96 protein-coding genes (1 of these 96 running past the window's edge) are annotated in these 115,343 nt (G+C 63.4%); 56 read left to right on the top strand and 40 right to left on the bottom strand.

Going from position 1 to position 115,343, the window contains the following annotated elements; translation table 11 throughout:
* The 6 genes from DNK49_RS09090 to DNK49_RS09065 all read left to right on the top strand — a co-directional run.
* On the top strand, positions 1-1,170 hold the 3' portion of the coding sequence (locus tag DNK49_RS09090) for a DUF3422 family protein (RefSeq protein WP_110524030.1). Its footprint begins 123 nt before the window's first position; the window shows 1,170 of its 1,293 coding nt (coding positions 124-1,293); the start codon falls outside the window, past its left edge; its stop codon occupies positions 1,168-1,170.
* Between the two features lie 213 nt (positions 1,171-1,383).
* A complete protein-coding gene (locus DNK49_RS09085) occupies positions 1,384-2,319 on the top strand; it encodes a phosphoribosylaminoimidazolesuccinocarboxamide synthase (protein WP_110524029.1) in 936 nt (311 codons plus the stop codon).
* A 107-nt stretch (positions 2,320-2,426) separates the two neighbouring features.
* Positions 2,427-3,692, top strand: coding sequence for an MFS transporter (locus DNK49_RS09080; protein ID WP_110524028.1), 1,266 nt, complete (start codon positions 2,427-2,429; stop codon positions 3,690-3,692).
* Positions 3,693-3,827: 135 nt separating this feature from the next.
* Positions 3,828-4,601, top strand: coding sequence for a DUF2189 domain-containing protein (locus DNK49_RS09075; RefSeq protein WP_110524027.1), 774 nt, complete (start codon positions 3,828-3,830; stop codon positions 4,599-4,601).
* Positions 4,602-4,705: 104 nt separating this feature from the next.
* Positions 4,706-6,790: a M3 family metallopeptidase gene (locus DNK49_RS09070; RefSeq protein WP_110524026.1), complete on the top strand. Its 2,085-nt coding sequence runs from the start codon at positions 4,706-4,708 to the stop codon at positions 6,788-6,790.
* The gene (locus DNK49_RS09065) at positions 6,787-7,269 is read left to right on the top strand and encodes a glutaredoxin family protein (protein ID WP_110524025.1); all 483 of its coding nucleotides are present in this window, start codon (positions 6,787-6,789) and stop codon (positions 7,267-7,269) included. The genes DNK49_RS09070 and DNK49_RS09065 overlap by 4 nt, the downstream gene beginning before the upstream one ends.
* A 4-nt stretch (positions 7,270-7,273) precedes the next feature.
* On the opposite strand, the gene amt is transcribed toward DNK49_RS09065, so the two are convergent.
* Positions 7,274-10,666, bottom strand: a complete 3,393-nt coding sequence (amt, locus tag DNK49_RS09060; protein WP_110524024.1) for an ammonium transporter — start codon at positions 10,664-10,666, stop codon at positions 7,274-7,276.
* Positions 10,667-10,980: 314 nt separating this feature from the next.
* On the opposite strand from amt, the gene xth reads away from it, so the two are divergent.
* The 3 genes from xth to DNK49_RS09045 all read left to right on the top strand — a co-directional run bounded on the left by xth (position 10,981) and on the right by DNK49_RS09045 (position 12,707).
* Positions 10,981-11,742 carry an exodeoxyribonuclease III gene (xth, locus tag DNK49_RS09055; protein WP_110524023.1) on the top strand — a complete coding sequence of 254 codons (762 nt, stop codon included), beginning with the start codon at positions 10,981-10,983 and terminating at the stop codon, positions 11,740-11,742.
* A gap of 8 nt (positions 11,743-11,750) precedes the next feature.
* Positions 11,751-12,428: a Crp/Fnr family transcriptional regulator gene (locus tag DNK49_RS09050; protein WP_110524022.1), complete on the top strand. Its 678-nt coding sequence runs from the start codon at positions 11,751-11,753 to the stop codon at positions 12,426-12,428.
* Positions 12,429-12,512: 84 nt separating this feature from the next.
* A complete protein-coding gene (locus tag DNK49_RS09045) occupies positions 12,513-12,707 on the top strand; it encodes a YgaP family membrane protein (RefSeq protein WP_110524021.1) in 195 nt (64 codons plus the stop codon).
* A 48-nt stretch (positions 12,708-12,755) separates the two neighbouring features.
* Here DNK49_RS09045 and rsmA read toward each other — a convergent pair whose 3' ends face one another.
* The 4 genes from rsmA to DNK49_RS09025 are packed head-to-tail and all read right to left on the bottom strand — an operon-like array spanning position 12,756 to position 18,449.
* Complete coding sequence (rsmA, locus tag DNK49_RS09040; protein WP_110524020.1) at positions 12,756-13,556, bottom strand: 16S rRNA (adenine(1518)-N(6)/adenine(1519)-N(6))-dimethyltransferase RsmA; 801 nt, start codon at positions 13,554-13,556, stop codon at positions 12,756-12,758.
* A complete protein-coding gene (gene pdxA, locus DNK49_RS09035) occupies positions 13,556-14,557 on the bottom strand; it encodes a 4-hydroxythreonine-4-phosphate dehydrogenase PdxA (protein ID WP_243632291.1) in 1,002 nt (333 codons plus the stop codon). Before pdxA ends, rsmA begins: the two co-directional genes overlap by 1 nt.
* The gene (locus DNK49_RS09030) at positions 14,554-15,864 is read right to left on the bottom strand and encodes a peptidylprolyl isomerase (protein ID WP_110524019.1); all 1,311 of its coding nucleotides are present in this window, start codon (positions 15,862-15,864) and stop codon (positions 14,554-14,556) included. Before DNK49_RS09030 ends, pdxA begins: the two co-directional genes overlap by 4 nt.
* A gap of 32 nt (positions 15,865-15,896) precedes the next feature.
* The gene (locus DNK49_RS09025) at positions 15,897-18,449 is read right to left on the bottom strand and encodes an LPS-assembly protein LptD (protein WP_207806929.1); all 2,553 of its coding nucleotides are present in this window, start codon (positions 18,447-18,449) and stop codon (positions 15,897-15,899) included.
* 123 nt (positions 18,450-18,572) lie between these two features.
* Between DNK49_RS09025 and DNK49_RS09020 the strand changes: the two genes are divergently transcribed.
* The 9 genes from DNK49_RS09020 to hemF all read left to right on the top strand — a co-directional run bounded on the left by DNK49_RS09020 (position 18,573) and on the right by hemF (position 28,190).
* Entirely contained in the window at positions 18,573-19,592 is a 1,020-nt protein-coding gene (locus tag DNK49_RS09020) for an aminoglycoside phosphotransferase family protein (protein ID WP_110524018.1), read from the top strand.
* Positions 19,593-19,600: 8 nt separating this feature from the next.
* A complete protein-coding gene (gene murU / locus DNK49_RS09015; protein ID WP_110524208.1) occupies positions 19,601-20,293 on the top strand; it encodes an N-acetylmuramate alpha-1-phosphate uridylyltransferase MurU in 693 nt (230 codons plus the stop codon).
* Between the two features lie 79 nt (positions 20,294-20,372).
* Positions 20,373-21,725 (top strand): Xaa-Pro aminopeptidase, encoded by a 1,353-nt coding sequence (pepP, locus tag DNK49_RS09010; RefSeq protein ID WP_110524017.1) that lies wholly within the window; start codon positions 20,373-20,375, stop codon positions 21,723-21,725.
* Positions 21,712-22,857: an FAD-dependent monooxygenase gene (locus DNK49_RS09005; RefSeq protein ID WP_110524207.1), complete on the top strand. Its 1,146-nt coding sequence runs from the start codon at positions 21,712-21,714 to the stop codon at positions 22,855-22,857. The genes pepP and DNK49_RS09005 overlap by 14 nt, the downstream gene beginning before the upstream one ends.
* Positions 22,858-23,053: 196 nt before the next feature.
* Positions 23,054-24,076: a tRNA dihydrouridine synthase DusB gene (gene dusB, locus DNK49_RS09000; RefSeq protein WP_110524016.1), complete on the top strand. Its 1,023-nt coding sequence runs from the start codon at positions 23,054-23,056 to the stop codon at positions 24,074-24,076.
* Positions 24,073-24,309, top strand: a complete 237-nt coding sequence (locus tag DNK49_RS08995) for a helix-turn-helix domain-containing protein (protein WP_110524015.1) — start codon at positions 24,073-24,075, stop codon at positions 24,307-24,309. The genes dusB and DNK49_RS08995 overlap by 4 nt, the downstream gene beginning before the upstream one ends.
* A 74-nt stretch (positions 24,310-24,383) precedes the next feature.
* Positions 24,384-25,979, top strand: coding sequence for a bifunctional phosphoribosylaminoimidazolecarboxamide formyltransferase/IMP cyclohydrolase (gene purH, locus DNK49_RS08990; protein WP_110524014.1), 1,596 nt, complete (start codon positions 24,384-24,386; stop codon positions 25,977-25,979).
* A 13-nt stretch (positions 25,980-25,992) separates the two neighbouring features.
* On the top strand, positions 25,993-27,270 hold the full coding sequence (purD, locus tag DNK49_RS08985; RefSeq protein WP_110524013.1) for a phosphoribosylamine--glycine ligase: 1,278 nt from the start codon (positions 25,993-25,995) through the stop codon (positions 27,268-27,270).
* Between the two features lie 5 nt (positions 27,271-27,275).
* Positions 27,276-28,190 carry an oxygen-dependent coproporphyrinogen oxidase gene (hemF, locus tag DNK49_RS08980; RefSeq protein WP_110524012.1) on the top strand — a complete coding sequence of 305 codons (915 nt, stop codon included), beginning with the start codon at positions 27,276-27,278 and terminating at the stop codon, positions 28,188-28,190.
* A gap of 96 nt (positions 28,191-28,286) precedes the next feature.
* Here hemF and alaS read toward each other — a convergent pair whose 3' ends face one another.
* The 3 genes from alaS to DNK49_RS08965 are packed head-to-tail and all read right to left on the bottom strand — an operon-like array spanning position 28,287 to position 31,584.
* Positions 28,287-30,908, bottom strand: a complete 2,622-nt coding sequence (gene alaS / locus DNK49_RS08975; RefSeq protein ID WP_110524011.1) for an alanine--tRNA ligase — start codon at positions 30,906-30,908, stop codon at positions 28,287-28,289.
* 21 nt (positions 30,909-30,929) lie between these two features.
* The gene (locus DNK49_RS08970; RefSeq protein ID WP_110524010.1) at positions 30,930-31,343 is read right to left on the bottom strand and encodes a type II toxin-antitoxin system VapC family toxin; all 414 of its coding nucleotides are present in this window, start codon (positions 31,341-31,343) and stop codon (positions 30,930-30,932) included.
* Positions 31,333-31,584, bottom strand: a complete 252-nt coding sequence (locus tag DNK49_RS08965; protein WP_110524009.1) for a ribbon-helix-helix protein, CopG family — start codon at positions 31,582-31,584, stop codon at positions 31,333-31,335. Before DNK49_RS08965 ends, DNK49_RS08970 begins: the two co-directional genes overlap by 11 nt.
* A gap of 167 nt (positions 31,585-31,751) precedes the next feature.
* Between DNK49_RS08965 and DNK49_RS08960 the strand changes: the two genes are divergently transcribed.
* Positions 31,752-32,303 carry a cob(I)yrinic acid a,c-diamide adenosyltransferase gene (locus tag DNK49_RS08960; RefSeq protein ID WP_110524008.1) on the top strand — a complete coding sequence of 184 codons (552 nt, stop codon included), beginning with the start codon at positions 31,752-31,754 and terminating at the stop codon, positions 32,301-32,303.
* A 12-nt stretch (positions 32,304-32,315) separates the two neighbouring features.
* Here the strand turns inward: DNK49_RS08960 and DNK49_RS08955 are convergent, their stop codons facing one another.
* Positions 32,316-32,879: a Uma2 family endonuclease gene (locus DNK49_RS08955; RefSeq protein WP_110524007.1), complete on the bottom strand. Its 564-nt coding sequence runs from the start codon at positions 32,877-32,879 to the stop codon at positions 32,316-32,318.
* Between the two features lie 383 nt (positions 32,880-33,262).
* Between DNK49_RS08955 and DNK49_RS08950 the strand changes: the two genes are divergently transcribed.
* The 8 genes from DNK49_RS08950 (at position 33,263) to DNK49_RS08915 (ending at position 44,726) form a co-directional block, all read left to right on the top strand.
* Positions 33,263-33,679, top strand: a complete 417-nt coding sequence (locus DNK49_RS08950) for a YjfI family protein (protein ID WP_110524006.1) — start codon at positions 33,263-33,265, stop codon at positions 33,677-33,679.
* Positions 33,680-33,690: 11 nt separating this feature from the next.
* On the top strand, positions 33,691-34,395 hold the full coding sequence (locus DNK49_RS08945) for a PspA/IM30 family protein (protein ID WP_110524005.1): 705 nt from the start codon (positions 33,691-33,693) through the stop codon (positions 34,393-34,395).
* Positions 34,392-34,721 carry a hypothetical protein gene (locus DNK49_RS08940; protein WP_110524004.1) on the top strand — a complete coding sequence of 110 codons (330 nt, stop codon included), beginning with the start codon at positions 34,392-34,394 and terminating at the stop codon, positions 34,719-34,721. Before DNK49_RS08945 ends, DNK49_RS08940 begins: the two co-directional genes overlap by 4 nt.
* A gap of 43 nt (positions 34,722-34,764) precedes the next feature.
* Entirely contained in the window at positions 34,765-35,382 is a 618-nt protein-coding gene (locus DNK49_RS08935; RefSeq protein WP_110524003.1) for a ubiquinone biosynthesis protein, read from the top strand.
* Positions 35,383-35,445: 63 nt separating this feature from the next.
* Positions 35,446-37,551 carry a hypothetical protein gene (locus DNK49_RS08930; protein ID WP_110524002.1) on the top strand — a complete coding sequence of 702 codons (2,106 nt, stop codon included), beginning with the start codon at positions 35,446-35,448 and terminating at the stop codon, positions 37,549-37,551.
* 69 nt (positions 37,552-37,620) lie between these two features.
* Positions 37,621-42,846: a DNA repair ATPase gene (locus tag DNK49_RS08925; RefSeq protein ID WP_110524001.1), complete on the top strand. Its 5,226-nt coding sequence runs from the start codon at positions 37,621-37,623 to the stop codon at positions 42,844-42,846.
* Complete coding sequence (locus DNK49_RS08920; RefSeq protein ID WP_110524000.1) at positions 42,843-43,466, top strand: alpha-ketoglutarate-dependent dioxygenase AlkB family protein; 624 nt, start codon at positions 42,843-42,845, stop codon at positions 43,464-43,466. Before DNK49_RS08925 ends, DNK49_RS08920 begins: the two co-directional genes overlap by 4 nt.
* 180 nt (positions 43,467-43,646) lie before the next feature.
* A complete protein-coding gene (locus tag DNK49_RS08915) occupies positions 43,647-44,726 on the top strand; it encodes a flavin monoamine oxidase family protein (RefSeq protein ID WP_110523999.1) in 1,080 nt (359 codons plus the stop codon).
* On the opposite strand, the gene dinB is transcribed toward DNK49_RS08915, so the two are convergent.
* Together dinB and aroG are read right to left on the bottom strand one after the other, a co-directional pair.
* Positions 44,727-45,806 carry a DNA polymerase IV gene (dinB, locus tag DNK49_RS08910; RefSeq protein WP_110523998.1) on the bottom strand — a complete coding sequence of 360 codons (1,080 nt, stop codon included), beginning with the start codon at positions 45,804-45,806 and terminating at the stop codon, positions 44,727-44,729.
* Between the two features lie 120 nt (positions 45,807-45,926).
* A complete protein-coding gene (aroG, locus tag DNK49_RS08905) occupies positions 45,927-47,012 on the bottom strand; it encodes a 3-deoxy-7-phosphoheptulonate synthase AroG (protein ID WP_110524206.1) in 1,086 nt (361 codons plus the stop codon).
* 329 nt (positions 47,013-47,341) lie between these two features.
* Between aroG and msrP the strand changes: the two genes are divergently transcribed.
* Positions 47,342-48,286: a protein-methionine-sulfoxide reductase catalytic subunit MsrP gene (gene msrP, locus DNK49_RS08900; RefSeq protein ID WP_110523997.1), complete on the top strand. Its 945-nt coding sequence runs from the start codon at positions 47,342-47,344 to the stop codon at positions 48,284-48,286.
* 10 nt (positions 48,287-48,296) lie between these two features.
* The gene (locus DNK49_RS08895) at positions 48,297-48,980 is read left to right on the top strand and encodes a protein-methionine-sulfoxide reductase heme-binding subunit MsrQ (protein ID WP_110523996.1); all 684 of its coding nucleotides are present in this window, start codon (positions 48,297-48,299) and stop codon (positions 48,978-48,980) included.
* A gap of 78 nt (positions 48,981-49,058) precedes the next feature.
* Here DNK49_RS08895 and mog read toward each other — a convergent pair whose 3' ends face one another.
* Both mog and yjgA read right to left on the bottom strand, forming a co-directional pair.
* Positions 49,059-49,649 (bottom strand): molybdopterin adenylyltransferase, encoded by a 591-nt coding sequence (gene mog / locus DNK49_RS08890; RefSeq protein WP_110523995.1) that lies wholly within the window; start codon positions 49,647-49,649, stop codon positions 49,059-49,061.
* Positions 49,646-50,248: a ribosome biogenesis factor YjgA gene (yjgA, locus tag DNK49_RS08885; RefSeq protein ID WP_110523994.1), complete on the bottom strand. Its 603-nt coding sequence runs from the start codon at positions 50,246-50,248 to the stop codon at positions 49,646-49,648. Before yjgA ends, mog begins: the two co-directional genes overlap by 4 nt.
* A gap of 65 nt (positions 50,249-50,313) precedes the next feature.
* Here yjgA and pmbA point away from each other — a divergent pair, with 65 nt between their 5' ends.
* Both pmbA and DNK49_RS08875 read left to right on the top strand, forming a co-directional pair.
* A complete protein-coding gene (pmbA, locus tag DNK49_RS08880) occupies positions 50,314-51,654 on the top strand; it encodes a metalloprotease PmbA (RefSeq protein ID WP_110523993.1) in 1,341 nt (446 codons plus the stop codon).
* 96 nt (positions 51,655-51,750) lie between these two features.
* Complete coding sequence (locus DNK49_RS08875; protein WP_110523992.1) at positions 51,751-54,429, top strand: bifunctional diguanylate cyclase/phosphodiesterase; 2,679 nt, start codon at positions 51,751-51,753, stop codon at positions 54,427-54,429.
* Between the two features lie 49 nt (positions 54,430-54,478).
* On the opposite strand, the gene DNK49_RS08870 is transcribed toward DNK49_RS08875, so the two are convergent.
* A complete protein-coding gene (locus DNK49_RS08870) occupies positions 54,479-55,690 on the bottom strand; it encodes a lytic murein transglycosylase (protein ID WP_110524205.1) in 1,212 nt (403 codons plus the stop codon).
* 97 nt (positions 55,691-55,787) lie between these two features.
* Here DNK49_RS08870 and DNK49_RS08865 point away from each other — a divergent pair, with 97 nt between their 5' ends.
* The 4 genes from DNK49_RS08865 to DNK49_RS08850 are packed head-to-tail and all read left to right on the top strand — an operon-like array spanning position 55,788 to position 59,505.
* On the top strand, positions 55,788-56,723 hold the full coding sequence (locus DNK49_RS08865; RefSeq protein ID WP_110523991.1) for a nucleoside recognition family protein: 936 nt from the start codon (positions 55,788-55,790) through the stop codon (positions 56,721-56,723).
* Positions 56,724-56,758: 35 nt separating this feature from the next.
* Entirely contained in the window at positions 56,759-57,118 is a 360-nt protein-coding gene (locus DNK49_RS08860; protein ID WP_110523990.1) for a CidA/LrgA family protein, read from the top strand.
* Entirely contained in the window at positions 57,115-57,849 is a 735-nt protein-coding gene (locus DNK49_RS08855) for an LrgB family protein (protein WP_110523989.1), read from the top strand. Before DNK49_RS08860 ends, DNK49_RS08855 begins: the two co-directional genes overlap by 4 nt.
* A gap of 30 nt (positions 57,850-57,879) precedes the next feature.
* The gene (locus DNK49_RS08850; RefSeq protein WP_110523988.1) at positions 57,880-59,505 is read left to right on the top strand and encodes an MFS transporter; all 1,626 of its coding nucleotides are present in this window, start codon (positions 57,880-57,882) and stop codon (positions 59,503-59,505) included.
* A gap of 63 nt (positions 59,506-59,568) precedes the next feature.
* Here the strand turns inward: DNK49_RS08850 and DNK49_RS08845 are convergent, their stop codons facing one another.
* The 5 genes from DNK49_RS08845 to DNK49_RS08825 all read right to left on the bottom strand — a co-directional run bounded on the left by DNK49_RS08845 (position 59,569) and on the right by DNK49_RS08825 (position 65,888).
* Complete coding sequence (locus DNK49_RS08845) at positions 59,569-60,075, bottom strand: hypothetical protein (protein ID WP_133255098.1); 507 nt, start codon at positions 60,073-60,075, stop codon at positions 59,569-59,571.
* Between the two features lie 14 nt (positions 60,076-60,089).
* Positions 60,090-63,176 (bottom strand): efflux RND transporter permease subunit, encoded by a 3,087-nt coding sequence (locus DNK49_RS08840; protein WP_110523986.1) that lies wholly within the window; start codon positions 63,174-63,176, stop codon positions 60,090-60,092.
* Between the two features lie 10 nt (positions 63,177-63,186).
* Entirely contained in the window at positions 63,187-64,302 is a 1,116-nt protein-coding gene (locus tag DNK49_RS08835; RefSeq protein WP_110523985.1) for an efflux RND transporter periplasmic adaptor subunit, read from the bottom strand.
* Positions 64,303-64,553: 251 nt separating this feature from the next.
* On the bottom strand, positions 64,554-65,147 hold the full coding sequence (gene petA / locus DNK49_RS08830) for a ubiquinol-cytochrome c reductase iron-sulfur subunit (protein ID WP_110523984.1): 594 nt from the start codon (positions 65,145-65,147) through the stop codon (positions 64,554-64,556).
* A 324-nt stretch (positions 65,148-65,471) separates the two neighbouring features.
* Positions 65,472-65,888, bottom strand: a complete 417-nt coding sequence (locus tag DNK49_RS08825; protein ID WP_110524204.1) for a DsrE family protein — start codon at positions 65,886-65,888, stop codon at positions 65,472-65,474.
* 288 nt (positions 65,889-66,176) lie between these two features.
* On the opposite strand from DNK49_RS08825, the gene DNK49_RS08820 reads away from it, so the two are divergent.
* Together DNK49_RS08820 and DNK49_RS08815 are read left to right on the top strand one after the other, a co-directional pair.
* Positions 66,177-66,611, top strand: a complete 435-nt coding sequence (locus DNK49_RS08820) for a DUF2141 domain-containing protein (protein WP_110523983.1) — start codon at positions 66,177-66,179, stop codon at positions 66,609-66,611.
* Positions 66,612-66,640: 29 nt separating this feature from the next.
* On the top strand, positions 66,641-67,636 hold the full coding sequence (locus DNK49_RS08815; RefSeq protein WP_110523982.1) for an SLAC1 anion channel family protein: 996 nt from the start codon (positions 66,641-66,643) through the stop codon (positions 67,634-67,636).
* 12 nt (positions 67,637-67,648) lie between these two features.
* Here DNK49_RS08815 and DNK49_RS08810 read toward each other — a convergent pair whose 3' ends face one another.
* Positions 67,649-68,782 carry an ABC transporter substrate-binding protein gene (locus DNK49_RS08810; protein WP_110523981.1) on the bottom strand — a complete coding sequence of 378 codons (1,134 nt, stop codon included), beginning with the start codon at positions 68,780-68,782 and terminating at the stop codon, positions 67,649-67,651.
* A gap of 574 nt (positions 68,783-69,356) precedes the next feature.
* On the opposite strand from DNK49_RS08810, the gene DNK49_RS08805 reads away from it, so the two are divergent.
* Positions 69,357-70,214, top strand: a complete 858-nt coding sequence (locus DNK49_RS08805; RefSeq protein ID WP_110523980.1) for a PEP-CTERM sorting domain-containing protein — start codon at positions 69,357-69,359, stop codon at positions 70,212-70,214.
* A gap of 59 nt (positions 70,215-70,273) precedes the next feature.
* Here the strand turns inward: DNK49_RS08805 and fdhF are convergent, their stop codons facing one another.
* From fdhF to DNK49_RS08720, 17 genes are all read right to left on the bottom strand, one after another.
* A complete protein-coding gene (gene fdhF, locus DNK49_RS08800) occupies positions 70,274-73,087 on the bottom strand; it encodes a formate dehydrogenase subunit alpha (protein WP_110523979.1) in 2,814 nt (937 codons plus the stop codon).
* Complete coding sequence (locus DNK49_RS08795) at positions 73,084-74,787, bottom strand: NADH-ubiquinone oxidoreductase-F iron-sulfur binding region domain-containing protein (protein WP_110523978.1); 1,704 nt, start codon at positions 74,785-74,787, stop codon at positions 73,084-73,086. Before DNK49_RS08795 ends, fdhF begins: the two co-directional genes overlap by 4 nt.
* Positions 74,788-75,064: 277 nt before the next feature.
* Positions 75,065-76,579, bottom strand: coding sequence for a 3-hydroxyacyl-CoA dehydrogenase PaaH (gene paaH, locus DNK49_RS08790; RefSeq protein WP_110523977.1), 1,515 nt, complete (start codon positions 76,577-76,579; stop codon positions 75,065-75,067).
* Positions 76,580-76,657: 78 nt separating this feature from the next.
* A complete protein-coding gene (gene paaG / locus DNK49_RS08785) occupies positions 76,658-77,464 on the bottom strand; it encodes a 2-(1,2-epoxy-1,2-dihydrophenyl)acetyl-CoA isomerase PaaG (RefSeq protein WP_110524203.1) in 807 nt (268 codons plus the stop codon).
* Positions 77,465-77,505: 41 nt separating this feature from the next.
* On the bottom strand, positions 77,506-77,673 hold the full coding sequence (locus DNK49_RS08780; RefSeq protein ID WP_110523976.1) for a rubredoxin: 168 nt from the start codon (positions 77,671-77,673) through the stop codon (positions 77,506-77,508).
* Between the two features lie 110 nt (positions 77,674-77,783).
* Entirely contained in the window at positions 77,784-78,785 is a 1,002-nt protein-coding gene (locus DNK49_RS08775; RefSeq protein WP_110523975.1) for an NADPH:quinone oxidoreductase family protein, read from the bottom strand.
* A 28-nt stretch (positions 78,786-78,813) separates the two neighbouring features.
* Positions 78,814-79,617, bottom strand: coding sequence for an enoyl-CoA hydratase/isomerase family protein (locus tag DNK49_RS08770; RefSeq protein ID WP_110524202.1), 804 nt, complete (start codon positions 79,615-79,617; stop codon positions 78,814-78,816).
* A 37-nt stretch (positions 79,618-79,654) separates the two neighbouring features.
* Positions 79,655-80,074, bottom strand: a complete 420-nt coding sequence (locus DNK49_RS08765) for an acyl-CoA thioesterase (protein WP_110523974.1) — start codon at positions 80,072-80,074, stop codon at positions 79,655-79,657.
* Positions 80,075-80,078: 4 nt separating this feature from the next.
* Positions 80,079-80,792 (bottom strand): ABC transporter ATP-binding protein, encoded by a 714-nt coding sequence (locus DNK49_RS08760; protein ID WP_110523973.1) that lies wholly within the window; start codon positions 80,790-80,792, stop codon positions 80,079-80,081.
* Complete coding sequence (locus tag DNK49_RS08755; protein ID WP_110523972.1) at positions 80,785-81,591, bottom strand: ABC transporter ATP-binding protein; 807 nt, start codon at positions 81,589-81,591, stop codon at positions 80,785-80,787. The genes DNK49_RS08760 and DNK49_RS08755 overlap by 8 nt, the downstream gene beginning before the upstream one ends.
* Positions 81,584-82,552, bottom strand: a complete 969-nt coding sequence (locus tag DNK49_RS08750) for a branched-chain amino acid ABC transporter permease (RefSeq protein ID WP_110523971.1) — start codon at positions 82,550-82,552, stop codon at positions 81,584-81,586. The genes DNK49_RS08755 and DNK49_RS08750 overlap by 8 nt, the downstream gene beginning before the upstream one ends.
* A gap of 6 nt (positions 82,553-82,558) precedes the next feature.
* On the bottom strand, positions 82,559-83,425 hold the full coding sequence (locus tag DNK49_RS08745; RefSeq protein ID WP_110523970.1) for a branched-chain amino acid ABC transporter permease: 867 nt from the start codon (positions 83,423-83,425) through the stop codon (positions 82,559-82,561).
* Between the two features lie 99 nt (positions 83,426-83,524).
* Positions 83,525-84,700, bottom strand: coding sequence for an ABC transporter substrate-binding protein (locus DNK49_RS08740; RefSeq protein WP_110523969.1), 1,176 nt, complete (start codon positions 84,698-84,700; stop codon positions 83,525-83,527).
* A 54-nt stretch (positions 84,701-84,754) separates the two neighbouring features.
* Positions 84,755-85,252: a hemerythrin domain-containing protein gene (locus DNK49_RS08735; RefSeq protein WP_110523968.1), complete on the bottom strand. Its 498-nt coding sequence runs from the start codon at positions 85,250-85,252 to the stop codon at positions 84,755-84,757.
* Positions 85,253-85,270: 18 nt separating this feature from the next.
* The gene (locus tag DNK49_RS08730) at positions 85,271-86,869 is read right to left on the bottom strand and encodes a benzoate-CoA ligase family protein (protein WP_110523967.1); all 1,599 of its coding nucleotides are present in this window, start codon (positions 86,867-86,869) and stop codon (positions 85,271-85,273) included.
* Positions 86,870-86,966: 97 nt separating this feature from the next.
* Complete coding sequence (locus DNK49_RS08725; protein ID WP_110523966.1) at positions 86,967-87,434, bottom strand: DUF4863 family protein; 468 nt, start codon at positions 87,432-87,434, stop codon at positions 86,967-86,969.
* A 107-nt stretch (positions 87,435-87,541) separates the two neighbouring features.
* Positions 87,542-89,122 carry a 3,4-dehydroadipyl-CoA semialdehyde dehydrogenase gene (locus DNK49_RS08720; RefSeq protein ID WP_211170805.1) on the bottom strand — a complete coding sequence of 527 codons (1,581 nt, stop codon included), beginning with the start codon at positions 89,120-89,122 and terminating at the stop codon, positions 87,542-87,544.
* Positions 89,123-89,428: 306 nt separating this feature from the next.
* Here DNK49_RS08720 and DNK49_RS08715 point away from each other — a divergent pair, with 306 nt between their 5' ends.
* From DNK49_RS08715 to DNK49_RS08690, 6 genes are all read left to right on the top strand, one after another.
* Positions 89,429-90,340 (top strand): helix-turn-helix transcriptional regulator, encoded by a 912-nt coding sequence (locus DNK49_RS08715; RefSeq protein ID WP_110523965.1) that lies wholly within the window; start codon positions 89,429-89,431, stop codon positions 90,338-90,340.
* A 22-nt stretch (positions 90,341-90,362) separates the two neighbouring features.
* Positions 90,363-92,057 (top strand): 2,3-epoxybenzoyl-CoA dihydrolase, encoded by a 1,695-nt coding sequence (boxC, locus tag DNK49_RS08710; protein ID WP_211163839.1) that lies wholly within the window; start codon positions 90,363-90,365, stop codon positions 92,055-92,057.
* Between the two features lie 185 nt (positions 92,058-92,242).
* Entirely contained in the window at positions 92,243-93,664 is a 1,422-nt protein-coding gene (boxB, locus tag DNK49_RS08705; protein ID WP_110523964.1) for a benzoyl-CoA 2,3-epoxidase subunit BoxB, read from the top strand.
* A gap of 139 nt (positions 93,665-93,803) precedes the next feature.
* A complete protein-coding gene (boxA, locus tag DNK49_RS08700; protein WP_110523963.1) occupies positions 93,804-95,057 on the top strand; it encodes a benzoyl-CoA 2,3-epoxidase subunit BoxA in 1,254 nt (417 codons plus the stop codon).
* A 107-nt stretch (positions 95,058-95,164) separates the two neighbouring features.
* The gene (pcaF, locus tag DNK49_RS08695) at positions 95,165-96,373 is read left to right on the top strand and encodes a 3-oxoadipyl-CoA thiolase (RefSeq protein ID WP_110523962.1); all 1,209 of its coding nucleotides are present in this window, start codon (positions 95,165-95,167) and stop codon (positions 96,371-96,373) included.
* A gap of 37 nt (positions 96,374-96,410) precedes the next feature.
* Positions 96,411-96,992: a hemerythrin domain-containing protein gene (locus tag DNK49_RS08690; protein WP_110523961.1), complete on the top strand. Its 582-nt coding sequence runs from the start codon at positions 96,411-96,413 to the stop codon at positions 96,990-96,992.
* A 31-nt stretch (positions 96,993-97,023) separates the two neighbouring features.
* Here the strand turns inward: DNK49_RS08690 and DNK49_RS08685 are convergent, their stop codons facing one another.
* A complete protein-coding gene (locus DNK49_RS08685) occupies positions 97,024-97,971 on the bottom strand; it encodes a DMT family transporter (protein ID WP_110523960.1) in 948 nt (315 codons plus the stop codon).
* A 242-nt stretch (positions 97,972-98,213) separates the two neighbouring features.
* Positions 98,214-100,301, bottom strand: coding sequence for a methyl-accepting chemotaxis protein (locus tag DNK49_RS08680; RefSeq protein WP_165843294.1), 2,088 nt, complete (start codon positions 100,299-100,301; stop codon positions 98,214-98,216).
* Positions 100,302-100,877: 576 nt separating this feature from the next.
* Between DNK49_RS08680 and DNK49_RS08675 the strand changes: the two genes are divergently transcribed.
* The 12 genes from DNK49_RS08675 to DNK49_RS24960 all read left to right on the top strand — a co-directional run bounded on the left by DNK49_RS08675 (position 100,878) and on the right by DNK49_RS24960 (position 114,470).
* Positions 100,878-104,213 (top strand): EAL domain-containing protein, encoded by a 3,336-nt coding sequence (locus tag DNK49_RS08675; protein ID WP_110523958.1) that lies wholly within the window; start codon positions 100,878-100,880, stop codon positions 104,211-104,213.
* Between the two features lie 293 nt (positions 104,214-104,506).
* Positions 104,507-105,505: an arsenosugar biosynthesis radical SAM (seleno)protein ArsS gene (gene arsS, locus DNK49_RS08670; protein WP_110523957.1), complete on the top strand. Its 999-nt coding sequence runs from the start codon at positions 104,507-104,509 to the stop codon at positions 105,503-105,505.
* An 18-nt stretch (positions 105,506-105,523) separates the two neighbouring features.
* The gene (locus DNK49_RS08665) at positions 105,524-106,399 is read left to right on the top strand and encodes a phosphate/phosphite/phosphonate ABC transporter substrate-binding protein (RefSeq protein ID WP_110523956.1); all 876 of its coding nucleotides are present in this window, start codon (positions 105,524-105,526) and stop codon (positions 106,397-106,399) included.
* On the top strand, positions 106,400-107,293 hold the full coding sequence (gene phnE / locus DNK49_RS08660) for a phosphonate ABC transporter, permease protein PhnE (RefSeq protein WP_110523955.1): 894 nt from the start codon (positions 106,400-106,402) through the stop codon (positions 107,291-107,293).
* Complete coding sequence (locus DNK49_RS08655) at positions 107,290-108,138, top strand: phosphonate ABC transporter ATP-binding protein (protein WP_110523954.1); 849 nt, start codon at positions 107,290-107,292, stop codon at positions 108,136-108,138. The genes phnE and DNK49_RS08655 overlap by 4 nt, the downstream gene beginning before the upstream one ends.
* Before the next feature lie 54 nt (positions 108,139-108,192).
* On the top strand, positions 108,193-110,337 hold the full coding sequence (locus DNK49_RS08650) for an FAD-dependent oxidoreductase (RefSeq protein WP_110523953.1): 2,145 nt from the start codon (positions 108,193-108,195) through the stop codon (positions 110,335-110,337).
* Positions 110,318-111,097: a DUF3047 domain-containing protein gene (locus DNK49_RS08645; RefSeq protein ID WP_243632288.1), complete on the top strand. Its 780-nt coding sequence runs from the start codon at positions 110,318-110,320 to the stop codon at positions 111,095-111,097. The genes DNK49_RS08650 and DNK49_RS08645 overlap by 20 nt, the downstream gene beginning before the upstream one ends.
* Positions 111,084-111,785 (top strand): TIGR04283 family arsenosugar biosynthesis glycosyltransferase, encoded by a 702-nt coding sequence (locus DNK49_RS08640; RefSeq protein ID WP_110523952.1) that lies wholly within the window; start codon positions 111,084-111,086, stop codon positions 111,783-111,785. The genes DNK49_RS08645 and DNK49_RS08640 overlap by 14 nt, the downstream gene beginning before the upstream one ends.
* Before the next feature lie 7 nt (positions 111,786-111,792).
* Positions 111,793-112,437 carry a TIGR04282 family arsenosugar biosynthesis glycosyltransferase gene (locus tag DNK49_RS08635; RefSeq protein ID WP_243632287.1) on the top strand — a complete coding sequence of 215 codons (645 nt, stop codon included), beginning with the start codon at positions 111,793-111,795 and terminating at the stop codon, positions 112,435-112,437.
* A complete protein-coding gene (locus tag DNK49_RS08630) occupies positions 112,434-113,576 on the top strand; it encodes an FAD-dependent oxidoreductase (protein WP_110523950.1) in 1,143 nt (380 codons plus the stop codon). The genes DNK49_RS08635 and DNK49_RS08630 overlap by 4 nt, the downstream gene beginning before the upstream one ends.
* A gap of 94 nt (positions 113,577-113,670) precedes the next feature.
* Positions 113,671-114,270 carry a sigma-70 family RNA polymerase sigma factor gene (locus DNK49_RS08625; RefSeq protein WP_110523949.1) on the top strand — a complete coding sequence of 200 codons (600 nt, stop codon included), beginning with the start codon at positions 113,671-113,673 and terminating at the stop codon, positions 114,268-114,270.
* Positions 114,264-114,470 (top strand): zf-HC2 domain-containing protein, encoded by a 207-nt coding sequence (locus DNK49_RS24960; protein ID WP_110523948.1) that lies wholly within the window; start codon positions 114,264-114,266, stop codon positions 114,468-114,470. Before DNK49_RS08625 ends, DNK49_RS24960 begins: the two co-directional genes overlap by 7 nt.
* A 121-nt stretch (positions 114,471-114,591) precedes the next feature.
* Here DNK49_RS24960 and dmpG read toward each other — a convergent pair.
* Positions 114,592-115,343 (bottom strand): 4-hydroxy-2-oxovalerate aldolase (gene dmpG / locus DNK49_RS08615; RefSeq protein ID WP_110523947.1); only part of this gene is annotated, 752 nt, incomplete at its 5' end.

Below are 115,343 nucleotides of genomic sequence, written 5' to 3'. Positions count from 1 at the left end.
AGCGCAGGCCGTGAGGCCAGCCATCTGGCCCTGCTCGCCGAACAGCTTGGTCTGCCCACACCCGATACATCAACCGGCCATGTGTCGCTCGACGCCGGCCGTTTCCGGCTGAAGTGGGAGCGTCACAACGAGTTCTCCAGCTACACCTTCTTCCGCCATATCGAGCAGGGTGATGCAGCCGACGAACACGCCCTGCTCGCCGTACCGGCAAGCTGGCGCAAGGACATTCCAGGACAACTGATTGCCGCCAGCCATATCGAGTTACGCTCGGTCAACGACGTGCCACCAGCGTCGGTCATGCAGCAGGTGTCACCCCACGGCAAGACGCTGGTCGCAGCGCAGGTCGCCGACGGGGCGGGCTGGGTGTTTACCGACTTTCACATTCATGACGGCTTCTCGCGCTTTCTGCTGCTCGATGCCGGGCTGACCCCACGTCAGGCAGGCCGCATGGTTCAACGTCTGGTCGAGATCGAGACCTACCGCGTCATGGCGCTGCTGGCCTTCCCGGTCGCAAAGGAAGTGGGGCGCCTGCTGTCCCGTGCCGAAGACGAACTGGCCGATCTGATGGATGGTCTGGAGCAGGCCCGTACCTCGGACGACGACCGGGTGATGCTCGGCCGCCTGACCCGGCTGGCCGCCGATGTAGAACGCTCGGTGGCGCGCACCACCTTCCGCTTTGGTGCCGCGGCCGCTTACTACCGGCTGGTGCAGCAACGCATCGACGAGTTGCGTGAAGTCCGCCTGGCCGGCTTTCCCACCATTCGCGAGTTCATGGAGCGCCGCCTCACGCCGGCAATCAACACCTGCGCCACCATTGCCAACCGGCAGGAGGACCTTTCTGGCCGGATCGCACGCAACTCGCAGTTGTTGCGCACCCGGGTGGATATCGAGCTGGAACGCCAGAACCAGGAGTTGCTGGCGCAGATGAACCGCCGCGCCAAGATCCAGTTGCACCTGCAGGAAACAGTGGAAGGCCTGTCAGTGGTAGCCATCACCTATTACGCCTCGCAACTGGTCAACTATATGGCCAAGGGCGGCAAGGACTACATCGCGCCAGCAACGCCGGAAATCATCACCGCCATTTCGATCCCGGTGATCGCCGGTCTGGTCGCAATCAGCCTGCGCAAGATGCGCAAGGCCCTGAGTGCGGAAGAGCACGCACCCCACTGACGATGATTGCCTGCCCCCTTGCCGGAACCCGGACGACCGAGACCCGGTGTGCGTAAACACGCTGCGGGATGGTCGGGCAGCCTCCTGGGGCAGCAGGCGCCGTCGTTGGCGCACAACGGACCGCCGTGCGGGCTGAATGCCCGCTCTCGCTTCGAGTGCGTCCAACTGCGGTTTCTAGGATAATCGCGCTTTGACTTGCTCGGAATCCCTGTCGTGACCACTCCGCTTTTTGAATCCTCCATCAAGAGCCTGCCCCTGCTTGGCCGCGGCAAGGTGCGTGACATCTACGCGATCGACGACGCCACCCTGCTGATCGTCACCAGCGACCGGCTTTCGGCCTTCGATGTGATCCTGCCCAATCCGATTCCCGACAAGGGCAAGGTACTGACGGCGATGGCCAATTTCTGGTTTGCCAAGCTGGGCCACATCGTGCCCAACCAGCTGACCGGTATCGACCCGGAAACCGTGGTCGCAGCCGACGAACGTGAGCAGGTCCGCGGCCGCGCGCTGGTGGTCAAGCGTCTTAAGCCGCTACCGATCGAGGCGGTCGTGCGTGGCTATGTCATCGGCTCCGGCTGGAAGGATTATCAGGATACCGGCGCAATCTGCGGAATCGCGTTGCCCGCCGGGCTGCAACAGGCCGCCAGGCTGCCCGCACCCATCTTCACCCCGGCGTCGAAGGCCGAAGTCGGTGATCACGACGAGAACATCTCCTTCGCCCAGGCTCAGGTCAACTGCGAACGCGAGCTTGCCGACGCCCTCAACGGCACAGGCAAGCACGGCGCGGCGCTGGCCGAAGAAGCACGTCAGGCCGCAATCGCGCTCTACACCCAGGCTGCGGACTACGCTGCCACCCGCGGCATCATCATTGCCGACACCAAGTTCGAGTTTGGCATCGACAAGGCCGGCACCCTGCACCTGATTGACGAAGCCCTGACACCGGACTCCTCGCGTTTCTGGCCCGCCGACAGCTACCGCGAAGGCATCAGTCCGCCGTCCTACGACAAGCAGTATGTGCGCGACTACCTCGAGACCCTGGACTGGAACAAGAAAGCACCGGGTCCCAATCTTCCGGCAGACGTCATCGAGCACACTGCCGCCAAGTACCGTGAGGCCTTCACCCGCCTGACCGGTCAGGCCTGGGCCTGACCGGCGCCCCCTCCCCGACACAGGGGAGGGGCATCACGCGCCCCGCTCGCACGGGGCCGTACAAATACAACAATCAGAACGAGGGCCGAGCGCCCCGCGGAGACAGCATGAACAGCCAGACTTCCGGTCGTGGGCTGGCGATGGCCATTGTCATCGCTGCCTATATCCTGTCCTTCTTCCATCGCTTCGCGCCGGCCGGCATCGCCCAGGATCTGGCGCTGGCCTTCCAGACCAGCGCAGCCTCGCTGGGTGCGCTGGCAGCCACCTATTTCTATGTCTACACGCTGATGCAGGTCCCCACCGGCATCCTCGTCGATACACTCGGCGCTCGGCGCATCCTGGTCATCGGTAGCCTGATCGCAGCTGCCGGCAGCGGTCTGTTCGGCATGGCCGACGGCCTGCAGGCCGCGCTGGTCGGTCGTACGCTGATCGGCCTGGGCGTCTCCGTCGTGTTCATCGCCATGCTGAAGCTGATTGCGGTGTGGTTCGACGAGCGCCGTTTTGCAACCCTGGTGGGGCTGGCCATGCTGCTGGGCAACCTCGGCTCGATGCTGGCCGGTGCGCCGCTTGCTGCGCTGGCCGAGCACGTATCGTGGCGCGGCATCTACTTCGCGCTCGCTGCAATCTCGGTGCTGATCGCGGTCGGCTCCTTCCTGTTGATACAGGACCAGACGACCGACACCGACGCCAAGCCGCGCTTCGACCGCACCGTGATCGTCAATGGCTTGAACGGCGTACTGCGCAACCGTGCAACCTGGCCCGCCGTGTGGACCAACTTTGGCCTGGCCGGCAGCTTCTTCGCCTTTGCCGGACTGTGGGCCACCCCCTATCTGGTGCAGGTACACAAGCTCACGCGCGTGGAGGCGGCCAGTCACCTGTCGCTCTACTTTGCCGGCTTCGCCGTGGGTTGCCTGGCCATTGGCAGCCTGTCCGACCGACTCGGTCGACGCAAGCCGGTGCTGATCGGTGCCAGTCTGTTGTACTTCCTGCTATGGCTGGTCTGGCTGTCGGCAGTGCGCATGCCGATCGGCCTGACCTACACCCTGTTCGGCTTGATGGGCATCGCCACCGCCAGCTTTGCGCTGACCTGGGCCTGCGCCAAGGAGGTCAATCCACCCCAGTTGTCGGGCATGAGCACCAGCGTGACCAACATGGGCGGCTTCCTGGCCGGTGCGCTGCTGCAGCCTGCAGTCGGCGCCATCATGGACCTGGGATGGGACGGCACGATCGTCGATGGCGTGCGTATCTACTCGGTAACGGACTTCCGCCTTGGCATTGGTCTGATCGCACTTGCGGGTCTGATCGGCCTGCTGTCGAGCCTGTTCCTGCGTGAAACAGGCTGTCGCAACATCTGGAGGCCTGCAACACCCTAAGCGGACCAGACGGTCGGCCAGACCGCTGGAAAAAACCGCGAACTCTTTTGCATGCGCATTCTCTAAGAGCATGCCGGGAGCGATCCCCGAGCAACAGGGCGACGCCCGGCATTCCTTATCCCGATGGAGGTTGCCATGGACAAGTCATTTCACCCGCTCGACCAGCATTTCAACATGCCGCAGGTTCGACATGTCGAAGCCTCGCGACCATTCCGATGGCTGGCAATGGGCATGAGCGACATGCGCGACAATCTGGTCGCCAGCCTGAGTTACGGGCTGTTCTTCGCCGTGCTCGGCTATCTCATCCTCGCCTACGCCGCCGATATGCCCTACCTGTTCACCGCCGCGGTGTCAGGCTTCTTCCTGGTCGGCCCACTTGCTGCAGCAGGCTTGTACGAGATCTCGCGCCGGCATGATGCAGGGCGTCCGGCAAGTTTCGCCGACTCGCTGTCCGGCCTGCGAGAGCACAGCGACGGACTAGCCTACTTCGGGGTTTTCCTTGCGATTGCGCTGATCGGCTGGGAACGGATCTCCGCCATTCTGTTCGCGCTGTTCTACCAGGGCAATGTCCCTGATCTGGCCAACTTCTACAGCGATGTGTTCCTGTCTGGCGATTACCTGCACTTTGTCGTGGCCTACATGGTGGTGGGTGGCATCCTGGCTGCCATCGTGTTCTCGCTGATGGCGGTCGCGATCCCGATGGTCATGGACCGCAAGACCGACAACATCACCGCTGCCATGACCAGCATGCGCGCAGTCGGCGTCAATCTGGGCGCGATGGCGGTGTGGGCAGCGATGATCGTGGTGCTGGTCGGCATCGGGTTTGCCACGATGATGATCGGCATGGTGGTCCTGCTACCCCTGCTCGGCCACGCAACCTGGCATGCCTACAAGGATCTGGTCGACTGAAACCTGACGCCCGATCAATTTCGCCAAGGGCGCCGATAGCGGCGCCCTTGTGTTTTTTTGCGGCACAATAGGGACATTACTCGCTCAACATCGACCCGGACATCATGGAAGACACCCTCGCAACCAATCCCCTGCTCGATTTCAGCGGACTGCCGCGCTTTGCCGACGTCCGCCCCGAACATGTTGCACCAGCGGTACGCAGCCTGCTGGAAGACTACCGCACGCTGATCGACCAGCTGACCCGCGATGCCGCCCAGCCCACCTGGGACAGCTTCATCGTTCCGATGACCGAGGCCGGCGAGCGCGTGGGCCGCGCCTGGGGCGTGGTGGGCCACCTGCATAGCGTGATGGACCTGCCGGAATGGCGCGAGGCCTACAACGCCATGCTGCCGGAGGTATCGCGCTTCTATGCCGAACTTGGCCAGAACCTGGCGCTCTTCCACAAGTACAAGGCGCTGCACGACAGTCCCGAATACGCCACCCTGTCGCCGGTACGTCAACGCATCCTCGATCACGAGGTGCGTGATTTCCGTCTGTCCGGGGCAGAGCTTCCCGACGCGCTCAAGCCGCGCTTCCAGGCCATTCAGGAGGCGCTCTCGCAACTCGGAGCCAAGTTCTCCGAAAACCTGCTCGACGCCACCAACGCCCATGCCGAATGGATCGAAGCCGAAGCCGATCTGTCCGGCATTCCCGACGACGCCCGCAGCGCCGCACGGGCTGCGGCAGAAAAGGACGGCAAGCCGGGCTGGAAGTTCACCCTGCAGATGCCGTCCTACCTGCCGGTCATGCAGTATGCAGACAACCGGGCCCTGCGCGAGCGCATGTATCGCGCGTATGCGACCCGCGCATCGGAGTTCGGCAAGGCGGAATGGGATAACGGCCCGCTGATCGGCCGCATTCTGGCGCTGCGCCAGGAAGAATCCAGAATGCTGGGCTACCGCAGCTTCGCCGAGGTCTCGCTGGTGCCAAAGATGGCGGACTCACCTGAACAGGTGTTGGGCTTCCTGCGTGAGCTGGCAGCCAAGGCCAAGCCGTTTGCGGTACGTGATCTCGAAGAGCTGCGTGCCTTTGCCGCCGCAGAGCTGGGGCTGGATGACCTGCAGCCGTGGGACGTGTCCTATGCCGCCGAAAAGCTGCGGCAGGCGCGTTACGACTATTCCGACCAGGAGGTCAAGCAGTACTTCCCGGAACCCAAGGTGCTGGACGGCCTGTTCGGGGTCATCCGTGCGCTGTATGGCGTCGACATCCTGCCCGACGAAGCGCCACGCTGGGATCCGGACACCCGCTTCTACCGCATCGAGAAGAACGGCGACCTGGTCGGACACTTCTACCTCGACCTTCATGCGCGCGAGACCAAGCGCGGCGGCGCATGGATGGACTCAGCCCGCAGCCGTTATCGGGGCACCCAGGGCAGCACGACCCCGGTCGCCTATCTGGTGTGCAACTTCCCGGGGCCGGTCGACGGCAAGCCCGCGACCTTCAGTCATGATGACGTGCTGACCCTGTTCCACGAAGCCGGCCATGGGCTGCACCATCTGCTGACCCGCATCGAGGAACTGGCGGTGTCCGGCATCCATGGTGTGGAATGGGACGCGGTCGAACTCCCCAGCCAGTTCATGGAGAACTTCTGCTGGGAGTGGGACGTGCTGTGCGGCATGACGGCCCATGTTGATACCGGCGAACCGTTGCCGCGGTCGCTGTATGACAAGATGATCGCGGCAAAGAACTTCCAGAGCGGCATGCAGACCGTGCGCCAGCTGGAGTTCTCGATGTTCGACCTGCGCCTGCACGACGAGGTGCAGCCGGACAGCAACGCAGCCGAAGCCAGTGTTGCCATCGATAAGGTCATGGGGCTGCTCGACGAGGTCCGTCAGGAGGTCGCAGTGTTGATTCCGCCGGCCTGGCACCGCTTCCCCAACAGTTTCTCGCACATCTTCGCTGGCGGATATGCTGCGGGTTACTATAGCTACAAGTGGGCGGAAGTGCTGTCTGCGGACGCCTTTGAGGCGTTCGAAGAGGCGGGTGCCGGCAAGGGCAGCCTGCTCGATGCAGAGACTGGCGCACGCTTCTGGCGCGAAATCCTTGCCGTGGGCGGCAGCCGTCCAGCCCTGGAATCGTTCAAGGCCTTCCGTGGTCGCGAGCCACGGGTGGATGCCCTGTTGCGACACAACGGAATGGTGACTGCATGAAAACGCCTGCCCTGCTTCTCTCCCTGTTGATGCTCGCCAGTGCGGGCATGGTCTCCGCGCAGACGACCTATCGCTGGGTGGATGAGCGTGGGCAGGTGCATTTTTCCGACCAGCCGCCGCCGGCCTCTGCCCGGCAGGCGGAGGAGCGGCGCTACTCCGGCTCACGTGCGGACACGGTACCCAGCTACACCGAACGCAAGCTGACCGAAGATTTTCCGGTCACGCTTTATACGGCCGACAGTTGCGAGGACATCTGCGTACAAGCCCGCTCTCTGCTCGACAAGCGTGGTATTTCCTATACCGAAATCAAACTTGTCACCGAAGAGGATCTGGAAAAATACCGGGCGATCTTCGGCAGCCCCGAGGAAGTCCCCGCGCTGACCGTTGGCAGCCAGCCTTTCAAGGGCTTCGGCCCTGAGAGCTGGAACAGGCTGCTCGACACCGCAGGGTATCCACGCACCTTGCCGCCCCGCAACTGAACGACTACCTCGGCATCATCCGCACCTTGCCCATCTCCGCCAGCGGGCGGGGAACACCAACATGGAAGCCCTGCGCGTAGTCGACACCGATCTCGCGCAGCACCTCCAGAATCGCCTCGTCCTCGACGAATTCAGCAATCGTCGCCAGACCCATCGTATGGCCAATGGTGTGGATGGCCTGCACCATGGCACGGTCGGTCGGGTCGGTCGCGATATCCCGCACGAAGGAGCCGTCGATCTTCAGATAATCCACGGGCAAGGTCTTGAGATAGGCAAACGAGGACAGACCACTGCCAAAGTCATCCAGTGCGAAAGCGCAACCAAGCTGTTTGACCTCGGCAATGAAGCTCACCACCCTCGACAGGTTGGCCACTGCAGAACTCTCGGTGATCTCCAGGCAGATGGCGCCAGGCGGCAAGGCTGCACGCTCCAGCCCCGCGCGGATATCAGCCAGCAAGCGCTCGTCGCTGAGCGAATTGCCCGACAGGTTGATGCACCAGGTCCCCTCGACCCGACCTTCCTTGCGATAGGTGTCGCCGACCCAGGCCAGTACATTGCGAAACACCCATTCATCGATACGCGGCATCAGATTGTAGCGTTCTGCTGCCGGAATGAAGCTCCCCGGGCTGATCAGGCGCCCGTCTTCCTCGAGTCGGACCAGGATCTCGAAGTGCACCGCCTCACCCGGTGTCAGCGGCACGATCGGCTGCACGTACAACCTCAGCCTGTCCTCATCGAGCGCGCTGTGCAGACGCGCCACCCATTGCATCTGGCCGTGACGCTCAGCCAGTTGATCGTCATCGGGACGATAGAGATGCACCCGGTTGCGCCCACCTTCCTTGGCCGCATAGCAGGCCGTATCAGCAGCCGACAGGATGCGCCCCATGTCGCGATCGGACTCGGTCACCGGTACCAGACCGATACTGACCCCGATCGAGAACGATTTACCCTCCCAGGCAAAGCGATAATCACGGATCGCTTCGCGGAAGCCTTCGGCCATGCGCAAGGCCTGGTCGACCGGGCAGCTGAAGAAAATCACACCAAACTCATCGCCCCCCAGCCGAGCCAGCAGATCGGCACTACGCATGCGTTGCCGCATCAAGGTACTGACCTGCCGCAGGAGCTCATCACCGGCAACATGGCCGCAGGTGTCGTTCACCACCTTGAACTGGTCCAGATCAAGGTAGCAGACGATATGTGAAACCGCCGGATCAATGCCGGCCGTCAGCATCTCGGCCAGGCGTCTTTCGAACTCCCGACGGTTGGGAATGCCGGTCAGGGCATCGTGACTGGCCTGGCGGGTCAGCTCACGGGTCAGGTTCAAGGTCAACGTGACGTCGTGACAGACCAGGACGACACCAATCAGATAACCCAGACGGCTGCGGATGGGTGCGGCGGTATCCTGCACCGGGATGCGCTCACCGTCGCGGCGCACCAGAAGGCCATGATCCTCCGACCGGGTTTCATGCCCCTGTGCCAACACGAGCCGTACGGGATTCTCCAGCGGACGGCCCGAAAGTTCATCCTCAAGACGGTAAATGGTCGCAATGTTGCGCCCACGCGCCTCTTCCAGCGACCAACCGGTCAGACGCTCGGCTGTCGGGTTCAGGTATTGCACCGCACCCGACTCGTCGGTGGTGATCACGCCGTCTCCGATCGAGGCCAGTGTCACCTGGGCCAGGTCCCGCTCACGCTGCAACTGGTCCGCCATCTGTCGCCGCTCGGTGACATCCCGGACCAGACCGGTGAACATCGCTGCGCCGTCCACCAGGCCTTCGCTGACGGACACCTCCAGCACCCGGGGCTCTGCCCCCCGCCGGTGCAGGCGCAGTTCGGTCTTGTCCTGCGCCGCCATCAGGCGCTCGACCTGATGTTCAGGGACGATGGGCGGGTCGGCGAGCAAGCGGGCCAGACTCATTCCCACACCTTGCCCCGCCGCAAGTCCGAACAGCTTTTCAGCGCCGGGATTGACGCTGCGCAGGACACCATCCCGGCCAAAAGTGATGATGCCGTCACGCATGTCACGCACAATGGCGCGGGTCTGCTCCACTGCACGTTCCAGTGCCGACATCATCCGGTTGTAGCCGGCAGCGATCTGCCCGACCTCGGAGAAAGGCTCCACTGGCGCCCGTACTGACAACTGCCCGGTACGCTCCTGCAACTCCATCACCTGCAGCAACTCCATCAACTCGGTACGGGCCCCATGTTCGGACACATTGAGCCCGATCCGCTCGTCCTCGGCCGAGACCCGCAGCGGCAAAAAGCGATCCAGCACGCGCAGCAACACCCAGGCCATGCCAAAAGACCACAGCCCGCAGGCCACCACACCGGCAAGTTGCACCAGCAGTTGCTCACCACGCCCCAGTCCTGATGCAAACGCAGCGGAATCCCCCAACAGCGCAAGCGCCAGCGTGCCCCACACCCCCGCAGCAAGATGCGCAGGAATGGCACCCACGGCATCGTCGATCCTGCGACGCAGCAAGGCCTCATGACACAGCACCATGACGAGGGCTCCACCGGTACCCACCAGGATCGCGGCGCCCGTACCCAACAGGTGGGCGCCCGCAGTCACCGCCACCAGACCGGCAATGGCGCCGTTCAGGGTGTGCACCACATCGGCATAGCCTCGCAAGCGCCATCCCATGAGCAACCCGACCAGGATGCCGCCCACTGCACCCAGCACCGTATTGGCAAGGATGCCCGGCACCCGCTCATTCAGGGCCAGCGTGCTTCCGCCATTGAATCCGAGCCAGCCAAACAGCAGCAGCATCACTCCCAGCATCGCCATCGGCAGGTTACCGCCCGACATCGGCTGTTGCGCATCGCGCCCCTCAAAACGCCCACTTCTGGGGCCAATGATCAGTACCGCGGCCAGCGCGACCCAGCCCCCCACGCTGTGAACAACCGTTGCCCCGGCGAAATCAATGAACCCCAATTCGGCCAGCCAGCCACGCGGTCCCCCGAGCACCCCACCCCAGGCCCAATGCCCGAAAACCGGGTAGATCAAACCTGCCACCAGTGCCGCCACCAGCAAATAAGCGGCAAACCGCATCCGCTCCGCCACCGCGCCGGACACAATGGTCGCTGCGGTAGAGCAGAACATCGCCTGAAACAGGAAGAATGCCGTCAGCGAGTTCGTACTCCCATGGCCAACCTCGGGCATGAAGCCCTCCAGGCCCAGCCAGCCCAGTTTGCTGGCACCGAACATCAGGCCAAAACCGACGCCCCAGTAGAGCGCCACCGCAATGGCAAAATCGACGACGTTCTTGATCGCCACATTGATCGCATTCCGGCTACGGGTCAGCCCCGACTCCAGGCACAGGAAGCCCGGCTGCATCAGGAACACCAGGCCGGCGCAAACCAGCACCCACATCACATCGATGTCCACCGCACTCATTTGATCACCGGCCCCAGTCTTTACGCACAGGATCGGGGCAAATGCTCAAACCCGCTCGCCCTGCTTTGGTGCTTCTATCGCTAAAGAAATACATTCCAAGCCTCGATCCAATACTTCATAGTGCAACGAGCAAGAAAAGTGCCGCACCGCCATTGTGCGCATCGCACACATCCACTGATCTGCCGGATACGCTGCCGCCCAGCCGCACGAATGCGCTACCATCCGCCATTGACATCACAACGCGCATTGGGCATCAGCACACGCGGCCAGGGATCTGGCTGCGACGCGATGACACCCCATCGTCCGGAACTCTCATGAAAATTGCCACCTGGAATGTAAACTCCCTCAAGATCCGCCTGCCCCATGTCCTCGACTGGCTGGCAGCACATCGGCCTGACGCGCTCTGCCTGCAGGAACTCAAGATGGAGGACAAGGCCTTCCCGCTGGCCGAGATCGAGGCAGCGGGCTATCACGCCGTGTTCAGTGGCCAGAAAACCTATAACGGTGTCGCCATCATCAGCTCGACACCCACCGAGGACGTCGTACGCGGCATTCCTGGCTTCGAAGACGAGCAGAAGCGCATCATCGCCGCCACCGTGGGTGGCGTGAGGGTGATCTGCGGCTATTTTCCGAACGGACAGGCCGTCGGTTCGGACAAGTTCGAGTACAAGCTGCGTTGGCTCGAGGCGCTGACTGCATGGGTTCAGGCAGAGCTTGTCCGCTTTCCCGAGCTGGTCCTGACCGGTGACTTCAATATTGCGCCGGAAGACCGCGACGCACATCCTGACTGGGAGCATGAAATCCATGTCTCGGTGCCCGAACGTGAAGCGTTCCGCACCCTGACCGGTCTGGGGCTGGTCGATGCGTTCCGCCTGTTCGAGCAGCCTGAACGCAGTTTTTCGTGGTGGGACTACAGGATGATGGCGTTCCGTCGCAACATGGGTCTGCGCATCGATCATGTGCTGGTCTCGCCCAGTCTGCAAACTCAATGCCGCAGCTGCGTCGTCGACAAGGCGCCACGGCGGTTGGAGCGCCCATCCGACCACGCACCGGTGGTACTCGAGCTGAGTCGCTGAGCACCACCATGAACAGCGCCGCCCTCACCCAGAGCTATCCGATCCTTGCAGATCTGTCGCCAGCGGCCCGCCAGATGCTGCTTGAGGCCGCACGCTGGATGACGGTGCCGGCCGGTACCGTACTGTTCGACGACCACCAGGCCTGCGAGGGTTTTCCCTTCGTCGTCGAAGGTTCGGTGCGGGTCAGCAAGTGTGCGCCAAATGGCCGAGAGTTACCGCTGTATCGGGTCACACCGGGAGAAACCTGCATCATTTCCTCGTCCTGCCTGCTGGGCAGCGCGGACTACAACGCCCGTGGCGTCACCGAAGCGGACACACGGCTGATGATGCTGCCCAAACCGGTGTTCGACCGCCTGCTGGCTGACCCAGCCTTTCGCGACTTTGTGTTCCACCTGTTTGCCGAGCGGATTGCCGACCTGATGCAGTTGATCGAAGAGGTGGCCTTCCAGCGTCTGGATCAACGCCTGGCCAGCCTGCTGCTGGGCAAGGGCCGAGTGCTGCACATCACTCATCAGCAACTGGCTGACGAACTGGGCAGCGTACGCGAATTCGTCAGCCGGCTGCTCAAGGGCTTCGCCGCACAGGGGCTGGTCCGACTGGCCCGTGAGCAGATCGAGATCCTCGACGCAGGCGGCCTGCGCCGCATTGCCAGCGGTACGGACAGCGCGCAGGGAGGCCACTCATGAACCCGGTGGCTGTGTAACCCGGGTTACAGACCCAGGCCTTTGCGCCATGCTCCAATAGGGTCACTTTCCCCAAGGAGCACAAGCATGAAAGCAAATGTAGGTGGTATCGACAAGATCCTGCGCATCGTCGCCGGTGTGGTTCTGCTGGCCCTGGCCATCATGGGCATCGGCGCACCGTGGACCTTCATCGGCATCGTCCCCCTGGCCACGGGCCTGATGGGCTGGTGCCCGCTCTACCCGCTGCTTGGCCTGAGTACCTGCCCCGTCAAGAAAAACTGAGGCAGCGTCGCAGCAAGGCAGAAAGCCGGGTCATCGAACCCGGCTTTTTCACGCCGGTCGTCCGTGCGCGCTGCAGTAGTTCGCGATGGCGACGAACTCGGCAACCGACAGGCGCTCGCCACGCAGGCCCGGGTCGATACCCAAGGCAGCAAAACCTGCTTCGTCGAGATAATCCTTCAGGGTGTTGCGCAAGGTCTTGCGGCGCTGGCCGAAGGCAGCCGTCACGATCTCACCCAGCAAGGCGTCGTCGTGCGCCCCCAGCTGCTCCGCAGGCAGGGGCACCATGCGGACAATGCTGGACATGACCTTGGGCGCGGGACGGAATGCGCCGGGCGGCACATCAAACAGCCGCCCCATGCGGAAGCGGTACTGCAGCATGACCGACAGACGGCCGTACTCTTCAGTACCCGGCTCCGCCACCATCCGCATCACGACCTCCTTCTGCAGCATGAAGGTCATATCCTTCACCCTGTCCGCAAACTCCGCCAGATGAAAGAGGATGGGCGTCGAGATGTTGTAGGGCAGATTGCCCGCCACACGCAGCGGCGCACCCAGCGTGGAGAAGTCAAACTTCAGCGCATCGCCTTCGTGAATGCTCAGCCGGTCGGGCGAATAACGCTCACGCAGACGTGCGATCAGGTCACGATCGATCTCCACGACGTGCAGATGCGGCACGCGTTCGATCAAGGGGTGAGTCATCGCCCCAAGCCCGGGGCCAATCTCGACCAGGATATCGCCGTCCTGCGGCTTGATCGCGTCGATGATGCGACGAATGATGTTGGGGTCGGACAGGAAGTTCTGCCCGAAGCGCTTGCGCGCGCGGTGGCCGTCGGTTTCGCGGTCCTGCATCACGCAGCCCTCCGCCGCGCTTCGGCCATGTTCAGCGCCAGTTCGACCGCAGCGAACAGGCTGCCGGGGTCGGCCTTGCCTGTTCCGGCCAGATCGAGCGCCGTCCCATGATCCACCGACGTCCGGATGATGGGCAGGCCCAGCGTGACATTCACCCCACCGCCGAAACTGGCGTGCTTGAGCACCGGCAAACCCTGGTCGTGGTACATCGCCAGCACAGCATCCCCTTGCGCCAGCGCATGCGGCACGAACAGGGTGTCCGCAGGCAAGGGCCCAAGCAAGGTCATGCCTTCGACACGCAGTTGATCAAGCACGGGGGTGATCACCTCGATCTCCTCGCGCCCCATGTGCCCACCCTCACCCGCATGGGGGTTCAGACCGGCAACCAGGATACGCGGCTCGGCAATCCCGAACCGACCCACCAGGTCGGCATGCAGGATGCGCAGCGTCTGCGCCAGCACAGGGCGGGTCACTGCTGCAGACACGGCAGCCAATGGCAGGTGTGTGGTGACGAGTGCGACGCGCATGCCCCCTCCCACCAGCATCATGACCACACGCTCGGTGTGAGTCGCGGCAGCGAGATATTCGGTATGGCCGCTGAACGGAATGCCGGCGTCGCAGATCACCCCCTTGTGCACCGGGGCCGTCACCATCCCTGCAAACTCGCCTGACACGCAGCCCTGCAACGCGCGGTCGAGCAAGCCGAGCACGTACGCGGCATTGGCCGGATTCAGCTCACCTGCACAGGCGGGCACCGCCAAGGGTTGGTGCAGGACATCGAGTACCCCCTCCACCGCCGCGATGCCGGGCACCCATTCCCGCACGACGGTGTCGCAGCCCAGGCGGGCGACACGCTCCTCGATCAGCTCGAGGTCGCCCAGCACCACCATCTGCGCGGGCCAGTTGCGACGGGCCAGCGCAACGCACAACTCCGGCCCCACGCCCGCCGGCTCGCCACTGGTGACGACCAGCGGTGGCAAATCCTTCGGCACGACGCTCACTCGCGCTCCAGCCGGTTCTCGACATAGGTGCTGTCACGCAACTGACGGACCCAGTCTTCGTAGGCTTCGTCGGCCTTGCGGTCACGCAGGATGTTGCGCGCAGCATTACGCTTGCGCTCGTCGGTCACATCCTGCAAACGACGCTCCATGACCTGAATCAGGTGCCAGCCGAAAGGCGAGCGCACCACCGGGCTCACCTCGCCCGGACGCAGGGCATTCATCGCACGTTCAAACTCGGGCACCGTGTCGCCCGGGTTGAGCCAGCCCAGATCGCCCCCGCGGGCCGCCGACAGGTCTGCCGAATTGGCCTTGGCCAGTTCGGCAAAATCGCCGCCATTCACAATGCGCTCACGCAGGGCACGAAGGCGGGCTTCTGCATCGGTGTCGGACAGCACCTCGGACGTCTTGATCAGGATGTGGCGGGCACGGGTCTGCTCAAGCTGCTCGGGGCCGGCGGCTGCGCCGCCCCGCTTATCCACCAGTTGAATGATGTGCAGGCCAGCCGCGCTGCGCAGCACCGGCGACACCTGACCGGGTTGAAGATCCCGCGCCGCATCGGCATACAGTGCGGGCAAGCGGTCACGCTCACGCCAGCCCAGGCTGCCGCCATTGACGCTGTCCGGCGCGTCCGAGGAGTCTGCCGCAACACGACCGAACGCCTCGCCCGCGCGCAGCCGCGACAGCGCCCGCTCTGCGCGCTCGCGCAGACGCGCGATCTGCTCCGGGCTGGCACTCTCCGGCGCCCGCATCAGGATGTGTGCGACCAGGTATTCGCTACCGGAAAAGGCGTCGGGGTTGTTCTGCAGGAAGTTGTCGATCTCGGCATCGGTCACCACGATCCGGCTATCCACCTCGCGCTCACGCAAGCGGGTCAACAAGATCTCGGTACGGATCTCATCGCGGAAACGGCTCCACGACACGCCATCGCGCTCCAGCGTGGCGCGCAGTTCGGTAGCGGAAATCCGGTTGTTCTCGGCAATGCGCGCAATCGCCCGCTCGAGCGTGGCGTCGTCAACACGCAAGGAGGTTTCGCGCGCAAGTTGCAGTTGCGCCTGCTCGATGATCAGGCGTTCGAGGATCTGCCGTTCGAGCACGTCGGCGGGTGGCAACTGTCCGCCCTGGCGCTGCACCTGGCGGGTGATCTGCTCGACGCGATCGCGTAACTGGACCGAGGTGATGACATCACTGTTGACCACGGCGACGATGCGATCGACGGCAGCGACCCGGCTTGCCGCCATCGAAGGGGCGATCATGGCCGTGCAGGAGACGGCAAGCGCAAAAATGGTATGCGACAGAAAACGGTTCATGGTCTCAATTGTCTGTTCTGTGGTGAGCGAAGTCACTCAAGGCCGAACACGCGGTCCGAGCCTGGTTCGTTGATCTTGCCGTAACCCGGCACGCTACGCTTGATCAGGCTGACCGGGCTGGAGCCGATGCTCGCCAGATCGTTGAGTTCAAGCTGCACGAAGAAGGCCTTGGTCACGTCATCCGCACTGGTGGCAAAACGGTGCATGGCGACACGCACCACCCAACAGCCTCCATCGTACTCAATGCCACCGATGGCCTCGGTCAGGCGTTTGTCCTTCAGCGAATGGGTCAGGCGGGTCACCCCATACCAGCCGCCACCGAGCGGCCACTGTCCGGACACATCCACATCGCGCAGGATGTCCTTGGCATAGCGATAGCTCAGGTTCAACGCGCGGGCGAAACCGGGCTGATAGCGGAAAGTCGCGTTGAAGCGCTCGGTCCAGTAATCACGGGGGTTGTACTGCCACAGCGATTCGAACGAGGTGTCCTCGCTCAAGCGCGCACCGACACCGGCCAGGATGTCCGCACGACGGCTGGTCCGCGGGGTTTCCACATTGACGACGTTGCCGTTGTTATCGAGGTAATTCAAGGATACTCGCTGATCCTCAAAATAATAGCGCTGTCCAAGCAATACGCGCATGCGCTCTGCACCACTCTCCGGGTCGATCAGACGCGAGGTGACCGCAGCGGTCAGCTGATTGGCATCGGCAATGCGGTCGCCACCAGTATAGAGATTCTCGGCGAACAGTTGGGCAAAACCAAAGTCATACCGAGTAGTATCAAACAGAGGAATGTCGTCCTGGCGACGATAAGCTGCATTCAGGTAGTAGAGCCGCGGCTCAAGTGTCTGAACGAAGTTGCGACCAAAGTAGCTGGCTTCGCGTTCGAAAATCAGACCAGAGTCGATCGAGAAAATGGGTACTGACCGACTGATCGAATTTCGCAAGGCGGGTGAGGTCTGCTGACGATCACGATCAATATCATATCGAGTATGGTGCAGACCCAACTTGGGCGTTACGAAGTAGCCAGCCCCCTGCACAGGAAGTGATACCTGCGGATACGCAGTGGTCCGCGTCGCGTCCGGCCGGCTATCAAGCGGATGCTCGAAACGAACATACTCACTGCTCAAATCAAATGCCGCGCCCCCCATCAGATCAGGGCGAGATGCGTTCAGCTTGAGTTGAGGCAGTCGACGGTAAGGCGTAACCACCGGGTTGTCGGGATCCGGGCTCAGCGTCTGATAACTCTGCACCAACGCAGATGCCTGCCACCAAGGACTACCTGCGTAGATGAGTTGCCCCTCACGCAGCAAGTTGACCTTGGAAGCCACCGACACCCGCGAACTCATGTCCTCGAAGTATTCGTCGTCCGAGACCGCGTTGAGATCCAGCGAGCCGTATAGCGTGGGCGTAATCCATTGCTGGTGTTGCAATGACCCCAAGGTACGCTGCTCGCCGCTGACATTGTCGCGCGCGAGATACTCGCCCCGGACCTCACCCCGATAGCTTTCCCCCATATAGCGGAACTCACCACCAAGCTGCAGGCCTCGTCGGCTCATCCAGCGTGGCGAGAGCGTGGCGTCGTAGTTTGGTGCGATATTCCAGTAATAGGGTGTAGTAAGGTCGAAGCCGGTCTTGTTGGACGAACCGAAAGTGGGTGGCAGCAGGCCCGACTGGCGCTGCCCGACCAGCGGAAACTCGGCCCACGGCAGCCAGAACAGCGGCACGTCCATGAACACCACGGTGCCACCCTTTGCGACCCCGACCTCACGGTCGTAGTCCAGAGTCAGTTCGCGTGCCTTGATATACCAGTCGGGATCCTCGACCCGACAGGTCGACCAGGTCGAGTTCTGCGCCCGATACTGGTTCTCACCCTCGAAATACAGTACATCGGCCTGCCCGCCACCCGTCACCTGACGCGGCTCATCGCCCTCCTCGAGCGGCTCGCGCGTACGGGTGATCGAATAGCGTGGCGACTGGAACGCGCCGACCCTATCCCCCACGACCAGGCTGGCAGAAGGACCGGAAATCTCATCGTTGCCCTGACGCAAGCGGACATTGCCTTCGGCAAGCGCCTCGTCACTGGGCTCTCGATAGACGAGACGATCGGCCGTCAACATCATCTCGCCACGTTGCAGTTCGGCATCCCCGTCAGCCACCAGTTCGACTGCACGGGTGCCGCTGATACGCAAGGCACTGACTTCGGTCGTGCCCGTTGCAGCGGGGGCCTGCGTCGTCGCATCCGGCCTGACCGGCGTGGGGGAAGCCACAGCGGGCGCGGCCGATGCAGGCAGGGGAGCGGCAGCAGCGGGGCGCACTGGCGCGGCGGGCGGCTGTACCGGAGCCGACGCGGGCAGCGCAGCACCCGGGGGGGCCGCAGGCGTTCCGGCTTCGACTCGCCGCACCTCGCGCGCATCCGCCGGCGCCTCGACGACAGGCGCCTTGGGCGCCACCGCTGGCGCTTCCTTCACTGCGGCTTTGGCGCCTGCCCCGCGAACCAGCTCCGGCGACACCACCAGCGGCGCCATGCCTGCCGCCGCCACTGGCGCCGAAATGCAGCACAACAGCAGTGGAATCAGTCGCATCCGTGTCTTCAAACCCAAGTCTGGCAAAGCGATCCCCGTTCGGCAGAAGGTAAGCGACTGCCCGCACAGGCAGTCGTATTGATAAACTCGCGAATTCTACACGAACGATCGCGGAGAACCCGCTTGCCCAGACTTGTACAACTTAAGCAGTGGCTCGAAACCTGCCAGCCAGGTCGCAGTTTCAGCCTCAGCCCGGCTTCGGCCGATGCCAGCTTCCGCCGCTATTTCCGTGCCGATTTCGCCGACGGCGGCCCCAGCCTGATCGTCATGGATGCACCACCCGAACACGAGGATTGCGGCCCGTGGCTGAAAGTCGCCCGGCTGTTCCGCGAGGCCGGCGCCCATGTGCCGGAGGTGCTGGCCGAAGACACCCAACAGGGCTTTCTGCTGCTGTCCGACCTGGGCAGCACCACCTATCTCAATGCGCTGCAGCACCCCGAGTGCACGCCGCTGGAGGCGGCACACCTGTACGCCGATGCAATCGGCTCGCTGCTTGCGATCCAGGCAGCGAGCCGTCCGGACGTTCTACCCGACTATTCCGAAGCCTTGCTGCGCAGGGAACTGATGCTCTTCCCCGAGTGGTACATCAGCCGCCACAAGGGCATGAGCCTGGACGCCAAGGACGAAGCCACGCTGATGGCCGCCTTCGACCAGATCATTGCGGTCAATCTCGCCGAACCCCGGGTCTTCGTCCATCGCGACTTCCACTCGCGCAACCTGATGCGCGTCACCGATGGCGTAAACCCCGGCGTGATCGACTTCCAGGACGCGGTATATGGACCGATCACCTACGATCTGGTGTCCTTGTTCAAGGACGCCTACATCGCCTGGGATGAAGATTTCGTGCTCGACCTGCTCGCCCGCTACTGGGAAATGGCACGCAGGCTCGGGCTTCCGGTACGCGAGGACTTTGGCGACTTTCACCGCGACTACGAGTGGATGGGCGTGCAGCGCCACCTGAAGGTGCTGGGCATCTTTGCCCGCCTGTGCCACCGCGACGGCAAGGAGGCCTACCTCAAGGACATGCCACTGGTCATGTCTTACCTGCGCAAGGCCTGCGACCGCTACCGCGCCCTCGGCCCCCTGCTCAAGATCCTCGACAAGCTTGATCCGGTGCCGGTCGAATACGGCTACACCTTCTGATGAAGGCCATGATCCTCGCCGCCGGGCGCGGCGAGCGCATGCGCCCGCTGACCGACCACTGCCCGAAACCCCTGCTCGAGGTCGGCGGCAAGCCGCTGATCGTCTGGCACATCGAGCACCTTCGTCACGCGGGCATCACCCAACTGGTGATCAATCACGCCCATCTCGGGCACTGCCTCGAGGCGGCGCTCGGTGACGGCAGCGCACTGGGCGTACAGATCATCTGGTCGCCCGAAACCGAGGCTCTCGAAACCGCCGGCGGCATCCGCAAGGCGCTACCACTGCTGGGCGAAGCCCCATTTCTGGTCATCAACGGCGACGTATTCTGTGACGTGGACTTTGTCCAGCTGGCAAGCCGCGCAGCCACCCTGCGCGCCTCCGGCAGCCTCGCGCACCTGCTGCTGGTGGACAACCCCGAACACCACCCCGCAGGTGATTTCGTACTCGACGGCGACCGCATCACCACCGATGGGGCGCCGCGCCTGACCTTCTCTGGCATCGGCGCCTACCATCCAGCACTGTTTTCCGCGCTGGCCGACAACACGCCCCACAAGCTGGCCCCCTTGCTGCGTGAAGCCATGCAGGCCGGCAAGGTGGAAGGCGTCCGCCACGCTGGCATCTGGATCGATGTCGGCACACCCGAGCGCCTAGCCGCCCTGGATACCCGGCTGCGCACCCTGGAAGATCGGCGATCGAGCTGAGCCCTGACCACTGTCTCCGGCACTGTATGCCGCAAGCACGGTCGAATTGCCACCTGCCAGCCATGTCATAATTCAGCACATGAACGCCCTGAACGAACCCCTCAAGCTCGACACCACGCCCTTCCGCGCCCGGCGCGAACGCCTGCTCGCCCACATGGTAGCCAATGGCGGCGGCGTTGCCATCCTGCCAACGGCACCGGAACGCGCACGCAACCGGGACACCCACTACCCGTACCGGCACGACAGTTACTTCTACTACCTGACCGGCTTTCACGAACCGGAAGCCGTGCTGGTCCTGGTTGCGGGCGCCACGCCGAAGCAGATCCTGTTCTGCCGCCAGAAAGACGAAGAGCGCGAGATCTGGGACGGCTTCCGCTATGGCCCAGAGGCCGCTGCCGCACTGTTTGGCTTTGACGAAGCCTGGACCATCGGCGACCTCGAGCGCCGCCTGCCCGACTTCCTGGCCAACCAGCCAATGCTGTGGTGCGGTCTGGGCTACGACAACGACTGGGACGGCAAGGTCATGAGCGCGCTCAACACCGTCCGCGCCAACGCCCGTACCGGCATCACGCCGCCGCATTCGGTGCGCGACCTGCGCGCCGAACTGGACGAAATGCGCCTGATCAAGGACACCAGCGAGATCGCACTGATGCGCCGCGCCGGCCAGATCTCGGCAGAGGCACACTGCCGGGCGATGCAGCAGACCCGCCCGGGACGGCACGAGTACGAAATCGAAGCCGAACTGCTGCGCACCTTCCGTGCGGCAGGCAGCCAGGCCCCGGCCTACACTTCGATCGTTGCGGGTGGCGGCAATGCCTGCGTGCTGCATTACATCGAGAACAACTGCCTGCTGCGTGACGGCGACCTGCTGCTGATCGACGCTGGCTGCGAACTCGATGGCTACGCCTCTGACATTACCCGTACCTTCCCGGTCAATGGCCACTTCAGCGGCCCGCAACGCGACGTCTACGCGCTGGTGCTCGCCGCCCAGCATGCTGCACGCGCGGCAGTCAGACCCGGCGCCCACTGGAATCAACCCCACGAGGCCGCAGTAGCCGTGCTGGCCCGCGGCATGATCGATCTTGGCCTGCTCAAGGGCAGCTTCGACGAAGTCATGGAAAAGGGCGACTATCGCCGTTTCTACATGCACCGCACCGGCCACTGGCTGGGCATGGATGTCCACGATGCGGGCGAATACAAGCTCGGCGGCGAATGGCGTCCGCTGCTGCCGGGCATGGTGCTGACCATCGAACCCGGCTGCTACATCCGCCCGGCCGCCGACGTACCGGAAGCATTCTGGAATATCGGCATCCGCATCGAGGATGACGCGCTGGTCACCGAGAACGGCTGCGACTATCTCACTGACGGCGTACCGCGCGAGATCGACGACATCGAAGCCCTGATGCGGGATGCCGCCCATGCAGCAACATGACCTGCTGATTGTCGGCGCTGGCCCGGTCGGGCTGGCGCTGGCCCTGAGCCTGAAGGATGCCGGGCTGGACATCGTGCTGGCCGACACCCGGCCAGCCGATGCGGCAGCGGCCGACCCGCGCGTTCTCGCGTTGTCCCACGGTACCCGCTTGACGCTTGAGCAGCTTGGCGTCTGGCAGACACTCTCGCCCACCGACATCCGCACCATCCACATCTCGCAGCAAGGCAGCTTCGGCCGCACCTGCCTGCAGGCCGACGACTACGACCTGCCTGCCCTGGGCCATGTGCTGCCAGCCGGCGGGCTGGCCAAGGCGCTGCGCACAGCGGTGGAGCGCGCCGGCATCACCATCCTGGACAACACCGAAGTCACCCGCCTTGCACCGACGGCCACCGACGTTGCGATCAGTCTGAGGGGCCAGCACGCAAGCACGCGCTACGCCCGCCTGGCAGCCTGCGCCGAAGGCGGCATGGCGCAGGACGACCCCGAGGTCGTCGAGCACGACTACCACCAGCACGCCCTGATTGCCCAGGTCGGCAGTCACGGCGGACACCGGCACACCGCTTTCGAACGCTTCACGGCCAGCGGCCCGATGGCACTACTGCCCTGTGGCCAGGGCTATGCCGTGGTGCACGTCGTCGACGAGCAGCGTGCGGACCAGATGCTGGCCCTCGACGACGCCCGCTATCTCGCCCTGCTGCAGCACACCATCGGCCAACGCGTGCAACTCGAGGGCATCACCGATCGCCTGCGCTACCCCTTGCTGTTGCGTTACCGCCGCAAGCCGACAGGCCAGCGCACAGTCTGGCTGGGTAACGCGGCGCAGACCCTGCACCCGGTTGCCGGCCAAGGTTTCAATCTGGCATTGCGCGACGTTCATGCCCTCGCGCAGGCCGTGCTGGGCCACACCAGCGACCCCGGCAGCCATGCAGTATTGTCGGCTTACCAAGGGGCACGCGGGCTTGACCGCCTGGGCACCATCCGCTTCACCGATGGGCTTGTCCGGCTGTTCAGCAATGACATCGCACCGCTGCGCCATGCCCGTGGTGCCGGCCTGTTCGCACTCGACATCTGCCCACCGCTGCGCCATTTCATTGCCAAGCGGATGATGTTTGGAGCACGCGCCTGGCCGTGAAAACGCGTGGGCGAGCTGTCGTGTGCAGGTCGTGACCGCAGGCGGGCACACCCCCACCGATGCAGGCAGGCGCGGCATGAACCCACCCGCCGTTGCATGATTCGCACGCACAGCAGATCGATGCGGAAGTTTTGCGCACCCCCAGCATAGGCTCCATGGGGTAAAATGCCGTCCTTTTCCCGCATTGCCCCCACCCATGCAGTTCGCCGGTTTCACCTTACGTAACAATCTCTTCGTTGCACCGATGGCCGGCGTGACGGATCGGCCTTTCCGCCAGTTGTGCAAAAAACTGGGGGCGGGCGTTGCCGTGTCCGAGATGGTCACGTCCAATTCGCTGCTGTACGGCAGCGCAAAAACCCAGCGTCGGGCCAACCATGACGGCGAGGTAGACCCGATCTCGGTACAGATTGCCGGCGCCGATCCGGCGATGATGGCAGAAGCCGCGCGTCACAACGCCGACCGCGGCGCCCAGATCATTGACATCAACATGGGTTGCCCGGCCAAGAAGGTGTGCAACGTGATGGCAGGTTCTGCGCTGATGCAGGACGAGCCGCTGGTCGCGCGCATTCTCGAGGCGGTGGTCGCGGCCGTGCCAGGCACGCCCGTCACGCTCAAGTTCCGCACCGGCTGGAACCGCGACAACAAGAACGCACCGGTCATTGCGCGCATTGCCGAGGAATCGGGCATCCGTGCCATTGCCATTCATGGCCGCACCCGCGCCGACCAATACACGGGTGAGGCCGAGTACGACACCATCGCCCACGTCAAGACGCTGGTGAAGATCCCGGTGATCGCCAACGGTGACATCACCACCCCGCAGAAGGCCAAGTTCGTGCTGGATTACACCGGTGCGGACGGTGTCATGATCGGTCGTGCAGCGCAGGGCCGGCCCTGGATCTTCCGTGAAATCGAGCATTTCCTTGCCACCGGCGAACTGCTTCCTGCACCGCTGGTCACCGAAATCCATCAGGTCTGCCGCGAACACCTGGCCGACCTGTACGCCTTCTACGGCGAAGACACCGGGGTCAAGATCGCGCGCAAGCACATCTCCTGGTACACCAAGGGTCTGGTCGGCTCGGCGGCATTCCGCCGGGCAATGAACCAGCTACCCGACATTCCGGCCCAGCTCGCGGCCGTCGACGACTTCTTTGGCCAGCTTGCGGATGCCGACACCCGTCTGCGCTACGAAGAAGAACAGCCTCAGGAACTCGCCGCATGAGCCGCAGCAACGAAATCGCCGACTCCGTCTTCCGGACCCTCGATCAGTATTTTCGCGACCTTGACGGTGAGAAGCCGGCTGCGATCTACGACATGGTGATCCGCAACGTCGAGCGGCCGATGCTCGAATTCGTGCTGCAGCAAGCCAAGGGCAATCAGACCGTGGCCGCCGACATGCTCGGCATCAACCGGAACACACTGCGCCGCAAGCTGACCGATTACGACCTGCTCTGAGTCTCCGTCGCAGGGGCCCGCGCCGGGACGCCATACCCAGTTTTCCGATTCACATCCTTCTGCAAGATCTCAAGATGAACGTCACCCAAGCCCTGATCAGCGTCTCCGACAAGCGCGGCGCCCTCGAATTTGCCCGTGAACTGGCCGGACTCGGCGTCAAGCTCCTGTCCACCGGCGGCACCGCCACCCTGCTGCGCGAAGCCGGCCTCGAGGTGACCGATGTTTCCGAGCACACCGGCTTTCCCGAAATGCTCGATGGCCGGGTCAAGACCCTGCATCCCAAGGTCCATGGCGGCATCCTCGCCCGCCGCGACCTGGCCGAACACATGCAGACCATCGCCGCCCACGACATCAGCCGCATCGATCTGGTCGTGGTCAACCTCTATCCTTTCCAGGCCACCGTGGCCCGCCCCGATTGCACGCTGGAAGACGCCATCGAGAACATCGATATCGGCGGCCCGACCATGGTTCGCGCAGCCGCCAAGAACCATGGCGACGAAGCCGGTGGTGTCGGCATCGTCACCGACCCGGACGACTACGCCGGTATCATCGCCGAGCTCAAGGCCAACGCCGGCAAACTGTCCTACAAGACCCGCTTCGCACTGGCAGTCAAGGCATTCACCCACACCGCACGCTACGATTCGGCAATCTCCAACCACCTGACCGCGCTGGTCACCAACGATGCAGGTGACGTGTCCCGGCAGACCTACCCGGAACGCTTTCAGCTCGCCTTCGACAAGGTGCAGAACCTGCGCTACGGCGAGAACCCGCATCAGAGCGCAGCCTTCTACAAGGAACCCAACGCCGCTGAAGGCGGTATCGCCAGCTATACCCAGTTGCAGGGCAAGGAGCTGTCCTACAACAACATCGCCGACGCAGATGCGGCCTGGGAATGCGTGAAAGCCTTCGACAGGGACACGGCAAACGCCGCCTGCGTGATCGTCAAGCACGCCAACCCCTGTGGCGTCGCACTCGGCACGAGCCCTCTGGAAGCTTACAAGAAGGCCTTCTCCACCGATCCGACCTCGGCCTTTGGCGGCATCATTGCCTTCAACGTCGAAGTTGACCGTGCCGCAGCCGAAGCGGTGTCGGCCCAGTTCCTCGAAGTGCTGATCGCCCCGTCCTACACTGCCGACGCACTGGAGTTGCTGCGTGCCAAGCAGAACGTGCGCGTGCTGACCTGCCCGCTGGGTCAGCCTGCAGGCGCATTCGACTACAAGCGCGTGGGCGGCGGCCTGCTGGTGCAGAGCGCTGACGAAGCCCGTATCCAGCTCGTTGACCTGAAGGTGGTCACCAAGCGCGCGCCAACCGAGACCGAGATGCGCGACATGCTGTTCGCCTGGCGCGTGGCCAAGTACGTGAAGTCCAACGCCATCGTCTATTGCAAGGACGGCATGACCATTGGCGTCGGTGCCGGGCAGATGAGCCGGGTGGATTCCGCCCGCATTGCCAAGATCAAGGCCGAGAACGCCGGTCTGTCGATTCCCGGTTGCGTGGTCGCATCAGACGCATTCTTCCCCTTCCGTGACGGTCTGGACGTGCTGGCTCAGGCCGGTGCCACTGCCGTGATCCAGCCGGGGGGTTCGATGCGCGACGCCGAAGTGATCGCCGCCGCGGACGAACAGAACATCGCCATGGTGTTCACCGGCTTCCGCCACTTCCGTCACTGATCCGGAGCGCCTAATGAAAGTCCTCGTCATCGGCTCGGGCGGGCGCGAACACGCGCTGGCCTGGAAACTTGCCCAGTCACCCAAGATCACCCGGGTGCTGGTCGCCCCCGGCAACCCCGGCACCGCCCGTGAGCCCAAGCTGCAGAACGTGGCAGTCAGTGCCGTCGATGCCCTGGTCGAGCTCGCTCGTGCTGAGCAGGTCGGCTTTACCGTGGTTGGCCCGGAAGCGCCGCTGGCTGCCGGCGTGGTCGACGCCTTCCGTGCCGCAGATCTGCCCATCTTCGGTCCGACCCGCAATGCTGCCCAGCTCGAAAGCTCGAAGGACTTCGCCAAGCGCTTCCTGATCCGGCACAACATCCCCACCGCAAAGTACCAGACCTTTGCCGACGCCAGTACGGCCCATGCCTATATCGATGCCGAAGGCGCCCCGATCGTGATCAAGGCCGACGGCCTGGCCGCGGGCAAAGGCGTGGTGGTGGCAATGACGCTCGATGAAGCCCATGCTGCCATCGACATGATGCTGCTCGACAACAAGATGGGCGACGCGGGCGCGCGGGTCGTCATCGAGGAGTTCATGCAGGGCGAGGAGGCCAGCTTCATCGTCATGGCCGACGGCAAGCATGCCCTGCCGCTGGCCACCAGCCAGGACCACAAGCGCCTGCAGGATGGCGACCAGGGCCCCAACACGGGTGGCATGGGCGCCTACTCCCCCGCGCCGGTGGTCACCCCCGAAGTGCACGCCCGTGTCATGCGCGAGATCATCCAGCCGACCCTGGCCGGCATGGCCGCCGACGGCCTGCCCTACACCGGCTTCCTCTATGCAGGCCTGATGATCGACGACGCCGGACGGCCGCGCGTGGTCGAGTTCAACTGCCGCATGGGCGACCCCGAGACCCAACCGATCATGATGCGGCTGAAGACCGACCTCGCCGACCTGGTCGAAGCCGCCATTGCCGGCAAGCTGGATCAGACCGAAGCCGAATGGGACCGCCGGGTCGCACTTGGCGTGGTGCTGGCCGCTGCCGGGTATCCCGACAGCCCGCGCAAGGGCGACCGCATCGATGGCCTGCCCACCAAGGCCGACGACGATACCCATGTCTTCCATGCGGGCACCGCCGAGCACGATGGCGCAGTGGTCACGGCAGGCGGGCGAGTGCTGTGCGTCACCGCGCTCGGCGACAACGTCAAGGCCGCACAGAAGCGCGCCTACGAGCTGGCTGCGGCAATCCGTTTCGATGGCTGTCACTACCGTCGCGACATCGGCTACCGCGCCGTCGCGCGCAAGGCCTGATCCGGATGAGCATCGACCTCGTCACCATCAAGCAGTATTTCACGGGGCTGCAGGCGCGCATCGTCAGCGAGCTGGAAGCCTTCGACGGCCTGGCCTTCCGCGCCGACGGCTGGGAGCGCCCTGGCGGTGGAGGCGGACTGACACGAGTCATCGAAGACGGCCAGTTCTTCGAACGCGGCGGGGTCAACTTCTCCCATGTCATGGGCGATGGCATGCCGGCATCAGCGACCGCACACCGACCGGAGCTTGCCGGCCGCCGCTTCGAGGCCATGGGCGTGTCGCTGGTACTGCACCCGCGCAATCCCTACTGCCCCACGGTACACATGAACGTGCGCTGCTTCGTTGCGCTGGCAGAAGGCAAGGCGCCGGTATGGTGGTTTGGCGGCGGCATGGACCTGACCCCCTACTACGCCAACGAAGACGACGTCCGCCACTTTCATACGGTCTGCCGGCAAGCGGTGCTGCCGTTTGGCGGCGACGCCGAACACCGCCGGCTCAAGGAATGGTGCGATCGTTACTTCTTCCTGAAGCACCGTAACGAGCCACGTGGCGTCGGCGGCCTGTTCTTTGACGATCTTGGCGCCGATGGACACACGCCATTCGATACTGCGTTTGGTCTCACCCGCTCGGTGGGAGACGCCTTCCTCGACGCGTATCTGCCCATCGTCGAACGCCGCCGTCACGACAGCTATGGCGAACGCGAACGCGAGTTCCAGTCCTACCGCCGCGGCCGCTATGTCGAATTCAACCTGGTGTTCGACCGTGGCACCTTGTTCGGCCTGCAGTCCGGTGGCCGTACCGAATCCATCCTGATGTCCATGCCCCCGGTGGTGCACTGGCGCTACGACTGGCACCCCGAAGCCGGCTCACCCGAAGCGCAGCTGTACGAGGTTTTCCTGCAGCCACGAGATTGGGTCTGAGCGACAGGGCGCATAAAAAAACGGCAGCCGGTTCAAACCCGCTGCCGTTTCTGTTTATGGATCACGCCTGAACCGGCGTGATCCCGGGCGTACCCTTTACAGCTTGCCGCCCACCCAGCCGGCCACTGCGGCCAGTGCGGCCGGCAGCTTGTCAGGCTCGGTACCGCCGGCCTGGGCCATGTCCGGACGGCCGCCGCCCTTGCCACCCACTTGCTGGGCAACAAAGTTCACCAGTTCGCCCGCCTTGACCTTGGCCGTCGAGTCCGCCGTCACCCCGGCGATCAGCGACACCTTGCCATCGGCGACCGAGCCCAGCACGATGGCTGCCGTCTTGAGCTTGTCCTTGAGCTTGTCCATGGTCTCGCGCAAGGTCGGTAGATCTGCGCCGTCCAGCGTGGCCGCCAGTACCTTGATACCGTTCACCTCGACAGCCTGCGCCACCAGGTCATCGCCCTGACTGGCGGCAAGCTTGGACTTCAGGCGGGCGAGTTCCTTTTCCAGCACGCGGACGTTGTCCAGGATACCGGCAACACGCTCGGCCACTTCTTCCGGCTGCACCTTCAGCAGTGCGGATACGCCCTGCACACGGCGCTCCTGCTCCTGTGCATAACGCAGCGCGTTCTCGCCGGTCACCGCCTCAACCCGGCGCACGCCAGCTGCAACACCACCTTCGACAACGATCTTGAACAGGCCGATGTCACCGGTACGGCTCACATGTGTGCCGCCGCAAAGTTCCTTGGACGAACCGATGGTCAGTACCCGCACTTCATCGGCGTACTTCTCGCCGAACAGCATCATCGCGCCGGTCTTCTGCGCATCCTCCAGCGCCATCACCGAAGCGTCGGTTGCCGCATTGGCGAGGATCTCGGCATTGACGATCTCTTCGACCTCGCGGATCTCCTCAGCGGTCAGCGGCGCGGTGTGGGCGAAGTCAAAACGGGTCTTGTCCGGATCAACCTGCGAGCCCTTCTGCTGCACGTGACTGCCGAGCACCTCACGCAATGCCTTGTGCATCAGGTGGGTCACCGAGTGATTGCGCGCGGTGGCGGCACGGGCCGCGACATCGACGCGGGCGGTCACACCCTGTCCGACCGCGATACGACCGGTCTTGACCACGCCGTGGTGGCCGAACACCGCGGCCTGCACCTTCTGCGTATCTTCCACCGCAAAGATGCCGGCGCTTCCCTTCAGTTCACCACGATCGCCAACCTGACCACCGGATTCTGCGTAGAAAGGAGTGCTATCCAGCACGACGACACCGAAATCGCCTTCGACCAGTTCGTTGACCGCCGCACCATCCTTGTACAACGCCAGGATGTTGCCTTTTTCTTCCAGGCGCTCATATCCGTGGAAAGCCGTGGCGGGGCCATCGTATTCCAGATTGGCAGCCATCTTGAACTTGCCCGCAGCACGCGCCTGCTCCTTCTGCCGCGCCATGGCGGCATCGAAGGCTGCCGCATCGACGGTGACTTCACGTTCGCGACAGATGTCGGCGGTCAGATCCAGCGGGAAGCCGTAGGTGTCGTGCAGTTTGAACGCGGTATCGCCGTTGAACACCTTGTTGCCCGCCTGGGCCATGGCGTCGAGCTCGGCCTCGACGATGGCCATGCCGTTCTCGATGGTGGCAAAGAATCGCTCTTCCTCCTGACGGAGCACGTCGCTCACGCGACGCTCGCCGGCCTTCAGTTCGGGATAGGCCTCACCCATCTCGGCCACCAGGTCGGGCACCAGTTTGTGGAAGAAGGCCGCACGAGCCCCCAGCTTGTAACCGTGGCGGATGGCCCGGCGAATGATTCGGCGCAGCACATAGCCACGCCCCTCGTTGCCGGGAATGACGCCGTCGGCGATCAGGAAGGAGCAGGCGCGGATGTGATCGGCCAGCACCTTCAGCGAGGGCGAATCCATGTCCGCATCCGACGTTTCGCGCGCAGCGGCCTTGATCAGGCTCTGGAACAGGTCGATCTCGTAGTTGGCGTGTACGCCCTGCAGTACTGCGGACACCCGCTCCAGCCCCATGCCGGTATCCACCGAGGGCTTGGGCAGCGGATGCATCACGCCGGCCTCGTCGCGGTTGAACTGCATGAACACGTTGTTCCAGATCTCGATGTAGCGATCACCGTCCTCCTCGGGCGATCCCGGCGGGCCGCCCCAGATGTGCTCGCCGTGATCGTAGAAGATCTCGGTACACGGACCGCAGGGGCCGGTGTCACCCATCATCCAAAAGTTGTCCGACGCGTAGCGCGCCCCCTTGTTGTCACCGATGCGGATCACGCGCTCGGCCGGCACCCCGACCTCTTTGGTCCAGATGTCGTAGGCCTCGTCGTCCTCGGCATAGACGGTGACCCAGAGCTTGTCCTTGGGCAGCTTGAAGACTTCGGTCAGCAGCTCCCAGGCGTAGCGGATCGCATCACGCTTGAAGTAGTCGCCAAAGCTGAAGTTGCCCAGCATTTCGAAAAAGGTGTGATGGCGGGCGGTGTAGCCGACGTTTTCAAGGTCGTTGTGCTTGCCACCGGCGCGCACGCATTTCTGCGACGTCGTGGCGCGGGTGTAGGGACGCTTGTCAAAGCCAAGGAACACATCCTTGAACTGATTCATGCCCGCATTGGTAAACAGCAGGGTCGGATCGTCGTGCGGCACGAGCGAACTCGACGCCACGATCTGGTGGCCTTTGGATTCGAAAAACTTGAGGAACTTGTCGCGGATTTCGGCGGATTTCATGGCGTTTCCAGTAGCGGGATTTCAGTGCGTATTGTCACGCAAAACATTGTTGAGCCACCCACCATCAGGCAGGCGGTAGAGATCGAAATCACTGTCGATGGACATCACGTCGCGGCAGCCGGTCTGCAGCGCCAGCAACACCACCGACGCGTCGGCAAGATCCATCGGACGATCAGGGTGTCTGTCCATCAGCCGGATCGACCCGGCGATGCTGGCGGGATCGAGGTCGGCCACACTCAATCCACCCCGCTCCACCCAGTTGAGCAGGCGCAACTGCGCATCGGGACTGTATCGCAGCACGTGCATGGCTTCAGTCAGCACCGGCCACGTCGTCGTCAGCGTCGCCCCGCATTGCTTGAGAAACCCGATGCAGCGCGCGTGATCGCGGTCCGCCGGGTTGAACAAGGCAATCAGCGGCCCCGCATCAACGATCATTTTTCACACGCAAGGACTCGGCAAGGTAGGCCTTGCGCCGCGCCGCCAGATCACCCGGACCAGCCTGCGTGCCCCCGAACAGATCCGCTCCCAGTTCATAAGGAGTCTTCCGCGGCTTCAACCGGGCGAGATACTCCCTCAACCCAGCCTTGACCAACTCGCTCTTGCTCAGCCCGGTCTGCGCAGCCGCACGCGCCAGTTCGGCTTCGAGTTCGGGATCGAGGCGAATCGACAGGGTCATCAGGCAGGCTCCAGGGCTGTATTACACGGCGTATCGCATCGTATGCCGGGCCATCAGGCAAGTCAATCCGGCGCCACACCAAGCCATTGCACGATGCGTCCAAACCGCCAAAGCGCGCGCGCATTCCCTATAATTGACGTACACGTCAACCAACAACAGAGACCACCATGGGACACCGCCTCTCCAAGATCTACACCCGCACCGGCGACGCCGGCACCACCGGCCTCGGCGACGGCAAGCGGGTGTCCAAGAACAGCCTGCGCATCCATGCGCTCGGCGAAGTGGATGAGGTCAACGCCATCATCGGCTTGCTGCTGTGCGAAGCGCTGCCCGAAGCAGTATGCAAACTGCTGACCGACGTACAGCACGATCTGTTCGACCTTGGTGGTGAAGTATGCATTCCGGGCATGAGCATGATCACCGAGAAGCAGGTCACGCACCTCGAAGAACAACTCGACAGCTTCAACGAACCGCTCGAGCCGCTGAAGGACTTCATCCTGCCCGGCGGCACCCGCGCCGCGGCCCTCGCCCACCATGCCCGTACCGTCTGCCGGCGTGCCGAACGCGCCTTGGTCGCACTGGCGCTGGAAGAAGCGGTGAATGACGGCCCGCGCCAGTATCTGAACCGCCTGTCCGACCTGCTGTTCGTGCTTGGCCGCGTACTCAACCGCGCGGAGGGCCGTGGCGACGTGCTGTGGCAGAAACGCAAGAACGCCTGACGCTGGCGGGCTTCAATCGACGAGGTCTTCAAAGGCCTCGTCGACAGACAGCGTGCAATCCACGCTACGCAATTGCAACGGCGGCATGCCCGCCACAGACTCGGTCATCAACCAGCCATCAGCCTGACGCCGGAACAGCTCCAGGCGACGGGCTCCGATATCAACCAGCAGGTACTCGCTCAAGGCCGGTAGTTTGCGATAGGCCGCGAACTTTGCCCCTCGATCGTATTCCGCCGTACCCTCGGACAATACCTCCACCACCAGGCAAGGATGCTCGATTGCCAGCTCGGCACGGCGGTCACCTTCGTCGCAACTGACCATCACGTCTGGATAAAAGTAGGCGTCAGCTTCCGCAACGAAGAGCTTCATGTCAGAGACAAAAACCTGGCAGCGCGTCCCCTTCAGTTGCGCTCTCAACCTCGCGTACAGCCCCCCTGCGACCAGCACGTGTTCCCGCCGCGCACCAACCATCGCGAACACCTCGCCAGCCACATATTCGTGTTTTTCCACCTGTCCGGCTTCCCACTCAAGGTAAGCCTTGCGGTTCAACAAACCGGATTCCAAAGCTTCACCCATCACCCGTGCTCCTTCCCGTGTCAGCGCCCTGTTCAAGCCTAATCGGCTTTGGCATGTGCGGCAAGGCATCATGATTCACGCCACAAATCACGACCACCTCCCGACCTAGAAGCCCGCAGGATGGATCGTCATGGGAGAGCATGGCTTGCTGGCACAGCACACCATCCCGTCAAAGCGCGACATTGCGTCTATGCAGGTGCATGCAGCCTGTCGGCTTCATCCACTTCTCATAGCGCAAATCCCAAAGACGAAGGCATAATCCGTCGCGCATGCGCTCACGCTTCAGCTGGAAGCAATTGGACATAAAATGTCTTGACATTTTATGTCACAACATCTAGATTGGCAGTGTCGTCAATCGACCTAAACATTAAGAGGGGGAAAGGATGAAATCGCTACAAGAGCAGATCGCCGGACTCGATGTCATGCTGACGGCCCGCCTCGGCGGTGCGTCGATCAGCCTGCAGCCGATCCCCGGTTCGGTGCCGGTCATCCAGGTGGTCATCGGTGGGCGCGAGGAACTACCCATCTTCATTACCGCCTCAGAGGCGCAGACGCTTTGCATCTGCTACCTGTGGACCGAAGCCGAAGTCCGCGGCGAAACGCGTACCGAGTTGCTCGAAGCCCTGCTCGACCTCAATCCGTCCATTCCGCTGTCTTCGTTTGGGCGGGTCAATGAGCACTATGTGCTGTTCGGCGCCCTCGCCGCCGATGCCCGGGTCGAAGACATCGCCCACGATGTGGCAGCCCTGAGCGACAACGCACTCGATGCCCTCGATGCGCTTGCCCACTACCTGAACTGAAGGAGCCGAACATGAGCGTGATCGGAAAGATGCTGACCCTGCTGCGCGGCAGCGCACGGGAACTGGGTGAGAGCGTGGTCGATGCCAACGCGACACGCATCTACGAGCAGGAAATCATCGACGCCCGCAATGCCATCCTGAAGGCAAAGAGCGAACTGACCGGTGTCATGGCCAAGGAAATGCAAAGCGCCCGCGAGATCGAGCGCATCCGCGCGGAAGCCCTGCGGCTGGAAGACCTGGCGCTAGAAGCCCTCGGCAAGGGCAAGGAGGCACTGGCCGAAGAGGTCGCCGTAAAGATTGCAGAAACCGAGCAGCAACTCGAAGAGCAATCGCGCGTGCATGCCGACTACGCCTTGCAGGTTGGCAAACTTAAAGACCTGATCAAGAGCGCCGAAGCCAAGGTCCGCGAGCACGAACGCGAAGTCGCCATCGCCCGCACCACCGAGAGTGTCTACAAGGCCACGCGTTCGATCTCCGACAACATCGGGGCGAGTGGCTCGAAGCTGCTCAATGCGCGTGAGTCGCTCGACCGCATCAAGCGCCGGCATGAAGAGCTGGCCGACCGCATGGCGGCGGCAGAATCGCTGGACAAGGAAACCGGCACCCGGGCGCTGGAAATCAAGCTGGCCGAAGCAGGCATTGGCGGCGACGCCGAGCGTGCGCGCCGGGTGATGGAGCGCATCCGCGCACGCAAGACCGACGCTGAAGGCCAATGAGCGCCGTCAAGCCGCCACGCTGGCAAGGCTCGGATGAAGCCATCCGGGCCGTACAGGTGGCTTTCGATGTCGAGGCCACCGTACTGGAGGCGGTGCGCCGCGCGGCATTCGAAGGCAACCTGTCCACCTCGGACCAGATCCGCAAGGTTCTTGGTCTGCAGGTCAATCACCGCCCCAAGCGTCCGCGCCTGACCGTCTCGCTGACCCAGGCCGACTACAACGCCCTGGCGCAGCGCTTTGGCCTGGATGCAAATGACCGCCTGGCGATCAAGGAGCGGGTCACGCGCGAACTGATCCAGTTCGCCGAAGGCCTGGCACGGCCCTGAACCCCGCCGCATATTGCGGCATCCGACGCACGAGGGAGCGTTCATGAGCAGTTTCGCCGCAGTCGCCTTTGCCTACCCGACCGCGATCTACAGCACCTTGCTCGGTATCGTACTGTGTTACTGGCTCCTGGCGATGTTCGGTCTGGTCGACTTCGAACATGGCGGCCTCGAACTCGACGGCGATGTAGGCGACATTGGCACCCTTGCCAGCTACCTGGTGGCCTTTGGGCTGGGCGGGGTACCGTTTTCGGTCGTCGTCAGTCTGCTGACCCTGATCGCCTGGACCTTATGCAGCCTGGCCGCACTGTGGCTGCTGCCACTGGTACCCACGGTCCCGCTTCGTCTCGCCGCCGGCACCGCGGTACTGCTTGGCGCCTTTGCCCTGGCGCTGCCGATTGCAGCCCGCGCGGTACGCCCAATGCGCCGCCTCTTCGTCACTCACGGCGCCACCACCAACGCCGAACTCGTCGGCCAACGCTGCCGCATCCTGACCAACAGCGTCGACGAACGCTTCGGCCGTGCCGAGGTGGATAGCCGTGGCAGCACGTACAACATCCGTGTGGTTGCGGACACACCCAACACCCTCACCCGCGGCGCCAGCGCCATCGTCATCGACTACGACCCCGCCAATGCGCGCTACCGCGTGCAGGCTGCGGACTGAACACAACATCACGCATCACCATCGACCCGCCGGCACCACCGGCAATGACCTGAAGGGGATTACATGGAACCCATCCTGATTGCCGTCGGCATCCTGGCCTTCCTGCTGTTCGGCTTGTTCGCGATGTTCGCCAAGTTCTACAAGAAGGTGGAACAGGGTTACGCGATGATCGTCAATACCTTGCGCAGCGAACCGGAGGTGACCTTCACCGGGCGCATGGTGTACCCCATCATCCACAAGGCCGAGATGATGGATATTGCCCTCAAGACGGTGGAAATCGACCGCACGGGCAATGAGGGGCTGATCTGCCAGGACAACATCCGGGCCGACATCAAGGTCAAGTTCTTCGTGCGGGTCAACAAGACTGCCGAAGACGTGCTCAAGGTGGCGCAGGGTATCGGCTGCGAGCGGGCATCCAACCACGAGACGCTTGAAGAGCTGTTCTCGGCCAAGTTCTCAGAGGCGCTCAAGACCGTCGGCAAGGCGATGGATTTCGTCGAGCTCTACCAGGCGCGCGACCGTTTCCGCGACGAGATCATCCGCCAGATCGGCGACGACCTTTCTGGCTACGTGCTCGAAGACGCGGCGATCGACTACCTCGAACAGACGCCGCTGTCGCGGCTTGATCCCAGCAACATCCTCGACGCCCAGGGGATCAAGAAGATCACCGAGCTGACGGCCACCGAAAGCGTGCGCACCAACGAGTTGCGCCGCAACGAGGAAATGCAGATCAAGAAGAAGGACGTCGAGACCCGCGAAACCCTGCTGGAGCTCGAACGTCAGCAAGCCGACGCAGAAGCCCGTCAGCAGCGCGAGATTGCCTCGGTCCGGGCGCGCGAAGAGGCCGAAACGGCCCGCATCCGCGCCGAGGAACACACCAAGGCCGAACTGGCCCGGCTGCAGGCCGAGCAGTCCATCACCGTGCAGCAGGAAAACGTGCAACGGGAACGCGAAGTGGCCGAAAACAACCGCAAGCGTGCGGTTGCCATCGAGGAAGAAAAGGTCACCCGCGCCCGCGAACTCGAAATCGTCGATCGCGAGAAGGAAGTCACCCTGCAACAGATCGACAAGGAACGCGCCGTCGAAGTGCAGAAGAAGGCGATTGCCGACGTCATCCGCGAACGCATCGTGGTCGAACGTACCGTGGCCGAACAGGAAGAAGCCATCAAGGAACTGCGTGTGGTCGCCGATGCTGATCGCACCAAGAAATCCACCGTCATCCTTGCCGAAGGTCAGGCCGAGGAAAAGATGATCATGGAGGTCAAGGCCGCCGAAGCACAGGAACGCCGCGCCCGTCACCGTGCCGCAGAAGAGCTCACCCTGGCCGAAGCACGGCTGAAGGTCTCGGAAAAGGAAGCAGAGGCCAAGAAGCGTGAAGCCGAAGGCATCGAGGCAATCACCGCCGCCCCAGGCCTGGCCGAAGCAAAAGTGCTGCTGGTCAGTGCCGACGCCAAGGAAAAACAAGGCCTGGTCGACGCCAAGGTCAAGATCGCCGAAGCCGAAGCCGTGACCAAGTACGGCCATGCCGAGGCCGACGCCCTTCAGGCACGCATGGAAGCCGAGGCACTGGGCAAGGAAAAGCTGGGCCTGGCCGACGTCCAGGTTCGCTCCGCCGATGCCGACGCCACCGTGAAGGCCGGCCGCGCCGAAGCGGAAGTCATCGCGGCCCGCTTCCAGGCCGAAGCACGTGGCCTGGCGGAAAAGTTCGAAGCCATGAAGGCCATGAGCGAGGAGACCCGGGCGCACGAGGAGTTCCGCATGCGTCTCGAGAACGCCCACATCGAGACCCTGAAAGCCATCGACGCACAGACGGGTATCGCCCGCGAACAAGCCGACGTGCTGGGCACCGCACTGGCCAATGCACGCATCGACATCGTTGGTGGCCAGGGCGACTACTTCGAGCGCTTCGTCAATGCGCTCTCGGTCGGCAAGGGCATCGACGGCGCCATTGCCAAGAGCAACACCCTTCAGATTGGTCTCAAGGATCATCTCGACGGTCAGCGCGATATGGTCGGTGACCTGCGCGGCATCATCGGCGCCCTGGGCAGCTCTGCTGGTGAGTTGCAGAACCTTTCGGTTGCCGCCCTGCTGGGCAAGGTCATGCGCGACGGCGACGACACCCAGCGCGCCGCCTTGAATACCCTGCTCGACAGCCTGCGCAAATCCTGATCGAACAGTGGGCGGGACATCGTGCCCGCCCCCGTGCCGCGCCCGGCCAACTGAACCCCACGGAAACCCATGTCCGACAAGACTTCCACCCCGCCTGACGCCACCGAAGCCCTGGTCGCAGACAGCGGTAGCTACGAGCTGCTGAAACGGCGGCTGGCCGAACAGGGGGCCAGCCTGCAGGGCAAGATCCGTGCGCTCAATGACGCGAGGATTGCTGAGTTTGGTCGCGCCGAACAGCAACTGCTGCTACGCACCCGCGCGCGCACCGAAAACAACTGCAACGCGCGCGACATTGTTCGTATCGGCGAACACCTGCTGTTTGGCTTCAACGTCTTCATCGGGCTGCGCAAGGAAACCGCAGTCAGCGATGTGTTTGCGCTCTACCGCCTGTCCGAACAGGACGGGGCCGACGAACTCGAAGCCCTCCCGCTGGCCGGCAGTTTTCTGGACGACCCACGGTTCGTCGCCGACTTTCGCGAACTGTACGCCTATTACAAGCAAGCCAGCCTGATCCAGCTGCGGGTGCACCAGCACAAACTGCTTGCAGCCTTCCAGATCGGCCAGCAACTGCACGACCTGCGGGTATTCCGCTGGGCGGTGGAAAACGACGGCACGATTCACTACATCGACAACCGCGGCGAGCGCGACATTGCGCTGCCACCGACGCACGACTTTGAGTGGACGGTGGCCTCGCGGGCAGATCACATTGGTGGCAAGCACCCTCACATCAATATTCTCGACACCATTTTCGTCGAGACCGTCGGCGGCGACCTGACCGTCAAGATCGAGAACAACACCGAGTCGGGGCTGGGCATCTACAGCGAACCGGTGGAAGATCGCAATCAGGCGCTGGCCGATGCCGACATCGCCTTTGCCCGCCTGGGTTCGCTGATCCTGCTGCGGATACGCCCCTATCGCGAAAAGGATGAGCGCTACCTGGTCTATAACACCCGGGTGCAGAAAGTCGTTCGCATCGACGCCATCGGCCGCTCCTGCATGCAGCTGCCGGAAGACCACGGCATCATCTTCCCGGGTGGCTATTACCTTCAGTCAGGCGAATACAAGCGCTTCGACATGCCTGCCGAGATGGTCGGTGAATTGCGCTTCAAGCGCATGCTGCGAGCCCCCAATGGCGAAGACGTGCTCTACGTGTTCTACCGCCCGGGCGTTGGCCACTATGCGCTGTTCTCCTACAACCTGATCGAAAAAACGCTCGGCACCCCCATCGTCTGCAACGGCTATGCCCGCTTCGAGGATGGGCGGATGCTGGTCTTCCAGGCGGAAGACAACGAGCCCACGCGCAACCATCCGATGCAGCTGTGGCAGACCCCCTTTGCCAGCGACGAACATGCAGCCACCCGGGTTGCACAAGGTTTCTTCGGCCGTATCGGCAATGCCGAGTTGGTCAGGGGTATCTCCGAACTGTCGTCCATCGCCCGCGCGGTCAGCGAGCAGGCCCCCACCCGCAGCGCCTACGAAGAAATCATTCGCCAATGCGGGCGAGTCGCTGACAGCTATTTCTGGCTGGACGCCACCGAAGCCGTCGGTCTGGCGGCCGACGTCAAGGCCATTGCCGACGGTGCGCGCAGCACGCTGGACGAGTTTGAAAAGGTCGAAAGCATCCGTCGCGACACCGCCCGCGCACTGGCCGACGCCCAAGCCCAGCAGCGTGCGCTGCTCACCGATATTGCCAGCATGCTATGGCAGCAGCCAGACGATTTCGTCCAGGCCCTGGGCCGCCTGCGCGAACAGCGTGGCCGGCTGCAGATGCTCAAGGCCCTGCGCTATGCCGACCTGCCGCAGATTGCGGAAATGGACGACGAGGCCGCTGCCGCACAGACCAGTGTCGGCGAACGCGCGCTGCGCTTTCTCGCCGACGAGCACGCCTTCGACCGCCATCACCGCGACATTGCCCGGCTGAGCGCCGCACTGCCAAACGCCACCACCAGCGAGGACATTGCCGCCCTGCTCGGCGAACTAGACCAGACCGCGGCCGGGCTCGACTTATTGACCGAGCAGCTTGGCAACCTGCCTGGCGGCGACGCCGTGGTACGCACCCGCATCCTCGACGGCATCTCCTCGGTGTATGCCGAAATCAACCGTCTGCGTGCCGAAGGCCGCAACCGCAGACGTTCCCTTGGCGCAACCGAGGCCGCAGCCGAGTTCGGTGCCCAGTTCAAACTGTTCGGACAAGCCGTCGAAAATGCGCTCGAACTGGCCGACACCCCGGAGAAGTGCGACGAAGCACTGACCCGCCTGCTCGCACAACTCGAAGAACTCGAAGGCCGCTTTGCCGACCATGATGCTTTTCTCGCCGACATCGCAAGCAAGCGCGAAGCGGTGTACGAAGCCGTGTCGGCACGACGTCAGAGCCTGCTCGACGCCCGTCAGCGGCGCAGCCAGGCGCTGACCGAAGCCGCCGGCCGTATTGTCGACGGCATCGCGCGCCGCGTGGCCCAGTTGCGTGAAATCGAACAGGTCCATAGCTACTTTGCCGCCGATGCGCTGATCACCAAGCTGCGCAAACAGATCGCCGACCTACGCGCAATCGGCGCCGCAGTGGCAGCCGACGATCTGGATACCCGGCTGCGCACTGCGCACGACCAGGCCATCCGCGCAGTACGGGACCGACGCGAACTGGTGGCCGAAGACGGCAACACCTTGCGTTTCGGCCGCCATGCCTTCACCGTCAACCGTCAGGTACTCGACCTGACCCTGCTGCCGCGCAATGGCGAGATGTGGTTCCACCTGACCGGCACCGACTACTACGCCCCGGTTGCCGACGATCGCCTGGCCGCCTTGCGCCCCTGGTGGGACAGCCCCCTGCCCTCGGAGAGCGATCAGCTTTATCGCGGCGAATATCTCGCCGCCAGCGTGCTCGAGGCAATCGAACACAATCGTGGTCCGCTGAGCTGGCAGGCGCTGCAGACCTGCTGCGCCGAGGGTCCGGACGGCCTGCCCCAATTGCTCGAAGCCCTGAGGCGCTTCGCCGCCGACCGCTATCACGAGGGCTACCAGAAAGGCGTACACGACCAGGATGCCGCCCGTCTGCTGCAAGCCCTGGCCAGCATGCAAGCCGACGCCGGGTTGCTGGTCTACGGCCCGGAGGCGCGCGCCCTCGCCCTGCTCCACTGGTCCCACCAGGCCTTCGACAGCGAACGCGAATCGCTGCTGCGCCGGGCACGTGCGGCCACACGCATGGTCGAGCTGTTCGACGCGGCTGACAGCCTGGCACAGCTCGAGCGCGAGACGACCGAAGCGCTGAGCCGTTTTGCGCCAAAGTTTGGCTTCCACGCCAAAGGCGACACGGCGGGCCAGGTCGCCACCGAAGGGGCACGCTATCTGGTTCGCCAGTTGGCCGTGCCACGTGGCGGTGAAGCCTGGGTCATCTCCGGCGCCGGTGCCGACCTGGCCGATGACCTGCTCCGCCGGCTTGAACAACGGGGCGAGCTGGCCGACTGGCAGCGCGACCTGGCCGCCGCACCGCCGGAAGAACGCTGGCAGCTGGCACGCGCCTGGGTCTCCGCGTTCTGCCACGGGCAGACTGCCGCCACCGCCTGGATTGCCGATGCGGCCACCCGCATCGCACTCGATATCGAGCGCGTGCGCGTCAACGCCGACCTCGACCGCCGTGTCGACGGTCTGCTGGGCGAACATCCCCTCATCGTCGATGGCGCCCTGCAACTGAACCTCAACGAGCTGCGACTGCGCTACCTGCAGCACCGCGAACAGTTCGTGCCAGCCTTCGAGCAGTTGCAGGCGCTGCGCCTCGAGATTGTGGCCAACGAGAAAAAGCGCCTGCAACTCGACCAGTTCCAGGCCAAGCCACTGTCGTCCTTCGTCCGCAACCGGCTGATCGACGAGGTCTACCTGCCCATCGTCGGCGACAATCTGTCGAAACAGATCGGCACCGCGGGTGAAGGCAGCCGCAGCGACCGCATGGGCCTGCTGCTGCTGATCTCACCGCCAGGCTACGGCAAGACCACCTTGATGGAGTACATTGCCGACCGCCTGGGCATGATCTTCGTCCGCATCAACTGCCCGGCGCTCGGTCACGACATCACCGCACTCGACCCCGCCAGCGCCAGCCACAGCGCAGCGCGGCAGGAATTGCTCAAGCTCAATCTCGGCTTGGCAATGGGCAACAATGTCATGCTCTACCTGGACGACATCCAGCACACCAACCCCGAGTTCCTGCAGAAGTTCATCGCCCTGGCCGATGGCACACGACGGATCGAAGCAGTCGTCAATGGCGAACCTGTCACCTGCGACCTGCGCGGCAAACGTTTCGCTGTCGTCATGGCCGGCAACCCCTACACTGAATCCGGCGACGTCTTCAAGATTCCGGACATGCTCGCCAACCGCGCCGACATCTACAACCTGGGCGATGTGCTGTCAGGACGGGAAGCCTTGTTCGGCCTGTCCTACATCGAGAACTGCCTCACCGCCAATCCCGTGCTGCAACCGCTCGCATCGCGCGACCCCAAGGATGTGCACCTGCTGGTACGCATGGCCGAAGGCGAAGAGGTCGCCGCCAGCACGTTCAGTCACGGCTACAGCGGCGCGGAACTCAACGAACTCACCGCGCTGCTGCGACGCTTGTTCCGCGCCCGCGACCTGCTGCTCAAGGTCAACCTGGCCTACATCGAATCCGCCGCCCAGCAAGATGCCTACCGTACCGAGCCGCCGTTCAAACTGCAGGGCAGCTACCGCAACATGACCAAGCTGGCCGGACGTATCAACGCCTCGATGCGCGACGCCGAACTCGACGCCCTGCTGCGCGACCACTATCGGGGCGAGGCCCAGACCCTGACGACCGGTGCCGAAGAGAACCTGCTGAAGCTCTCTGCCCTGCTGGGCAGCCAGACCGAGGACGAGTCCGCACGCTGGCAGGCCATCCGCGAAGAGTTCATCCGCCGACGCAAACTGGGTGGCGACGAAGCCGACGGCAGCACACGGATCGCAGCCACCTTGCTGGACATTGCCCGCGCGGTCGACAACCTGAACGCCACCCTGCCCAGTGGGGCTGCGGTGCGCGCTGGCCTCGACGCGATGTCAGCCAGCCTGGACAAGCTGCAGCCCCGCATCGAAGTCGGCGCCCCTGACACCAGCGGCTTTACTGCGGCGCTACGCGAGATGCAGGAAGTCTACGACAAGGTACTGACCCCGCTGGTCACCGCTACTTACCGCAAGATGCGCATGGATCACGCCATGTGGGAAGACATGAAGCGTATTGGCAACCTGCTGCAGCGCATGGAAGGCCACCTCCCGGGCAAGGAGCCGGCAAGCCGATGAGCGCGACCCGGCCTCCTGCGAGCCCCCCGCTGCAGCCCGTGCCTGGGCAGCCCTTGCTGGCCTGTGCAAGCGTGCTCGACCCCGCTGCAGCTCAGGCCCTGTTCGATGTCCTGCTTGCCGAAACGCCATGGACCGAAGGCCATTACATCGCAGCGGGGCGGCGCTTTGCCCTGCCCCGGCTGCAGTGCTGGTTCGCTGATGCAGGGGTGGAATACCGCTACGCGCAGCAACTGCTCAATTCGCACGCGTGGACGCCTCGGCTGCAGGCGCTGCGTTCCAGCGTGGAGGCATGCTGCGGAGTCTCCTTCAATGCGGTGCTCGCCAACCTGTATCGTGACGGCGACGACCATGTCAGCTGGCACGCCGACGACGAGGACGACCTCGGCCCCGCGCCGCACATCGCCTCTCTGAGCCTGGGTGCCACCCGGTCTTTTCATTGGCGACCGAAACCCGGAACGCCAGGCGACGCCGGCCGCCTGCCACTCCCACCCGGCCTGTTGCTACTCATGCGCGCGCCGTTTCAGCAGCACTGGGAGCATGCCATCCCCACCTCCCCCTCAGTTTCCGGCGCACGCCTGAATCTGACCTTCCGTCAAGTCATCCCCACCGCCCGCGTCTGAGCAATCATCCCCTGCGGCAAAGCGCACAAGCCGCAGCACATTGCCGGCTATCCGACAGCCCCGCGGCAGTCATCGCCTTGCCAGCCCCACGGCCAGCCTGCCCATCCGGTGCAGAACCCATGTGGACCAAAGCTTGCAATGCCCTTGCCATCTTGCGCACGACTTTCCAGGGGACACACCATGCTTGAAACGGCAATCATCGGCGGCGGTCTGTGCGGGCTGGCACTGGCCAATCTGCTGCACGGCGCCAAGCGCGACTTCGCACTCTTCGAGGCTCGTGAGCGGCTGGGCGGGCGCATCCACTGTACTGAAGACGGTCATGATCTGGGCCCCACCTGGTACTGGCCCGGATTGCAGCCACGCATCACCCGGCTGGTGGAGGACCTTGGCCTGAAGAGCTCGCCGCAGTGGTCGGACGGCAAGCACCTGCTGCAGCAAGAGGCCGGTGGTGAGCCGACATCGTTCGAGCAGGCCGATGTCCATGGCGGTGCCCGCCGCATCGACGGCGGCATGCGCATGCTGGTGGGCGCCCTCGCATCGCGCCTTCCCAGTGCCCGGCTTCACCTCGAGCATGCTCTGGTCGAGGTGCGCGATCGTGGCACGCATGTCGAATTGCGCTTTGCCGAGCCCCATGGCGAACACATCGTTGCCGCACGCCAGATCGTGCTGGCCATGCCACCACGCCTGGTCGAGGAAAAGATCGCCTTCACCCCCACGTTGCCCGCCACCACCCGCCAGGCCATGCGCAACTGCCCCACCTGGATGGCGGGCCAGGCCAAGCTCATCTCACGCCATCCGCAGGCCTTCTGGCGCGGCAAGGGGCTGTCAGGCACGGCCACCACCCAGCACACCCAATCGGTGCTGGCCGAAACCTGGGATGCCGCCAACGAAAGTTCGCAAGCTGCACTGGGCGCCTTCCTGATCCTCACCCCGGCGCAGCGCGACGCCTTCCGCGACGGTCTGGACATGATTGCCGCCAGCCAACTGGTGCAGCTATTCGGCGCCGAGGCTGCCAATGGCGAGCGCGACTATCATGACTGGGCCAAAGAGCCGCACACCTGTAGCCGTCTGGATCTGACCCCCTCGCTGTCGTACTCGAACTACGGCAGCGAAGTCCTGCGCGACCCGGCCTGGAATGGACGACTGCATTTTGGCGGCACTGAAACTGCCGTATATGGCGGTGGCTACCTGGAGGGCGCGCTCGAATCCGCTGCCTGGATCCGTCGCGGGCTGGCGCAGCAGCGGACGGCCGTCGCCTGATTACGGAGCCTGATCCGACCCGAACAGATCGATCTGCACCGGCTCGTCAGCCTCGGCTTCGGCAAAACGCACGCCCACGCCCAGCAGCCGCACCGGTTTGCCGCGGCGGGCGTGGCCTTCGTCCAGCAACTGCTGCCAGACGAATTCGTCGGGAGCACTCGACACGCATTCGACGGTTGTCTGGGTAAAGTCGGCAAACTTGATCTTGACGACGGCCTTGTGCACCGGACGCGCTTCACGGGCACGCTCGAAACGCCGCCGGAACTCGCCAATCAACGCCGGCAGGGCTGCCCGGCAGGCGGCAAGGTCGGGAAGATCGGTCACGTAGGTCGTCTCTACCGACAAGGACTTGCGTGTGCGGTCCGGCTTGACCTCACGCGTATCGATGCCGCGGCACAGCCGATGGAGTGCGGCGCCAAAGCTGCCGAACTCACGGGTCAGGTCGGCCAGACTCCATGAACGCAGGTCTCCACAGGTGTTGGCACCCAGCTTTTGCAGGCGCGCAGCGGTCACCTTGCCGACACCAAACAGCTTCTTCACCGGCAAGGCCGCCACGAAGGCATCGACATCCTGCGGCCTGACGACGAACTGCCCGTTGGGCTTGTTCCAGTCGCTGGCAACCTTGGCGATGAACTTGTTGGGGGCGATACCGGCCGAGGCGGTGATACCGACTTCCGCGTGAATGCGCGCACGGATTTCCTCGGCCATCAGGCTGGCCGACCCCTTGCAGCGCGCCACCCCCGTAACGTCGAGGTAGGCCTCGTCAAGCGACAAAGGCTCGACCAGCGGTGTGTAGTCGGTGTAGATGGCCAGGATCTGGCGCGAGGCCGCGCGATACCGCTCGAAATCCGGTGGCAGCAACACCAGTTGCGGACACAGCTTCATCGCCCGCGCGGTCGACATTGCCGAATGCACACCAAAGGCACGCGCCTCGTAATTGCAGGTGGCGATCACGCCGCGGGTCTCGGCACGCCCACCCACCGCCACTGGCCTGCCACGCAGACTCGGGTCGTCGCGCATCTCGACCGCAGCGTAAAAACAGTCGCAATCGCAATGGATGATCTTGCGCTGGGCGCTCATCGACTCAGCAATCCAGGCTTCATGAACACAGGCCCGCAGCAAGCTTCAACTTGCTGGCGGGCCTGATCCGGGGGTACAGACTCCGGGTGCCACCTGAACGGCGGCATCGGAACGACGGCCTTATTCGAACTCTCTCGCGCGCTTGATGCGACGCTGGCGCACGCCTTCTGCCAGGGTGTCGAGCACACCAACACTATCCTCCCAGCCAATGCAGGCATCGGTGATGCTCATGCCGTACTCAAGTGTGCAGCCCGGTTTCAAGTCCTGGCGGCCTTCCTTGAGGTGGGACTCGACCATCACCCCGATGATGCGCTCCTCGCCCTCGGCCATCTGTGCCGCGACATCGGCTGCAACTTCGATCTGCAGACGATGCTGCTTGCGGCTGTTGGCGTGGGAGAAGTCGACCATGACCTTGGCCGGCACGCCGCCTGCAGCCAGATCCTTGCAGGCGGCATCCACACTGGCGGCGTCGTAGTTGGGCGCCTTGCCACCCCGCAGGATGGCGTGGCAATCCTCGTTGCCACGGGTGGAGACGATGGCCGAATGCCCCGCCTTGGTCACGCTCAGGAAATGGTGCGGGGCCTGCGCGGCCTTGATCGCATCGACCGCGATCCGTACATTGCCATCGGTACCGTTCTTGAACCCGACCGGGCACGACAGACCGGAAGCAAGCTCGCGGTGCACCTGGCTTTCGGTGGTACGCGCGCCAATCGCCCCCCAGGCGATCAGATCGGCAATGTACTGAGGCGTGATCATGTCCAGGAACTCGGTGCCAGCCGGCAGCCCGATCTCGTTCACCTCCCACAGCAGCTTGCGGGCAAGACGGACCCCTTCGTTGATGGCATAGCTGCCGTCCAGATGGGGGTCGTTGATCAGCCCCTTCCAGCCTACCGTGGTGCGCGGCTTCTCGAAGTACACCCGCATCACCACCAGCAGGTCGTTCTTCAGTCGATCGGCCTCGGCCTTGAGCTTGTGCGCATACTCGATGGCAGCCACCGGGTCGTGAATGGAACAGGGCCCGATCACCACCAGCAAGCGGTCGTCCGCACCATACAGGATGCGGTGGATTGCCTGCCGGGCCTCAAAAGCGACTTCTGCGGCCTTCGGCGTGGCGGGAAACTCGCGCAGCACGTGGGCGGGCGGCACCAGCTCCTTGATTTCCGAGATGCGGACGTCGTCGATATGAATCTTCACTGAGGCGGACATGGCAAAACTCTGGCTTCGGACGTGGAAAAGCATTCGATTCTAGCCGAACTGCCAGCAAAGCACCGTATTTGCATGACGCTCCACCACGATGAAGGCGATGGCACCCGCCAAATGGTCAAGAACCGATCAGTGAATCATCGGTCACAGGACCATCCCGACGATGCCGGGGCGCGTCACAAGCGAAAAAAATGCATCTGCCTTGTCAGGATTCTTCATTCAGCGCCGACTAAGCGTCATGGCCTCCAACAAAAGGACGCCATCCGGTACAAGTACGGTCGCCCCACTCCAACCCTGAACAACCCCGTCTGCTCCACCAGGATAAAATTGTCATGTTGATCAAGCGCCCAGCCGATATTCCCGCGTCCGAAATCACCCCGCGCGATCTTTTCGATGATCGCCGCCGCTTCCTGCAACAGGCCGGCGCCAGCCTGATTGCCGGCGCAGCGCTGTGGCATGGTGTACCGGACAACGCCCGGGCTGCGGCGACCAGGCTATCACCGCTGGCCTCCTCCCCTTTCAGCACGACCGAATCACAAACAGCCTACAAGTCGGTGACGACCTACAACAACTTCTACGAGTTCGGCACCGACAAGGAAGACCCTGCACGCAATGCAGACAAGATGGCCGTGCGACCGTGGACCGTTCGTGTCGAAGGACTGGCCGGCAAGCCGCGCACCTTCGACATCGACGACCTGCTCAAGCTTGCCCCGCTGGAAGAACGCATCTACCGCCTGCGCTGCGTCGAGGCCTGGTCGATGGTGGTCCCGTGGGTCGGATTTCCGCTCTCGGCACTGCTCAAGCAGGTTGATCCGCTGGGCAGCGCAAAATATGTCGAGTTCGTCACTCACTACGACGCCAGCATCATGACCCGTCGCCAGATCCTGAACTGGCCCTACACCGAGGGTTTGCGTCTGGATGAGGCCATGCATCCACTGACGATACTGGCCGTCGGTCTTTACGGCGAGGTGCTGCCGAATCAGAATGGTGCCCCGGTCCGGCTGGTGGTGCCCTGGAAGTATGGCTTCAAGAGCGCAAAGTCCATCGTCGCGATTCGCCTGCACGAGAAACAACCGGCAACCGCATGGAATCAATCAGCGCCGCAGGAATACGGCTTTTACTCCAACGTCAATCCCGAGGTCGACCATCCGCGCTGGAGCCAGGCCAGTGAGCGCCGCATCGGCGAGCTGCGCAAGCGGCCAACCCTGATGTTCAATGGCTACGCCGAGCAGGTTGCCAGCCTGTACCAGGGCATGGACCTGCGCAAACACTACTGAACGAGTCACGATGTCACGAGCACTGCAGCACCCGAGCGCCGATCAGATCGGCGCAATCAAGGCCTTCGTCTTCTTTCTGTGCATGCTGCCTGCGGCGCAACTGATACTGGGTTGGCGGGCAGACAGCCTGGGTGCCAATCCTGTGGAAACCATCACCCACGCCACTGGCGCATGGACACTGCGCCTGCTGCTGATCACACTGGCCGTGACACCCCTGCGCCGATACACCGGCCTGCACTGGCTGGTCCGGCTGCGTCGCATGCTGGGGCTGTTTGCCTTTGCCTATGGCATGGCGCATTTCGGCATCTACCTGTGGCTGGACCACTTCTTCGACTGGCAGGCAATTGCCAACGACATCCTGAAGCGACCCTACATCACCGTCGGCTTTGCTGCCCTGATGCTGATGGTGCCGCTGGCGCTCACCTCGAACGCGGCGGCCATCAAGCGCATGGGCGGACGCCGCTGGCAGGCCCTGCATCGCTCGGTCTATGCGATTGCGGTGTTCGGTGTGCTGCACTACTGGTGGCTGGTCAAGGCCGACATTCTCCAGCCCTTGATCTACAGCGCCGTACTTGCAGTGCTGCTAGGCCTGCGCGCCTGGTGGCGCGAGCTGGAACGCCGCCGGCAACTGGCTGCCCCGCCCCCGGTCGCGCCATCGCTCAAGGGCAAGGTGATCCGTATCGTGCCGAAATAAGGCTGACAGCGGCGAGCCAGACAGGCAGGAGGGCAGCCCGGATGGACGGCCCTCCTGTTCATGCGACATCCGGAACGCTCAATCCTGCTTTGGCCGGATCGCGTGTTTCGGTCGCCAGGCCTTGATCACCGTCTCGTCGGTCTCGATGTACGGACCACCGATCAGGTCGATGCAATACGGCGTTGCGGCAAAGATGCCGACATGCACCACGCTGCCATCGGCGGCCCGCACCCCCTCCAGGGTTTCCTTGATCGACTTCGGCTGCCCTGGCAGATTGATGATCAGGCAGTTGCCGCGGATGACTGCAACCTGACGCGACAGGATGGCGGTCGGGACGAAGTTCAGGCTGATGCGGCGCATCTCTTCACCGTAGCCGGGCATTTCCTTGTCGCCAACGGCAAGGGTGGCCTCCGGCGTCACATCGCGAGGAGCCGGGCCCGTTCCCCCGGTGGTCAGGATCAGGTGGCAACCCGCCACATCAGCCAGCTCGATCAGGGTCGCCTCGATCCGTGCCCGCTCATCGGGAATCAATCGGGTCTCTGCCGTCCATGGCGAGGTCAGCGCCCGACCCAACCAGTCCTTGAGGGCAGGAATGCCCTGATCCTCGTAGCGGCCGTCGGATGCACGGTCGCTGATCGACACCAGGCCGATCTTGATGTGTTCACTCATGAATGCTCCGGTCTGTTGCTGTCATCGTTATCCTGCTCACCCGCATCATCAGCCGCGGCATCTGCTGCATCCAGATCACGCAACACCTTGAAGATCTCGCGGAAGGCCTTGGGCGGGCGGCTTTGCTCGCGCTCCTTGATGGCATTGCGTCTCAGCGTGCGCAGATGCTGCAGATCCACCTGCGGCCATCGCTCGACGATGGTCTCGATCACCTTTTCGTCCTCGATCAGATCGACGCGCAGTTTTTCCAGGCGGTGCTGGCGCGCAATCTCGGCCGAAGACAGGCCACGGAAGACATCGAGCTGGGCCTGAATGGGTTCGGGATCGACAGTGCGCATCAGCTTGCCGATGTACTGCATCTGGCGGCGCAGGGCTTCATCCTTGCGGGTGAAGCGCTGCGCCTCGCGGATCGCGAGGAAGAGCGAATCGGGCAAGGGCACTTTCTTGAGTTGATCGGTAGACAGCGCAACAAGCTCGGCCCCAAGGTCCTGCAGTGCCTGCATGGCACGCTTGCGGCTGGATTTACTGGGCGGCTCGTCGAAGCTGTCGTCTTCGAACTCCGGGTCGTGATAACGGGATGAATCGCGGTGAGAGGCCATCGTAAGGCAAGCATCGGGCGGGAACGGGTTAAGATTATAGCCTTTGCCAACCCGGTCTCCTGCCCATGTCCGCTTCCGGCTTCTCCTTCTCCCAGGCGCACCTGCGCGAAATCGCCACCGACATCCTCAAATACGCCAGAAAAGGCGGGGCCTCCGCCTGCGAAACCGATGTCTCGGAAGGCTTCGGCCAATCCGTCGGCGTCCGCAAGGGCGAGGTCGAAACCATCGAATACAACCGCGACAAGGGTATCGGCATCACCGTCTACATCGGTCAGCAGCGCGGCCATGCGAGCACCTCGGATTTCTCCAAGGCGGCACTCAAATCCACCGTCGAAGCGGCGCTGTCGATCGCCCGCTTCACCGCCCCCGACCCCTGCGCCGGCCTAGCCGACAAGGCACTGATGGCGCATGATGCCCCCGACCTGGACAACTTCCACCCCTGGGACATCAGCGTTGAAGGCGCCATCGAGCTCGCCCGTCGCTGCGAGGAGGCGGCCTACGCGGTCAGCCCCCGGATCACCAACTCCGAGGGCGGCAACGTCTCGATCCAGCAATCCCACTTCGTTTCCGCCAACAGCCAGGGCTTCATTGGCGGTTACGCCAGCACCCGGCACGGCCTGTCCTGCTCGGTGATTGCCGGCGAGGGTGACGCCATGCAGCGCGAGTACTGGTACGACTCCCGCCGCGACGCCGCTGACCTGATGAGTGCAGAAGACGTCGGTCGTATTGCGGGTGAGCGCGCCCTCGCCCGTCTTGGCGCCAAAAAAATCCGCACCTGCCAGGTTCCGGTGATTTTCGAGGCCCCACTGGCCCTGACCCTGGTCGGCAATTTCGTCCAGGCCGTCAGCGGAGGCTCGCTATACCGCAAGTCCAGCTTCCTGCTCGACAGCCTGGGCCAGCAGATCTTCTCGCCGGTGGTCAGCATCGCCGAGCGCCCACATCTGAAGAAAGCCTTCGGCACCAGCTACTTCGACAGCGACGGCGTCGCCACCCGTGATCGCGAAGTCGTCATCGACGGTGTGCTGCAGGGCTATTTCCTTTCTACCTACTCGGCACGCAAACTCGGCATGCAGACCACCGGCAATGCAGGTGGCTCGCACAACCTGCGGGTCAAGGCCGGTACCGACGATCTCGACGCACTGATCCGAAAGATGGACAAGGGCCTGCTCGTCACCGAGCTACTCGGGCACGGCGTCAACTATGTCACCGGCGACTACTCACGCGGCGCAGCCGGCTTCTGGGTGGAAAAGGGCAAGATCAAGCACGCCGTCGAGGAAGTCACCATCGCCGGCAACCTGCGCGACATGTTCCGCAACATCGTCGCCATCGGCAACGACGACCTGCCACGCGGAGCCAAGCACTGCGGCTCGATTCTGATCGAGCAGATGAAGGTCGCGGGCCGCTGACCGACGTCCGATCAAGCCAGCGACATGGAAAATCTTGGCTCAAACTTGCACGAAAGGATAATATCCGCGCAAACGACAAGGGCATGGTAAGGGTGGATGAGCCTGGACCACAGCATAGAACTGCAGGGACGTATTCGCCTGCTGGCGGTTTCGGGCATCCTGATCACCGGGCTGCTGGTGGCGATCGCCACCGCCTTTCCGCTGTACCGCCACTCGGCCGAAATCACCACCTTGTCGCTGCAGGCCAATGCTGCGAGCCAGGCACGCACGGTTGCCCAGTACTTTGACCGCACCACCGAACTCGCCCGTCAGATTGCCAGCCGCAGCGCAATCCGGGACAAGCTCGATGAATACAATCACTGGCAGGTCAGCCTCTCGGAGCTGGTGTCCTTCTCCGCACCGCGTCTGCGCGAGGCGCTTGATCAGGCCGGCGGGATTGCCGGCTTCGTCCGTTATGACTGCGAGAACGATCCAGTGCTGGAACTGGGCCTGCCCGTTCCGCCCAGCCTTGTCCACTTGCCGTCGCATGAAGAGAACAAGCTGACGATCTCGGGCCCTTACATCATCGATGGCATCACCGCGATACTGGTGGCAGCCCCCATCCTGTCCCGCAATGGGGATCGGGTCGGTACCGACCTGATCGCATTCGAATTCAAGCCCCTGGCTGACATGCTGTGGGCAGATGCACCCAACAGCCAGCGCTTGCGCCAGTTATTGTTCAATCGCACGGAGGGCAGGCTGCTTGAATTGGGCCGCGACACCCGTCCAGACCGGCAGCTTGCAAGTTCGGCGGAGGAATACCAGCGACTGATCACCAGTGGTGCCCCTGGCGCAGGCATCACGCATGTCAGTGGAGATGGGACATGGGGCGAAGTGCTGGTCCATGCGCCGACGCCCGGCTTTCCTGGCTGGGTGGTCGCCTTCCTGAAGCCGGCCAGCGAGTTCACCCTGCCCATCCTCCTGCGGCTGGGCAGCCCACTGCTGGTAATCGCGTTATTGGTCGTTGCCGGCGCATGGGCCACGGCCAGGGCAATCCGCCCGCTGGCCGAGCGTGTGCTGGCACAGTCCCGCCAGTTGTCGGCCTATTCGGAAAGCATGGCACTGGCCGCCTCGGTGTTCGAGGGCAGTCCCCAGGCCGTACTGATACTCGATGCCGAACGCCGGATACTCGAGGCCAACGAGGCCTGCCACGAAATCACCGGCTTTTCGCTGGCTGCACTGCGTAACCACACGCTGGACGAAACCTTGTGGATTGCCTGCCCCCCCGGCACCGATCGTGGCGCGCTCTGGCGCAGCGTATTGGACGACGGTGAGTGGCAAGGTGAAACCCTGCTCTCCACCCGAAGTGGGGCGACTTTCCCGGCCTGGCTCGGCATCAGCGTGGTCAACAACCCCGCCCATAAGGAGCATCGCCACATCATTGTGATGTTCTCCGACATCAGCGACAAGAAAGAGGCAGAGAACCGCATCCGGCACCTCGCCCATCACGATGCCCTGACCCAGCTGCCGAATCGCAGCCTGCTGGCCGACCGGCTGGAACACGCGCTGGAAAGAGCCAATCGCAATCACCTCAAGCTGGCGTTGCTATTCATCGACCTCGACCGCTTCAAGCACGTGAACGACAGCCTGGGGCACCCGATGGGTGACCGCCTGCTGCAGGTAGTGGCACAGCGCCTTGTTGCTGTCGTACGCGAGGAGGATACGCTGGCCCGCCAGGGCGGCGACGAGTTCGTCGTGCTGCTGGAAGCCATCGACGAGCCTGATGACGCCGCACGGGTGGCGGTCAAGCTGCTTGCCACACTCGAGTCTCCGGTCACACTCGACACACACGAGATCTTTGTCGGCGCCAGCATCGGCATCAGTCTGTACCCGGACGACGGCAGGGATGCCGAATCCCTGCTGCGGTTCGCCGACTCGGCAATGTATGAGGCCAAGGAAGCCGGACGCAGCACCTACCGTTTCTACACCGCAGAGCAGACGCGCATCAGCCGGGAGCGTTTCGAGCTCGAAAGCGGGCTGCGGCGCGCCATCGAACGCAAGGAGCTCCAGCTGTACTACCAGCCGCAGGCCAATTGCCGGGGCAGCAATCTGACCGGGGTGGAGGCGCTGGTACGCTGGCTGCACCCGGAGCGCGGCCTGATTCCGCCCGACCGCTTCATCCCGCTGGCCGAGGACATCGGCCTGATCGGCGCACTGGGCGACTGGGTGCTGAATGAGGCCTGCCGTCAGGCGCGCGAGTGGGAGCTCGCTGGCGCCCCACTACGTGTCGCGGTCAATCTGTCTGCGCAGCAGGTCTCGCAAGGTCAGCTGTTCGAAACGGTCAGCACCGCACTGACGCGATCCGGGGTCAGCCCGGGCCTGCTCGAACTGGAGATCACCGAAGGGCATGTCTTGAAGCGGGTCGAGCAATGCATCGAGGTGCTGCACCGGGTCAAGTCACTCGGCGTCACCCTGGCAATCGATGATTTTGGCATCGGCTACTCATCCTTGAGCTACCTCAAGCGTCTGCCAGTCGACCGGCTAAAGATCGACCGCAGCTTTGTCGAAGGCCTGCCTGGCGATGCCGACGACGACGCCATTGTTGCCACGATTCTGGCAATGGCGCAGAACCTTGGTCTGGAAGTCATTGCCGAGGGCGTCGAGACTGCCGAGCAGCTCGCCCATCTGGCCGCAACCCACTGCCAGGAGTACCAAGGCTATCTGCTCGGCCGACCCATGCCGGCAAACGAGCTTGAACGCTGGCGTGATGCCCACTCCGCGCGACCGACGGCCTGACAACCCGCCGCCCGGTACGGCCCCGACAAAAAACGCGCTTGATGCGCTGTCAGCGAGCCCGCAGTGCGTTGAGCAAGACCTGCCCGGCACGGCCATCAACGCCCATGCCCAACTCCGCCTGCACCACCTTGATCGCCTCCCGGGTGCGTGCGCCTATCATGCCATCCGCCTCACCAATATCATGCCCGGCCGCAAGCAGGTGCTGCTGCAACTCGCGACGCTCGGCACGCGACAGACCCGGATCATCGGTCGGCCACGGCGTTGCAAAAGCCGCCGCACCGCGCAGGCGGTCTGCCAGATGGGCAATGGCCAGCGCGTAGCTTTCGGCCGCGTTGTAGCCATAGATGACGTCAAAGTTGCGGCTGACCAGAAAGGCCGGCCCCGTCACCCCCGCCGGCAGCAACAACCCATGTTCCGGTCCGCTGGAGGGCAAGGCACCGCCACCGATACGGCGTACCCCGCGGGCAGACCAGTCTGCCAGCCCGCGCTTGTTGCGCCGCCCGGCCAGCCCCGCATCAAAGCCCGCAGGCAAGGCCACTTCGAAGCCCCAGCCCTCATCGCTGCGCCAGCCACCACGACGCAGGAAGTTGGCGGTAGAGGCCAGCGCATCGGGAATGCTGTCGACCAGGTCACGCCGGCCATCGCCATCGAAGTCGACCGCCAGCCGCATGAAGGTCGAAGGCATGAACTGGGTGTGTCCAAAAGCCCCGGCCCATGATCCCGTCAGACGCTCGGGCGCGACATGTCCCTCCTCGATGATCTTCAGCGTAGTGAAGAACTCACCCCTAAAGAAGGCCTGTCGGCGCCCGAAACACGACAGGGTGCCCAGCGAGGTCAGCAAGGGCCGGCTGCCAAAGTTGCGGCCGTAGTTACTCTCCACCCCCCAGACAGCCACGACAGTGGCCGGATCCACGCCATAACGGGTCTCGACCTCGCGCAGCACATCCTGCCACTGCGCCAGCATGGCGCGGCCGTCGGCAATGCGCTCCTCGTCCACCAGCGCTGCCAGATAATCCCAGATCGGTGTCCGGAACTCGGGCTGGGCATCGAGAAAACCGATCACTGCCATGTCGGGCTCCAGCCGGGCTGCATGCGCGTCGAAGGTCGCATGCGACACCCCACGCTGCGGCGCCTCCGCACGCAAGCCGCGCAGACAATCGGTAAAGGCCGGATCGGACTGGGCCTGGGCCAGCGGCAGGACCGACAAGGCGGACAGGAGCGTCAGCCCGCGCAACAGGGTGTGGTGAGGTACGGTATTCATGGCCGCCATTTTACGCTGCTGGCACCGCAACGCGGCGGTGCCCCCGTAAAAGCGTGTTTCGAGCTACGATCACCGCAACGCAACACACCCCTCTGACATGGACCTCATCACCGACATCATCCTGCGCGCCGGTCGATCGGCAGTGGAGCTCTCGCTTTTCGTGCTGCTCCCCATCATGGTGGTGATGCTGTCGCTGATGCGCCTGCTCGAAGCCCGTGGCGTGCTCGACTGGGTCGTGGCCCGTCTGGCGCCCGTACTGCGACCCGCCGGACTGACAGGACTCGGCGTCTTCGCCGCACTACAGATCAACTTCGTCAGCTTCGCTGCGCCAGTGGCCACGCTGACGATGATGGAAAGCCGCGGCGCCTCCGATCGCCATCTTGCCGCCACGCTGGCCATGGTCATGGCCATGGCGCAGGCCAATGTCACATTTCCGATGGCCGCGATGGGCCTGGCCTTTGGACCCACGCTGCTGCTGTCGGTCGTCGGCGGGCTGGCCGCAGCAGCCGTCACCTATCACCTGTTCGGCCGCCACCTGTCGGCACAGGAATCGACGATGGACGAAACCCTGCACCACCGTATCGCCGACGATGCCAAGGGCGTGCTGGATGTCATCAACCGCGCGGGAGCCGAAGCCTTCAAGATTGCCGTGGGTGCCATTCCGATGCTGCTGCTGGCGCTGGTTGCGGTGATGATCCTGCGCCTGACCGGCGCCATCGACCTGCTGACCGCAGTGCTTGCCCCCGGCATGCTGGCGGTGGGGCTCGATCCCAACCTGATCCTGCCCACGCTCACCAAGTACATTGCCGGTGGCACCGCCTACATGGGCGTAATGGACGAGATGCTGAAGAACGGCACCGCAACCGTCGCCTCGCTCAACGCCAGTGGCGGCTTCCTGATCCACCCCCTGGATGTCGCCGGTGTGGCCGTGCTGATTTCCGCCGGCCGCCGTGTCGCCCAGGTCTGGAAGCCGGCAGCGCTGGGCGCGCTGGTTGGCATCGCCATCCGAACCGTCGGTCATGGTCTGCTTTGATCGTTTGCCGGCCCCCAATACCAGGAGATGCGCTGATGCTATCTGCCCTTACCCTGCTGCTCGTCTATCAACTGATCGGTGAAGTCACCGTCCGTGCGCTGGGTCTGCCGGTTCCGGGCCCGGTCATCGGCATGGCACTGCTGTTCCTTACCCTGATGGTACGTGGCGGTCCGAGCGACACCCTGCGCGGCACGGCGAGTACGCTGTTGCAGCACCTGTCGCTGTTATTCGTACCGGCCGGCACCGGTATCGTGCTGTATGGCGATCGCTTGGGCGCCGAATGGCTGCCACTGACGGCAGCACTGATCGGCTCGACCTTTCTTGCCATCGCCGTCAGTGCCCTGCTGCTGAAGGCGCTGAGCGGGCGCAGCACGCAAGCGGAGCCACGCCAGTGAGCGGCGACTTCACCGAAATCTGGGTCTATCTGTCGACCTCGCCCTTGCTCGGACTGACCCTGACGCTGCTCGCCTACCAGGCTGCCTGCTGGATCCACAAACGCCTTGGCGGCCACCCGCTTGCCAATCCGGTATTGATCTCGGTCGCCCTGCTCGCTGCCATCCTGCTGCTGACCGACACCCCATACGCCACCTACTTCGATGGTGCTCAGTTCGTTCACTTCCTGCTTGGCCCTGCGACCGTCGCATTGGCCATCCCACTGTATGCCCAATGGCCCCGGCTCAAGGCGATGGCCGGGCCACTGCTGGCCAGTCTGATCGCCGGTTCGTTGACCGCTGCGCTGTCTGCCTACGCCATTGGTGCCATGCTTGGCGCCAGCCGGGAGTCCTTGATATCGCTTGCACCGAAGAGCGTCACCACCCCCATTGCCATGGGTGTTGCGGAGCGACTGGGCGGTCTGCCATCGCTGACGGCGGTGCTGGTCATCATCACCGGCATCCTTGGCGCAGTAGGTGCCCGCTATCTCTACCAGTGGCTCAGGATCGAGGACCATGCAGTACGCGGTTTCGCCATCGGCATCGCCTCTCACGGCATCGGGACGGCCCGCGCCTTTCAGGTCAGCGAACAGGCGGGCGCCTTTGCGGCGCTGGCGATGGGGCTGAACGGACTGCTGACTGCCGTGTCTCTTCCCTGGATCCTGCCCTGGATCGAAACCCTGTTTGCTCACTGAACCGACATTCCGTACAACAAGGACCTCCCGATGCTGAGTGCGGTATACCGCTGGATCGATCGCAACATCCTCGAACTCGGTCGCGAGATGCGGCTCTCCTACCTTCCGCCGCTAATGGTGTACTGCGCTGCGGGAGTTTCCGGGCTGACGGGTATCGTCGGCACCTTCTTCATCAAGGACTATCTGGATCTGTCCGCGGCCTTCCTGGCTGCACTTGGCTTCTGGGCAGGCATTCCATGGGCACTGAAAATGCCGATCGGCCATCTGGTCGATCTACTGTGGCGCTACAAGAGCGGGCTGGTTTATCTTGGCGCCAGCCTGATCGCAGCAAGCCTGCTGATCATGATCGGACTGATCGGACACCCCGAAGCCATGCGGGCGATCATGCCGGCAGAAGCATGGTTCGTGTTGTCGGTCCTTCTGTCCCCGATCGGTTATGTGATGCAGGACGCAGTCGCGGACGCCATGACGGTGGAAGCCGTGCCCCGCCTCGACACTGGCGGGCAGCCCATCGATGCGGCCACCGTGCGCCTGATGCACACCACCATGCAGATGCTCGGTCGAGTCGCCATCATCGGCGGCAGCGTGCTGGTATCGCTCGCCAACGTCGCCATGTTCCAGGGTGCAGAAACCCTGCCTGAGAGCGAGAAGGTCGCGATCTACATTCGCATCTACGAACTCGCCCTGCTGATACCGCTGCTTTCGGTCAGTGGCGTCATCCTCGGCGGCATACTCAAACGCCGCGAGGCAGGGCGACTGGCCGCGCTGGGCAAATCCCGCGCAGAAATTGACCAACTGGTCCACGACCAGGAAGAAAAGACCGCTCCAAACTGGTGGATCCTGGGCGGCAGCGCAGTTTTCATCTCGCTGACCCTGACTGTCGGGCTCTCGCGTATCGCCTTCGGACAGGAGATCATTTTCATTGGTTCTTTTGCGGTCATCGCGATGATGATGCAGAAGCTGCTGCGCGAATTGCCACCAGAAGCCGCACGCACGCTGCTGGGTACGGCGATCATCATCTTCATCTACCGCGCCATGCCGGGCAGCGGTGCCGGTTCAGGATGGTGGATGATCGACGAACTCGGCTTCGATCAATCCTTCCTGTCCAAGCTCGACCTGATCACCAGCGCGCTTACGCTGGCCGGCCTGTTCCTGTTCCGGCGCTTCATGGCAGAAAAGTCCATCGCCAACATCGTGATCTTTCTGACCCTGGCCTCCACGCTGCTGTCCTCACCCATCATCGGCATGTTCTACGGCCTGCACGAATGGACGGCGGCGGCCACTGACGGCATTGTCGATGCGCGCTTCATCGCCATTGCCAACACAGCGCTCGAATCCCCGCTTGGCCAGGTTGCGATGGTGCCAATGCTGGCCTGGATCGCGAACTCCGCCCCGGCCCACCTGAAGGCGACCTTCTTTGCGGTCATGGCGTCCTTCACCAATCTGGCCCTGTCCGCATCGCAACTGGGTACAAAGTACCTGAACCAGATCTTCACCGTCACCCGTGAAGTCCGTGACCCGGCGAGCGGTGCCATCACGACGGCGGCAAACTATGGGGAGTTGGGCGTGCTACTGATCACGGTCACCGCGCTTGGCCTGTGTCTGCCGTTGCTGGCCATCTGGCTGACGCGCGTACTGCGCTTGCGCAGCGCCTGACAAAAGAAAAGGCGCGCCCCGTGTTCAACACAGGGCACGCCGCAGCGTATCAGCAGCGAGGACTCAGGCCGACACGCGTACCGTCGAAGGTCCGGCTTGCGCAGCAGGGCGGTTGGCGTTGTCGAGATACAGCTGCACTGACGGACTGCTGGCCGCAGCCGGTGCATCGGGTTCGCGTTCGGCCCGGGCTTGCTCGTTGGAAACCCCGCGTGTTTCGGCGGGCTGTTGCTGGGCACTTTGCACGCGCTCGGGCGCCTGGCTGACCACCGGTGTTGCCGCGGCGGACTCGGGTGCGCGAGCGGCAGCAGTCGCCGAAGGCGCAGTCACCGGATCAGCCTCGCCTGACGCAGGCGGAACACCAGGCTGGGCAGGCTGCACCGCAGCAGATTCGGTACGCGCAGCCTGTTCCGCCGCCGCCCGGCCCTGCTCGCTGATGCTGACCTCCACCCCAGGACGCGTATCCTGAACTGAAGACTGCTGCTCCGCCTCGTTCGCAGCCACGCGCGATGCGGGTCTGCTCGACTGAAGCGCCGCAAGATCTGCGGTCGGTAACCTCATCGAGGTATCCATGATCATCTCCGGATTCAAACTGCTGCACCCGCCGGCTTGCCATCGCTTGCTTCGGAAACATCCGGCTCACGCTCGCGTCGTGCAAGTAGAGTATAGACCGTCGGCACGACAAAGAGCGTGAAGAATGTACCCAGCAGCAGACCACCCACGATGACCCAGCCGATCTGCTGCCGGCTTTCTGCGCCCGCCCCCGTCGCCAGCGCCAGCGGAATCGCCCCCAGCACCATTGCACCCGTCGTCATCAGGATGGGGCGTAAACGCAACACGGAAGCTTCGATCACAGCTGCGCGCAGTTGTTCCCCCTGATCGCGCAACTGATTGGCAAACTCGACGATCAGGATGCCGTGCTTGGTAATCAGCCCGACCAGCGTCACCAGCCCGATCTGGCTATAAACGTTCAGCGTCCCACCGGTCAGCCACAGCGCAGCCAACGCGCCGGCCATCGACAATGGCACCGTCAGCATGATGATCAAGGGATCACGAAAGCTCTCGAACTGCGCCGCCAGCACCAGGTAGATGAAGGCCAGTGCCAGCAGGAACACCAGCGCCAGGCTGGCCGAGCTGCTCTTGAACTCGCGCGACTGCCCATCGTAATCGACCGCATAGCCGGGCGGCAGGATGCGGCCAGCGGCAGCCTCGAGAAAAGCCAGTGCCTCGCCCATGGAATAGTCGGGTGCCAGGTTGGCGGAGATGGTCACCGCCCGACGCTGGCCGAAGTGATTGAGTTCGCGCGGGCTCAGGCTTTCATCCACGGTGACCAGGTTATCGAGCGGCACCATCTCGCCACTCTTGCCGCGCACATAGATGTCGCGGATGTCGCGCGGATCGGCACGACTGCCCGCCTCCATCTGCACAACCACATCGTACTGTTCGGCATCGAGCTTGTAGCGCGTCACCTGGCGTCCGCCCAGCATGGTTTCCAGCGTACGCCCGATGACATCCACCGGCACGCCCAGGTCAGCCGCCCGCTCGCGATCCACTTTGACCCCAAGCTCGGGCTTGGTCAGCTTCAGGTCGGTGTCAGGGGAGACGAATCCTGGATTGCTGCGCATCTCATCAACAATCAGGTCGGTATAGCGCCCCATCTCTTCATACGAAGCCGAACTCACCACGACGAAGCTGATCGGTCTGGAGCGCGGACTCTGACCAAAGGCTGCCGGCAGTACCGGAAAGGCATTGATGCCGGGAATCGCACGTAACTGCGGCCCCAGCTCGGCAGCGATCGCCGATGCGTTGCGCTCGCGCTCGGACCAATCAGCAAAGCCGGCAAACGAGATGCCCTGGGACACGGTAGGGTTGCCAGTGATGACCAGGTATCGATCGACATCCGCGGTACGTCCGTAGATGTCCTCGATCTGACCCGCATAGCGGGCCATGTAGTCCATCGTCGCCCCTTCCGGACCATTGAAGATGCTGACCACACGCCCTCGGTCCTCAACTGGCGCCAGTTCGGACTTGAGCTGACCAAGCAGCACCACCGCACTCCCGGCGACCAGTGCAAACGCCACCATCACCATCCAGCGCAGACCCAGCATGCGCACCAGTACCCGGCGGTACCCCTGGGTCAGCCACTCCAGGAAGCGTTCGATCGCGACATACACGGCACCATGCTTCTGCTCGTGATGCAGCAGGCGGGAGCACATCATTGGCGACAGCGTCAGTGCAACAAAACCGGACACCAGTACCGCGCCAGCCAAGGTCAGGGCAAATTCGGCAAACAGCTTGCCGGTCCGCCCGGTCATGAAGGCCACCGGTGCATACACCGCAGCCAGGGTGATCGTCATTGCCACCACGGCAAAGCCGATCTCCCTGGCTCCGCGAAACGCCGCAGCCATCGGCGCCATGCCATCCTCGATATGGCGGTAGATGTTCTCCAGCACCACGATCGCATCATCCACCACCAGACCGATCGCCAGCACCAGCGCGAGTAAGGTCAGGGTGTTGATCGAAAAACCCATGACGTACATCAGCGCGAAGGCGCCCACCAGCGAGACCGGAATCGTCACCAGCGGCACCAGCATCGCCCGCCAGCTTCGCAGGAAGAACAGGCACACCGCTGCCACCAGCAGCACCGCCTCCCAGATGGTGGTGAACACCGAATCGATCGAGCGCTCGATGAATACCGTGGTGTCGTTGGCAATCGTCATCGACATACCCTCGGGCAACTCCGCCTCGAGCACCGGCATCATCTCCACCAGACCCTTCTTCAGGTCGAGCGGATTGGCAGTGGACTGCTTGATCAGGCCCAGCGAGATCGCCGGCCTGCCCATGAAGCGCACCAAGGTCCGCTCGTTCTCCGGTGCGACCTCCACCCGCCCCAGGTCGCGAATCCGGATCGGATACGCCCCGGCAGCGGTCGCCTGCCGCACCACGATGGCCTCGAACTGCGTCGTCTCGGTCAGGTCGGTGCGCGCGACCACGGCAAACTCACGCTCGCGCCCCTCGATACGGCCAGCAGGCAGCTCCACGTTCTGCCGCCGGATCGCGTCCTCGACCTCCTGTGCGGTCACACCAAAGGCTGCCAGTCGATCGCGGTCCAGCCAGATCCGCATCGAATAGCGGCGCTCGCCAAACACCCGCGCATCCGCCGCCCCGGGCAAGGTCTGCAGCCGCGGCTTGACGATACGGCTGGCAAAGTCGCTCAGCTCCAGCGGGTCGTGGCGGTCGGATGCAAACGCCACCCAGATGATGGGGTTGGCATCGGCTTCGACCTTGGCAATCACCGGCTCATCAACATCGTCCGGCAAACGACGCCGGACCCGCGACACCCGGTCGCGCACATCCGCTGCTGCGCTGTCGGCATCGCGCTCGATGCGAAAGCGCACGGTGATCTGGCTGCGCTCCTGGCGACTGATCGACTGCAGTACATCCACCCCCTCGATCCCCGCCAGAGAATCCTCGAGCGGCTTGGTGACCTGCGACTCGACGATTTCGGCACTGGCGCCACGGTAAGTGGTATCAACCGTGACCACCGGTTCATCGATATTGGGATACTCGCGCACGGTCAGGCGGGAGTACGACATCAGGCCGATCAGGATGACCAGCAAGGACAGCACCGTGGCAAACACCGGGCGTTTGATGCAGATCTCGGAGATGACCATGTCCCCGCCCTCAGCCCGGCCGGCCCGCAGCAACCGCCGCAGGCAGCACAACAGACACCGGCGCCCCGTCGCGCAACTTGAGCTGGCCCGCAGTCACAACAAGGGCATCCGCCTCCAGCCCGGATACAACCTCGACGACGCCACCACGACGCATGCCCGTCCTCACCTCGGTGCGCAGGGCCTTGCCATCAGCCACCTGATAGACCAGCTGCACCCCTCCTGGCGCGGGCACCAGCGATTCCTCGGGCACGACCAGCACCGACGGGCGCTCCTCAAGAATCAGGCGAACCCGGGCGAACACCCCCGGGCGCAGCTTGCGTGCGGCATTGTCCAGGCTCGCGCGCAACAACACCGCCCGCCCTGACGCGTCCACCAGCGGGTCGATCGCCTCTACCCGGGCAGTAAAGGTTTCCCCCGCCACCACATCGCTGCTGACCTCCAGCGCCTGACCGGGCCGGATGCGTCCCAGGTATAGCTCAGGCAAGCGGAAATCGACCTTCAGCGTGGCGATGTCTTCGAGATTGACCAGCGCTTCGCCATCCTTGACGAAATCGCCCGGGCTGACATTACGGATGCCAAGCACGCCGTCAAAGGGCGCGCGTATCTGCATCCGCTCGTAGCGCGCCTGAGCCAGCGCGACGGCAGCACGCGCGACCTCAAGCTGGGAGCGTGCCGTATCGAGTCCGCTCTGGCTGACGAACTTGCGCGCAAAAAGATCTTCCGAACGGGTGAAGTTGGATTCCGCCAGACTCAGGCCGGCCCGCGCCTGCTGTAGTTCGGCACGCTGAACCGCCGCATCGAACTCGATCAGCACGGCACCCCGTTTTACGGCCTGGCCATCCTGAAAGCGAATGGCCAGAATGCGCCCGGAAACCTCCGGCCGCAGTACCACCGACTCGTTGGATACCAGCGTGCCCACCGCACTGACATCATTGGCCAGTGACACAGTACGCACCTGTGCGACTTCAACGGCGACCGGTCCGCTCTGTGCGGGCAACGCAGGCGCTGCAAGGCCGGCGGCGACCGGCTTTGCCGTTTGCGGCGCACGGTTGGCATGCCAGGCGTAAGCCCCGATCACGGCAAGGCCTAGCGCGCATACAAGTACAACGGAACGTCGTGACGACATGAAGGAGGTCCATCCAGGGGTTGAAACGTCGGTCGAAGCCGGGATTTTCACACAGCCTGACACCCGCCATGTATCGGCGATTAGCAAACCGGTCGCCGAAGACTGACTGGCCCGGCTCACCACAAGTTCAACCGCGCTGCGGACCTTACTCCATATGCATCAACTATTTATGCAATATAACAAACTGATCGAGCCTGCCCGTTCAGCCCCCAGCCAGATCACACGTCATGTCCGATACGGGCTCAACCCCTTCAGGCAGCACCCGTCACATCGTCGTCACCGATCAACAGCATCGAGTCGGACAACCAGCGGTAAGGCGGCACTTCGAGATTGGTCGGGGCAGGCTGGTTACGAAACACCCGCCCGGCCAGATCGAAGATCGACCCGTGACACGGACACAGGAAACCACCCGGCCAGTCGTCCCCCATGCCACTGGCCGCACCCGCTGCAAACTTTTCCGAAGGCGAGCAGCCGAGGTGAGTGCAGATGCCCACCACCACGAGATAGTCGGGATTGTTCGAGCGATGACGGTTGGTCGCATACCCGGGTTGCTGAGGCTCGGCCGACTCGGGATCCGCCAGCCGACCCTCATGACCTTCCAGCGCGGCAAGCATCTCGGGCGTCCGGTGCAGGATCCATACCGGCTTGCCACGCCATTCGACAGTCATCATTTCACCCGCAGCCAGCTTGCTGACATCTGCCTCAACGGGAGCGCCAGCGGCGCGGGCACGGTCAGACGGCGTCAGGCTGGCGACAAAAGGAACCGCGGTCGCAGCCGCCGCCACCAGACCCGCACCAGAAGTGGCCAGCAACAAGGTTCGGCGTTCGCTGGAGAGATCAGACATTTCAAACTCCTGTTGTCGAGGCCCGGCACAACCGGACCAAAAAAATGGAAGTGGCGGCACCGGTGAGGGAGTCAGCGCCAGGGGTATGGCTGCAGGAGGTATGCAGCCGGACAACGAACGGTAGCGCCCGCCACTTCCAGACCCAACAGTGGCAAGCACTGTGCCAGCGTTGCAAGCGCATGCGATCCCCAGCAACTGCGGGAGATCAGCGCTTTCCATCGCAGCCGGATAACGCCACAGAACTGCCATTCATGACATCATGCGTCAAACCTGCCAGCATAGCGACAGCCCGGCCACGATCGGTCAAGACGAAATCCAGTCGATTCAGAAGCCGATCACCTTGCGACCTTGCTCCATCAACGCCAGCCCCATCGCGTCGGGCTTGGCCGGCTTCACGCCTTCCTTCAGGTCTGCTGCCGTCTTTCCGGAATTGGGCAGATACAAGGCGCACACCGAAGCGCTCGCCCCTTTCTGCATGGCGCCATCGAGGAGTTGTGCGGGCGTCACATTGTTGGGCTTCAAGGCATCGCCACCCGCCCCCTTCAGTGCCAGATCCGCCGCCTTGTCGCAAAGCAGGATATCCACCTGTCCGCCCTGCGCCTGCATCTGGTTGGCCAGCACCATGGCCATGCCCTGAGTCATGGTATCCGGCGACGACAACACGACGGTGATGGCCGGCTTGTCAGCCAACGCCGAACCGGCACCAAACGCAAGCATGAGGGCGACGAGGGTTTTCTTCATGATCAGACTCCTGTTGGTTGAATGAAACACTGCCATCGTGCTGGCAGACGCTGCCACACTGACAGCCAATGGCACGATGACATCAAGACGACAGCCCTTCGAACCCTTGCCCGCCGGGCTGTCTGGCGAAAGCGCCATCGGTTGCATCGCCTGGTATCGCTCTTGCTTTGAGAGTGACAGGGCATTCAATCTCGCAACCTGACTGTTAGTTTATTAGAATAAACTAATGCAATCTACAAAAACTTTCCTGCAAAACAATTTCCGATACCCTCAGTCACAGAGCCCCCAATGTACGCACGACTCACTTCCGCGCTGATCTGCACTGCCATCCTCAGCCTGCCGCTTGCGGCACAGGCCAACACCGGATCGCTCGAGGTCACGCTGGCCGGCATTGCCCATGATCGCGGAACCCTCCGCGTTGGCCTGTACAACGAAGCGAAAACCTTCCGCAAGGAAGCGCTCGCCATCGCCACGGCACAGACAGCCGCCACACCGGACCAGGCCAGCGTCCGCTTCGACGCCTTGCCACCCGGCCGCTACGCGATCATGGCCTATCACGACGAGGACGGTAACGGCGAGTTGAATCGCCGCTTCGGCATGTTTCCCACCGAAGGCTACGGGCTGTCAAACAACCCCAGGGTTTCCGGCCCGCCAGCCTTCGAAGACAGCGCCTTCGACCTCTCCCCAGGCCTCAACCAGACGCGCATCGAACTTCGTTACTGACCCCACGAACAACCGCCAGAGAGCCCACCATGAGTTCCGCAACCACACCCGACCTGTCTGCAGGTCACTCGCACGGCGAAAGCCGCCTCGCCCACCTGCCCGTCGCCCTGTTCTCCATTGTCATGGGCATGGCAGGACTGGCCATCGCCTGGATGAAAGCCCATCACGTCGTCGGACTTCCGGCCTTGCCTGGCGACATCCTGCGGTGGACAGCCAGCTCAATTTACGTCTTCCTGCTCGTTCTCTACACCACCAAACTGGTCCGTCACCCCGCCGCCGTCGCCGCCGAGCACCGCCACCCCGTGCGGCTCAATTTCTTCCCGACCATTTCCATCGGCCTGATCCTGCTCTCCATCGCCTGGGCCACCACCGCACCCGAACCCGCGCGCTGGATGTGGACATTGGGCGCCGCGCTGCACCTGGGCTTCACCCTGAACGTCATGAGCAGCTGGCTGCACCACACCCACTACGACATCAAGCATGCCAATCCAGCGTGGTTCATCCCGGTGGTGGGCAACATCCTGGTGCCGATCGCCGGCGTGCGCTTCGCGCCGGTAGACGTCAGCTGGTTCTTCTTCAGCATTGGTCTGGTGTTCTGGCTGGTACTGATGACCATCGTGCTCTATCGCCTGTTCTTCCACGAGCCACTGCCGGCTCGGCTGACGCCGACCTTGTTCATCCTGATCGCGCCGCCGGCCGTGGGCTTCCTGTCCTACATCGCACTCAACGACCAGGTCGACAACTTCGCCCGCATCCTGTATTTCACCGCCCTGTTCCTGACCCTGCTGCTGCTCGGCAACGCACCGCGCTTCTTCCGCCTGCCTTTCTTCATCTCGGCCTGGGCCTATTCCTTTCCGCTGGCAGCGATGACCATCGCCAGCTTCGAAATGAGCCGCCAGACCGAAGGGCCAGCCTATGCCATCCTGGGCAGCATCCTGCTGATCACCCTGTCGGCCATCGTCGGCCTGCTGCTGATCAAGACCCTGATCGCGGCCAGGCGCGGCCTGATCTGTATTCCCGAGTAAGCGGCCGGCCGCTCAATGCACCACCTTGCCGCCACTGCCGAACATGGCAAAGTCGACATGAGTGGATGCCGAGCGGCCCGGTTGAGAGAAATCGAGCACATACCCCCCCATGTCCGCCCGACGCATCGACTGCAAGGCACGCAACACCATGGCGGGGGTTGGTTCCGCCCGGCTTTCGGAGGCCACGGCACGCAACGCGGTGACCAGTACCTTGGCGGCCACAAACCCCTCGATCGAACGTGCCGACAGATCAGGGTCGGTCGACTTCCGACGCAGTCGCAGATACTCGCGCACCAACTCCAGCGTTGTCTGGCTTTCCAGCGGCAACACCGCCGAGAAGGCGTATCCACGCGCCAGCTCCGGGCCCAACTGGTCAAGCAGCTGCTTGCTGTCGATGATCGACATGCCGTACAGCGTCGCGTCGCCGCCCTGCGCCCGGTACTGGCGCACAAACTCGATCGCAGCCGCCGTTGTCGCCCCCAGGAAGATAGCCTGCGGACGTGCCTGCAGCATGGCCTGCACCGCCGGCGCCACCTCAGTGGTATTTCGCGCGTAAGCGGCACGGGCGCTGATGACCACTCCGTTGCGTCCTGCTGCGGCCTCCGCCCCGGCCGACACGTCCGCGCCCAGGCCGTCATCCTGGATCACCAAGCCCAGTCGCGTCACCTGCAAGGCCGCCAGGCTGGCAAACAACCGGTTCACCTCATCGTGATAGCTCGCCTTCACCACGAACACATTGCGCCCGCCAACGACGCCGCTTGCACCGGAGACCGCGCCGACCAGTGGCAAACCGGCTCGCACCAGTACGCCATCGTTGATCACTGCCTGCAGGTTTGAGGTGCCAACGGTGCCGATCAGCGCAACGGGTGCCAACTGTTGAACGACCTCCCTGGTCAGGCGCACGGTCTCTGCGGGTTGCTGCGCATCGTCGCGAGTTTCGAAACGGAGCCGCGCACCACCGATTCCGCCTTCAGCATTCACTTGATCAAAATAAAGTCGGGCACCCGCATGGATCGCCTTGCCGGTAACCGCCTGGGGTCCCGAGAACGGCGCGACCTGAGCAACAACCAGGTCCTTGCCGAATACAGGTGCGATGAAGACGACAAGGGTGGAAAGGGTCAACAGACCACGAGACAGGAGGTTCATTACTTTCTGCTTATATGAGGGCAAGACTGCCGGGGTGCGTTGATTGTTCTGGTCGCCCGAACACGCGATCAATTGTGGAGATCCACAAGCCTGCACCACCGCGCCCACACCCCTGCCTAAAAATGAGGCACAACCTTGCAGACCAGCAACCATGCGGGAATCGAGGACTTACCCACAGCCGGACTCACAAGACTGTCCCCACTGGCTGGGGAAAACTCGCATCTTGCTACCGAGGGTTTCGCTGACCTGGGCTCAACACTTCAGATGGGAACCTTTCACCGACGTTCGGCACACTGGCTCGGTCCTGTGTCGCATGCATCTCAGATACCGATACCCGCTCACTGGCCTGCGCGCACTATCTGACGCCCTCCCGCTGCTACACCTCGGCCGCACCTCCTCCGCCGACAAGGCTTGCGAACATCGGCACAAGAAATGCCTGGACATGCGGAATTACATCACACAGGAGATGCGGCAATGTCGGAAGGCATACGACTTCGGTGATAACCTGAAACAAGTCGGGTTACACCTCGTATGTGGCCCTTTATGAAACAAAAACAAAGGTAAAGCAAAATCCATGAAGAAGATTTTACTTGCAGCCTGTCTATCAGCCGTCGGTGCCGCACATGCGGCACCTTGCCAGGTCAGTGACGTCAAGGTCACCAGCGTCTCGCAGTATTCCAGTGTGAGCGCGAACGCGACCCTGTCGCCGATCACCCCGCCGGGTCTTTCGGTCAATGCGGCAGCCTGCGCTGGCGCATTCTCCGGTAACGACGGCTTCTATCCGACCACCAATCTGGGCTATGCCGGTGACGGCCTGCTCAATGGAGGCCAGCAGGTCGCCTCTGGCAAAGTGCTTTTTGAGGGCGGCGCCTTCATCTCCGATCAGTACCCGCTGCAGGACCTGAGAGGTGACGGCACGGCAAACGATCCGGGCTGGATCATGCTGGGGAAATATGAAGGTGGCGGTAACAGCTGGGCCTTCTCGCCCAGCTCCATCGGTGGTTTTGACGATATCGTGCTGAGCACCTTCTTCACCGCAACCATTACCGGTGCGGGCATCGGCACCTGGGCCTTCACGCCTGATGCAACCGCTGCCGCACGGGCTGCGAAAGCGATTGGCGACAACTGGATCGACCAGTTCTCCATCGTCTTCAAGGCTGGCAACGGTTTTGCGGTGTATAACTTCAACCCGGCCCTGTTCGGCCAGCCTGCTCAGACCCCTGACGACCCCATTGTCAACTGGTCGGGCACCTTCGACGTCAGCGGCACGCTGATCAACAATGGTGGCAAGCCTGCCGGGATCTCCCATATCAGTATCTGGGTACGCGATCCGTCTGGCCTGACGACGACTGAAATCCCCGAACCCGCATCGCTGGCCCTGTTCGGTATCGGCCTGGTTGGTCTGTACGCCGCACGTCGCCGCAAGGCCTGATTCACTCTTGCGGCCTTTACCCCCTGTGATCCGGTCAAACGGTCGCAGGGGGTTTTCATTTATGAGTGCGCGAACACCGCACGCACCCGCAAGGCGCAATACTTGAACTCGGGAATCTTGCCGTAGGGATCGAGCGCTGGCTGGGTCAGCAAGTTGGCTGCCGCCTCGGCGTAACAGAAGGCCATGAACACCGAGCCCGGCTGCACGCCCTCGTCCGCACGCGCCTCGACTTCGATACTGCCACGGCGGGTCTCCAGCCTCACCAGCCCCCCTTGCTCAAGCCCGATTGACGCCAGATCCTGCGGATGCATGCCACACCACGGCGACGGATCGAGCGCGTCGAGCACCGTCGCCCGACGGGTCATGCTGCCGGTATGCCAGTGTTCGAGCACACGTCCGGTAATCAGCACCAGCGGATAGTCGCGATCGGGCAGTTCGGCTGCAGTCAGCGGCTGCACCGGCACGAAGCGTCCCCGGCCATCTGCGGTAGGGAAATCGGTCTGGAACAGCACCGGCTGCGACGGCAAGGCCGGCGCCAGCTTGGGCGACACCACCGCGCCCTCGACCTGTAGTGCCGTCCACTCGATGCCGGCGTAGCTTGGCAAGGCCTGGGTCAGCTCGGCAAAGATCTCGTGCGGCCCGGCATAGTGCCAGTTCAGACCCAGCCGACGCGCCACCTCCTGAATGATCCACCAGTCCTGCCGCGCCTCACCCGGCAGCGGCAGCACCGGCTGCGCCAACTGCACCAGACGGTCGGTATTGGTAAACGAGCCTGTCTTCTCGTACAAGCTCGAAGCCGGCAGCACCACGTCGGCCAGCATCGCGGTTTCGGTCAGAAAGATGTCCTGCACCACCAGATGCTCCAGCCGCGCCAGCCCCTCGCGGGCATGGGCCAGATCGGGATCGGACATCGCCGGATTCTCGCCCTCGACATACATGCCACGGATACGCCCGGCACAGGCGGCATCCATGATCTCGACCACGGTCAGGCCGGGCTCGGTGGGCAACGGGGTCTGCCACAGCGCCTCGAAGCGCGCTCGCACTGCGGGATCGGCGACACGCTGATAGTCCGGCAACATCATCGGAATCAGGCCGGCGTCCGACGCACCCTGCACATTGTTCTGCCCACGCAGCGGATGCAGGCCTGTGCCGGCACGGCCGATCTGGCCCGTCATCAGCGCAAGCGCGATCAGGCAGCGAACGTTGTCAGTGCCATGGGTGTGCTGTGACACCCCCATACCCCAGAAGATCAGGCTGTTCGGCCCACGCGCATACGCACGCGCAACCTCGCGTACGGTGGCCGCATCAATGCCGGTAAGCGGTGCCATGCGCTCCGGCGGATACTGCAGGGCTGCGCTGCGGAAAGCCTCGAAACCGGTCGTGCGGGCAGCGATGAAGGCAGCATCGGTCAGGCCCTCCTCGATGATCACACAGGCCATCGACAGCAGCAGCGCGACATCCGCATCCGGGCGGAACTGCAGCGTGCGCCAGGCGTGGCGCGCCAGTGGCGTGCGCCGCGGATCCATCATCACCAGCTTCATGCCGCGCTCGGCAGCATTCTTGATGAAGCTGGCCGCGACCGGATGATTGGCGGCCGGATTGGCACCGATGACGATGGCGAGATCCGCGAACTCGACGTCGCGCACCGGATTCGACACCGCCCCCGAACCAATGCCCTCCAGCAAGGCCGCCACCGACGAGGCATGACACAGGCGTGTGCAATGATCGACGTTGTGCGTGCCAAAGCCGGTACGCACCAGTTTCTGGAACAGATAGGCCTCCTCGTTACTGCCTTTGGCCGAGCCGAATCCCGCCAGCGCCTGTGACCCATGTTCGCGCTTGATGCGGGCCAGTCCCGCCGCAGCGAAGTCCAGCGCCTCTTCCCAGCTGGCCTCGCGGAAAGCGGCAAGCGGATTGGCCGGATCCAGATTCACCCCCTTGGGAATGCCGGGCTTGCGAATCAGCGGCACGGTCAGGCGCTGACGGTTGCGGCTGTAGCTGAAACCATAACGCCCCTTGACGCACAGCCGGCCGGCGTTGGCCGGACCATCCCGGCCTTCGGCAAAGACGATACGCTGCGTGGCCCCCTCGCCGGCAACATGGTAGGTCAGCTGGCACCCCACACCGCAGTAGGGACACAGGGAGTCGACCTTGCGGGTCGGCGTGTAGCGGGTCTCGGACGCAAGCGCTTGCCGCACCTGGGACACCGCAACAGGGTCCGCTTCGGCCACCGGTGCAGGCGCCAGCGCCCCGGTCGGGCAGGCCTGCACACATTCACCGCAGCCCACGCAGGACGAAGCCCCCATTGCGACGTCGAGATCGAACACGATCTTCGAGTCGCCGCCACGATGGGCGTAAGCGATGACATCGTTGACCTGGATCTCGCGGCAGGCGCGCACGCAACGCGTACATTGGATGCAGGCCGCCAGATTGACGGCGATACCAGGATGACTGGCATCCTCGGCCACCGGCTGTCGCGGCGCAAAACGGCTGGACTCGACACCGAGCCGGGCGCACCAGCGGGACAGTTCGGAATCGGGCTTTTCCGCCGCTGCCGGCACATCGGCGCGCAACAACTCCAGCACCATGCGCTGGGCGTGACGCGCGCGCGGGCTGGCCGACTGCACCTTCATGCCGGGCTTGGGGGCGCGACAGCACGACGGAGCCAGCACCCGCTCACCCTCGATCTCGACCACACAGGCGCGGCAGTTACCGTCCGCCCGCAGGCCATCGGTGTAGCACAGATGCGGAATCTCGACCCCTGCGCGGCGCGCGGCCAGCAACAGGGTTTCGCCGGGCAAGGCCTCAAGCTTGCGGCCGTCAAACTCAAACTCCACCACCGGTGCGGCAGATGTCAGCGTGCTCGCGCTCATGCTTCACCCTCCTGAGCCGTTGCGGACGTCACCCCGACCTCGTGTGGAAAATAGCGCAGTACCGAACGCACCGGATTGGGCGCGGCCTGGCCCAGGCCACAGATCGAGGCATCCACCATCGCATCGCCCAAGGCCTCCAGCAGCGGCGCATCCCATTGCGCAGCCGTCATCAGTCCGGCTGCCTTCACCGTTCCTACCCGGCACGGCGTGCATTGGCCACAGGATTCATGTGCGAAGAAATTCATCGCGTTCTCCGCCAGGGCACGTGCCCGATCGTGCTGGGAGAACACCACGATTGCCGCCGAACCGATGAAGCAGCCATAGGGCGCCAGGGTGTCGAAGTCCAGCGGCACATCGGCCAGGCGTGCCGGCAACATGCCGCCCGACGCTCCGCCGGGAAAATAGCCATACAGCTCGTGCCCGGGCTGCATGCCGCCACAATGCTCGTCGATGAGCTGACGCAGCGTGATGCCCGCATCGGTGACCACTACGCCGGGGCGGGCTACCCGCCCACTCACCGAGAAACTGCGCAAGCCCTGGCGGCCATTGCGACCACGCCCGGCCAGCCAGGCCGTACCCTGATTCAGCGTCCAGCTGGCGATATCCCGCACCCACCACAAGGTCTCGGGGTTGTGCACCAGGGTCGGCCGGCCAAAAAGGCCCACTTCGGCGACATAAGGCGGGCGCAGGCGCGGCATGCCGCGCTTGCCTTCGATCGACTCGATCATCGCCGACTCTTCACCACAGATGTACGCCCCCGCGCCACGGCGCAGTTCGATCGGCGGCAGGTCCGGCCAGGTGATACGCAGGACGTCCAGCTCAGCCAGCAGCATCCGCCGCAGCGCCGGGTATTCGTCGCGGATGTAAATCCAGATCGCCGAGATGCCGACGATATGCGCAGCAATCAACATGCCCTCGAGGAAGCGATGCGGATCGCGGCCAAGATAGTGGCGATCCTTGAACGTGCCCGGCTCGCCTTCGTCGATGTTCACCGCCATGTTGCGCGGCGCCGGCTGAGCCATCACCGTTCGCCACTTGCGCGCCGACGGAAAACCGGCCCCCCCCAGGCCACGGAGGATGGCGGAATCCAGCGCGACCAATACCGCCTCGCCGTCCTGTCGGCCATCACGCAGCGCCTCGTACAAGGCATACCCGCCAGCGGCACGATAGGCGGCAAAGTCGATGATGTCAGGCGCGGGCTCATCATGGTCGCCCGCAGCCACGGCCGCAGCAACGGTTTCGACACTGGCTTGGGTAACCGGCCTCTGTCCGACCACGGCAACCGGCGCGCTGTCGCAGCGGCCGACACAGGGCACACGCTGCACCCGCACCGACGCCCCCAGGCGCTCGACCAGTGCCGCCGCCAGCGTGGGCCCACCTTGCATCGCGCAGGTCAGCGAATCACAGACCCTCACGGTCAGCGCCGGTGGAGCCGCCTCACCCTCGGCCAGTACGTCAAAATGATGATAGAAGGTCGCCACCTCGTAGACCTCGGCACGCGCCAGGCCCAGCGCCTCTGCCAGCGCAGCGAGATGGTCCGGATACAAGGCGCGGTGCGCGTCCTGCAAGCGATGCAGGTATTCGATCAGACGATCGGGGCGCGGCACCTCGCCATTCAGGGCGGCGCGTACCGCCTCACGGGCAGCGGCATCCAGCGGTGGAAGATTGGGGCCGCGGCGGGCTACGGTGGGGGCAGACATCTTGGCGATCCTTGCTGCGGTGGTCTCGGTCGATTCGAAGAGTTTAAACGGGCGGCATCACGCCTGCCGTGATGAAAAATGAGTGTTCACAACAGGCAACAATCCGCTTCGCATAGGAGGCTGCCGGACTTGAGGCTGATCTACTGAGCCAGCGGGAGAAACGGTCCATATCCGCCCGTTTTCTCGTTGCATAGAATGACTATGCGCCTCAAAAACGGCCGAATCTGTCCTCGTTTTCCCACTCGGCTCGCTACGATCGCTCAAGTCCGACAACCTCCTAGAACAGCGGTTTCCCCGCCTGCGCATGACGTTGCAGCAGTGGCGAAACCCGGTAGCGCTCCTCGCCATAATGCTCGCGCAGATGCCCCAGCACCCGCACGACAAAGCCGGGCCCCAGGCGATCCGCCCAGGCCAGCGGCCCTTCGGGATAATTGGTGCCGTAGCGCATTGCGGTATCGATGTCATGTGCCGAAGCAATCCCCTGCGCCACGCCATCGGCTGCCTCGTTGGCCAGCATGCACACGGTGCGCAAGGCGAGCAGCCCGGCCACATCGTCCAGCCGGCTGATCGCCAGCCCCGCCCTCTGCAAGGTACCGACCACCGTATTCCAGGCGCCGTCGCCACATTGATCCGCACGGCTCAGCGCCAGTCGTGGCGTGCTTGCATAGTCACGGGCAAGATCGAACAGCACCAGATTGGGCGTCCCCTCCTCCGCTGCACGCCGGGTGGCGGTGCGACCGTCGGATAGCGCCAGGCGGGCATTGCCAATGCGCAGCTCGCCCGGGCCTTCGGTACGTTTCAGCTTCACCCCGGCCTGCTCCAGGCGCGCGAGCAAGGGCACGGCAATGCCAAGCTCCCCGCACGCCACCGCCTCGTCAGCCCCCTCGCAAGCAGCCTCGACCACCGGCTGGGGACGGTCGGCGCCCTCGCGATAGTCGTAGAAGCCCTGCCCCGACTTGCGCCCCAGCCGCCCTGCCAGCACCAGCTCCTGCTGGATCAGGCTGGGGGTGAAGCGCTTGTCGCCGAAATAGGCTTCGAACACCGAACGGGTCACAGCGTAGTTCACATCATGCCCAATCAGATCCATCAGCTCGAACGGCCCCATCGGAAAGTTGCAGCTCTCGCGCAGGATCGCATCCAGCGTAGCCGGTGTCGCGGCACGCTCCGCCAGTATCCGCAAGGCCTCCGCGTAGTACGGACGCGCCACCCGATTGACAATGAAACCCGGCGTCGAACTGGCTCGCACCGGGACTTTGCCCCAGGCTTTGGCGGTGTCGTACAGCGTGGTCGCGACCGCAGGGTCGGTGGCAAGACCGGAAACGATCTCCACCAGCGCCATGCGCGGCGCCGGGTTGAAGAAGTGCAGCCCAGCCAGGCGCTGCGGCCGCTTCAGCGTCGACGCCATCGCGGTGATCGACAGCGACGAGGTATTGGTCGCCAGGATGGCCTCGGGCGCAGTCATGACCTCGAGCTGGGCAAACAGCTGTTGCTTGATCTCCAGGTTCTCGACGATGGCCTCGACCAGCAGGCCGGCATCGGCCAGATCCTCGATCCGGCTGGTCGCCCGCACCCGCTCGAGCGTGTCCATGCAATCCGCCTCGGCAAGCTTGCCCTTGCCCACCAGGAAACGCAGGTCTTTCTCGATGCCGGCCTTGCCGCGCGCCACCGCGTCGGCATTCATGTCATACAGATAGACCACATGCCCGGCACGTGCAGCGACATGGGCAATACCGCTGCCCATGGCACCCGCACCGATGACTGCGACCCTGATCGTGGTGGCAAGCGCTGCCATGTCAGACTCCTGATTGAATAGGGATTGCTTGGGTGAAAACCTGCGGTGGGCACGATGTCCATCAGCCCCCGCAAGGGTTCAGCGCCCGGTAAATGCCGGTGGCCGCTTCTGCATGAAAGCCGCCACCCCTTCGCGATAATCCGACGAACGGCCAAGCTCGCGCATGTAGTCGCGCTCGAGATCGAGCTGAGCTTCGAAATCGCGGGTCGAGGACGACCAGATGGCCTGTTTGGTCCGTGCAAAGCCCAGCGTGGGGCCTGCCGCCAGTCGCGCAGCGATGTCATCGGCGGTTGCCATCAACGACTCATCATCCACACACTGCCAGATCAGCCCCCAGGCCGCGGCCTGCTCGGCAGGCAGCTTGTCACCCAGCAACGCCAGGCCCAGTGCCCGTGCAGGTCCCAGGGCACGCGGCAGGATCCACGAACCTCCGGTATCCGGCACCAAGCCAAGCTTGGCAAAAGACTGGATGAAACTCGCCGAGCGTGCCGCCACCACGATGTCGCAGGCCAGTGCCAGATTGGCCCCGGCCCCAGCCGCAACGCCGTTGACCGCGGCAATGACCGGCAGCGCCAGGTCACGCAGCGCCAGCACCAGCGGCTTGTAGTTGTCCTCGATCGAACGCCCCAGATCAGGCGCCTCGCCGTCGGCCGACACCTGGCGGTCGGACAGATCCTGCCCGGCGCAAAAGCCTCGACCGGCCCCGGTCAGCAACAGCACCCGCACCGAGCCCTCCTCGCGGCCACTGCGGACGGCCTGAAGGGCGCTGCGGATTTCCGCATGCATCCGGGTATTGAAGGCGTTGAGGCGTTCAGGCCGATTCAGCGTCAGCCGCGCCACGCCCTGCTCGACCCGATACTGGATGGTTTCGAAGTTGTGACTCATCGCGGGATCCTCCTCAGCGGCGAGCGACCAGGCGAGCCTGATCACCCGGCCTGATACTCCATCCAGTTCGACTTGGGCGTACCGCATTCCGGACAGACAAAATCCTCGGGGACGTCTTCCCATCGGGTGCCGGCGGCAATGCCCTCTTCCGGCAGGCCGGTAGCCTCGTCATAGGGAAAGTAGCAGGCGCTGCACTGATATTGAGCCATGGTGATTCTCCGTTGTGGGCGGGGGTGCCCGTTGGGTAATGGAATTGTTGTGATGAATGCTCACCGGATCGATGAGATCAGGGTAATGGGTTGGTGCTCATGGGTACGCTTCAGGACCGGTCATCGCCCTGACCGGCCTGTGGCAGCACGATCAGCTTGCCAGCCACCTTGCGTGCAGCCAGACTGCGCATTGCATCGACCGCGCCCTCCAGCCCGCAGGCCGCGGTGACCGGGGGTTGCAGGCGGCCATCGGCAAAGTGCGCCAGCACATCGGCCACCTGTCGGGCCGCTTCAGCCGGCTCGCGCCGCATCAGCTCATCCCAGAACACGCCTGACAGCTCGCAGCCCTTGAGTAGCAGCAGGTTGGCCGGAATGCGCGGAATCTCACCCGCGGCAAAGCCGATCACCAGCACCCGGCCACGCCAGGCGGTAGCACGCAGTGCCGCTTCGGTGTACGGACCGCCGACCACATCCACCACGATGTCTGCCCCGTTCCCGCCCGTGGCGGCCTTGACGGCATCCTTGAGGTCGGTCGTGGTGTAGTCGATCAGCACGTCGGCACCGTGCGCGCGGCACAAGGCCAGACGTTCGGCGCTGCCGGCCGCAGCAATCACACGTGCGCCCGCGGCCTTGGCAATCTGCACCGCGGCCAGGCCCACGCCGCCGGCAGCCCCCAGCACCAGCACCGTGTCACCAGCGCGGATACGGGCGCGATCATGCAGGCCGAACCAGGCCGTGCCATACGTCACCAGCCCGGCCGCCGCGGCGCGAAAATCGACTGCGTCCGGCAAAGGCCAGGTCTGCGCGGCGCGGGCGCGACAGACTTCGGCATAGCCCCCATAGGAGGTAAAGGCGCAGACCCGGTCACCGGGCCGGACGTGACTCACGCCCTCACCCACCGCCACCACCGTGCCTGCCACCTCGCCACCCGGCGAAAACGGCAGGGCGGGCTTGACCTGATACTTGCCCTGTACGATCAGGGTGTCGTAGAAGTTGATGCCAGCCGCCTCCACCCGGATGCTCAGTTCGCCGGCCGCGGGGACGGGTTCGGGCAGCTCGCCGACCTTCAGCGCGTCGAGCGGGGCGTAAGCCTGGCAGATCAATGCACGCATGCTGTCTCCTCGAATTCAGAACACCGATTCAAAACGGCGCGCCGGCAGGGAACACCGGGCTACGCCGCTCACGCACCGCAGCCAGACCCTCGCGCACTTCCGGGCCGGTAAAACCCAGCATCTCCAGTGCCACCGAATTGTCGAAGATGGGGCCGGCCTGACGCAGCCAGTTGTTCAGGCTGTGCTTGGTCCAGCGCAACGCAGTCTGCGGTCCGGCAGACAGCTTGCCGGCGATCTCCATTGCCGTCTGCATCAGCGCCTCACCGTCCACCGCCATCGACACCAGACCGATACGCTCGGCCTCCTCGCCGCTGATCTCGCTGGACAACAGCAGGTGCAGCTTGGCCTTGGCCATGCCGCACAACAGCGGCCAGATGATGGCCGCATGGTCGCCGGCCGCGACGCCGAGCCGGGTGTGACCGTCGATCAGGCGTGCATCGCGGGCGGCGATGGAGATGTCGGCCATCAGCGCCACGGCCAGGCCACCCCCTACGGCGGGACCGTTGATCGCCGACACGATGATCTTGGAGCAGTTGATCATGTTGTAGACGATGTCACGCGCCTCTTTCCACACCCGCGCACGGTGCTCGAAATCCTCGACCATGTCGCCGACCAGCTCCAGCGTGCCGCCACCGGAAAAGCCCTTGGCCTGCCCACGGACGATGATCACCGACACTTCGGGGTCGCGGTCCAGGTCGCGCCAGATGTCGGCCAGCTCACCATGACCGGCATGGTCGGCGACCGGCAGCTTGCCGTCACGGCCCATCACCACCTCGACAACGCCGCCGGTGTGGCGAACGACTTGCAGACTGGTATAGCGGCTGTAATCCATGTTCGATTGATCCTGTTCGTTCGGCAGCGGCGGGCACTCAGCCCGCATCGTTCAAGAAAGCGGCAAACCGTGGCCGCCAGAAATCGTCCGAGATCGGCACCGGCCGCAGGGTCTCGGCCGAGGCCATGACCACCTTCAGGTGGCCGCGCACGCGCAGTTGCTCGCCGGCATAGGCACCGATCTCGAGCTTGAGCGAGGCGTTGCCGATCTCGCGCACCCGCAGGCGAAAATGCAGAAGATCACCGTAACGCGAGGGGGCGAGATACTCCACCTCGAGCCGCACGGTGGGAATGCCCAGACGGTGTTCCTCGTGCAGGGCATGGAAATCCACCCCCAGCCCTTCGGCAAACCAGTCTTCGACCACCTCGTTGAACAGCTCGACATAGCGCGGGTAAAACACAATGCCAGCCGGATCGCAGTGGGCGAAGCGGATGCGTTTGGCGCGTTCGTAGATCATGCGCTCACACCCCCAGATGCTTCTGGATGAGTTCGGGATTGTTGCGCACCTCGGTACTGGCCCCGTCAAACACCACCTGCCCCTTGACCACGATCATCGAGCGGTCGGTGATCGAGGTGACCGCGGCGTGGTTCTTGTCCACAATCACGGTGGCAATGCCGCTGTCGCGGATCTCGCGGATCACCCGCCAGATCTCGCGCACGATCAGGGGCGCCAGGCCTTCGGTGGCCTCGTCCAGGATCAGCAGGTCGGGGTTGGTCATCAGCGCGCGACCAATGGTCAGCATCTGCTGCTCGCCGCCGGACAGTTGCCCGCCACCATTGTTGATGCGCTCGGCCAGCCGCGGGAAGGTCTGCATCACCCGCTCGAAGGTCCAGTCGCGCTGACCGTCGACACCGGCACGCGCCGCCATCTGCAGGTTCTCGCGCACCGACAGGTTGGGAAAAATGCCACGGCCTTCAGGGACGTAAGCGATGCCCTGACGTGCGATACGGTGGGTCGGCCCACCCGTCATCACATCGCCACGCACACTGACCGTGCCATGACGCGGCTTGACCAGACCCAGCATGGAGCGGATCAGCGTGGTCTTGCCCATGCCGTTGCGGCCCATCAGCCCCAGGGTTTCACCCTTGTGGATGCAGAAATCCACACCATGCAGGATATGGCTGGACCCGTAGTAGGTATGAAGCTCCCGGGCTTCGAGCAGGACATTAGACATGGCCATCTCCCAGATAAGCGGTCTGTACGTCGGCGCTGTTGCGGATCTGCTCGGGCGGACCCGACTCCAGCACCACGCCATTGACCATCACGGTAATGGTGTCGGCCACCGCGAACACTGCATCCATGTCGTGCTCGACCAGCAGGATGGCGCGGTTCTGCTTCAGTCGCTTGAGCAACTCGACCATCTGTGCCGACTCCTCCGAGCCCATGCCGGCCAGCGGTTCGTCCAGCAACAGCACCTCGGCATCGGTGGCAAGCACCATCGCGATCTCGAGCTGACGTTGTTCGCCATGCGACATGGTGCCGGCGATACGCTGCTCGCGGCCAGCCAGCCCGGCCTCGACGATGGCCGCCCGCGCCCGCTCAAGGGTGTCGGTCAGCCCGAGTGCATCGGTAAAGATCTTCCACGGCCGGGGGTTGCGCGACTGCGCTGCCAGGCGGCAGTTCTCCAGCACGGTAAAGCCGGGAAAGATGTTGGTGCGCTGATAGCTGCGGCCGATGCCGATCTTCGAACGCTGTGCCGCACTCAGGCGGGTGACGTCCTGGCCACGCAGCAGAATGCGCCCTTCGGACGGCGGCAGGTCGCCCGACAGCATGTTGATGCAGGTGGACTTGCCGGCGCCATTGGGGCCGAGCAGGGCATGCAGCATGCCGCGCTCGAGGCTCAGGCAGACGTCCTGATTGGCCGCCAGCCCGCCAAACCGGCGGGTCAGCTTGTCGGCCACGAGCAGGACATCGCCCTGTGCGGCCGGTGCGGCAGACGCCGTGCCGCGAATCTGCAGATCGGCCTCAGCCATGCTTGCTCTCCTGGTTGAGCTTTTTCAATACCCGCCCGGGCAGGGCTGACAGACCGCCCGGCATGAACAGCACCGCGGCGACAATGACGCCACCCATCAGCAGCTGCCAATGCTTGGTCCAGTCGGCAAACATCTCCTGCAGGCCGATGAAGGCAAAGGCGCCAATCACCGCACCGGCCAGGTTGCCCATGCCGCCAAGGATGACCATCATCAGCACATTGCCCGACTGGTGCCAGGACAGATACTCCGGGGTCACGAAGCCGAACAGCACGGCGTAGAGAAAACCCGCCACACCGGCCAGCCCGCCCGCCAGCGTGAACGCCGCCAGCTTGTAGCGGAAGGTGGCGTAGCCCAGCGACTGCATGCGGTGCTCGTTGCTGCGGATGCCGACCAGCACCTTGCCAAATGGCGAGCGCAGCACCAGGGTCAGGAAAACGAACACCGCCACCAGGGCCGCAACCACGAAGTAATACAGCTGCAAGGGCTCGTCGAGGTTGAACGGCTGCCAGCCGGCGATGGTGGCGTCGGGCTTGAAGTTCACATAGATGCCGTCCGAGCCGCCCCCCAGCGCGGTGTCATGAAAGATGAAATACACCATCTGGGCAAAGGCCAGCGTCACCATGATGAAATAGATGCCCTTGGTGCGCAGCACGAACAGGCCGATGACAAAGGCCGCCGCCGCCGCGGCCAGCACGGCCGCCGGCAGTGCGATCCAGAAATTGGCCGGATCGTACTTGGGTGTCAGCAAGGCCACCGTGTAGGCGGCAATGCCAAAGTAGGCCGCGTGACCCAGGCTGACCAGCCCGGTAAAGCCCACCAGCAGATCCAGGCTCATCGCAAAGATGCCCAGGATCAGCATCTTTGCCACCATCTCGGTGTAGAAGCTCGAGCCGAAGGACGGAAACACGATCAGCCCGACCAGCGCAGCCAGTTTGAGAACGAGTGCAATACGGGGATTCATGGCCGTTTATCCTTTCTTCAGAATGCCTTCGGGCCGCCACAGCAGCACGATGGCCATGACCAGGTAGACCGCCAGCCCGGCAAACTCGGGCACCAGCACCTTGCCGAAGGTGTCGGCAAAGCCGATCAGCAGGGCCGCAATCAGCGCCCCCCACACCGAGCCGATGCCACCGATGACGACTATCACGAAAGAGATGATCAGCACGCTGCCCCCCATGCCCGGGTATACCGAAGAGATCGGCGCCGCGAGCATGCCGGCCAGCGCGGCCAGCGCCACACCCAGCGCAAACACGGTGCGGTAGAGCAGATTGATGTCGATGCCCAGGGCCTGGACCATGTCGCGATCATGACTGCCGGCACGGATCATCATGCCCAGCCGGGTACGCTGCATCAGCCACCACAGCCCCACTGCGAGCGCAATGCAGACGGCCGAGATCAACAGGCGATAGACCGGGTACGACAGCGTGTCGGATAGCGGAATCGAGGCCGAGAACAGCGCGGGGATATTGACCCCATGCACATCGTCGCCAATGGCGAGGCTGCGCAGCTCCTCGAAGATCAGGATCAAGCCATAGGTCAGCAGCACCTGCTCAAGATGGTCGCGCTTGTACAAGTGGGCGAACAGCAGCCACTCGAGCAAGGCACCAAAGATGAAAGCCAGCGGCAGACCCAGCACGATGGCCAGCATCAGGTTGCCGGTCAGGCTGGTCAGCGCGAACGCCAGATAGGCGCCGATCATGTAGAAGCTGCCATGCGCCAGGTTGATGATGCCCATGATGCCGAACACCAGCGTCAGGCCGCTGGCCACCAGGAACAGCAGCAAGCCGTACTGGAGCGAGTTCAGGATCTGGATCAGGAATATGGTGAAATCCATGGATACGCCTTCCCCTCCGGGCACGAGCTGCCCGGATGCGGTCTCTCTGATTCGGGGGCCCGCGGCGACCGATGATGGCCGGCCGCCGCGGACGCGGTCTTACATGCGGCAGCCGCGCGCCGGGTCGGCGAGCTTGGCGGCAGCAACGCTGACCACCTTGTTCTCCTGCCCTTCGGCCTTGCGCAGGTAGATGTCCTGCACCGGGTTGTGCGCCTTCGACAGGGTGAAGGCGCCGCGGGGGCTGTCGATGGTGGCGGCTTCCATGGCCTTGATCATGGCCGGCTGCTCCAGCTTGCCGCCCTTGACCGCATCCAGCCCCGCCTTCAGCAGTTGCGCAGCGTCATAGCCCTGCACCGCATAGACGTCCGGCTGCAGCTTGTAGGTGGTGGCGTAGGTGTTGCGGAAGGCCTTGTCCTTGGCATTCTCGAGCCCGTCAGCGTAATGCAGCGCGGTCAGCAGGCCCTCGCCCGAACCGCCCATTGCCGCCAGCGTGCCATCGGTGAGGAAGCCGCTGGAGTACAGCGGAATACTGTTCTTCAGGCCGGCAGCCTCATAATCCTTGACGAACTTCACCGCCCCGCCACCGGCAAAGAACACATACACGGCCTCGGGCTTGAGCGAAGCAATCTCGGTCAGCAGGGCCTGGAACTCGACGTTGGGGAAAGGCAGGGTCAGGTGCTTGAGCACCTTGCCACCGCTGGCCTCAAAGCCCTTGGCGAAACCGTTGCTGGCCTCGTCGCCGGCCGCGTACTTCCACGACATCGTCACCGCGGTCTTGTGCCCCTTCTCGGCGGCGACCTTGCCCATGGCGTAACCCGGCTGCCAGTTGCTGAACGAGGTACGGAACACATTCGGGGCACAGAGCGGCCCGGTCAGCTCGTCGGCGCCGGCATTGGGGATGATCATCAGCGTCTTGTTGTCGCGGGCCACCTTGGCCATCGCCAGCGCCACGCCGGAGTGCACCGTGCCGACCAGCACGTCGACCTGATCGCGCTTGACCAGCTTGTTGGCGTTCTCGGTGGCCTTGGCCGGATCGGATTCGTCATCGACGACGAAGTACTCGACCTCGCGGCCGGCCAGCGTGCCGCCCTGCTCGGCGACATACTGCTTGAAACCATTGGTGATCGCGGTACCCAGTGCGGCAAACGTCCCGGTGTAGGGCAGCATCAGGCCAACCTTGATCTTCTCGGCGGCCTGGGCGGCGCCGATCGGCAGCAGCGCGCCCACGGTCAGGGCGGCGAGGGTGCGGACTGCATTGCGACGTGCTTGTTTCATGGATGTCTCCTCCTGTTATTGGATGAACGGGCGGTGATGATCACCGCCCCGGCCTTACCAGGCCTGACTCCGGTTGGCCTGAAAGGCCGCCTGGATTGCTTCCCAGTCCTGGCTGGTCAGATGACGCTCGGCCAGCGGCAGGACGATTTCTTCTTCTTTTCTCATGTGTTCCCACAGGAACTCGGCATAGGCATCGAGGCTGCGCGCAAAGGCCGTCAGGTCGCCACTTTCGCGCCCTGCCCCCATGGCCCGCCGCACCGAGGCCAGCAGGTTGGCGCATACCTGATGCTGACCTTCGAGCTCGTCCAGGATGACATCCGCCTCCTGGGTGCGCAGCCGCAGCAGACGGAACAGGGTTTCATCCTCTTTCGGGTGGTGAACCCGGTCGGGAATGGTCTCGATGTAGTCGAACATTGCCTGGAATAGCGGGTAGTCAGGCTTGTCGCGGCCTTCGCGCACCGCCTCGAGGTGGGCTTGCAGGCCCTTGAGCACGGCCCCCATGGACTTGTGCTCGTCCTTGATGATGTCGATCGCAAGCGTCATCGCAGTCATGTGTCGGCTCCCTCTCGGTCAGCGTGCGGTGGCCGCGCGCAGCTTGAAGCGCTGGATCTTGCCGGTGGCCGTCTTGGGCAGCTCATCGACGAACTCCATCCAGCGCGGATACTTGTACGGTGCAAGCAGGCGCTTGACGTGGGCCTTGAGCTGCTCGCGCAGCGCATCGTCCGCCTCGAGGCCGGGCTTGAGCACGATGTAGGCCTTGGGCTTGATCAGCTTGTCGTCATCCTCGGCGCCGATCACGGCGGCCTCCAGCACCGCCTCGTGGGCAATCAGCGCCGACTCGACCTCGATCGGCGACACATAGATGCCGCTGACCTTGAGCATGTCGTCACTGCGTCCGGCATAGATGTAGTAACCCTCGGCATCGATCTGGTACTTGTCGCCACTGCGGGTCCACGGCCCCTGGAAGGTGGCGCGGGTCTTCTCGCGGTTGTTCCAGTAATAGGCCGCCGCGGTCGGGCCGCTGATCTGCAGCTCACCCGGCACGCCGGGCTCGGTCACCTCCATACCTTCGTCGTCGATCAGGCGCACCGCATAGCCCGGCACCGGCTTGCCGGTGGTGCCATAACGCACGCTGCCGGCACGGTTGGACAGGAAGATGTGCAGCATTTCGGTAGAGCCGATGCCGTCGAGGATATCCACGCCAAAGCGCTGCTGCCAGCGCTTGCCGATCTCCTCCGGCAGCGCCTCGCCCGCCGAGGTACAGGCGCGCAGGCGCATTTCGTCGGCAGTCGGACAGTCCGCACTGGCCAGCATCGACGCATACAGCGTGGGCACACCGTAGAAGATCGTCGGCCGGTGCCGACGCAAGCGCTCGAATACCGCCGCCGGTGTCGGCCGCTCGGCCATCAGCACCGCGGTAGCGCCCACCGCCAGCGGAAAGGTCAGGCCGTTGCCCAGACCATAGGCAAAGAACAGCTTGGCCGCGGAGAACACGACATCGCTCTCGGCAATGCCGATCACCGGACGGGCATAGAGCTCCACAGTCTGGATCAGGCTGGAATGGATATGTACCGTTCCCTTGGGTGCGCCGGTCGAGCCTGAAGAGTAGAGCCAGAAACAGGCATCGTCGGCCAGTGTTGGGGCCGCGTCGAAATCGTCCGTTCCGCCTTCGAGCAGCGCCGCGAGGCTGTCTTCGCCCGGGTTGGCAGTACCCGCCACGACAATGCGCTCCAGCGTATCGACCTTGCCCAGCAAGGGCTCGAACAAGGGCAGTAGTGCAGCCGACACCACCGCCACACGGGCGCGGCTGTCGGTCAGCATGTACTCGTAGTCGTGCGCGGTCAGCAGGGTGTTGACCGCGATCGGAATCACACCGGCCTTGATCGCACCGAGGAACACGGTGGGAAACTCCACGGTGTCGTGCACGCACATCAACACGCGATCTTCCTGGCGCAGGCCAAGCACCTCGCGCAAGGCACTGGCGCAGCGATTGACGCGCCGCGCCAGCTCGTTGTAGCTGTAACTGCCGGAATCGTCGATATAGGCGATCTTGCTGCCGCGACCGGCCTGCAGGTTGCGGCCAATCAGATCGTCAGCCGCGTTGTAGCGGCGCGGAATGTCGATGACGGGCGGACTGCTGCGATGGTCCGCCACACTCAGGGTGGGCATGGTTGTGTCTCCTCTAGGTCCTGCAAGCCCCCGCCCGCCCGGTCTTTCTGCCGGTGTCGATGCGGTACGGGAGGTGTTCAATGGGGTGGGCGCTGCCTCACTGACGGGTGAATTCGATCGCGCCATCCGGCAGCAGGTAGAGCACATATGCGCGACCACCCGACACCGTCGGCCGGTGCACTGTGCCCGGGCCATAGACAAACCAGCCGGCGCCGTGGCCATCGAACTTCGCGTCCCCCTCGAGCGGCATGATCATGTCGATCTCGCCGTTCGGATGGGCATGCTGCGGTCCCACCACATCGCGCATCTCGACCACATCCACGCTATAGCCAGCCAGCGCGGTACAGGGCTTGATCACCCGTCCGTACTTGATGCCGCCATGTTCGCGCTCGCACATCCAGCCATCTGCCACGGCCTGCTTGCAGGCGGCGGCAATCTCGTCGAACTCGGCGCTGCCCGGCGGAAAGCGCGTATTGAGAAAGTCGGCCAGCGCCGCATCGACCGGCTTGCCGGCAATCTCGGCGGTAATCCTGGCAATCAGCGCCTGAAAGGTGTCAGGGGTCATAGGGTTCTCCTGTCGGTTCCGATTTGGTCCGGTATGCGGATGCTCATGCCCATCGGACATCAAGGCATCGCAACCGGGCCACCTTCCACAAGGGAAGGCAGCCGTCTTCAAGCGCCCAGCAGCGCGGCATCCACCGCATCAGCGGACAGCGCATCGAGCAGGGCCGGACTGCCCTGCACCACATAACGACGGTGATACATCGCCAGCGCGCGCAAGCCGCCCAACTCCTCGCCGCCACCCGCGCGCCCCGCCCCGCCGTGCAGACAGTTGGGCATGACGTTGCCGTGACCGGTGTGCTGATTGCCCACCGTGCCATCGACCACCATCACCCGACCATGCAGATCGGCAATCGCCGGTACCAGCGCGGCAAGGAAGGCCGCACTGGCGGAATACACCGAAGCCACCAGCGAACCGCAACCACGACGGGCCATCGCGATCGCGTCGGCGATGTCGCCATAAGGCAGCACGGTTGCCACCGGGCCGAACACCTCGACGTCATGCACATATTTCGCCATCAGCCCCTGATCGCAATACAGCAAGGTGGGCTGGACGAAGGCCGCAAGTGCGGGGTCGGCATCCACGGGCACGAATCCTTCGCCACCGCCGAACACCACCCGTGCCTCCTCACGCAGCTTGGCCAAGCCTTCGAACGCAGCCGCTTGCTGCGCCTTGCTGACCAAGGGTCCGACCCGTACGGCCTCACTGCGCGGATCGCCGACCGTCATGCCGGCGAGCTTGCCTGCCACCGCCTCGGCAAGCGCGGGCGCGACGGCGGCGGGCGCCAGGATGCGACGGATCGCGGTGCACTTCTGGCCGGTCTTGATCGTCAGCTCACGGACGATCTCCTTGACCGCAAGATCGAACTCCGGACTGCCAGGTACTGCGTCCGGCCCCAGGATTGCGCTATTGACGCTGTCGGCCTCGACATTGATCCGCACCGACTTCGCCACCACGGCGGGATGCATGCGGATGCGCGCGGCGGTATCGGCCGAACCGGTAAAGGACACCACATCGCACTCGCCAACGTGATCGAGCAGATCGCGCGCCGAGCCACAGACAACATTGATCGCACCCGGCGGCAGGATGCCCGCATCGACCACGTCCTGCACCATGCGCTGGGTCAGCCAGGCAGTGGGGGTAGCCGGCTTGACCAGCACGGGTACGCCGGCGAGCAAGGCCGGGGCAGCTTTCTCCCACAAGCCCCAGGCCGGGAAGTTGAAGGCGTTGATGAAGATCGCGACACCGGACAATGGCGTCAGGAAATGCTGCGCCTGGAAGACTTCCGTCTTGGCCAGCGCCACCCGCGCCCCTTCCTTGAGCAGACGCCCACCGCCCAGCACCTTGCCAGCGCGGGCATAAGTCTTGAGCGTGAAGATGGCGCCATCCACATCGAAACCGGCATCGGCCGCGGTCGAGCCGGAGTTGCGCAGCGAGATATCGAAATAGGCATCACGATTTGCTGTCAGCACCTCGGCAATCCGCCCCAGCAAGGCGGCACGGGCTTCGTACGTCATTGCCTTCAGTCCGGCCCCGCCGCTGGCGCGCGCAAAGTCCAGCGCGGCGCCCAGATCCAGTCCATCGGACGACACCCTGACCAGTTCCTCGCCGGTCACCGGGTCGGTCAATGCAATACCGGCGCCTTCGCCTTCCTGCCACCGCCCCTCTAGATAGTTCGCCAGTTTCACCATGTCTCCCTAGTGTTCGTACTGCAGCTCACCTACGCATAAAACATGCAGTAAAGCGCATCCAATACGCAGATCGTTGGAGATAGAATACACCCACAACATTCAACGTCAAGCACTTTATTGCATGTTTATCTTGTAAAAACCGTGCTGCATTGCAATATAAGTCACAAATATGTAGCCATATTGATAAGAAGCAGAAGTCCGCTGCATCAAAAACTGAAATAAACTGCACTTTACCTCTTGACGAAGAATTTAAGCTGCACTATTGTTCAACCACGCCGTGCAGTTTTCTGCACAAGGACGACAGACATGAATACCCGGACCGACATCGCCAATACCGAAAGCACCGACCAGGAAGCCCGCCACACCGACGAACGCGGTGACGGCGAGTTTCTGGCTGCACTCGGCAAGCGGGTCCGCGAGATCCGCGACCGTCGCGGCATGACGCGCAAGCTGGTAGCCCGCGAAGCGGCCGTGTCCGAGCGCCACCTCGCCCACCTCGAGGCCGGCGAAGGCAACGTTTCCATCGTGCTGCTGCGTCACATCAGCCGCGCGCTGGATGTCTCGCTGATCGAGTTGCTCGCACCCGAGGCCGAGGACACGGTGGAGAAGCGCCTGATTCGCCGATTCCTCGAGCGTCTGCCGCAGCATCGCCTGGAAGAAGTGGTTTTCCGCCTGATGCGCGACTTCGGTCATGAAGAAGCCGTGCGGCGCAAGCGCATCGCCCTGATCGGCCTGCGCGGTGCCGGCAAATCCACGCTTGGCAGCCGGCTCGCCAGCGAGATGGGCGTGCCCTTCATCGAGCTCGACCGCGAGATCGAGCGCGAAACCGGCATGCCGGCACGCGAACTGTTTGCACTGTATGGACAGGCCGGCTATCGCCGCATCGAGCACCGCACGCTGGAGCGCCTGTGCCGCGAACAGGACAAGGGGGTGATCTCGGTCGGCGGCGGCGCGGTCTCGCAGCCGGAAACCTACGACCTGCTCTTGTCGAACTGCCTGACCGTATGGATCAAGGCGCAGCCGGAAGAACACATGGCCCGCGTACTCGCCCAGGGCGACCTGCGACCGATGGCCGGCAACGACGAGGCCATGGAAGACCTCAAGCGCATCCTGCAAGCGCGCGAGTCGCTGTACGCCAAGGCCGACACCGTGGTCGACACCTCGGGCGAGACCGTGGATGAAAGTTTCATGAAGTTACGCCAGCTCGTCATGAGCTGACCCCATAAAAGAGGAGACAGAAATGGAAGCAGTCGCGACCCAGCAGCACACCCCCGCCGCAACCGGCACCGACGTCATTGAGCCGGTGGATTACCGCACCGAACCGTCCCGCTACAAGCACTGGAAGCTGGACGTGGCTGGTGAAGTCGCCACCCTGACGCTGAACATCGACGAGGACGGCGGCATCCGCCCTGGGTACAAGCTCAAGCTCAACTCCTACGACCTGGGCGTGGACATCGAGCTGCATGACGCGCTGCAACGCATCCGTTTCGAACACCCGACGGTCAAGTCGGTGGTGTTCACCTCGGGCAAGCCGAAGATCTTCTGTTCGGGCGCCAACATCTACATGCTGGGTGTGTCCACCCACGCCTGGAAGGTGAACTTCTGCAAGTTCACCAACGAAACCCGTAACGGCATCGAGGATGCCAGCCAGTACTCCGGTCTGAAGTTCATCGCTGCCTGCAACGGCACCACCGCCGGTGGCGGCTATGAGCTGGCGCTGGCCTGCGACGAGATCATTCTGGTCGACGACCGCAACTCCTCAGTGTCGCTGCCGGAAGTACCGCTGCTGGGTGTGCTGCCGGGTACCGGCGGCCTGACCCGGGTGACCGACAAGCGCAAGGTGCGCCGCGACCATGCCGACATCTTCTGCACCATTTCCGAGGGTGTCCGCGGTCAGCGCGCCAAGGACTGGCGCCTGGTCGATGACGTGGTCAAGGCCCAGCAGTTCGGCGAACACATCGCCCAGCGCGCCGCCGAACTGGCCAAGGGTTCGATCCGTCCGGCACAGGCCAAGGGTGTGGCACTGCCGACGCTGGAGCGTACGGTCGACGCCCAGGGTTACCATTACGAATTCGTCGATGCCGCAATCGACGCCGATGGCCGCACCGTCACCCTGACCGTGCGCGCGCCGTCCGCAGTCACCGCCAACACTGCCGCCGAAATCGAAGCCCAGGGTGCCAACTGGTGGCCGCTGAAGATGGCACGCGAACTCGACGACGCCATCCTCAATCTGCGTACCAACCATCTCGATGTTGGTCTGTGGCAGCTGCGTACCGAAGGCGATGCCCAGGTCGTGATGGACATCGACGCGACCATCGTCGCCAACCAGGACAACTGGTTCGTGCGTGAGACCCTGGGCATGCTGCGCCGCACCCTGGCACGCATCGATGTGTCCTCGCGCAGCCTGTACGCACTGATCGAGCCGGGTTCCTGCTTTGCCGGCACCCTGCTGGAGATCGCCCTCGCCGCCGACCGCAGCTACATGCTCGACACCACCGACGCACCCAACGCAATCGGCCTGACCGCGATGAACTTCGGTCCGCTGCCGATGGTAAACGGCCTGTCACGCATCGCCGCCCGCTTCTACGAGGAAGAAGCGCCGATCGCCGCGCTCAAGGCCCGCGAAGGCAGCAAGCTGAACGCTGCCGAAGCCTTCGAGCTGGGCCTGGTGACCGCCATCCCCGACGATCTCGACTGGGCTGACGAAGTCCGCATCGCGGTGGAAGAGCGCGTGGCGCTGTCGCCCGACGCCCTCACCGGCCTCGAAGCCAACCTGCGCTTCGGCATCACCGAAACCATGAACACCCGCATCTTCGGCCGTCTGTCGGCATGGCAGAACTGGATCTTCATCCGTCCCAACGCAGTCGGCAGCAATGGCGCGCTCAAGCTCTTCGGCTCGGGCAAGAAAGCGCAGTTCGACTGGAACCGGGTCTGATTTAAAGGGCGGGAGCAAACCGGCTCCCGCCAACCGAATCCCTCGTTCAGCCGCGTGGCAAGCCGTCCCTCTGCCGTTGCAGTCGGCGCCTTGGCGTGGTTCAGGAGGTCCGTGGCAAAGCAGCGCGGGGACGGCACACGTCCGTTCCGCCTGTTCATCTCGAATCATCGGAGGAGTACCGAGCAATGATCAACTACAGCGAACGCATCCCGAACAACGTCAACCTGTCCGAGAACAAGACCCTGCAGCGCGCCCTGGAGCACTGGCAGCCGGCCTTCCTGCAGTGGTGGGACGACATGGGTCCGGACAACTCGACCAATTACGATGTCTACCTGCGCACCGCAGTCAGCGTCGATCCCACCGGCTGGGCCCACTTCGACCACGTCAAGATGCCCGACTACCGTTGGGGCATCTTCCTGACCCCGCAGGAACAGAACAAGAAGATCACCTTCGGCGACCACAAGGGTGAGGACGTGTGGCAGGAAGTGCCGGGCGAATACCGCTCCACGCTGCGCCGCATCATCGTCACCCAGGGCGACACCGAGCCCGCTTCGGTCGAGCAGCAGCGCCACCTCGGCCTGACTGCCCCGTCGCTGTACGACCTGCGCAACCTGTTCCAGGTCAACGTCGAGGAAGGTCGTCACCTGTGGGCCATGGTCTACCTGCTGCACGCCCACTTCGGCCGCGACGGCCGCGAAGAAGGTGAGGCACTGCTCGAGCGCCGCTCGGGTGACGAGGACAACCCCCGCATCCTGACCGCGTTCAACGAGAAGACGCCCGACTGGCTCAGCTTCTTCATGTTCACCTTCATCACCGACCGCGACGGCAAGTACCAGCTGGCCTCGCTGGCCGAGTCGGCTTTCGATCCGCTGGCTCGTACCTGCAAGTTCATGCTGACCGAAGAAGCGCACCACCTCTTCGTCGGCGAGTCCGGCATCGCCCGCGTCATCCAGCGCACCTGCGAAGTGATGCAGCAACTGAAGACCGACGACAAGGACAAGCTGCGCGCCGCCGGCGTGATCGACCTGCCGACGCTGCAGAAGTACCTGAACTTCCACTTCAGTGTCACCAGCGACCTGTACGGCAACGAAATCTCCTCCAACGCCGCGACCTACTACACCACCGGTCTGAAGGGGCGTTTCGAAGAGACCAAGATCGACGACGACCACAAGCTGATGAACAACGAGTACGAGGTCATGGATGTGGCTGGCGATCGCATCACCACCCGCCACGTTGGCGCCCTTTCGGCCCTGAACGAGCGCCTGCGCGACGACTGGATTGCCGATGTGCAGGCCGGCGTGGACCGCTGGAACCGCATCCCGGCCAAGTTCGGCTTCGATTTCCGCTTCACCCTGCCGCACAAGGGTTTCCATCGCGCGATCGGCATGTTTGCCGACGTTCATGTCAGCCCCGACGGCCACCTGTTGTCCGAAGCGGAATGGACCCACAACCACCTGAAGTGGCTGCCCAGCGACGAAGACCGTCTGTATGTGCACTCGCTGATGGGCCGCTGTCTGGAGCCGGGCAAGTTCGCCAACTGGATCGCGGCGCCGAGCCGTGGCATCAACAATCAGCCGATCAACTTCGAGTACGTCCGCTTCAACTGACAGATACGCGTCAGCCTGCTGCAGCCCCCATTCCGGGGGCGCGCAAGGGCTGCTGCGTCGCTGTCGATCCTGATGAGAAGGAAAGTCCGCGGGGCCGCCCCGCGGGCCAAAAGAAACCAGAGAGACTTTGGAGAGAGACATGAACGCGCCAGCAGAGCACGCCGCCATCGCCCGGCAACACCTGATCGACCCGGAGATCTGCATCCGCTGCAATACCTGCGAAGAGACCTGCCCGGTCGATGCAATCACCCATGACAACTTGAACTACGTGGTCAAGTTCGAGGTCTGCAACGGCTGCCTGGCCTGCGTGCCGCCCTGTCCGACCGGGGCAATCGACTCCTGGCGCAATGTCGAAACCTCCGCCCCCTACACGCTGGAAGAACAGTTTGTGTGGGATATCCTGCCCGACACCCGTGACCTGGACAGCATGGAAGCCAGCACCAGCGGTGCCGGTGCCAGCGTGGAGACCCCGACCGAGGTCAAGCAGATCACCGAAGTGGCCACGGCAGGCCATGGCGGCCCGGCGCTGGCACCGTGGTCGGCATCCCACCCTTACATCAACCTCTATGGTCCGAACAACCCGGTCACGGCCACCGTCACCGGCAACTACCGCCTGACCGAAGAAGATGCCTCTTCCGACATCCACCATATCGTGCTCGACTTCGGCGCCACCCCCTTCCCGGTGCTCGAAGGCCAGTCGATCGGCATCATCCCGCCCGGCGTGGATGACAAGGGCAAGCCCCACCTGTTGCGCATGTACTCGGTCGCCAGCCCGCGCGAAGGCGAACGCCCGCACCACAACAACCTGTCGCTGACGGTGAAGCGCGTCACCACCGACCACGACGGCAACCCCGCCCGGGGCGTGGCCTCCAACTATGTCTGCGACCTTAAGAAAGGCGACAAGGTGCAGGTTACCGGCCCCTACGGCTCCACCTTCCTGATGCCCAATCACCCCGGCGCCTCGATCATGATGATCTGCACCGGCACCGGCTCGGCGCCGATGCGTGCCATGACCGAACGGCGCCGCCGGCGCATGGACCTGAAGGAAGGCGGCGAACTGATGCTGTTCTTCGGCGCCCGTACGCCGGGCGAACTGCCCTACTTTGGTCCGCTGAAGAAGCTGCCGGAAGACTTCATCGACATCAACTTCGCGTTCTCGCGCGTGCCTGGCGAACCCAAGCGTTATGTACAGGACCGCATCCGCGAACGCGCCGACAAGGTGTTCGGCATGCTGACCGATGACAACACCTACATCTACATCTGTGGCCTGAAGGGCATGGAAGCCGGCGTGATCGAGGCCTTCCGCGACATCTGCCGCGCCAAGGGCGCCGACTGGGACGCGCTGCGGCCACAGTTGCTGACCAAAGGCCGGTTCCATATCGAAACCTACTGAGTCAGATCCGTCCGACCGCTTCTCCAGAGGGTTGTCTCCAACTCTCTCCCTTCGGTGGGCGTGGCAACACGCCCACCCTTTTTACCCCACCCGAGCGTGCCCACACCATGACCGCCACCGTCTATCTTTGCGACGCCATCCGCACCCCGTTCGGCCGCTACGGCGGCCTGCTGTCCTCGATGCGGACCGACGATCTGGCCGCACTACCGATCAAGGCATTGATCGCCCGCAACAGCGGCGTCGACTGGGCTGAGGTGGATGACGTCATCTACGGTTGCGCCAACCAGGCCGGAGAGGACAACCGTAACGTCGCACGCATGGCCGCCTTGCTGGCCGGTCTGCCGGTAGAAGTCCCCGGCACCACGGTCAACCGCCTGTGCGGCTCCAGCCTGGACGCCATTGGCAGCGCTACCCGTGCAATCGCTGCGGGCGAGACGCAGCTGATGATCGCCGGCGGAGTGGAAAGCATGAGCCGCGCACCCTTCGTGATCGGCAAGGCAGACAGCGCGTTCTCACGCAACGCGCGGATCGAGGACACCACGATTGGCTGGCGCTTCATCAATCCGCTGATGAAAGCCCGGTACGGTGTCGATTCGATGCCCGAAACCGCCGAGAATGTCGCCACCGACTTTGCCATCAGCCGTGAGGACCAGGACGCCTTTGCGCTACGCAGCCAGCAGCGCTGGGCAGACGCCGCCGCACGTCGCTATTTCGATCGAGAGATCGTCGCCGTCGACATCCCGCGCAAGAAGGGCGAACCGCTGCACATGCAGGCGGACGAACACCCGCGCCCCGACACCACACTGGAGATGCTTGCCAGGCTGAAAGGCGTGGTCCGCCCCGACGGCAGCGTCACTGCGGGCAACGCCTCGGGCGTCAACGACGGCGCCTGTGCGGTACTGCTGGCGTCGGAAGAGGCCGTCAGGCGCCATGGGCTGAAGCCCCGCGCACGCATCCTCGGCAGCGCCGCCGCCGGGGTTGCACCCCGCATCATGGGCATCGGCCCGGCACCGGCCAGCGAGAAACTGCTTGCCCGCCTGGGCATGCGCATCGACCAGTTTGACGTCATTGAACTCAATGAAGCCTTCGCCGCCCAGGCGCTGGCCGTGACCCGCCGCCTCGGGCTCGCCGACGACGACGCCCGGGTCAATCCCAACGGCGGCGCCATCGCCATCGGTCACCCGCTGGGTGCATCCGGTGCGCGTCTGGTCACGACCGCGCTCAACCAGCTCGAAACCACGGGTGGCCGCTACGGCCTGGCCACCATGTGCATCGGTGTCGGCCAGGGCATCGCGCTGGCCTTCGAACGCCTCTGAACACCAACACGACATCCGGGACAGTGAGGAGAACACGATGAGACCCGAAGCCATCCAGATCATCAAGGACGAACACCTCGCGATCAGCGCGGTGCTGTATTCCCTGCGCTACCTGATCAAGGGCATGCGCAAGGGTGAGCCGGCCAACTTTCCGCTGCTGAAGGCGATACTCGACTACATCGTCTCCTACCCGGACCGCTGGCACCACCCCAAGGAAGACAAGTTCCTGTTCGCTGCGGTGCGCCAGCGCACCCATGACGCCGACGCCCTGATCGGCAAGCTCGAACGCGAACACCAGCTCGGCTACCCGATGGTCGAAGCGCTCAAGCAGCAGCTGATTGCCTTTCAGCACGGCGACAGCGGTGCCGACCAGCTGTTCTTCGACACCGCCGAACGTTACGCCGAACTTGAATGGGCCCACCTGCAGACCGAGGAAGAGCAGCTGCTGCCGATCGCCGAACGCGTGCTCACCGAGGCCGACTGGCGTGACATCGCCCAGGCTTTCCAGGAAAACGACAATCCGTTGTTCGGCATCAAGCCCAAGGAAGAAGCCGAAGCGCTGTACCAGCGCATCCTGAAACTGGCCCCCGCACCGATTGGGTTCGGTAACGCACCCTGAACAGACAGGCCGGTATCCCGGGCCCACTCGCTCAGTGCGTGGGCCGCCCCTGCTGCAGGCCTGACAGCAACACACCAGCCAGAATCAAGGCAAAGCCGGCGATGTGATAGGCCTGCGGCACCTCGCCCAGCACCGGCCAGGCCGCGAGCGCGGCATACATCGGCACCAGGTAGAGCGAAGCACTGGCGCCCGCGGGGCCGGCCAGGCTGACCAGGCGGTCGTAGCAGAAGTAAGCCCCCAGGCCAGGCACGATGGCGAGAAAGCTCAGCGCAAAGTAGGGCTCCCAGCGGCCAAGGTCGGGCAGGCTGCCTCCTAGCGCCTCCAGCAGGGCGAACGGCGCCAGCGCCAGCGCCCCGCCAAGGATCAGCACCGCAATGCGGATCTCGCCAGCCAGCGGCGGCAGCGGACGGCGGCGCGACAACACGGTGTAGGCGGACCAGCCCAGGGCAGCCAGCATCACCCATAGATCTCCCCGGCCAAAATCCAGACTGCCCAGCGCCGCTGCATCGCCCCGGGACAACACCACCAGTACACCCCAGATTGCCAGCGACATGCCGATGGCCCGTCTGGTGCCCACCGGCTCACGCCACACCATGGCTTCGATCAGGGCCACCAGCACCGGGCATGCCGAGATGATCAGCGCCACGTTGGTGGCGCTGGTGTAGCCGGCACCGATATATTGCGGCGCCACCGCCACGCCCATGCCGAGCCCCCCCAGCAACAGGATGCGCGGCGCATTGGCAAGCAGCAGTGCCCGCTCAACGACGAGGCGCTGCGCGACGAAGGGCAGGATGATCAGGAACGCCAGCGCCCAGCGGCCAAAGGCCAGAAAGACCGGTGGAATGCCCACCCCTTCGGCCCAGCGCGCCACCACCATGTTGGCAGCAAACAGGGCGGGGGCAATCAGCATCAGCGGCAGCGCGGCGGCGCGGGGGTCGCTGCCGGCAAACGGCAGCGCACGGGTGAATACACTGGACATGGGGCGGCTTCCTGAACGGTTGGTTCATTGGCCTGTTGCCACCACGCAATACCGGATGTGGAACAGCATGCGGCACAGACCGATTCATGTGCCTTTTGGGCACATCGAAAGGGTAGCCGCGACGACGGAAATCGGTTTCTTTTTTTGCAGCGCAACCCGCAACAAAAAGGTCAATATTTCCGGATAGTGGTGATATCGGGAAATATTTGTCCACGCTGCCCGGGCAGGCGCGGAAAACGGGATCAGGCCGTGCGGAACTTGCCCGACAACTCGGCCAACCCGAGCGCCAGACGTTGCAGGCCGGATACCGCTTCGTCGGTCTGACGCGACGTGCTGACCATTTCTTCGGTGCCCTGTGACACGCTCTCGACCCGCGAAGCGATCTCGCGCGCCGCGGCGGCCTGCTCCTGCAGCGCCTGGGTAATGGCGTCGACCGCCTCGGTCACCTGCGCGTTGCCGCGGCGCATCTCCTGGAGCTCGCTCCCGGCTTGCGAGGCCAGCCGCACCCCGGCGTCGACACGCGCCACACCGCTCTCCATGCTGTCGCCGGCCTTCACCGCCTTTTGCTGGATCGCATTGATCATCGACGAGATCTGCACCGTCGCCGTACTGGTGCGTTCGGCCAGCTTGCGCACCTCGTCTGCCACCACCGCAAAACCACGCCCCTGCTCGCCGGCACGGGCAGCCTCGATCGCGGCGTTCAGGGCCAGTAGATTGGTCTGATCCGCAATCTCGCGGATCACCGTGACAATGGCGGAAATCTCATCGACCTGCCCCTTCAGATCACGGATGCTGCCTGCCGTCTCCGTCACCGAGCCGGCGATGCGATGCATCTCGTCTATGGTCTCACCGATGATCCGGGCGCTCTCCTGCGAACGACGGGCCGAATCCAGCGTCACCGCCCTCGCCTCACCGGCGTTGGATTCAACCTGATCGATGGACACCGACAGTTGCTCCACCGAGGCGGCCATGCTGCTCGCGGCGTTGGCCTGACTCTCGGCCGTTCCGGACACATTGGCCGAAGCATCTCCCAGCTCACCGGCCTGGGTGGTCAGCTCGCCCATGTTGTAGCGCAATTCACCGATCACCTCCTGCAGGTTGTTGCGCATGATGCTCATCTGTGCAAGCAATTGGCCGATCTCATCCTGACCATCGACGGGCACCCGGACGGAGAGATTGCCTTCCGCAATGGCACGGGCCGAATCGCCGGCACGCGCAAAGCCACGGCGGAGCCGGCGCAGCACACTCCAGCCCATCGAAGTGCCGGCCACCACCCCGAGACCAATCAGAATGGTATATAGGACGAACTCGCTTTCATGCCGCGCTTCCATGAGCTGTATTTCAGCCTCCATTTCCTGCGACTGATCCTCACGCAACACCTGGAGAGCCGCATGCGCCGCGTCCCCATCGCTCCGCCGTGCCGCAAGCAGCGCCTGCAGCACCTCAACCCCACCTTCACCGCGACGGATCCGGGACTCGACTTCGGTCTGAGCCCGCCACCAGGCCTGCACCGCGTCAGCAAAGGACGCAAGATGCGCCGGATCGGCAGCGGTCTGCACCGACTGGCGATAGCGCCCCCACAGCGCATCCACCTGTTCCCGGCTGCGGCGAGCGGCCTCGACATGACTGGCGGCCGCGCCTGCCGGCGAGTCAAGCAGCGCAAGTATCAGCTCCATGTGACTCGAGTCCAGACGCTCGGCCACCTCGCCCAGCTGCAGCGCGGGCAACATGTTGCCCTCGTGAATGCGGTCCAGACTGTCCCGCGCCTGGGTCAGACCATACACACCCAGTACGATCGACAGATAAAACAATACGGTCGCGAACCCGGCCCACACCCAGAAACGTTGCGCCACCGTCACCCGTTTCATTCGTCGCTGCAAGGACGCACCCCAACCCGTACCCACCACCTCACCTTCGTGCAGGGCAAGCGGCGCCCCCGCCCGCATGCGCGCATACAGTGCCTCAGCGGACGCAATCTCCTGCGCGCTCGGCGCGGTACGTACCGAGTGATAGCCACCATCGGGCAGCGGATTGGCGTTGGCTCGCACCCAGTAGTGGCCACCGTCCTTGCGCCGGTTCTTTACCAAACCGGTCCACGGCCGGCCAGCTTTCAAGGTTGCCCACATGTCCCTGAATGCCTCTGACGGCATGTCCGGATGGCGTACCAGGTTGTGCGGCTGGCCGATCAGCTCCTCACGGGTGAAACCGGAGATCTGCACGAAAGCCTCGTTGGCGTGAACAATGCGCCCCTTGGCATCCGTACGGGTGACGATCGTCGTTCCCTCCGGCACCGGGTAGTTGCGTTGAGTGACAGGCAGGTTCGTACGCATGCGGCAGTTTCCCTCGTTGCTGATTGCGGCGGCAGACGCCAGCCTCCAATGCACCATTCACAAGCCTGCCCTCGGACCCTTGGGGGTCACGGCAGTCCTTTCCCGATCCCAACATCACACCGCCAGGCCAAACCCCGGGCCGTGCCAGCAGCCCCTTGCAATACCCCCGACATGCCACGACGACAAGTCAAATAATCAATTTTGTCCAGGACAAAATGACTATACCAATAAACCACTTCATTGGTGATGAAATTTTATAACTTTATTCATAGATATGAACATTCTTTCTCAATCAGCATCGACCAATTTTGTCTTGGACAAAAACATCACCCCAAACTATACCTCCTGCCACTGGAACGGATCTGAGCGCACGCCTTCAGCGCACCGGCGTCCGACTCGCAATACGGGTCGGCTCCGGGTTGTCCGCGCCCCCGGACCCCGTACCCGCCAGGGCGGATCCAGTCGCCAATCACCTGGCCGAACCCGGGCAACCCACCTCACCCATCAACGGTGACCCGCATCGGCCGAAACTGTTAGGATTCTTTTACCGCCAGCCTCCTGAGATGACGCCGATAGATGAGAGAACCGATACGTTTGGGTCTGATGCCGCCGATGACGGGACTGGTCGGCATGTATGGCCGGGAGATCGTCACCGCTGCACGCATCGCCTGCGCGGAGGTCAATCGGTCTGGCGGTGTTCTCGGCCGGCCGTTGAAACTGGTCATCGAGGATGACGGCAGCCTGCCCGATAGTGCGCTGAAAGCGGCCACGAAGTTGCTGGATGAACATCGTTGTGTCGCGTTGATCGGCAACCTGCTGTCGAACTCACGGCTTGCCGTTACAACGCAGATTGTCGAACCCAGGCAGGTTCCGCTGCTGAACTTCTCCTTTTACGAAGGGAGTATCAACAGTCCGTACTTCTTTCATTTTGCCGCCCTGCCCAATCAGCAGATCGACAAGATGGTTCCTTTCATGGCCCGCCGCTTTGGCCTGAAGATGTTCTTCGCCGGCAACAACTACGAATGGCCCCGAGGCTCGATCGACGCAGCCAAGCGCTCACTCCAGACGATCAACGGCGATGTCGTCGGCGAGCGTTACCTTCCCCTCGGTGCGAGCATTAAAGATATCGATCACCTGCTGACCGAGGTCGCGCGCTCCGGCGCCGATGTATTCGTGCCCTATTTTGCCGGTCAGGATCAGCTGACCCTGCTCACGCGCTTCGCCGCCGCTGGACTCAAGCAGCGCATGGCGGTGGTCATGGGCCACTTCGACGAGATGCTTGCCAGCCAGCTCCCGCCGGAAGTGCGTGAGGGACTGTACTCAAGCAACACCTACTTCATGTCGCTGGAGACCGCTGAAAATCGCCACTACCTCCAGCAACTCGCGGGCCAGCCAGGCATTACCGGCATCTGGCCGGATGGCAACGGCGTACTGACCAATTTCGGTGAAGGCACCTATCTTTGCGTACAGGCATTTGCCCGTGCCGCCGAGGCCGCCGGCAGTGTCTCCGCAGACGCCCTGGTCGACGCCCTTGAGCGCGTCAGCCTCAGCGGTCCACAAGGCATGGTGGAGATGGATGCTGCAACACATCATGCCAGGGTCAACAGTGTTCTGGCCTGTTGCGGTGCTGATGGCTGCTTCCGGGTCATCCAGCATTTTGGCCAGATCCCGCCACAGATCCCCGATCGATACCGGACCCGGAAACAGCCGGCTATGCTCCAGGCAGCCCCGCCCTCACCCTCACCGTCACCCACGCTGGCAGGCAGCCTCGCCAAAAAGATGGCAGGCGCCCAGCTACGCGTCGACACTGCCCAGCACATCCTGTCGATTGCCGACATGGCCATCGTTGCAACAAACAGTGATGGCGTCATCAGCGAGTCGAATCGCAGCGCCCAATCCTTGTTCGGTTACAACGAGGGTGAGCTGGTCGGCATGTCGGTTCACCTGTTGCTACCGCCCCATTTCCGCCAGCGTCACGCCGAACTGCTCAAGGCGTTTGTCGAGGGCAAGGAGAGCGAGCGCCGGATGAGTGGACGCAACGAGGTCATCGGCTATCGCAAGGACGGCAGTTTCGTTCCGCTCGAAGCCTCGATCGCCAAGTTTCACGATGGCAACGACTGGCTGCTGGTCGTCACCATGCGCGACATCACCGAGCGAAAGCGGGCGGAGGATGAGCTGACCCGCCGCGCCACCCATGACGTCCTCACCGGACTACCCAACCGGGCACTGATCCGCGAGCGCCTTGGCAACGCCCTGCAGCGCTCGCGACGCAGCGGCGAGAGCATTGCGTTGCTGTTCCTGGACCTCGACGGATTCAAACTGATCAACGACACCCACGGCCATGAAGCGGGTGACGCGTTGTTGAAAGCGGTCGCCAGCCGTCTGCTCGAACAGGTGCGCCCCGGCGATACCGTTGCCCGCCTGGCGGGGGACGAGTTCGTCATACTCTGCGAGAAGGTCGAACAGCCCGTCAGCATGTCGGTACTCGCCGCACGGATCAACGACATCGTGCGTCAGCCCGTGCGCTTTCAGGAGACGGATCTTTTCGTGACCGGCAGCATCGGTGTTGCCGTCGGCAACGGCAACACCCATTCTGCCGACGACTTGCTGCGTTATGCCGATACCGCAATGTACGCAGTCAAGGAGCATGGTCATGATGGCTGGCAGTTCTTCAGCGAAACGCTGCAGGAGCAGGCCAAGCAACGGCTGACCATCATCAACGGCCTGCGCACCGCCATCGAGCGGCAGGAGCTGTCCGCCCTCTTCCAGCCCATCGTCACCGCCGAAACAGGGCGCATCGCAGGCGCCGAATTGCTGCTGCGCTGGCAATCGGCCAGTGGTCCGGTCTCGCCCGCTGTGTTCATCCCGGTTGCAGAGATGACCGGCGCCATCGTGCCGATTGGCCTGTGGGTGTTCCGCGAAGCCTGCCGCGCCGAGGCCGAATGGCGGCACCGCTGGGGTGAAACCGCCCCCTATGTTTCGGTCAATGTCTCGGCCCGCCAGTTGAACGAGGCCTCCCTGGCCGACGAATTTGCCGCGATCCTGCTGGAGAGCGGCGCCGACCCGACACGCCTGCTGCTCGAAATCACCGAGACATCGCTGATGGCAGACGTCGAGACCAATCTGCGCATCCTCCGCCGTCTGGCGGACCTGGGTCTGCGAGTGGCGGTCGATGACTTCGGCACCGGTTACTCGTCGCTTGCGCAATTGACCCGACTACCGGTCAATGTCCTGAAAATCGATCGCGCCTTTGTCGACGGTATCGAAAAAAGCGAGGAGAGCCGGACCATCATCCGCGCGGTCATCGGCATCGGGCGATCCCTGGACCTGAAGCTGGTTGCGGAGGGCGTGGAAACCGCGGGCCAGCACCGGGAACTGTGCACCTATGGCTGCGACATGATCCAGGGCTACTACTTTCACCGTCCCCTGGACGAAAAGACCTTCGCCGAAGTCTTCGAGCGGGAGCACACGCAACCAGGGCGCGACACCGGTGGGGCGCTTCATTTCCTGATCTATGTCAGCCGCAGCAGCGAACCGATGACGCAGGACGAAGTGCTCGAACTGTTACGGCCATTCCAGCATCACAACCGACGAAACGGAATATCCGGCTGCCTCATCTACAAGGATGGGGAATTCATGCAGTTGCTGGAAGGAAACAAGGAAACCGTACTCGCCCTACGTGACCGCATCCGGGCAGACACGCGGCACAGCGATTTCCGCATTGTGGCAGAGGGCCTGCTGCACCAACGAACCTTCACCGACTGGGGCATGGTGCTGCTGGACCTGGATCACAACGGCAACACGCTCGATTTTGCGCCCTGGAAGAAGCGCACGCTGACCTTCGCAGACCTTGCGGACGATCCGCAGCTTTGCTACGCCTTTATCGCGGCGCATGCCAGCAGCCGACCTTGAGTCGCACATGGCCAAGTGACTTGCAAGCAGGCTTGCAACTGCACTGCTCTGGTGCAAGCCCCGGATCCTGACAACACCCGATCAGCGGCTCGATCAGGTCTTTCGGGCGTTCGGTGTACCACCACGGGCTTCCACCCAGGCCCACTCAAGCGAACCCTGCGGATGTCCTCAGTCGGAAGGCATGCGCCCGGTTGATGCAAGCCTTGTCAGTAAACATCGGTCGGATTCACGCATGCACTGTAAGAAACAGCCACCACGCGCCGACAAAGGGATACTGCCAGAGGAGCCCCCCCATGCATGACACCTTCCACCTATTGCAGGTCAGCGACTTTCCCGCCTTGCGGCGCAAGAAACTGGAAACCTTGCAGGCCAATCTCGGCTACCGCTGCAATCAATCCTGCGTCCACTGCCATGTCGCGGCCAGCCCCCGACGCACGGAAGAAATGTCCTGGGAAACCATGGCTAGCCTGCTGGACTTCGCCTTCCGGCAAGGCGTTTCAACGCTCGATCTGACGGGTGGCGCCCCCGAGATGAACCCGAATTTTCGCCGTCTCGTTGAAGCGGCTCGGGCTCTTGGCCTACGCGTCATTGATCGCTGCAATCTGACCATTCTGAGCGAACCGGGTTACGAGACACTGGCGGACTTTCTCGCAGCTCAGCAGGTCGAAATTGTCGCTTCCCTGCCTTGCTACCTCGAGGAGAACGTCAATGCACAGCGCGGGGACGGGGTTTTCGAAGCCAGCATCGCAGGCTTGCACAAGCTGAACCGCCTGGGCTACGGCCTGCCCGATAGCGGCCGGGTGCTGAACCTGGTCTACAACCCGCTCGGCCCCAGCCTGCCACCGGATCAGGTCAAGCTCGAAGCCGCCTACAAGGAGCAGTTGGCCAGCCGCTACGGCATCGTTTTCAACCAACTGTTCGCCCTGGCCAACATGCCGATCAAACGTTTCGGCAGCCAATTGGTGTCGCGCAACGCGTTTCACGATTACATGCATCTGCTCAAGGGGGCTTACCAGTCGTCCAATCTCGACGGGGTGATGTGCCGCTCACTGATCTCCGTCAGTTGGGAGGGCCATGTTTATGACTGCGACTTCAACCAGATGCTCGGCATGCCGCTCGGCAGCGACACGTCAGCCCCGATACACATTGCAGACCTGCTGGATGCGGACCTGTCGGGACGGTCAATCCGGGTTGCGGATCATTGCTACGGTTGCACCGCCGGACAGGGCAGCAGCTGTGGGGGTGCCCTGGCCCAGTCCGACACCATCCAGCAGACACACGCTACCCTCTGAATCCACTGACATCAGATCATGAAGATCCTTGCCCGCCTGTTACCCCTTCTTGCCGCCTTTTCCCTGCTGACCGCAGTCAATGGAGCCGGCGCCACAGAGCCGCCGCTCAAGTTCGGTGTTGGTCTGTTCCAACCGGATCGCGACAAGAACGACGCGACTTATCGCCCTCTGGCCGACTATCTCTCTGCCAGACTCGATCGACCGGTTCAATTACGCACCGTCGATAGCTGGGAGGGGCTTGCCAAATCATTGGCCAATGGCGAAACCGACATTGCCCTGATGGGGCCGTGGGGCTATGTCCTGGCCAACCACCAGGCCGGCGCCCAGGTCATTTCAACCATTCTCTATGACGGCAAGCCGGAATACTTCGCCATCACCATCACCCATCCGGATTCCGGCATCAACAGCCTGGCTGACCTGAAGGGCAAGACCTTTGCATTTGGCGACAAGGGCTCAACCTCCGGCTACCTGATTCCTCTGCACTACATGATGACGCAAGGCATCACACCCGAAAAATACTTTGGCAAAGTCATCCATACCTCACACCAGGCCATTGAAACCCAGGTTACGCAACGGCAACTCGATGCCGGCGCCGACTATAACCGCAACCGCAACGCGATGATCGAACAGGGCCTGATCAAGGCCGAGGATTCGAAGATCATCTGGACCTCTCCCCCCTTGCCCAATGATGCGTTCGCCGTCAGCGCGGCGCTGGCCGGCGACAAGGAGCTGATCGGCAAGCTGCAGGCAGCGCTGGGCGCGGTCGGTGAAGCACTGAAAGACAATCCCAGGTTGCTGCCTGCGCATTACACCGGTTTTGTCAGCCGCGACAACAGCTTCTACAAGCCGATCCGCGATGCGGGTCTGGCGACGGGCAAGTTGCAGGCAAAGTAAATGAGCCCCCGGGCCCGGACGTCTCGCTTCATCGGCAAGTTCAGTGGTCGGCTCGGCTTTCTCGGGCTGACCCTGGTCTATGTGCTGCTGGTTGCTGCATGCCTTGGCACACTGGCCCGTGAGGACGAACTGTCGCTGGGGCGTAACCCGGTTGCCAATCTGCTCAAGACAGTGGGGGAATTCGCCAACCCCAGCTTCCTCGATGTCTGGTTCGGCAACACCCATCTGGAATACAAGAGCGATGATGGCACCGTGCTGCGCGTGGAGAACCGGCAGGAAGTCGAAATGGACTACCTCGCCGGCCTCGGCCGCGCCACCTGGACCACCATCCGCATTGCCACGCTGGGTTCGCTGCTGGGTGCCTTGCTCGGCCTGCCGCTGGCCGTGCTGACCGCGCGCAATCTGGCTGCACCCAAACCCCTGGCCTGGCTGGCCAAGGGAGTCCTGGATGTGACCCGCTCAATCCACACCCTCGTCTTCGGGCTGGTGCTGGTCGGTATTGTCGGCCTCGGCCCGACGGCGGGCATCCTGGCGATCGGCCTGCACTCCATGGGCACCTACGGCAAACTCTTTGCCGAAGCCATCGAGTCGCTCGACATGGCGGCCATTGATGCCGTGCGCAGTGTCGGCGCCACATCCGATCAGGTCTTCTTCAATGCTGTCTGGCCGTCGGTGCTGCCACAATTCGTCTCCAGCCATCTATACGTCTGGGAATTCAACATACGCGACTCGACCATCCTCGGTCTGATCGGTGCCGGCGGACTGGGGCTGCTGATAACCGAAGCCACCGCACTATTCCAGTGGGGACGACTGGCTACCGTACTGATCGTCATTGTATTGATGGTATCCGCCTTCGATGCCATCAGTCGTCGCATCCGCCAGGCCCTGTCATGAGCCCCATCGCTGTTTCCCTGCAGCAGGTGCGCTGCCTTGCCGCTGGGCGAGTGCTGCTCGACATCCATGCGCTGGATATCCGGCACGGCGAGCGCATCGCCATCGTGGGTCATAACGGAGCAGGCAAATCCACGTTGTTGCGCCTGTTGACGGGGTTCATGCCACCTTCGGATGGTGCTGTCGACGTGCTCAATCACGACCTGTCCAGTCACTTGTCCAACCATGAACTGCGCGCCTTGCGCCGCGAGGTGGGGCAGATCCATCAAGGGCTGCACCTCGTGAGCCGGCTGAGCGCACTGGAGAATGTACTGGTCGGCAGCCTCGGCCGTGTCACCGACTGGCGTAGCTGGATTCGCTGCTTTCCGGCAATCGAGATTACCCGGGCTGAGGCCGCATTACACGCCGTCGGTCTGCTGGCCCGCGCCAGCACACGAGCCGACAAGCTCTCCGGGGGCGAACGACAGAAGGTCGCCATCGCCCGCCTGCTGATTCAGCAACCGAAGCTGATCCTGGCCGACGAGCCCACCGCAGCCCTTGATCCCGCCGCAGCGGTCGAGATCTGTCAGCTGCTGGCCCGGGCCGCCAGCGGGGCCACGCTAATGTCCGTCGTACATACCCCAGCCTTGCTACCCCTGCTCGCCGAGCGCGTCATTGGGTTGAAGCAGGGTCGAATCGCATTCGATCTTCCGGTCGCAGCGGTCGACGATGCCATCTTGAACAATCTATATCGCCCAACCGGGGAAACCATGCAGCCCTCTTGCCCCACCCTCACACCCATTGATGCAGGTGATCAATTCGAACCGGCGCATCGCCGCCGCGTGGAGTACGTAAGGAACTGCCCGTGATTGACGACTAACCGGAAAACAGACTCCCCTTCCAGTGCAGCCCCAGGAAACATGATGAACTACAAGAAACTGGCCTTGCTGGCCGTGTTGCTCGCCGTTGTCTGGGCCTATCTTGCCTTCGACCTCGGCCAGTATCTGAGCCTGCAGGCGCTGAAGGCCCAGCAGGCTGCAATCGCGGACTATCAGGCGAGCCATCCGGTTCAGATCGTCGGCGTGTATTTCATCATCTATGTGGTTGCAACAGCGCTGTCCTTGCCAGGAGCCGCCCTGCTGACCCTTGCGGGCGGTGCAATCTTTGGTTTGTTGTGGGGGACGGTGATCGTCTCCTTCGCATCGACGCTTGGGGCCACGCTGGCCTTCCTGATGTCCCGTTTCCTGTTGCGTGACTGGGTCAGTCAACGCTTTGGCCAGCGGCTGGACGCCATCGATGAGGGTGTCAAACGCGAGGGGGCCTTCTATCTCTTCACGCTACGGCTGGTTCCGGTCTTCCCGTTCTTTCTGATCAACCTGTTGTTTGGGCTGACCGCCATGAACGCGCGAACTTTCTTCTGGGTCAGTCAGATCGGGATGCTGGCCGGCACGCTGGTGTATGTGAACGCCGGAACGCAACTGGCAAGACTTGATTCGCTCTCCGGCATCCTCTCGCCGGCCTTGCTGGGCTCATTCGCACTACTCGGCGTCTTTCCGCTGATTGCAAGGAAACTCGTGGAAGTCGTCCGCGCGAACAAGCGATACGCCCGATGGAAGAAGCCCGCGCGCTTCGACCGCAACCTGGTGGTCATCGGTGGCGGTAGCGCCGGGCTGGTCACCGCCTATATCGCTGCTGCAGTCAAGGCCAAGGTGAGCCTGGTCGAAAAACACAAGCTGGGTGGCGACTGCCTGAACACGGGTTGTGTTCCTTCCAAGGCACTGATTCGTTCGGCCAAGTTTCTGTCTCACATTGCTCGCTCACAAGCGTTCGGGATTGGTTCGGTACAGGCTCAGTTCGAATTTGCCGACGTGATGGAGCGGGTGCAATCGGTCATCAAGACCATCGAACCGCATGATTCGGCCGAGCGCTACACCGCGCTGGGGGTCGATGTGATTCAGGGCGCGGCCCGGATTGTCTCCCCGTGGGAGGTAGAGATCACGCACGAGAACGGCAGCACGCAAAGCCTGACGACGCGCAGTATCGTGATTGCAACCGGGGCCCGCCCCTTCGTCCCCCCCATTCCGGGTATTGACGACGTCGCTTACCTGACGTCTGACAACGTCTGGAGTCTGCGTGAGTTGCCCAAACGTCTGGTCGTCCTGGGTGGCGGACCGATTGGCTCCGAACTCACCCAGGCATTTGCCCGCCTGGGCGCCAGGGTGACGCAGGTGGAAATGGCCGATCGCATCTTGATGCGTGAAGATCCGGAGGTTTCCGAATTGGTCATGGCACGGTTCCGGGCAGAAGGCATCGACGTCCGGGTCAGCCATCGGGCAAAGCAGTTCCTCATCGAAAATGGCGAGAAAATGCTGATTGCCGAACATGCAGGGCAGGACGTGTGCATTTCGTTCGACGCCGTTCTGGTTGCCGTTGGCCGCTCCGCCAATCTCAAGGGCTTCGGCCTCGAGGACCTGGGTATTCCGGTCGGGCGCACGGTGGAAACCAACGAATTCCTGCAGACCCACTACCCGAACATCTACGCCGCCGGCGATGTCGCCGGCCCCTTCCAGTTCACGCACACTGCCGCCCACCAGGCCTGGTATGCGGCAGTCAATGCACTGTTCGACCCGTTGAAAAAATTCAAGGCCGATTACTCCGTGATCCCGTGGGCAACCTTCGTCGAGCCGGAAGTCGCCCGTGTCGGCCTGAACGAACAGGAAGCCAAAGAACAGGACATTCCCTGCGAGGTCACGACCTACGGCATCGACGATCTCGACAGGGCGATTGCCGACGGCGAGGCCCATGGCTTCATCAAGGTGCTTACCGTACCGGGCAAGGACAGGATTCTCGGCGTCACCATCGTCGGCGAACATGCAGGCGACCTGATCGCCGAATACGTGCTGGCGATGAAACACGGCATCGGTCTGAACAAGATGCTCGGCACCATCCATATTTACCCGACCCTGGCCGAGGCCAACAAATACGTGGCGGGTAACTGGAAACGTGCGCATGCGCCGCAGAAACTACTGGCATGGGTCGAGCGCTTCCATGCCTGGCGTAGGGGGTGACATGATGCTCAAGGTGGCCTTGGCCCTGATATCCGGCCTGGTACTGTCGAATGCAGCTGCCGAAGAGATCTGGATCGGGCGCTTCCCGGCCCAAGGGGAGTTTCCTGCCCCCTGGCAAATTGACCAGATCGACAAGAAAGTGCCGCCAACACGATACCAATTGCGCACCTGGGACGGTGTCAATGCGGTTGAAGCGCATGCCGACGCCTCGATGGCCCTGCTCGGACGCCCCTTGGCCATCGACCTGGATAGAACCCCGATTCTTTGCTGGCGCTGGCGTATCGATCATGCCCTCAAGAATGCCGACATGCGCACCAAGGCCGGGGATGACTATGCCGCACGCGTCTACCTGACCTTCCGCGTCCCGCCCGATCAACTCGGTTTTGGCACTCGTACCAAACTGGCACTGGCACGTTCGATCTATGGCGATCAGGTGCCGGATGCCGCAATCAACTACGTCTGGGATAACCAGCAGCCGCCCGAGACGCTGATGAACAATGCCTACACCGACCGTGCACGAATGATCGTCGTGCGCGCTGGCGAGCTCGAGGCTGGACGCTGGGTCAGCGAGCGGCGGGACGTCCGTGCGGATTTCACCCGCGCCTTTGGTACGATCGAAGGCCAATTGACCGGCCTGGCGATTGCTGTCGATACCGATAACACGCGGGAAAAGGCGCGGGCCGGTTTTGCCGATTTCCGCTTCGTCCCGACCAGCCGCGACTGCGGCAACGAGATCGAGGGAATGGATGCACAGCGCTGAACACCGTCTATCGATCATCATGCCTGTCCTGAACGAAAGTGCAGGCGTCGCTGACGCTTTGCAAGCCCTCCAGCCCCTGAGGGCAGAAGGGGTCCAGATCATCGTTGTCGATGGAGGCAGCACGGATGAAACCGTGACCCTGGCCGCACCACTGGCCGATCTGGTCGTGCAATCCGGGGCCGGCCGCGGCCGCCAGATGAACGCCGGTGCCAGCCAGGCCACCGGTGACGCACTGCTGTTCCTGCATGCAGACACCCATTTGCCGGCCCAGGCCGACCAGCTCATCCTCGATGCGCTTGGAAAGGGCGCAAATTGGGGGCGGTTCGATGTGTCGATCGCCGGCAGCCTGCGTGGCCTGGGCATGGTGGCGGCGATGATGAACTGGCGATCCAGGCTGACGGGTATTGCAACCGGGGATCAGGGCATCTTCGTTCGTCGCGATCTGTTCTGGCAAATTGGAGGTTTTCCGGTCATCCCCTTGATGGAGGATATTGTTCTTTCAGCAAGCTTGCGCAAGCACCGATGGCCGGCCTGTCTGATGCAGCATGTGACCACCTCCGGCCGACGCTGGCAGAAGCACGGGCTGTGGCGGACCATCTTCAAGATGTGGCAGCTGCGTCTGCGCTTTTATTTTGGCGCCGATCCGGAGCGCCTGGCCCGTGAATATGGCTATGCCGCATCGAGATGAGGCGAGCGTGTCTCGCGTCGGGATTGCCATTCTCGCCAAGGCGCCGATCCCCGGGCTGGCAAAGACCCGCCTGATTCCCCGTCTCGGCGCCGAAGGTGCGGCCCTGCTGCAACACTGGCTGTTGCAGCGGACCCTCAGCACCGCGATCATGGCCGACATCGGCCCGGTCACCCTGTGGTGTGCCCCGGATGAGAAGCATCCCGCTTTCGCGGCCTGCCGGACAGAAAGGCCGACTGCCCTGAAGGCCCAGCCCGAAGGCGACCTTGGCAAGCGGATGTTGACCGCCTTGCAAGCCAGCACATCCCCGCAAGGCACCCTGGTGATCGGCACGGACTGCGCAGTCCTGACACCCGCCCTGCTGCGCCACGCGGCACGTTCCCTGATGACACACGACGCAGTGGTCGTTCCTGCGGAAGATGGCGGCTACGTGCTGATTGGCATGCGTGAAGCACATGCCGGCGTTTTCGAGAATGTGGCCTGGAGTACCGCAACAGTCATGGCGGAAACGCGGCAACGGTTTTCCACACTGGGCTGGTCGGTGGACGAGCTGCCTGCATGCTGGGACGTCGATCTGGCCGCCGACTTCGATCGCCTGTGCAGACACGATCCCGCGGTGGCGAGATATCTGCTGGGCAACGGGGCAAGCACATGAACCGCCTGATTCTTGCTGGAGGCGGGCATGCCCATCTGCATGTCCTCAAATCGCTGGCCCGGAGACGCTGGCCGGACGTCGAGGTGGTACTGCTGACCCCTTACGCCCGCCAGATCTACTCGGGGATGGTGCCAGGCTGGATGGCTGGGCACTACGCCCTCGATCAATGTGCCGCGTCACTGCACCAACTGAGCAGTGCAGCCGGCGTCAGCCTGCAGTTGGCATCCCTGACTGCCATCAACGCGGATACAAGAACGCTTGAAACCAGCGCAGGAACGATGCTCGATTACGATGTGCTGTCCGTCGACACCGGGGCAAATGTAGATGTTTCATGCCTTGCGGCGTCCGGGGTTCGCAGCCTGTCGGTTCGCCCCCTGGAACAGTTCGTGGTGGACTGGTGTTCGCTACTTGAGGCGGCACGCCAGCAGGGTCGCTGGCGACTGGCTGTCGTCGGCGGTGGTGCAGCAGGCGTCGAACTGGCACTGGCTGCTCAATACCGATTGGCAAAGGAAATCGGCCATACAAATGTCTCCGTGACGGTGGTCAGCGGAAGCCCTCTGCTTCCGGGACACGGCATCCGCATCCGCGAACACGTCAGCACCTGCCTTGGCGAACGCGGTATTGCTGTCGTCAAGGCGCGTGCCGCCGGTAGTCCGAACGGGCTCTTGCTCGACGACGGGACAGCGCTGGAGGTGGACGCCGTGATTGCCGCAACCGGCGTTCAGCCACCCGCCTGGCTTCGTCGGTCAGGTCTGGCACTGGCGATGGATGGGTTCATCGCGGTGGGCGAAGGGCAGCAGAGCACCTCCCATTCAAACGTGTTTGCAGGCGGCGATATCGCAAGCCGTGTTGACCACCCGCATGCGAAGTCCGGCGTCTACGCGGTAAGGTCGGGGCCCGTACTGGCAAACAATCTTCAGCGCGCACTACAAGGACAATCGCCCCTGCCTTACACGCCACAGCGGCGCAGCCTGTACCTGCTGGCCACGGGCCCCAGGGATGCCATCCTGTCATGGAACGGACTGACGGCACGGGCAGGCTGGATCTGGCGGTGGAAAAACTGGATCGATCAACGATTCATGCGCCAGTACCGCCTGAACACACCGTCGGCAAGAGGAGAGCAACATGGCGCTTCATGAGGATGAGGGCCACCCGCTGACAGGCGGAGACCCCGAATGTTTCCTGCTAAGGTGCAGCATGACCGCAGATGCTGCGATGTGAGGACGAGAACCGATGAGTGCTGCCGAGGGCTTTGTCGTGGATGACGAAATGCTGGCTGGCGTTCGACGCGACATGCTGAAGTTCGCATCCCTTCAACTGCGCGACGAGACGCTGGCTGAGGATGTCGTGCAGGACGCGCTGGTTGCCGCGCTGAAAAACGGTCGTCAGTTTGCCGGTCGCTCGGCACTGAAGACATGGATCTTCGCCATACTGAAGAACAAGATCGTTGATCAGATACGTGAAAAATGCCGCACCACGAATGTTTCGGCCATATCGCCCGAGGAGGCAAATATGGATGAGGCCTTCGAGCGCTTGTTCAAGGAAAATGCTCACTGGACACCCGAGGCCCGACCTCGCGACTGGGGAAATCCGGAAGAGAGTCTGCGTGAAAAGCGGTTCTGGATTGTGTTTGATGCATGCCTCAAGCACCTGCCTGAAAACACGGCGCGCGTTTTCATGATGCGTGAATTTCTTGAGTTTGATACCAATGAGGTCTGTCAGGAACTGAGCATCACGGCAAGCAACTGTCACGTGATCCTGCATCGGGCCCGGAATGGTTTGCGCCGGTGCCTGGAGAAGAACTGGTTTATGGAAGGGGTACAGACATGCTGAGTTGCAAGGAGGCCACCCATCTGGTGTCGGAAGGGCTGGACCGATCGCTGACACTACCCGAAAAAATACAGCTCGAGATGCATCTCGCCATGTGCAAGGGCTGTCGGAACCTGAAGTCTCAGATGTCCTTCCTGAGGCAGGCCTGCAAGTCATATCTGGCCCAGGAAAAGGGTCAGACGGATTCCACGCGGTCGCGCTGACGGCCTGCGTTGCTGATGGCCTGATACGCAGAATCAGGCCGGAATGTCCGGGGCGGGTGCCGTTCGACCGTCAGGCGACGGCGAACGGCACTGTTCCATGGCTTATCGGCCCGGACCTTGACTACGCTGCCCGAGCACCCCCCTTCTCCCGCGCCAGATTCAACGCGGTATCCTCGATCATGTCCTCCTGCCCGCCAACCATGCCGCGCCGGCCCATCTCCACCAGAATCTCGCGTGCCGGCACCCCGTACTTCTGCTCGGCACGCTTGGCAAACAGCAGGAAGGACCCATACACCCCGGCGTAGCCCAGCGTCAGCGCATCCCGGTCGATGCGGATCGGGAAGTCCATGATCGGCACCACCAGGTCTTCGGCCACGTCCTGGATCCGGAACACATCCACCCCGGTCTCGATCCCCATCAGCTCGCACACCGCAATCAGCACTTCCATCGGCGTGTTGCCCGCCCCCGCCCCCAGCCCGGCCGCGGCCGCATCGATGCGCGTGGCGCCGGCTTCGATCGCCGCGAGGCTGTTGGCCACCCCCATCGCCAGGTTGTGGTGACCATGAAACCCCAGCTCGGTCTCCGGCTTGAGGGCGGCGCGCACCGCACCGATCCGTGCCTTCACCGTCTCCGGCAGCAGGTGGCCCGCCGAGTCGGTGACGTAGATGCAGTTCGCGCCGTAGCCTTCCATCAGCTTCGCTTGCTGCACCAGCCCTTCAGGGCTGTTCATGTGCGCCATCATCAGAAAGCCGACCGTGTCCATGCCCAGCTTGCGGGCGTAGCCGATGTGCTGCTCCGAGACGTCCGCTTCGGTGCAGTGGGTGGCCACACGCAGCGTGGAGACGCCCAGTTCGTGCGCCCTCTTCAGGTGGT

The organism is Parazoarcus communis SWub3 = DSM 12120 (genome assembly GCF_003226565.1).
GTDB lineage: Bacteria > Pseudomonadota > Gammaproteobacteria > Burkholderiales > Rhodocyclaceae > Parazoarcus > Parazoarcus communis.
Note: the sequence above shows the minus strand (reverse complement) of the source record. Positions and strands in the feature narration are given on the sequence as shown.

Bases quoted from the DNA above. Each gene is read 5' to 3' on its own strand.
- DNK49_RS09080 (WP_110524028.1), top strand. From the start codon at position 2,427: ATGAACAGCCAGACTTCCGGTCGTGGGCTGGCGATGGCCATTGTCATC.
- DNK49_RS09075 (WP_110524027.1), top strand. From the start codon at position 3,828: ATGGACAAGTCATTTCACCCGCTCGACCAGCATTTCAACATGCCGCAG.
- DNK49_RS09070 (WP_110524026.1), top strand. From the start codon at position 4,706: ATGGAAGACACCCTCGCAACCAATCCCCTGCTCGATTTCAGCGGACTG.
- DNK49_RS09065 (WP_110524025.1), top strand. From the start codon at position 6,787: ATGAAAACGCCTGCCCTGCTTCTCTCCCTGTTGATGCTCGCCAGTGCG.
- amt (WP_110524024.1), bottom strand. From the start codon at position 10,666: ATGAGTGCGGTGGACATCGATGTGATGTGGGTGCTGGTTTGCGCCGGC.
- xth (WP_110524023.1), top strand. From the start codon at position 10,981: ATGAAAATTGCCACCTGGAATGTAAACTCCCTCAAGATCCGCCTGCCC.
- DNK49_RS09050 (WP_110524022.1), top strand. From the start codon at position 11,751: ATGAACAGCGCCGCCCTCACCCAGAGCTATCCGATCCTTGCAGATCTG.
- DNK49_RS09045 (WP_110524021.1), top strand. From the start codon at position 12,513: ATGAAAGCAAATGTAGGTGGTATCGACAAGATCCTGCGCATCGTCGCC.
- rsmA (WP_110524020.1), bottom strand. From the start codon at position 13,556: ATGCAGGACCGCGAAACCGACGGCCACCGCGCGCGCAAGCGCTTCGGG.
- DNK49_RS09030 (WP_110524019.1), bottom strand. From the start codon at position 15,864: ATGAACCGTTTTCTGTCGCATACCATTTTTGCGCTTGCCGTCTCCTGC.
- DNK49_RS09025 (WP_207806929.1), bottom strand. From the start codon at position 18,449: ATGCGACTGATTCCACTGCTGTTGTGCTGCATTTCGGCGCCAGTGGCG.
- murU (WP_110524208.1), top strand. From the start codon at position 19,601: ATGATCCTCGCCGCCGGGCGCGGCGAGCGCATGCGCCCGCTGACCGAC.
- pepP (WP_110524017.1), top strand. From the start codon at position 20,373: ATGAACGCCCTGAACGAACCCCTCAAGCTCGACACCACGCCCTTCCGC.
- DNK49_RS09005 (WP_110524207.1), top strand. From the start codon at position 21,712: ATGCAGCAACATGACCTGCTGATTGTCGGCGCTGGCCCGGTCGGGCTG.
- dusB (WP_110524016.1), top strand. From the start codon at position 23,054: ATGCAGTTCGCCGGTTTCACCTTACGTAACAATCTCTTCGTTGCACCG.
- DNK49_RS08995 (WP_110524015.1), top strand. From the start codon at position 24,073: ATGAGCCGCAGCAACGAAATCGCCGACTCCGTCTTCCGGACCCTCGAT.
- purH (WP_110524014.1), top strand. From the start codon at position 24,384: ATGAACGTCACCCAAGCCCTGATCAGCGTCTCCGACAAGCGCGGCGCC.
- purD (WP_110524013.1), top strand. From the start codon at position 25,993: ATGAAAGTCCTCGTCATCGGCTCGGGCGGGCGCGAACACGCGCTGGCC.
- hemF (WP_110524012.1), top strand. From the start codon at position 27,276: ATGAGCATCGACCTCGTCACCATCAAGCAGTATTTCACGGGGCTGCAG.
- alaS (WP_110524011.1), bottom strand. From the start codon at position 30,908: ATGAAATCCGCCGAAATCCGCGACAAGTTCCTCAAGTTTTTCGAATCC.
- DNK49_RS08970 (WP_110524010.1), bottom strand. From the start codon at position 31,343: ATGATCGTTGATGCGGGGCCGCTGATTGCCTTGTTCAACCCGGCGGAC.
- DNK49_RS08965 (WP_110524009.1), bottom strand. From the start codon at position 31,584: ATGACCCTGTCGATTCGCCTCGATCCCGAACTCGAAGCCGAACTGGCG.
- DNK49_RS08960 (WP_110524008.1), top strand. From the start codon at position 31,752: ATGGGACACCGCCTCTCCAAGATCTACACCCGCACCGGCGACGCCGGC.
- DNK49_RS08955 (WP_110524007.1), bottom strand. From the start codon at position 32,879: ATGGGTGAAGCTTTGGAATCCGGTTTGTTGAACCGCAAGGCTTACCTT.
- DNK49_RS08950 (WP_110524006.1), top strand. From the start codon at position 33,263: ATGAAATCGCTACAAGAGCAGATCGCCGGACTCGATGTCATGCTGACG.
- DNK49_RS08945 (WP_110524005.1), top strand. From the start codon at position 33,691: ATGAGCGTGATCGGAAAGATGCTGACCCTGCTGCGCGGCAGCGCACGG.
- DNK49_RS08940 (WP_110524004.1), top strand. From the start codon at position 34,392: ATGAGCGCCGTCAAGCCGCCACGCTGGCAAGGCTCGGATGAAGCCATC.
- DNK49_RS08935 (WP_110524003.1), top strand. From the start codon at position 34,765: ATGAGCAGTTTCGCCGCAGTCGCCTTTGCCTACCCGACCGCGATCTAC.
- DNK49_RS08930 (WP_110524002.1), top strand. From the start codon at position 35,446: ATGGAACCCATCCTGATTGCCGTCGGCATCCTGGCCTTCCTGCTGTTC.
- DNK49_RS08925 (WP_110524001.1), top strand. From the start codon at position 37,621: ATGTCCGACAAGACTTCCACCCCGCCTGACGCCACCGAAGCCCTGGTC.
- DNK49_RS08920 (WP_110524000.1), top strand. From the start codon at position 42,843: ATGAGCGCGACCCGGCCTCCTGCGAGCCCCCCGCTGCAGCCCGTGCCT.
- DNK49_RS08915 (WP_110523999.1), top strand. From the start codon at position 43,647: ATGCTTGAAACGGCAATCATCGGCGGCGGTCTGTGCGGGCTGGCACTG.
- dinB (WP_110523998.1), bottom strand. From the start codon at position 45,806: ATGAGCGCCCAGCGCAAGATCATCCATTGCGATTGCGACTGTTTTTAC.
- aroG (WP_110524206.1), bottom strand. From the start codon at position 47,012: ATGTCCGCCTCAGTGAAGATTCATATCGACGACGTCCGCATCTCGGAA.
- msrP (WP_110523997.1), top strand. From the start codon at position 47,342: ATGTTGATCAAGCGCCCAGCCGATATTCCCGCGTCCGAAATCACCCCG.
- DNK49_RS08895 (WP_110523996.1), top strand. From the start codon at position 48,297: ATGTCACGAGCACTGCAGCACCCGAGCGCCGATCAGATCGGCGCAATC.
- mog (WP_110523995.1), bottom strand. From the start codon at position 49,649: ATGAGTGAACACATCAAGATCGGCCTGGTGTCGATCAGCGACCGTGCA.
- yjgA (WP_110523994.1), bottom strand. From the start codon at position 50,248: ATGGCCTCTCACCGCGATTCATCCCGTTATCACGACCCGGAGTTCGAA.
- pmbA (WP_110523993.1), top strand. From the start codon at position 50,314: ATGTCCGCTTCCGGCTTCTCCTTCTCCCAGGCGCACCTGCGCGAAATC.
- DNK49_RS08875 (WP_110523992.1), top strand. From the start codon at position 51,751: ATGAGCCTGGACCACAGCATAGAACTGCAGGGACGTATTCGCCTGCTG.
- DNK49_RS08870 (WP_110524205.1), bottom strand. From the start codon at position 55,690: ATGAATACCGTACCTCACCACACCCTGTTGCGCGGGCTGACGCTCCTG.
- DNK49_RS08865 (WP_110523991.1), top strand. From the start codon at position 55,788: ATGGACCTCATCACCGACATCATCCTGCGCGCCGGTCGATCGGCAGTG.
- DNK49_RS08860 (WP_110523990.1), top strand. From the start codon at position 56,759: ATGCTATCTGCCCTTACCCTGCTGCTCGTCTATCAACTGATCGGTGAA.
- DNK49_RS08850 (WP_110523988.1), top strand. From the start codon at position 57,880: ATGCTGAGTGCGGTATACCGCTGGATCGATCGCAACATCCTCGAACTC.
- DNK49_RS08845 (WP_133255098.1), bottom strand. From the start codon at position 60,075: ATGGATACCTCGATGAGGTTACCGACCGCAGATCTTGCGGCGCTTCAG.
- DNK49_RS08840 (WP_110523986.1), bottom strand. From the start codon at position 63,176: ATGGTCATCTCCGAGATCTGCATCAAACGCCCGGTGTTTGCCACGGTG.
- DNK49_RS08835 (WP_110523985.1), bottom strand. From the start codon at position 64,302: ATGTCGTCACGACGTTCCGTTGTACTTGTATGCGCGCTAGGCCTTGCC.
- petA (WP_110523984.1), bottom strand. From the start codon at position 65,147: ATGTCTGATCTCTCCAGCGAACGCCGAACCTTGTTGCTGGCCACTTCT.
- DNK49_RS08825 (WP_110524204.1), bottom strand. From the start codon at position 65,888: ATGAAGAAAACCCTCGTCGCCCTCATGCTTGCGTTTGGTGCCGGTTCG.
- DNK49_RS08820 (WP_110523983.1), top strand. From the start codon at position 66,177: ATGTACGCACGACTCACTTCCGCGCTGATCTGCACTGCCATCCTCAGC.
- DNK49_RS08815 (WP_110523982.1), top strand. From the start codon at position 66,641: ATGAGTTCCGCAACCACACCCGACCTGTCTGCAGGTCACTCGCACGGC.
- DNK49_RS08810 (WP_110523981.1), bottom strand. From the start codon at position 68,782: ATGAACCTCCTGTCTCGTGGTCTGTTGACCCTTTCCACCCTTGTCGTC.
- DNK49_RS08805 (WP_110523980.1), top strand. From the start codon at position 69,357: ATGAAGAAGATTTTACTTGCAGCCTGTCTATCAGCCGTCGGTGCCGCA.
- fdhF (WP_110523979.1), bottom strand. From the start codon at position 73,087: ATGAGCGCGAGCACGCTGACATCTGCCGCACCGGTGGTGGAGTTTGAG.
- DNK49_RS08795 (WP_110523978.1), bottom strand. From the start codon at position 74,787: ATGTCTGCCCCCACCGTAGCCCGCCGCGGCCCCAATCTTCCACCGCTG.
- paaH (WP_110523977.1), bottom strand. From the start codon at position 76,579: ATGGCAGCGCTTGCCACCACGATCAGGGTCGCAGTCATCGGTGCGGGT.
- paaG (WP_110524203.1), bottom strand. From the start codon at position 77,464: ATGAGTCACAACTTCGAAACCATCCAGTATCGGGTCGAGCAGGGCGTG.
- DNK49_RS08780 (WP_110523976.1), bottom strand. From the start codon at position 77,673: ATGGCTCAATATCAGTGCAGCGCCTGCTACTTTCCCTATGACGAGGCT.
- DNK49_RS08775 (WP_110523975.1), bottom strand. From the start codon at position 78,785: ATGCGTGCATTGATCTGCCAGGCTTACGCCCCGCTCGACGCGCTGAAG.
- DNK49_RS08770 (WP_110524202.1), bottom strand. From the start codon at position 79,617: ATGGATTACAGCCGCTATACCAGTCTGCAAGTCGTTCGCCACACCGGC.
- DNK49_RS08765 (WP_110523974.1), bottom strand. From the start codon at position 80,074: ATGATCTACGAACGCGCCAAACGCATCCGCTTCGCCCACTGCGATCCG.
- DNK49_RS08760 (WP_110523973.1), bottom strand. From the start codon at position 80,792: ATGTCTAATGTCCTGCTCGAAGCCCGGGAGCTTCATACCTACTACGGG.
- DNK49_RS08755 (WP_110523972.1), bottom strand. From the start codon at position 81,591: ATGGCTGAGGCCGATCTGCAGATTCGCGGCACGGCGTCTGCCGCACCG.
- DNK49_RS08750 (WP_110523971.1), bottom strand. From the start codon at position 82,552: ATGAATCCCCGTATTGCACTCGTTCTCAAACTGGCTGCGCTGGTCGGG.
- DNK49_RS08745 (WP_110523970.1), bottom strand. From the start codon at position 83,425: ATGGATTTCACCATATTCCTGATCCAGATCCTGAACTCGCTCCAGTAC.
- DNK49_RS08740 (WP_110523969.1), bottom strand. From the start codon at position 84,700: ATGAAACAAGCACGTCGCAATGCAGTCCGCACCCTCGCCGCCCTGACC.
- DNK49_RS08735 (WP_110523968.1), bottom strand. From the start codon at position 85,252: ATGACTGCGATGACGCTTGCGATCGACATCATCAAGGACGAGCACAAG.
- DNK49_RS08730 (WP_110523967.1), bottom strand. From the start codon at position 86,869: ATGCCCACCCTGAGTGTGGCGGACCATCGCAGCAGTCCGCCCGTCATC.
- DNK49_RS08725 (WP_110523966.1), bottom strand. From the start codon at position 87,434: ATGACCCCTGACACCTTTCAGGCGCTGATTGCCAGGATTACCGCCGAG.
- DNK49_RS08720 (WP_211170805.1), bottom strand. From the start codon at position 89,122: ATGGTGAAACTGGCGAACTATCTAGAGGGGCGGTGGCAGGAAGGCGAA.
- DNK49_RS08715 (WP_110523965.1), top strand. From the start codon at position 89,429: ATGAATACCCGGACCGACATCGCCAATACCGAAAGCACCGACCAGGAA.
- boxC (WP_211163839.1), top strand. From the start codon at position 90,363: ATGGAAGCAGTCGCGACCCAGCAGCACACCCCCGCCGCAACCGGCACC.
- boxB (WP_110523964.1), top strand. From the start codon at position 92,243: ATGATCAACTACAGCGAACGCATCCCGAACAACGTCAACCTGTCCGAG.
- boxA (WP_110523963.1), top strand. From the start codon at position 93,804: ATGAACGCGCCAGCAGAGCACGCCGCCATCGCCCGGCAACACCTGATC.
- pcaF (WP_110523962.1), top strand. From the start codon at position 95,165: ATGACCGCCACCGTCTATCTTTGCGACGCCATCCGCACCCCGTTCGGC.
- DNK49_RS08690 (WP_110523961.1), top strand. From the start codon at position 96,411: ATGAGACCCGAAGCCATCCAGATCATCAAGGACGAACACCTCGCGATC.
- DNK49_RS08685 (WP_110523960.1), bottom strand. From the start codon at position 97,971: ATGTCCAGTGTATTCACCCGTGCGCTGCCGTTTGCCGGCAGCGACCCC.
- DNK49_RS08680 (WP_165843294.1), bottom strand. From the start codon at position 100,301: ATGCGTACGAACCTGCCTGTCACTCAACGCAACTACCCGGTGCCGGAG.
- DNK49_RS08675 (WP_110523958.1), top strand. From the start codon at position 100,878: ATGAGAGAACCGATACGTTTGGGTCTGATGCCGCCGATGACGGGACTG.
- arsS (WP_110523957.1), top strand. From the start codon at position 104,507: ATGCATGACACCTTCCACCTATTGCAGGTCAGCGACTTTCCCGCCTTG.
- DNK49_RS08665 (WP_110523956.1), top strand. From the start codon at position 105,524: ATGAAGATCCTTGCCCGCCTGTTACCCCTTCTTGCCGCCTTTTCCCTG.
- phnE (WP_110523955.1), top strand. From the start codon at position 106,400: ATGAGCCCCCGGGCCCGGACGTCTCGCTTCATCGGCAAGTTCAGTGGT.
- DNK49_RS08655 (WP_110523954.1), top strand. From the start codon at position 107,290: ATGAGCCCCATCGCTGTTTCCCTGCAGCAGGTGCGCTGCCTTGCCGCT.
- DNK49_RS08650 (WP_110523953.1), top strand. From the start codon at position 108,193: ATGAACTACAAGAAACTGGCCTTGCTGGCCGTGTTGCTCGCCGTTGTC.
- DNK49_RS08645 (WP_243632288.1), top strand. From the start codon at position 110,318: ATGCCTGGCGTAGGGGGTGACATGATGCTCAAGGTGGCCTTGGCCCTG.
- DNK49_RS08640 (WP_110523952.1), top strand. From the start codon at position 111,084: ATGCACAGCGCTGAACACCGTCTATCGATCATCATGCCTGTCCTGAAC.
- DNK49_RS08630 (WP_110523950.1), top strand. From the start codon at position 112,434: ATGAACCGCCTGATTCTTGCTGGAGGCGGGCATGCCCATCTGCATGTC.
- DNK49_RS08625 (WP_110523949.1), top strand. From the start codon at position 113,671: ATGAGTGCTGCCGAGGGCTTTGTCGTGGATGACGAAATGCTGGCTGGC.
- DNK49_RS24960 (WP_110523948.1), top strand. From the start codon at position 114,264: ATGCTGAGTTGCAAGGAGGCCACCCATCTGGTGTCGGAAGGGCTGGAC.